The following is a 113,720-nucleotide window of genomic DNA, read 5'->3' on the forward strand; positions in this document are numbered from 1 at the left end:
CTTGGTCGGGATCGTGGTGTTACGATCGATCATCTTGGTCATGATGCCGCCAAGCGTTTCGATGCCCAGCGAAAGCGGGGTCACGTCGAGCAGCAACACGTCCTTGACGTCGCCCTGGAGAACGCCAGCCTGAATGGCTGCGCCCATGGCGACGACTTCATCGGGATTAACGCCGGTGTGCGGCTTCTTCCCGAAGAATTCTTCGACCACTTCGCGAACCTTGGGCATGCGGGTCATACCGCCGACGAGGATGACCTCGTCAACGCCGCCCTTGTCGATGCCTGCGTCAGCAAGAGCCTTCTTGCAGGGCTCCAGCGTGCGTTTGATCAGATCGCCAACCATCTTCTCGAGATCCGAACGGCTGATGGTTTCGACCAGGTGCAACGGAGTGGATGAACCGCCTTCCATACGCGCGGTGATGAAGGGCAAGTTGACCTCGGTGGTCTGCGCCGAGCTCAATTCGATCTTGGCCTTCTCGGCTGCTTCCTTGAGGCGCTGCAGAGCGAGCTTGTCGCTCTTCAGATCCATGTTTTCTTTCTTCTTGAACTGCTCGGCAAGGTATTCGACGATCGCGCTGTCGAAATCTTCACCGCCCAAGAAGGTGTCGCCATTGGTCGACTTAACTTCGAACACGCCGTCACCGATTTCGAGGATCGAGACGTCGAAGGTACCGCCACCAAGGTCATAAACGGCGATGGTCTTGCCGTCGTCCTTGTCGAGACCATAAGCCAGCGCAGCAGCGGTCGGTTCGTTGATGATACGCTCGACTTCGAGACCGGCGATCTTGCCGGCATCCTTGGTCGCCTGACGCTGCGCATCGTTGAAGTAGGCGGGCACGGTGATGACGGCCTTCTCGACCTTTTCACCGAGATATTCTTCGGCCGTTTCCTTCATCTTCTGGAGGATGAAGGCTGAAATCTGTGACGGGCTGTAGTTGTCACCTCCAGCTTCGACCCAAGCATCGCCGTTCGAACCCTTGACGATGTCATAGGGGACCAGTTCCATGTCCTTCTTGGTCATGGGGTCGTCGAACCGGCGACCGATGAGCCGCTTGATCGCGAAAAGGGTGTTGTCGGGATTGGTAACTGCCTGGCGCTTGGCCGGCTGCCCAATGAGACGCTCACCATCCTTGGTGAAAGCGACAATCGAAGGCGTGGTGCGCGCACCTTCGGAATTCTCGATTACCTTGGGCTTGCCACCGTCCATCACGGCGATGCAGCTGTTGGTTGTGCCAAGGTCGATACCGATAACTTTACTCATGGTTTCCCCATCTGTTTCAAATCGTTGGACGCCGCACAGCTGGATTCCCAATTCTGGCGAAACCTGTCGGCGGCTCGAATAAAGAAGTGTATTACGGGGGCGATATAGGAGCGCTTTTTCTTGGCACAAGGGATGCGCTCCGCTAGTTTTTGGCCACTGTAAAAGAGGGAAAACCCATGAAGAAGCCGATCATCGCCGTGGCCCTGTTGGCTGCCTCGCCACTCGTACTTACCGCCTGCGAGAGCGCTGAAGAGACCACTTCTACGCCTGCGGAAGAAGGCCGGATTGCCGGTATCGAGATCACGAATGCTCGTCTCGTATTGCCGCCAGTGTCCGGCAATCCGGCTGCCGTCTATTTCGATATCGCCAACAACGGTGACCGCACTTTAGCCTTTCGTAACGCGGAAGTTACCGGTTCCGGCAAAGCAGAAGTCCATGACACGATCATGGAAGATGGAAAAATGGTCATGGGAGAGGCCCCTCCAATCCTTGTTGAAAGTGGTTCTACCGTTCAATTCGCGCCGGGCGGAAAGCACGTGATGGTGTTCGATCTGGGGCAGGATGTATCGGAAGGATCGACGGTCGAAGTCACATTGATCGCGGCAGGCAACAAGCGGCATAGTTTCGACGCCGCGGTTCAGGCTGCCGGTGACGCCCGCTGACCGATAGCCGCGACACGCTGGGGGTCGAAAGCCATTCCGCCCCTCCCCCTGCCGGTTGCGCGGCAGGGGGCGAGCGCCTTCTGACATCTGGAGAAGTTGCCTTGGCGCGCAGCGTTTTCGCCGACGCCATCGACTATTCGCGAGTCACAGTCAGGCGCCGAAAGTGGTTTCCGTTCCAACCGCGCAATATTACCATGGCCCCACGTGGCCACCTGCATTTCCATCCTGCCTCGGAAAGTTATTGCGACGATTTTTCGAAAGTTGGCGTTTTGCGGCAGGGATTGCTGATCCACGAGTTGACGCATGTCTGGCAGACCCAGACCAGAGGAAGCTGGTATCTCGTTACGCGTCGCATGCCGTGGGCGCGCTACGACTATTCTCTGAAACCTGGATGGTCCCTCGAACGCTATGGCATCGAGCAGCAGGCTGAAATCGTGAAACATGCCTTCTGGTTGCGGAAGGGAGTTCGATTGGCGGGCGCAGGACCGGTCGAAGCGTACGACCTATTGGTCAATTTTGATCGCCAAGAGGGCCAATAAAACGGGCCGCCCCGGATGAGAGGCGGCCCTTAATTTAAATTTAATCAGTTCCAGTAGCGTGCATAGCGGTCATCATACCGGCAATCATCGTCGACGTAACGGCCATCGCCATAATACCCGTCGCACTCATCGTTCTTGTCGGTCGCGTAACCAACCACACCGCCGATAGCGGCACCGGCGAGTGCGTATGTCTCGATATCGCCATCGGTCAGCGCGGCGAGACCGGCTCCCAGAGCAGCACCGGCCCCTGCGCCTTCGACCGCGTAATTCTGCGCACAAGCGCCGAGGCTCAGACTGGAAAGGGCGAGTACGGGCGCAAACAAGATTTTGCTTTTCATGGCATTTCTCCGTCGTTGTCTTGTCGCGAAAATACGGAAGAAGCAGCCATGCGTTCCCGGTCAGTCGTAAGTAACGCCGGCTAAACCCTGACCACCGTCGGCGATGAAGGCGTCAATGCGCTCTTCGAGCGCTGGCAAGGGCACCGAACCCAGCGACAAGACGACATCGTGAAACTTGCGAATGTCGAAATCATCACCGAGCGCATCTTCCGCCTTCGCACGGACGCGGCGGATGGTCATTTCGCCCAGTTTGTATGCCAGCGCCTGGCCCGGCCAGCTGATATAGCGATCGATCTCTGTTTCGACCTCGCGATCGGACAGGGCGGTGTGGCTCGAAAGATAGTCGAGTGCCTGATCGCGGGACCAACCATATTGATGGATGCCGGTATCGATAACCAAGCGCGCGGCGCGCCACATCTCATAGGACAATTGACCGAAACGTTCGTAAGGGGTTCGGTATATCCCCATCTCGTTGCCGAGGTACTCGGTGTATAGCCCCCAGCCTTCGCCGAAGCCGGAAAAATAGGTTTGGCGGCGGAAGCGCGGCGCGTCTTCACGCTCCAGCGCGATGGCAGCCTGGAATGAATGGCCCGGCGCACATTCATGCATTGTAAGCGCGGGTATATTGTAGACCGGACGGGAGGGAAGATCATGGGTGTTGATCTGGCAGTATTCGAGACCGCCCCGGCCAGCGGTGTAGAATGGTGCTATCGCCGGATCGACCGGGCGGATGCCAAAGCGATAACGCGGGAGGAATCCGAAATAGTCGCCTATTTTATCATCGACACGCTTCGCCGTGTAGGCAGAGACACCCATCAACTCATCGGGTGTGTTCGCCACGAACTGCGGATCTGTCCTTAAGAAAGTGATGAATTCGGCGAGCGTCCCGTCGAAGCCTGCGTCTTCCTTTGCCTTCTCCATTTCGGCAGTAATCCGCGCTACTTCTTCCAGACCGATTTGGTGGATCTGTTCTGCCGTCAGGTCGAGCGTAGTGTATTGCCGGATTTGCTGCGCATAGTATGCCTTTCCATCGGGAAACTCACTCGCCCCCAGTGTGGTGCGGGTCTGCGGCAGGTAAGTGTCGCGGAAGAATGTCAGGAGTTCACGATAGGCTGGCGTTACGCTCTCAGAGATCGCTTCACGACCAGCTGCCTCCAGGCGGGTCTTATCCTGATCTGAAAAACGGTCAGGTATCTGCGCAAAAGGGGTCCAGAAGGGGCTGTTTTCCGGTTTCGCGGTAACAAACGCCTCGATTGAGACGTCCCGTCCTTCCAGCGTGATCCGCGGGACACTAAAACCGCGCTCCAGACCGGCAGTGGCATTAGCGATGTGCTCATCGAACAGGCGTGGGAGATCGCGCATCCGGCCGATATAATTCTCATATTCGTCGACCGTGGTCAGCCCGCCGCGAGGCGTGAGGTAGGACCAGAAATTACTATCGCTATCGAACGGCATTTCCCACTCGGAGAAGCGGGCATCACCTATGTCATTTTCGAGAAGGGTCCGAAGCACCAGAGCGTTGGTCCTGGCTTCAGGAGACAGTGCGTTTCTGTCGATTGCGTCCAGTCGCTCAAGTATCTCTGCGTAGCGCCCCGCCCGCTCTTGCTGGCTTTGCGGTGTAACCGACCAGTAAGAGTCGCCCAGTTCGGTTTGACCGCTCTCCGTTTCGGTCATGCCATAGGCGGCCAAGCCGTAATCGTAATACTCATCGCCGAGAGCCATGACTTTCTCGTCGGCAGTTTCCTGCGCGGCCAGCGGTATGGCAAAAGCGGATGCGGCAAGGGCCGCACTCGTTAAAAGGGCGGCCCTCATGTTCTAATTCTCCAAGTCTTGTCGAAAATCAGTCTGGCTTCTTCGCAACGCCGACCATGGCCGGGCGCAACAGACGATCCTTGATCATGTAGCCCGCCTGCATTTCCTGAACGATCGTTCCAGCTTCGACTTCATCGGTCGGAATTTCCATCATGGCCTGATGCTGGTTCGGGTCGAGCGGCATGCCTTTTGCAGCAATCCGCGTAATGCCGTTCTGAGTGAAGACCTTGTCGAGTTCACGCTGGGTTGCTTCGATACCAGCAACAAAGCCCTTGAGTTTCTCGTCCTCGCGCAGTTCGGCAGGAACAGCCTCTAGCGCACGAGCAAGGTTGTCCGCCACGCTCAACACATCGCGGGCAAAACCCGTCGCCGCATAATTACGGGCGTCCTGGACATCCTTTTCCATACGCCGGCGTACATTCTGCGTCTCCGCCTTGGCATAAAGGACATCCTGCTTGGCAGCTTCGAGGTCTCCACGCAGGTTGGCCAGCGCTTCTTCGAGCGCTTCCTCGGCTGCTTCGCCTTCATCTCCGTCTTCACGCAAATGCTCTGGCACGCCTTCCATCTCGCGTGCCACTTCATCGTCGACCGCTTCGTTCTGCGGTTCGTTATTCGTGTTGTCAGTCACTTGAAAACCCTGTCAGCCTATGCGTTTGCCCAAGGAACGGGCCGTGAAATCCACCATGGGGACGACCCGCGCGTAATTCAACCGAGTTGGTCCAATCACACCGAGTACTCCCACAACCTTGCCATCACGATCTCGATAAGGCGAGGCGATAACGGATGACCCGGAAAGCGAAAACAACCGGTTCTCGCTTCCGATGAATATCCGCATGGCTTCTGCCTCCCGCGCGCTCTCGAGAAGAGAGGAAACCGACTGCTTGTTTTCTAGGTCTTCCAGCAAGGATCGGACCCGCTCGATATCGGAAAGTGCGCTATCATCGAGAAGGTTGGCCTGCCCGCGGACAATAAGCACCGGACGGTTGGATGCGTCCTCTGTCCAGACCGCAATGCCGCGCTCAACAAGATCGCGGCTTGCGTCGTCAAGGGCGGTGCGGCCACTGGCGACCTCTTGCTCGATAAGTTGCGCTGCTTCTGCCAAAGTCCTGCCAGCGACCTTCGCGGTAAGAAAATTGCTCGCCTGTTCGAGCGAGGTACCGAGTGCTTGAACAGGCAGCGCCAAAATCCGGTTCTCGATATGCCCATCTTCCCCTACAAGAACTGCCAGCACGCGGTTTGCATCTAGTGCGGTGAGCGACACTTGGGCCAGCCGGGGCTCCCTTCGCGGTACCATCACCATGCCGGCAGCCCCGGACAGATCGGACAATAGTGCACTTGTCCTTTCCAGTGCGCGCTCAATCGGACCGGGTTCGGAAATGCGCTGCTCGATTGCGACACGCTCTTCGGCAGTAGGCTCGGCCACCTGCATCATCGCATCCACGAAGAGGCGAAGTCCGCTGTCGGTAGGCATTCGTCCTGCGCTGGTGTGGGGCGCAGCGAGAAGACCACGATGTTCCAGCTCTGCCAAAACCGATCGTATCGAGGCAGGTGACAGGTTCACCCCGCCCTCACCCGCCAAGGCTTTGGAACCCACCGGCGATCCGCTCTCGAGGTAGCCTTCGACGACGAGCCGGAAAATGGCGCGGGCGCGATCGGATAAATCGGTAAGCGGAGGAGCGTTCATGTAGGATAAGGTAGGCGCAGCCGTCGACAATCTCAATTTCCTATCGCGCCGAGCTTGTAGAAGTGCTGCACTTTCTTCTAGCGGGAAGGCAGAAGTCAGAACACTCGCCTTCGATCGCATTATATTAAGGCGGTCGAAGGCTACAGGAGAAAGCAATGCGACCTTCAGGACGTGCGCCAGATGAAATGCGCGCCATCACGATCGAAACCGGATACACAAAGCACGCCGAGGGTAGTTGCCTGATCGGTTTTGGAGATACGAAGGTTCTCTGCACCGCGAGCATCGAAGAACGCATTCCGCCGTGGCTTCGCGGTAAAGGCGAAGGCTGGGTGACCGGCGAATATTCCATGCTTCCCCGCGCCACTCACACACGCGGTCAGCGCGAAGCGGCTAAAGGAAAGCAGAGCGGGCGTACGCAAGAAATTCAGCGACTTATAGGTCGTTCTTTACGTGCGGTCGTCGATATGAAGAAGCTCGGCGAACGTCAGATCACGCTTGATTGCGATGTCATTCAGGCGGACGGCGGCACTCGCACGGCTTCGATTTCCGGCGCATGGGTGGCGCTGCGACTTGCGGTGAATGGTCTCCTGAAGGCTGGCGATATCGTTGAGGATCCGATCACTGCCAAAGTCGCAGCGGTGTCTTGCGGTATCTACAAGGGCACACCCGTGCTCGATCTCGATTATCCTGAAGATAGCTCGGCTGATGCCGACGCTAATTTCGTGCTGATCGAAGGCGGCAAGATAGCCGAGGCGCAGGCTACGGCTGAAGGCGCCCCCTATGACGAAGAGGCATTCCTTCGTCTCCTACGTCTTGCGCAGATGGGTTGCGCGGAAATCTTCAAGGCACAGGACGAGGCTACTCAAAAATGACTCGTCGGATCGGTTCGGGCAGCTTGGTGATCGCAACGCACAATGCTGGAAAGCTGAAGGAAATTTCTGCCCTTCTCGCCCCTTACGGGGTGAAATGCATTTCGGCTGGATCGCTGGGCCTGCCCGAACCGCCCGAAACCGGTACGACGTTTATCCAGAATGCGTTGATCAAGGCCCGCGCGGCAGCGGAAGCGTCGGGATTGCCAGCCCTCGCGGACGACAGCGGGCTTTCGGTGAATGCGCTGGACGGTCGCCCTGGCGTTTATACTGCCGATTGGGCGGAACGGCAGCATTTCGAGGGCGAACCAGGCCGTGACTGGTATATGGCGATGGGCAAGGTTGAAGGGATGCTGCAGGAGAAAGGCTCCGATGCTGATCGTTCTTGCGCCTTTCACTGCGTCCTCGCCCTGGCTTGGCCGGATGGCGAAAAAGCCGTTTACGAAGGGACGGCGCCGGGCACGCTTACCTGGCCTCCGCGGGGAGAAATGGGCTTCGGATATGATCCCGTTTTCATTCCCGAAGGTCGCGACCAGACCTTTGCTGAAATCGCGCCCGAGGAAAAACACCTGATAAGTCATCGGGCAGATGCATTTGCCAAATTCGTGTCCGACCAGTTCGGCGACTGACGGCTAATACACCCTCTGGCCCATGAAATTTCCTGGTGGCGAATAGCGGCAAACCAGCCAGTCTCGCCCTAGGCCGGTTGCGAGACCACACCCGAAACGGGTCGTGTCTCGCCAGATAATCTGCGTGTAATGACCGACGTCCTGCCAATTCCCGGTCGTACTGACATTCGGGAAGACATCGTGTTTGAAATACCGCTTCTCTTCAACCCAGGCAGTTGCCATCTGGTCGTAGGAGAAAGCCGCAGTTGTTCCTGCCCATAAATTTTCGCCCTGCCCCGGTCTGGAGCCACCTGGGCTATGCTGAAACAATCCCGTTCGAGCCAATTCTTCAGCATAGTCGAGCGCGGCGCGGTTTAGATCGTCATCGAGTTCGAGTTGCGGTACGCCTACCTCGTTTCTCGCTGCATTGTGAACTGCCAACATCGCGGAAAGCATTTCATCCTGCTCAGCATCGACACTTCCGCCTGCCGGAGGTGAAGGACTTGGCGTAGGGGATGGTGTTGGCGTGGGAGAAGGGGCTGGAGTTGGAGCCGGCACTGCCCCTCCTCCACCAGTCGAAGGAGAGGGCGACGCTTCGCCGCCGCCGCAGCCGGCGAACAAGGCGGTGGAGGCCAACAGCACAGTTGTGATGAATCGCATAAAGTGGGTCTGGCCAATTCGTCTTAAGGAAAGCTGAAATATCTTTCGCCCGCAGCTGGTTGCCGTTTTCAGTAGGCTTTCTGACCCCACACATTGCCCGCTGGCCAGTAACGGCAGACCAGCACATCCCAACCGTGATCGTTGACCATGGAGCATCCGACTTCCTGGGTGTCTCGCCAGACGATCTGGGTGTAATGGGCTACATCCGCCCAATTTCCCGTTGAAGAAATATTCGGAAGATTGCCATGGCGATAATGCCTCTTCTCATCGATCATCATCGTGATGCCCGTCATGACGTCCCAGTGACCCTGGCTTCCCATCCAGAGATTTTCGCCCGTATTGTTTCGCGTGCCTTGATCGGCATGGTCTAGCCTGCCCCGCTTCGCCAGTTCGCGTCCCCAGTGTTTTGCTTCGCGTTCGAGCGCTCGGTTCCATTTCAGCCGCGGAAGTCCAAGGCGGGTTCGTTCGCGATTATGTGCGTCGAGCAACCGCACTGCCAGAGCATCACTCATCCGGTTGTCGTATCCGCCACCGTAAGGCGAAGAATCGGCTGGCTTGCCAGTGCCGACGCTTGCGGATGTAGTCGCAACCGTGGCACATAGCGATATGAGCGCGGCGCCTGTCGCGAAAATGATCTTGAACCCGTCCATGGCGCCAATTCATGCGAAGCGCCGCTGAATCGTAGATGAAGGCACAATTGGCCCGTTCGCTTTACATCCATTGGCCCTTCTGCCTCGCGAAATGTCCCTATTGCGATTTCAACAGCCATGTGCGTGAGCAGATAGACGTTAGCGCCTGGCAAGCGGCGCTGCTCGCCGACATGAGGGCAGAGCATTCCACAAGGAAAGACAGCGGTTCTCTCGAAAGCATCTTTTTCGGTGGCGGCACGCCTTCGCTGATGCCCCCTGCCCTCGTGGCCGCATTGCTTCGCGAGGCCGAGAGCCTCTGGGGTTTTGCACCTGACATTGAGATAACGCTGGAAGGTAATCCCTCATCGGTCGAGGCGAGCAATTTCGCCGATCTGGCTCTCGCTGGCATCAATCGCGTTTCTCTTGGTGTGCAGAGCCTTCGACCTGAAGCGCTCCAATTTCTTGGGCGGCTGCACGGTGTCGAAGAAGCACTCGCGGCGGTCGAGACCGCGCAAAAAAACTTCAATCGCGTATCCATCGATCTAATCTACGCCAGGCCAGAACAAAGTGCCGAAGAATGGCACAAGGAATTGGCTGAAGCTCTCGCGTTAGGTACCTCTCATCTATCGCTTTACCAACTTACGATCGAGCCTGCGACGCGGTTCGCCACGGACGTACGTCTGGGAAAATTCGATCCGCTCGATGATGATCCAGCCGGTGATCTTTTCACACTCACCCGTGAAATCACCGAGGCTGCAGGTATCCCTGCATACGAAATAAGCAATCATGCCCGCCCGGGCGAAGAAAGTCGCCATAACCTCACTTATTGGCGCTATCTTGATTATCACGGGATCGGGCCAGGCGCTCATGGCAGACGCAGCGGGGTGGCGACCACCCGGCATAAAAAGCCGGAAAACTTCCTCACATCGGTAGCTGCGCAGGGCGATGGAATTGCAGAGCACCGAATCCTGACAAACCATGACATGGCGTCCGAGGCACTTTTGATGGGTCTTCGTTTGCGCGAGGGGATAGATCCGTCCAAGCTCGGTGCGCGTTTCGGTTTCGATTCATCCGGCATGATAGACCCGAAGAAGTTTGTCTTCTATCGCGATCTCGGCCTGCTTTGGGACAACGATGGCCGGATCGGCGTAACGGGCTTGGGAATGCCATTGCTTGATGCGTTGCTCGGCGAACTTGTTTCTGATGAACTGGTCTCCTCTTGAGCCGCGAGGATATCTTAGGCGCATGGCATGCCCATCTAGCGCTCGGCCTGAGGCGCTCGCATCATACCGTTCGCGCCTATCACAAGGCTGCTGAGAGATTGTTGAGTGCCTTCGATTTGACAGATTTCGAGGAAGTCGCAGAAGTTTCGTCTGGCCAGTTGCGCCAGCATCTCGCGGCTCGGCGCAGCGATGGACTTTCCAATGCATCCGCCGCGCGAGAACTGTCTGCCCTCAAAGCGTTTCTCGCATATGCACGAGCCCAGGCAGGCTTGGAGAATACCGATGCACCGCGAATGCGCGGGCCCAGGATCAAGAAAGGCCTGCCCCGCCCGGTGACGCCTGACGATGCCATCGGGCTCGCCGAGACAGTCGATGACCTTGCAGCCGATGATTGGGTGGGGGCCCGGGACCGAGCCGTATTACTCCTCCTCTACGGAGCAGGAATGCGAATTTCAGAAGCTCTCGCGCTGAGAGGATGCGATCTACCGCTCGGCGAGACTTTGACCGTCACTGGCAAGGGGAGCAAGCAGCGCGTCGTCCCCCTACTTCCAGCCGTTCGCACTGCGGTAGAAGACTATGTTCGCCAATGCCCTTGGCCGCTCGATAAGGATAAGCCCTTGTTTCGCGGTGTGAAGGGCGGCGCTTTATCTCAAGGTATCGTTCAGAAAGCCACGGCGAATGCTCGCCGGGTGATGGGCTTGCCTGACAGCGCCACGCCACACGCCCTCCGGCATAGCTTCGCAACCCATCTGCTTGGCGCGGGTACGGACTTGCGAAGTCTCCAGGAATTGCTTGGCCATGCCAGTCTGGGGTCCACGCAGATCTACACTAAAGTGGATGCTGCGTCCTTACTGGACACCTATCGCAACGCGCACCCGCGCGAGCAGGACTAGTTATCCGTTTCAGACGGCTTCCACTTGATCACTCGATATAAGTACCAGGCCGCCCCGAGAACGATGAAGCCGCCCACAGCCCAGCTGGCATAATTTTCGTATTTCGAGATCACGCCTGACAGCGCGCTTCCTCCCCAAATGAGTGCTCCGTTCCAGATCAGTGAGCCAAGAAACGTGAACAAAAGGAAGCGCCAAAGCTTCATCTTCGCTAGCCCTGCCGGCAGCGAGATGATCGTACGAAGAAACGGAGAAAAACGGAGAAAGAAAACGATCCAGTCTCCATTACGACGGAACAGGTGGCGTGCCTCTTCGAACTCGCTCCATTCGAAAGTAAGCCACCTTCCGTGCTTCGCAATGAAGCTTTTCAGATGCTCCTCTTTCCATCGGCGGCCCAGCCAGTACCAAAAGTAGTTACCCGCTACAGTGCCCAGCGTCCCAATCAGCAATAGCGGGATGAACGCCATCTGCTCTCGAGCAACGAGAACCCCGCCATACCCCATGATGATTTCGGATGGCATCGGCGGAAAGATATTTTCCAGCGCCATCAGAAGGAAAATGCCAAGGTACCCGCCTTTGGCGATCAGATCGATAATCAGACTGTTCACGACCGAACCAACGCCCGGGTGAGGTTATTGGTCCGCGTGGCGGCGCTCAATCGCGTCCCAGATGCGGCCTGCTGTATCGGTACCATTGAATTTGTCGATCGCGACAATTCCTGTCGGGGAGGTCACATTGATTTCCGTCAGCCAGTTCCCGCCAATCACATCGATGCCGACGAAGACAAGGCCACGCTTTTTCAATTCCGGCCCCATCGCTGCGCATATCTCTTCCTCGCGGGTTGTCAGCGTGGCGGCCTCGGCATGCCCGCCTTGCGCCAAGTTAGAACGAAATTCGCCTTCGCCAGGAAAGCGGTTGATGGCGCCCGCAAATTCTCCGTCGACCAATACGATGCGTTTGTCTCCTTCCGAAACTTCAGGGAGAAATGGCTGCAGCATGTGTGGTTCTGGCCAAGTCTTGTCGAAAACCTCGCTCAAAGCGGATAGATTAGTTCCATCGGCATCGAGGCGGAAAATCGCTTTCCCCCCGTTCCCGTGAAGGGGCTTCACCACAATCGAGCCATGTTCGCGCTGGAAGGTTTTCAGATCATCGAGGTGTCGCGCGATCATGGTCGGGGGCATGAACCGTGCGTAATCGAGCACGAACATTTTCTCCGGGGCGTTCACCACTTCGCGAGGGTCGTTGATGACGAGCGTCGTGCCCTTCAGCCGATCAAGCAGGAATGCAGCGCTAATATAGCCAAGATGAAATGGTGGATCCTGCCGCATCAAAACCACATCGATGTCCCTCGCAAGATCGACCCTGCGGCGCCCGCCCGCACTGAAGTGGTCTCCTTTGACCGGCTTCACTGTGACCGGAGCCGCATGAGCAGTAATCTTTCCTGCCGGCGTACCATCGCTTTCCCATGCAAGGGTCGAAACGTCGTAATGCCATACTTCATGCCCGCGATTCTGCGCCGCCAGCATCAGCGCGAAACTGCTATCTCCCGCGATATTAATGGATTCGAGTGGGTCCATCTGGACGGCGACGCGTAGGGACATTGTAAACTCCAATCAGCTGCTGCCCGGGAAGCGGCTAAGGCTGCCAGGCGTTGGCGATGTGGAGAGGGAACGCTCCTGGCGCAAGGAGGATGACATCGATGCGGATATCCTCACCCTCCTTCGCATACCGATGGGCAACGGCTTCACAGGCAGCGGCGACGCGCGAAAGACGGTATTCATCAATCGCGTGATCGAGCTCTTCCTTACGCTGGCGCCATTTAACCTCGATGAAGGCGACCAGACCTCCACGCTTGGCGATCAAATCGATCTCACCTGCCGATGTTTTCACTCTCCGGTCTAAGATCTGCCAGCCCTTCGCACGCAGCCATAATGCGGCCTTCGCTTCGCCATCCCTGCCGCTTCGCTCGGCTCGCTGGCGCTTCATTCGGACTTTATTCTCATCGCTCGGGTATAGAGGCTCTTGCGATCAAGGCCCGTCGCTTTAGAAACATGGGCGGCAGCCTGACTTGTCTTCATCGTCTGCAAGGCCTCGCGCAGCATGGCCTCGGCATCTGCATCGCTCGGCGCATGCTCCTGCGGCGGGCCGACAAGCAAGACAATCTCTCCCTTGGGCGGGTGCGTATCGTAGTAAGCCATCAGGCCGTCGGACAAGCCGCGGCGACATTCTTCGTGAATTTTCGTCAGCTCTCTCGCCACGGCGATTTCACGCTCGGGCATGACCTCACCGATAGCTTTAAGCGATTTTACCAAGCGCGGACCGGTCTCGTAGAAAATCAGCGTCGCATCGGTCGCGGTTAGCTCCTCCAGTGTAACACGCCGTGCTTTTTCCTTTGTGGGAAGAAAGCCGGCAAACAGAAAACGATCGTTTGGCAGCCCGGAAAGCGTCAGTCCGACCACGGCTGCGCAGGCCCCCGGTAGACTGGTAACGGGTATATTTTCTGCACGGCAGTCATTGACGAGACGAAATCCCGGATCGGATATCATCGGGGTGCCAGCGTCGCTTACCAGCGCCACGGCGCGGGTCCGCATGGAATCTACGAGACGTTGTCTATCACGATTTTCGCTATGATCGTCATAGCGCCACATCGGTTTCGACAAACCGAGGTGCTTCAGGAGCTTGCCGGTAACGCGGGTATCCTCGCAGGCTACCCCATCGCAGCGTGACAGAATGTCAACGGCTCGCAGAGTGATGTCGCCAAGATTACCGATAGGGGTGGCGACAAGATAAAGTCCCGGTGTAAGACGATCTGGAAGAGGCTGGGCATCGTTGCTCACCCTCACCCCATGAACCAATTTTGAGGGACGCGGCAAGAATGAAGCGCGCATTTGTCACCCGGCGTAATGTAACCATGGCAGCGGGCGCTGTCCTGCTTTCGGCCTGTTCGATAATCCCTAAGGGCCCCGAAACCCCATCTGCAGGTACGCCAAGTCCGGAGCCAAGCAGTTCGACCCTACCGCAAGACAATCTTCACCGGGTTGCTCTTCTGGTTCCGCTTTCGGGACAGAACGGCGACGTTGGTCAATCGATAGCGAATGCTACTACGATGGCGATATTGGACACCGCAGCAGATAATCTGCGCATAACGACGTACGATACGGCAAAGGGGCCACAGGCCGCTGCCAGCCAGGCGATTGCAGACGGAAACAAATTAATCCTCGGCCCGCTCTTGGGTAGCAACGTCGTGTCGGTACGGGCGGAGGCGGCTTCAGCTAATGTTCCGATCATCAGCTTCTCGAACGATGCCACGGTGGCCGGGCCAGGTGTCTTCGTCATGGGCCATATTCCCGAGCAATCGATTGAACGCAGCGTGGGATACGCCCGAAACGTGGGCGCCCGAGATTTCGCTTTGCTCACGCCTGATGGCGATTACGGCAACCGTGCCGAGGCAGCTCTTCGGTCAGCCCTTTCGGATCACGGCGGCCAGTACGTAACAAGCGAACGATATGCGAGCAGCAACACTTCCGTTGTCAGCGCTGCCGCTCGGCTGAAGCAAAGAGGTGGTTTTGATACCGTTTTGATCGCAGATGGTGCCGAAGGTTCGATCCGCGCGGCCGGGGCGGTCAAATCCGATGGCTTACGCATACTCGGCACCGAACGGTGGAGCGGAGACCGAGACCTCATGCGATCCCCCTCATTGCGTGGTGCCCTGTTCTCGGCAGTCAGCGACGCGCGGTACGCTGGATTCGTGCGGAGCTACCAGGAGCGCTTTGGTGGGCAGCCATACCGGATCGCTACGTTAGGCTATGACGCGGTCCTACTGACGCTGCGTGCAGCGCGAGATTGGCGGGTTGGCCGCCCCTTCCCTACAGATGTTCTGTTCCAGTCCGGCGGTTTCGATGGAATGGATGGTCCTTTCCGGTTTCAGCGTAATGGCGTTATCGAGCGGGCCTTCGAGGTACGGAAAGTGACCAATGGCGGTGTGGAAACCGTTTCGCCAGCACCTAAAGGCTTCTGATAAGCGGATAACCGCAGCTACCTGCTTGCGGGCAGCGGCCCGCTCGATATAGCCTGAAACCATGTCAGATGATCTGTTCGAAAACACGCCGACGTCTTCCGGCGACTACGACGCCTCTTCGATCGAGGTGCTCGAGGGGCTCGAACCGGTCCGGCGTCGGCCAGGCATGTATATCGGCGGCACTGACGATCGCGCGCTTCACCACCTTGTTGCCGAGGTGCTCGACAACTCGATGGACGAAGCCGTAGCCGGTCACGCAAGCCGCATCGAGGTCAGGCTCGATGAAAGTAACCTCATCACCATTGCCGATAATGGCCGAGGCATGCCGGTTGCAGAACATCCGAAGTTTCCTGGCAAATCGACCCTCGAGGTGATCCTCACTACGCTGCACTCGGGCGGCAAATTTTCCGGCAAGGCCTACGCAACCAGCGGCGGATTGCACGGTGTAGGCGTGAGCGTGGTCAATGCGTTGTCCGGTCATACTCGCGTGGAAGTCGCCCGCGACAAGACGCTTTACGCACAGGAGTTTTCCAAGGGAGCTCCCAAAGGTCCAATTGAAGAGCTGGGCCCTACCCCCAACCGGCGCGGGACGACGGTAACCTTCGTTCCGGACACCGAAATATTTGGGGATCGCCGATTCAGCGCAAAGCGGCTGTTTAAACTGGCGCGCTCGAAAGCCTATCTTTTTGCTGGGGTCGAGATCCGCTGGAAATGTGCGGAGAGTCTCGCGTCTGACGACGTGCCAGCCGAAGCGGTCTTCAAATTTCCAGGCGGCCTTGCCGATCATCTAGCGGAACAGCTTGGCGGACGCGAATGTGTCACTGCACAACCCTTTGCCGGAAGCCAGGAGTTCCCCGAAGCAGACGGAATGGAACAGGGGCGCGTCGAATGGGCGATTGCCTGGCCGCTTTATTCTGATGGTTCCACCAGTTGGTACTGCAACACGGTACCGACCCCAGATGGGGGTACGCACGAGCAGGGGCTTCGTGCAGCGCTTACCAAAGGGCTCAGAGCATTCGGTGAATTGACCGGCACCAAGAAGGCTAAAGATCTCACAGCCGATGACATAATGGTTGGCGCCGAAGTGATGCTCAGCGTCTTCGTCCGTGATCCGCAGTTCCAGAGCCAAACCAAGGATCGGCTGACCTCTCCCGAAGCTGCGAAGCTGGTCGAGAACGCGGTGCGTGACCATTTCGACCATTTCCTTTCCGACAACATGGACCGGGGCAAGGCGTTACTCGGCCAGGTTATGGAGAGGATGGACGAACGTCTCAGGCGAAAACAAGAGCGCGAAATCAAGCGCAAGACTGCGACAAATGCGAAGAAACTGCGTCTTCCAGGAAAGCTTACCGACTGCTCGGGCGAAGGTGACGGCGAAACCGAACTATTCATTGTCGAAGGTGACTCGGCTGGCGGCAGTGCGAAGCAAGCTCGCAATCGGAAGACCCAGGCGATTCTGCCGATCCGGGGCAAGATCCTAAACGTAGCAAGCGCCACCGCAGACAAGATACGCGCTAATAGCGAAATTGCGGACCTTTCACTCGCCATGGGCTGCGGAACCCGCAAGGACTGCGACCCTGAGAACCTGCGTTACGATCGCATCATCATCATGACTGACGCGGATGTCGACGGAGCGCACATCGCGACACTGTTGATGACTTTCTTCTTCCAGGAAATGCCCGATATCGTTCGTGGTGGGCACCTCTACCTGGCGCAGCCGCCGTTGTACCGCCTTACTGCCGGCAAAGAGAGCCGGTACGCGAGGGATGACGAGCATCGCAAGGAACTCGAGCAAACCGTTTTCAAGGGCAAGAAGGTCGACGTAGGCCGGTTCAAAGGCTTGGGCGAGATGAACCCGCAACAATTGCGGGAAACCACCATGAACCCTGAAACTCGCAGTCTCATTCGGATTACACTGCCTGCCGAATTCGAGCAGCGCGCGGTGGTCAAGGAGCTGGTCGATCAGCTGATGGGGAGAAATCCCGAGCATCGCTTCAATTTCATTCAGAATAACGCAGGCGAATTCGACCGTGATATGATTGATGCCTAAAGGTGATGTCCCGGACCCCCGGGAAGAAGACATTATTTACGAAGATCGCCGGATTTCCAGGCCAGACGCTTCGTTGCCGGATTGGGAAAGCCCAGACACGAGCTATCGCCCAATACCGATTGTCTGGTTCGCAGGAGCGTTGATCGCACAGATCATCACTCAATCTCTGATAGTGGCAGTGTTCGGTTTATGGCCCAATTCACCAGCCATCGCTGTCATCGCTATCGGACTCATCGCGAGTTTTTTTGTCTGGGATATGACAATGAAACGCGGGTTGTCTGAGGCCGCCCCAGCATGGCGGGTCGCGACATTCGCAGTCCTCTCTTTCTTCTTTTCGCTGACCGCACTAACGGTCCTGGCCTAACAAAGAACTGGGCCATTCATGCCAGACCAAGTCCGCCAGCGTTATGAAAAAATAGGTCGTCGCAGGGTCCTGGCCCTGCTTGGCGTGGGCCTCACCCTTCTCATCATCGCCATCACCGCCGCCATCATCACGATGGCATCAATCAGCACTGATACCGAGGCCGTTGAGCGCACATTGCAACGGCAGGCCATCATCGACAGTCTGGCTACTTCAAACGAACAGATTGCCGCTGGTCGCAGAGGCTTTCTCCTTCAGCCAGACCCTGCCTTCACACGGACTGTCCGCGAAGCCAGCAGTGATTTCGAAGCGGAGCAAGCACGCCTATCGGACTTGCTAGGGTCTCAAGCGCAGCAGGATCGGCTCGAAGAGATCCGTAGCTTAAATGCGGATCGAACAGTCATAATAGATGCTATGTTCGCCAATCCGACCAAAGCTTTTTTAGACGCTCGTGGCCTCGACTTCAATGTCGATAACGGAGTGCTGATCACTCAGGACATCCGTGAGATCGCCAAAGAAATGGCTGAATTCGAAGAGCGTGAACTCGTTCGGCGCAATCGCGCTCAGCTTAATTCTCTAGTCCAGTTCTACGTGGTAGGGGGCATTGCCGTCCTTCTGCTGATCGGCGTGCTTGTCACTGCGGTCATCGTCGTTTTGCGGTACAACCGCGATCTTGCGAAAGCTCAGGTCAACTTACGCGATGCGAACTTGGGGCTGGAAGATGCTGTCCAGTCGAGAACTGCAGAACTCATGCGGGCGAATGACGAAATCCAACGATTTGCCTATATCGTCAGCCACGACTTGCGCTCACCGCTCGTCAACGTTCTCGGTTTCACCTCCGAGTTGGATGAAGCCCGCAAGCTCATTCACGCACATCTCGAGAAACTCTATGCGGAAAACCCTGAGTTGCGGGACGACGAAACCTGGCTCGCCGTTGACGAGGATCTTCCAGAAGCCCTCGGCTTCATCCGCACATCGACCGAGAAGATGGATCGCCTGATCAATTCCATTCTTGAATTGTCGCGCCAGGGTCGGCGTAAACTTCAGCCGGAACTGCTCGATATGGAGCAGTTGACCGATAACATCGTAGCCTCACTTCACCAGCGGGCCGAGGATGCCGGCGCCACTATAGAAGTGAAATCCCTACCTGACCTCGAAAGCGACCGGATTGCAGTCGAGCAGATCCTGCAGAACCTGATCGAAAATGCCATCAAGTACCTCAGCCCTGCCCGACCTGGAGAAATTCAAATCGAAGGTAGCACTGCGGTCGGAACAGTGCGGATTGACGTGATCGACAACGGTCGCGGTATATCACCAGAAGACCATGAACGCATCTTCGAACTGTTCCGGAGGGCGGGCACCCAAGATCAAGAGGGTGAAGGGCTCGGCCTCGCCAACGTCCGGGCCCTCGCCTATCGCCTTGGAGGAACAATCGAAGTCGAATCCCGACTTGACCAAGGCGCTAGATTCAGGCTTTCACTCCCTTCAAAATTCGTTGCTCAAGAGGCAGTTACATGAACTCCCATCAATCCGTTGGCATCGTCATGATCGAAGACGATGCAGGTCATGCCAGACTTATTGAAAAGAACATTCGCCGCGCTGGTATTTCCAACGACATCAAGCATTTCCTCGATGGCACCAGTGCTCTCGAGTACCTCTTCAACGATGCAAGCGGGCCATCGCACAACGGCCCGGCCCTGGTTCTGCTTGACCTTAACCTGCCGGATATGAGCGGGACCTCGATCCTCGAAAAGATCAAACAGGATGACACGCTTCACCGAACTCCCGTGGTCGTGTTGACTACGACGGATGATAAAGTGGAAATCCAGCGGTGTTATGACTTGGGCTGTAACGTCTACATCACGAAGCCCGTGAATTACGAGAGCTTCGCCGACGCCATACGTCAGTTGGGCCTTTTCCTGTCGGTCATCCAAGTTCCTTCGGTAGACGAGCAATAGAACCGAAACAGATCCTTTATGTAGATGATGATGCCGGCCTGCGTCGGCTGATTCAGCGCGCGCTGAGTAAGCGCGGTTTCGATGTTGATACAGCTGAAAACGCTGACCAAGGCCTCGAGCTGATAAAATCCAAGCGCTACGACCTGATCGCGATCGATAATCATATGCCCGGCAAAAGTGGTCGGCAGATGCTTGATGAGATTGTAGCGCAAGATGGACACCCTGCGGTGGTTTTCGTCACTGGAGACAGTGACACCGCTGTGGCCGTGGAAGCCATTCATGCGGGGGCTTCAGACTTCGTAGTAAAAACTGTCGGCGATAGCTTTTTCGATTTGCTTGACAGCCGCTTTCGGCAGGCATTTCTCAGAGATCGGCTCGAACGCGAGAAACGTGAAGCCGAAGCAAACCTCCGTGAAGCCAACGAACGCCTCGAAATGCTTGTTCGAGAAGTGCACCATCGCGTCTCCAACTCTCTTCAGATGGTACAGAGCTTCGTTGCGATGCAAGCGCATCAGACTGAAGAAGTTGCGGCGAAAGATGCGCTCGCCGCGACGCAGAACCGAATTAAAGCTATCGGAAAGGTTCACCAGAACCTTTATACTCGCGGCGATCTGACCACTATTGATCTGGACGAGTATCTCGCGACACTCGTTGAAGAATTTCGCGCCAATATGTCCGAGGGCGATACTGCAGTCGAACTCGTGTTTACCTCCGAGCACGTGGAAGTGTCACCCGATGACGCGGTCAATGTTGGTGTCGTCGTGAACGAACTTGTCAGCAATGCGGCGAAATATGCGTTTGCCGACCGTGCGGCAGGCAAGGTCTCGGTCGATTTGGACAAAACGGACGCCGGATATTGTATCACCGTCAGCGATGACGGAGCCGGTATTGCCGAAGGCAAGTCCCCAGAGGGAACTGGCTTGGGCATGCGGATCGTGTCGGCCATAACCAAAAGCCTGGGCACACAGTTGGAACGTGTCGAAAGTGATCGTGGAACCACGCACCGTTTCGTGGTTCCCGCGACGTAATTTGCTATCCTACGAGTTTAGTCTCCACGCTAATCCGGCTTTCCAGCGTCCGGTGGACCGGGCATTTATCGGCGATTTCCAAGAGCCTCTGGCGCTGATCCTCGCTGAGCTCAGGGCCATCGATTGTAATAGCTCGTGTGATAAGCTGATGCGGCATTCCGTCTTCCTCAGCTAGGCATTGCTCGCAATCCCTCGCATGATCGCGCGAGTGGGTGAGATGTATCCTTACCCCTTTAAGCGGCCAGTCCTTTCGCTCCGCATACATTCCCATCGTCATCGACGTGCAGGAACCCAACGCGCCTAAGAGCAAATCATACGGTGTCGGTCCGCTGTCATCCCCTCCATAGGAGGTCGGTTCATCTGCAATGAAGCTGTGACTGGTTGTGTGCACTTCCGTTCCGAACTTACCGTGGCCCATACATGTGACCACACCCTCTGCAGGCAAAGGCCAGTCGTTACTTAACGGAAGATAGCGGCTTGCCCATGCAGCTATGACATCAGCCGCAAATCTCGCATCCTGCGGCTGGAGAAGGAGGTGCCCTGCCCCTTCCAGGCTCACAAAGCTTTTTGGATGTTTTGCGGCACCGAACAGTTCGCTCGCATTCTCTACACCGACAATCTCGTCGGTTGGAGAGTGAAGAAACATCAACGGTTTTCTGAGCCGAGCGACCTCTGCGAGCAGGTCCGTGCTTTCGACCCTTTCTATAAATCCGCGGCTTAGATTGAATTGGCGACCAGCGATCCGTACCGGACCCTCTCCCAACTTCCGGATCGCTTCAAGATCCCCCTCGATGTTGGTCAGCACGTGTGGGACATCGGCTGGTGCACCGATGGTTGCGATTGCGGCAATGCGGTCGAGGCCAATTTCATCCGCGGCCGCCAAGACCGCCGCGCCGCCGAGGCTATGTCCTACCAGCAAAATGGGTTGGGCGAACCTTTCAAATAGCTCTTTCGCAGCTGCAACTAGGTCCGCGACATCGGTCGCAAAACCGGCCCGTCCGAAGTCCCCGCCACTTCCACCTAGCCCGGTAAAATCGAACCTCAGTGTAGCGATTCCCTCTTTCGCCAGCGCACGAGCGACACTTACCGCCGCCTTGCTATCCTTGGTGCAAGTGAAACAGTGGGCGAAAAGTGCCGCGCCACGAACAAGGCCTGTTGGTAATTCGAGCGAACCACTTAGTTCATGACCTGCAGGAGCGCGGATTGTTATGGTTTCTGTTGGCATGGGCACCCCTAATGCATGTGACTGTGGTGAATGCAACGCCCCTTCCCCTTGCCCTCACCATGCCTGCCTCCTAACGTTTGGGTAAAGTTGCAAGGAAAGACTATGGCCGACACGACCACAGACCAGAACCGTTTCGAAGGTACTCAATCTTATATCGCGACCGAGGATCTCAAGGTCGCGGTAAATGCTGCCGTCCTTTTGAGGCGGCCGCTATTGGTTAAGGGAGAACCCGGGACGGGAAAGACTGTTCTTGCCCATGAAATTGCCAAAGCACTCGATGCTCCGCTGATCGAGTGGAATGTGAAATCAACCACGAAGGCGCAACAGGGGCTTTATGAATACGATGCTGTCGCGCGCTTGCGGGACGGTCAGCTTGGCGATGAACGTGTTCACGATATATCGAACTACATAAAAAAGGGTAAGTTGTGGGAAGCCTTCACTTCAACTGAGCTTCCCGTTCTATTGATCGACGAGATCGATAAGGCGGATATCGAGTTTCCGAACGATTTGCTCCAGGAACTCGACCGCATGAGCTTCGATGTTTATGAAACGCACGAGCGCATTGAGGCGCAAGAGCGTCCGATCGTGGTGATAACATCGAACAACGAAAAGGAACTTCCCGACGCGTTCTTGCGCCGTTGCTTCTTCCACTACATCAAGTTTCCCGATCACGAGACGATGCGCGAAATCATCGAGGTCCACTTCCCCAACATCCAGAAAAACCTCGTCACCAAAGCGATGGAAATGTTCTACGAGCTGAGGGAAGTTCCGGGTCTCAAGAAGAAGCCAAGCACGAGCGAACTACTCGATTGGCTCAAGCTGCTCTTGAATGAGGATATGCCGCTGGAAGTCCTGCAAGACAGCAATCCCAACAGCGCCATTCCACCGCTGCATGGTGCACTGCTCAAAAACGAGCAGGACGTGATGATGTTTGAGCGACTCGCGTTCATGGCTCGCCGCCAAAGCTCATAAGGGTCTGAAATACTAACGCGTCCCGAAAAACGGGACGCGTTATTTACTCGTAATTCAATCGATCAGTTGAAACTGTAGGCGAGCTCGAAATCGCCCCACCGGCGGCCGTTTACAACGATGGGCACGTAGACGTTCCGCACAACCATGTAATTCTTTCCGTCGCCCTCTTGGCGATATACAGCCATCGTATAGGGGCCGGAACTGGCCCGAGCCAAAAGATCCGTATTTGCCACCATGATGCGGCCATTGCGGCAATATTTGGTATCGTGGGCAAGATCCCCGGTTGGTTTCCGCGAACGATCGCTGAGATGGGTCGGCAAGAAACCGTTGAGGTCGGCTTGCGAACACATCATGATCCCGCCGCCCTGCGCTACGACCTTATCGTTGACCGGACGCCAGTTTGTGTCGGCCCAATCGGAAAGACTGGTTCGGTAGAGTTCTGGATTGGTGCCAGGAACCAGCCGGTAATCCTGATCGAACAGCTGTTCCATTCTGAGGGAACCATTTTCGATGGCCTCTTCGGCGCGCTGCGTAATCTCGCGCGCAAATTCCTGCGCTTGCTGGACCATGTCGCTATCCTGCGGCGAAAGCCCGGCCTTCACGATCCGGTCGAACATTTCGCTGGCAGTGAGTTCTAGTTCTTCGATCCGCTCGTGGGCGGTCTCCAGGCGCTGTTCGTTTTCATTGGCCGCGCGGTCATAGCTTTCGAGAACGTTGGACACGCGGTCCACATGTTCCGTCATCATGCCGGTTGCTCGGGTAATCTGGTCGTTCTGCTGGTCTACTTCTTCGACAAGCTGGCTGACGCCGGAAATGGTCGCGTCGATACTGGCGACGGAGCTTTTTGCTTCGTTCGAAGCCTTTGCGCCTGCCTCGATCCGCTCGATGACCGTAGACGCCTCACTCCCGAGCGTTTCGATCACTTCGGAAATCTCGTCCGTCGCCTTACGCGTTTCACCGGCGAGCGTTTTCACTTCGTTTGCGACGACCGCGAAGGTTCGTCCTGCTTCTCCGGCTCGCATCGCTTCGATCGTGGCGTTCAAAGCGAGGATGTTGGTCGTTTCGGCAATCTGCTCAATATCCTGCGAACAGCGCTTAACCTGGTCCATAGCCGCAGCAAATCCGGTCACGTGGGTGGCAAGGGTTTCCACCAGGTCGAGGAGATTGGTAATCTGCTGGAGCGATGACTGGATTTGCGTCGTACCCATATTCAGCCGCTCGATGGCACGGGCAGAAAGGATTCTCGCTTCGTCGCTGGCTTCGGCAACTTTACGTTGATCGGCCTCCAGCTCCCGGACAGTCCCCTGCAGTTCAACATGCTCTGCGCGCAGTACGCCTGAACTATCCAGCACGGCCTGAACGATGCCGGCCACATCGCTGCAACCGACCGTGACCTTACCACACGCCTCTGGTATGCTATTCAGTGCAGAAGCTGTTGCAGTATCGATTGGACTGATTTCCATCTAATCGGGACCCCTCATTGTCCTGTTTGACGTTCCGAGTAGTGATAATTGGTTAGCGGACCGTTAAACGGTTGCATCGAATGGCATCAGCACCGACAAAAAACGCAGGGTGAATTCGAATTATGTTCCTAAATTTCGTCGATGAACTCCGCGCCGCAGGAATACCCGCCAGTTTCAAAGAACATCTGACACTTCTGGAAGCACTCGACCGAGAAGTAATTGGTCAGTCCCCGGAAAGCTTCTATTATTTGAGCCGAGCAACTTTCGTGAAAGACGAGGGTCTCCTTGATCGTTTCGATCAAGTTTTTTCTAAAGTCTTCAAAGGGATCATAGCTGATTATGGCCAGAATCCCGTCGATGTACCCGAGGACTGGCTGAAATCAGTAGCGGAAAAATTCCTCTCCGATGAGGAGATGGAGAAGATTAAGAGTCTCGGCGATTGGGATGAAATCATGGAGACGCTCAAGAAGCGCCTGGAAGAACAGGAAAAGCGCCATCAGGGAGGCAACAAGTGGGTCGGAACGGGTGGCACGAGTCCTTTCGGCAATTCAGGATACAACCCTGAAGGGGTGCGGATCGGTGGGGAAAGTCGCCACAAGCGTGCGATCAAGGTGTGGGACAAGCGGGAATTTCGGAACCTGGACAATACGAAAGAACTCGGCACACGAAATATCAAGATAGCATTGCGCCGACTGCGCCGGTTCGCGCGGGAAGGTGCTGCCGATCAATTGGATCTGGATGCTACAATCGATGGCACGGCGAAGCAGGGATGGCTCGATATCCGCATGCGGCCGGAACGCAGAAATGCGGTGAAGTTATTATTATTACTGGATGTTGGCGGGTCGATGGATCCGTTCATAAAGGTTACGGAAGAGCTTTTCAGCGCCGCTACGAGTGAATTCAAGAACCTCGAATTCTTTTACTTCCACAATTGCCTTTATGAAGGAGTTTGGAAGGACAACCGCCGGCGGTGGCAGGAGCGCACAAAAACTTGGGATATTCTGCATAAATACGGTCACGACTATAAAGTCGTTTTCGTTGGCGATGCGGCAATGAGTCCCTACGAGATTACCCACCCAGGCGGTAGCGTCGAGCATATGAACGAAGAGGCTGGCGCCACTTGGATGCAGCGACTTACCAACACTTATCCGGCCACAGTTTGGTTGAACCCAGTCCCCGAGAAGCAATGGGGATACTCCCAATCAACCAAGGTTATGAAGCATCTCGTTAATGACCGCATGTACCCGCTTACGCTGGAAGGGCTTGATGACGCCATGCGGGAGTTGAGCCGCAAGCAGAGCTGATATCGGAAATACTCAACCGTAGAGAAGATGGGGGGCTATTGCGCGGCGCCAGCTTTCCTCATCATGCGCAGCCAGCTGGGCGAGATCGTCCGGGGTGGCCTCGCTATCATCTACCCATTCTCGCAAGGCAGGACCGCCGTTTATGACATCGATAGCCAGCCGATCGAATTCATACTCGTATGGAAAATCCCGCCAGATATCGTAATCGGGATAAAGGTTCCGGATCGCTTTGAAGGCCAATGCCTGCAAGCGCCAGGGCTTGAATTCATGGTGGTCGTAATAAGGGCCTTCCGCATGGATCATCAGGCCGTTGCAAAGCTTGCCTGCATGCTTGTGAAACGTGGGCTCGAACCAGCACTCACGAAGTTTGCATCCCCGCAGCCACGCTGGCGCTAAGCTTTCCATTTCATCTAGCACAGCATGCGCGTCGATGTCGGGAGCACCGAAGAGCACTTCGAGAGGCCGTGTCGTTCCCCTTCCCTCGCTTAAATTGGTTCCTTCGAGCATGACGGTACCGGCGTATGCCCGGGCCATATTAAGTCCGGCGGCATTTGGACTCGGATTGATCCACACCCGATTTTCCGGCCAACCGAAACCTGGTGCGTGACCGGGCTTCCACCCTTCCATCTCAATCACGCGATAATCGACGTCGAGGCCGAAATGCTGGATAAACCAGTGGCCCATTTCGCCCATGGTCATCCCATGACGCATGACCATCGGCGCTGCACCCACGAAGCTTTCCTGCCCTGGCAATAGCAAAGTACCTTCAACAGGTCCGCCAGCTGGATTTGGCCTATCCAGAACCCACACAGACTTGCCAGTTTTTGCCGCTTCTTCGAGAACATAAAGCAACGTGGTGACAAACGTATAAATCCTGCATCCAAGATCTTGCAGATCGAACAGGAAAACATCGGCGGTGGACATCGCCTGATCGGTCGGGCGCCGGACTTCACCGTAGAGACTGAAGATCGGAATTCCGTATCGCGGATCGTTCTCATCCGCTGTCTCGACCATGTTATCTTGTTTGTCGCCCTTCAAACCATGCTGAGGACCAAATGCGCTGGTAATATTTATCCCTCGCTCGATCAGAGCGTCGAGCGAGTGATCTAGCTGCGCCGTGACCGATGCGGGATGCGCAACGAGAGAGACGCGGCGCCCCTCCAGCGGTTTGCGCAAATTACTATCTGTGAGAAGGCGGTCGATCCCGAATTTCATGAACGGGGGGGTGCATCAAGGCGTGCGATGAAGCAAGCCGGATCATGAAAATCCGGTTGATCTCGGCAGTGCCGTAACGCCCAGAAGCTTTTAATCCCGCCCTCTTCTTCGAGAACGCAGGTTATGCCCGCTGCGCATGCAATATCAGGTAAGACGTCTACGGGAATCGCGGTGTCGAAAATCGCGAAGCCAGTGCCTTGCCGCATCGTACATTCCGGTTCGCGGGGTAAGGGCCGGTTCGCCATGCCATTTCGCGGTGATGAAAAATCGTAAGCGGCCCAGCGCTCAGAAGGTGAAAGGTTGAATTCGCAGTAAGATGTGCCGCCATCCGGCTGCAAAAATAGTTCAAAGCAGGTCGTACGCCATAGTTGGTCTGCCCTTCCCTTTCCGGCGAACGGCGGGACGACCAACTTTCTCGCGTCGTCAATGCGCCATCTGATGCGGAGCCAATTCGCATCCATCCCCACTAACCTAGCTGCAACACCGCTCACGAGTAGCGGGGGATGAGCGGGATGCGCGCTCAGTTCATACGTTTCCAACTGCGAACCCTCATGCTAGCGGCGCTCTGTTATGAGCACCTACAAATCCGACCTGCTGCGTTTGCTCGAAGAACGCGGCTATATCCACCAGATTACCGATCCGACCGCTTTGGACGCCCTTGCTGCGAGCAAGATAGTGCCGGGTTACATTGGGTTTGATGCGACGGCACCCAGCCTTCACATTGGTAGCCTAGTGCAGATCATGATGCTTCGTCGTCTTCAACAGACCGGACACAAGCCGATCGTATTGATGGGAGGAGGCACCACCCGTATCGGCGATCCGACGGGGCGTGACGAAAGTCGCAAGATGTTGACCGATGCCACAATCGAAGAGAACATCTCGGGGATTAGAACTGTCTTCGAACGTTTGCTGACCTTTGGTGACGGACCGACTGACGCTGTCATGGTAAACAATCAGGATTGGCTCGGCGGCTTGGGCTATATCGAAATGCTGCAGAAGGTCGGCACGCATTTTACCGTAAATCGGATGCTTTCGTTTGATTCCGTTCGCCTACGTCTTGAGCGCGAACAGCCGATGACTTTCCTAGAATTCAATTACATGATCCTCCAGGGGTATGATTTCCGTCACCTCGCGCAAGAGATGGGCGCGCGGCTCCAGATGGGAGGCAGCGATCAATGGGGCAACATCGTAAATGGTCTGGAGCTCTCGCGCCGGATGGATGGGGTGGAAGTTTTCGGTCTGACCACTCCGCTCCTGACGACTGCCGACGGCGGCAAGATGGGAAAAACAGCGGCAGGCGCCGTATGGCTCAACGAAGAGCAGCTGCCAAGCTACGACTTCTGGCAGTATTGGCGAAACGTCGATGATCGCGATGTGGGCCGCTTCCTGCGGCTTTTTACAGATTTGCCTATGGACGAAATTCGGAAGCTCGAGGCCCTCGAAGGGGCTGAGATCAATCGGGCCAAGACGGTGCTCGCGAACGAAGTCACCGCGATGGTACGTGGGCCGGAAGCTGCCCAGACAGCTGAGAAGACAGCCGCTGAAACATTTGCCGGTGGCGGTGCAGGAGAGGATTTGCCGGCGATCGAAGTCGGTGCGGAAGGCATGCGCATCGGCGCGGTCCTGACAGCCCTCAATTTCACATCCTCAGGCAAGGAAGCGAAACGCAAGCTTTCGGAAAACGCGGTAAAGCTGGACGGCGAGACGGTTACTGATCCGGCCTATCTTGTTGAGGTTGCCGAACACGCCGAGCGCAAGCTTTCACTCGGTAAGAAAAAGCACGCGATTATCCGCAGATAGTTGGCATAGCCTGAACCTCGCCCCGTTATTATTTCCGAGCGGTTTACCAAATGTTCGCCTTTTTTAGGGAAGGAGATTTGGGGTAATAATTTTGAAGGTTCAAGCGGATGAGCGCAGGAGCACAACTCAGCGTAACCGATCAGCGCCGCATGGCGCGGCATCCTGTTGATCACCCGGTGATTGCCGAACATTTCGGCAAAGGTGACATCAGAATGCATATTGCGAATATTTCGGCGAACGGATTCATGATCGATGACGCCGACAAAATTGGTCGTGGCGAACGTCTCGTAGTCCGGCTTCCGATAATTGGTCGCATCGAAGCGTATTGCATCTGGTGCAGAGATAACCGCGCTGGCTTCCAGTTCGAACGTATCATCCGAGTGGATGATTTTCTTGCCCTCATCGACAAGCTCCAACCGAACCCGCGTCTTAGAAAAATGCGCTGAAAATCTCCCATGCGATTACTGTGAGAATGAACCTCTTCACAAGCAAGGGGGCTGCTGCCATGCGTCCTGCGTGAACAGCACCATCAAAACTTCTTCCGAACGGTCCCCTCTACGGATAGCCAATTTCCGGGCGTACTGGGTTGCCAGACTGACGATGACGCTCGCGCAATACGCGATGATGCTCATAATCGGATGGCAAACCTACAATATCGCCCGCGATAGCGGTATGAACATCGGGGAGGCTTCCGGACAGCTGGCGCTGATCGGCCTGCTTCAGTTCGTACCGCTTTTTCTCCTGACGCCGTTTTCGGGCTGGGCTGCCGATCGGTTTGATCGCCGCAACATCGGACGCGCAACCATCGCATTGCAGATTTTGTGTGCCTGTACCCTCGCCTGGCTAACATGGAATGGCACAATTGCTCTCTGGTCGATTTACTCGGTTGCGATAGTGCTCGGCGTGGTGAGGGCATTTAACGGTCCGGCTTTGTCGGCGCTCGCGCCCAATCTGGTCCCGAAGGAAATCCTCCCCAACGCCATCGCTCTGTCCAGTATCTCTTGGCAGACTGGAATGATCGTAGGCCCGGCGGTCGGTGGGTATCTTTATGCGGTTTTTCCGTCACTGCCTTATATTGCGGCGGCAGTGCTTTTTATCGTAGCCATCATCTCACTTTCCCTGATCGGGAAGGTGCCACAGCCGCCCCGCCCACAGAACCAGCGACCAATTCACGCCATGGTCGAAGGTTTGCGGTATGTCGTTCGAAACAAAATGGTTCTGGGCGCCATCACTCTGGACCTTTTTGCGGTTTTTCTCGCCGGGGCGACAGCCCTATTCCCTGTTTATGCGCGTGACATTCTCCAGGTAGGAGAAACCGGGTTGGCGCAGTTAGCCATGGCTCCGGCGGTCGGAGCGGCACTTACGGCGCTATTCTTCTCCTTCCGTCCGTTGAAGACGCAAGTCGGCCCGAAGATGCTTCTGGCCGTTGCCCTGTTCGGCTTCGCTACGATTGTATTTGGTTTTTCCAAATCGATGCCACTCAGCTTGGCTATGCTCTTCATCGTGGGGGCAGCGGATATGTTCAGCGTCTATATCCGTCAGTCTCTGATCCAACTCCACACACCTGACGATAAGCGCGGCCGCGTCTCCTCGGTCAGCTTGCTGACTATCAGCGCGTCCAACGAATTCGGTGATTTCTTCTCAGGCAGCTTGGCCTACGCCATCGGACCGGTGGCTGCGGTAGTGAGTGGTGGTGCAGGAGCGATCGTCACCGTTGCTCTCTGGAGTAAAATTTTCCCTGTCTTGCGTACCACTAGGACCTTCGAGCCCCCTGAGGAATTGGAAGAGCAGACACCAGAAGAAAAGCTGCAGGAGCAGATCCCATGAAAGCCCAATCCGTTTTAGACACAGTTGGCGGCACATCGCATATCCGCCTGGCCCGTCTCTTCCCCGACCATGAAGTGTGGGTGAAGAACGAACGCGCCAATCCCGGTGGCTCCATCAAGGACCGTATAGGTCTGGCTATGGTTGAGGACGCCGAAAAATCGGGCAAGCTTAAACCGGGCGGAACGATCATCGAGCCGACAAGCGGCAACACCGGTATCGGCCTGGCGATGGCGGCCGCGGTTAAAGGTTATAAGCTGATTCTCGTCATGCCGGAAAGCATGAGCTTAGAGCGCCGCCGGCTTATGCTCGCATATGGAGCGACCTTTGATCTCACTCCCAAGGAAGGTGGGATGAAGGGAGCGATTTCCCGCGCCCAGGAACTCGTCGATCAGACCGAGGGCGCATGGATGCCCAGCCAGTTCGACAATCCTTCCAACTTTGAAGTTCATAAGCGGACGACCGCTCGTGAAATCCTCGCCGACTTCGCGGACGAACCGATTGACGTGATGATAACCGGTGTGGGCACCGGGGGCCACCTTACCGGCTGCGCCGAAGTGCTCAAAGAAGAGTGGAAAGATTTAAAGGCCTATGCCGTGGAGCCGGCCGGATCGCCAGTTATCAGTGGTGGTCAACCGGGGCCCCACCCCATCCAGGGTATAGGCGCCGGCTTCGTCCCAGAAAACCTGCATACCCAAGCGATTGACGGTGCTATTCAGGTTGACCCGGAGGATGCCAAGGAATGGGCTCGTCAATGTGCTGCCAAAGAAGGGTTGTTAGTTGGAATTTCCAGCGGCGCAACATTGGCAGCGATCGCGAAAAAACTGCCCGATTTGAACGCTGGCAGCCGTATCCTAGGTTTTAACTATGATACGGGTGAACGTTACCTCTCCGTGCCGGATTTCCTTCCTACCGAATAGGTCTTTATCAAGTTTGGGTGGCCTTGTTGACTTGGGGCCACCCCAAACTTACCGATATTTCGCGATAAAATCTTCCTTCGTAAGGGGCTTGGCGAAAAGGTGTCCTTGCGCTTTGTAACAGCCCATTTGTTCAAGCCTGGCGCGTTGATTTTCCGTCTCGACTCCTTCTGCGACCACTTCAATCTTCATGCATTCCGCCACTGCGATCATGCCCGCGATAATGGCTTCGCTTGGAGTGTCCGTTAGAAAGTCCGCGACAAACCGCCGGTCAATCTTAAAGCCAGTAAGGGGAAGTGTCTGCAAAGTGGCGAGGGATGCGTAACCGGTTCCAAAATCATCCAGAGTGATCTTATGACCCGCATCATAGAGCTTCATCAGATGCGACAGATTTTCCCTGTCACTTTTCAAGGTGGTTTGCTCTGTAACCTCGAACTCGACATCACTAGGCTCTAGTCCATATCGATCGAGGAAACGCGGGACAGAAGAAGATAAGTTCTCCGAGAGGGCTTGTATGGGGAAGAGATTGCATGCCACGCTAGGAAGAATCAGACCATCTTGTCGGCATTCAGCCATGAAACGACAGGCCTCATTTATGATCCAGTCGCCCAATTCCTGAGCGATCACATGGGTTTCAAGAAAATTCATGAAACTTGCAGGCGCTAGCAACCCTAGATCAGGATGATTCCAGCGCAGCAGCGCTTCTACACCAATGAGGCTGCCATCCCGGATGTCTACTTGGGGCTGGAAGAATAACTCCCATTCGCACTTTTCAACTGAGCTGACCAGATCAGCCTGCAAGATGCGCTGTCTGGCGTGGTCACTACGCATCGCGTCATCGAAGACACGCCGAGCCTTGCCCGATTTCTTGGCCGCAAACATAGCGAGATCGGCATGAAGCAGCAGAGTTTCTGCGTCCGTAATATCGTCATCGACTACAGCGGCTCCGATGCTTCCTCCCAGGGAAAACTGATGCTCGAAAATGAGAAATTGCTCTTCAAGTGTTTTCAGAATTCGGTCTGAGGCAGTACCAACTTCCTCTTCTGAACATGGTCCAGGGATCAAAATTGCGAATTCATCACCGCCCATTCTCGCGATACGCCAATTGGGATCCGAGTTGAGACGAAATCTTACCGCAACCGATTGTAGCAGGGCGTCGCCGGCGAGATGGCCAAGAGAATCGTTGATCGACTTAAAATTGTCGAGGTCAATTACGAGGAGGCCAGGCTTTTCCGCGTTGGCCAGACATTCACGAACGGTGTTCAAGAATGCCCTTGGCGTCAATAATCCGGTTAGTTCGTCATGTCGCGCAAGATGCTCGAGATTAGCTTCCCGGGCATGTCTATCAGAAGTATCCTGGATGTGGGCGCCAACAGTAGTGCGCCCATCATCCTGATACAGTGAGAGAGTGAGTTCCGCCGGAAACTCGCGACCAGTTGCATGTTGCGCGATTATTTCGACGGTATTGCCAATCAGGCGGTGCTCCTCGCCCTGACGCATTCGGCGCATCCCTTCCTCGTGCGCCCTCTGAAAGCGCTCCGGAATAATCAGCGTTACCGGTAAACCGATAACGTCGGCCAACGGATAGCCGAACATGCTTTCAGCAGCTGGATTCCAAGTAAGAATGCGACCATTTTCATCCGTGGATAAAACGGCAAAAGGAGCGGAGTCTAAAAGACGCGAATAGGTGCTCGCACTATCTTTGCCTTCGGACCCGGTTCCACGGTCCGAAACCCCGCTCGGATTTTTTCCTATCCCGAGGGACAATAAGCCTCTCCGCATCCGCCCTTGACGGTTCTACGCGTCGGCACCTCTGATCGTTCCATCGCTACTCACCATCACATCAAAAAGGGCCGCTGCACATACCGTGAGCGGCCCGATTGGTTTGAAAGATGATGCTGGCTACAAGGAAATTATGCCGCAGTCTGGAAAGCATCTTCTCCCAAAGCCATCAAGCTGTCGCTCCCCGCTTCGAGTTTGCGGCGCAGCGCACCCGCATCCGGAAGATACCGATCCATGTAATACCGGGCAGTGGCCAGCTTTTGCTCGTAAAACGCTTTGTCATCACCTGATCCAGTAAGACAATTTTGCGCCTTACGCGCCATTTTCAACCACATAAGTCCGAGCGTCACGATGCCCATTATGTGCATGTAGTGATGCGCGCCGGCACCCAGGTGATTGGGGTTCTGCATGGCGTTCTGCATGAACCACATCGTCGCCGCCTGCTGTTGCCCAAGAGCCTTTTCCAGCTGCTCGGCCATATCCTTCAGTTCATCGACTTCTTTCGCGGCAGCGATCTCTTCGCCGACATGTTTGAAGAAGGCTTGAACGGCGGCACCGCCCTTCTGCGCCAGCTTGCGACCGCACAAGTCCATCGCCTGTACGCCGTTCGTGCCTTCATAAATCTGGGCAATCCGCGCGTCACGAACATATTGGCTCATGCCCCATTCTTCAATGTAGCCATGGCCACCAAAAACTTGCTGCATATTGGTCGCGACTTCGTAGCCCTTGTCGGTGCCGTAGCCCTTGATGACAGGGGTCAAAAGGCCGAGCATAAGGTCTGCCTCTTCGCGTTCTTCCTCGGTTTGGGCCTGATGTGTAAGATCTACAAGCAGGCCGCCCCACAGAGCCAGCGCGCGCATCCCTTCCGTGAACGCCTTTGCGTCCATCAGCATGCGGCGAACATCGGGGTGCACAAAAATCGGATCGGCCTGCGCTTCCGGTTCTGCCGGGCCGGTCAGAGCACGCCCTTGCCGGCGGTCGAGAGCGTATACGACGGCATTTTGATAAGCAACTTCAGCCTGGCTCAGCCCTTGAATGCCCACGCCAAGCCGGGCGGCATTCATCATGATGAACATGGCAGCAAGCCCCTTGTTCTCCTCGCCGACCATCCAGCCCTTCGCGCCGTCGTAGTTGAGAACGCAGGTGGCATTGCCGTGAATACCCATCTTCTCTTCGATCGACCCACACATAACACCGTTGCGTTCGCCCAGAGTGCCATCCTCATTGACCAGGAATTTCGGCACGACGAAGAGAGAGATTCCCTTGCTGCTGTCGGGCGCGCCCGGAGTCTTTGCGAGGACCAGGTGGATGATGTTTTCACTCATGTCGTGTTCGCCGGCCGAGATGAAAATCTTGGTGCCGGTGATCGCATAGCTGCCATCGCCCTGCGGTTCCGCCTTGGTACGGATCATACCCAGATCCGTGCCGCACTGCGGTTCGGTCAGGTTCATCGTGCCCGTCCATTCGTTCGAGATCATTTTGGGTAGGTATTTTGCTTTCTGCTCACCGGATCCCTTGGCGATCAGGGCAGAGATTGCTCCGTTAGTGAGGCCGGGATACATACCGAAAGCCTGGTTGGCGCTGGAAATGAACTCTTCCATGACAAAGCCGAGAACGTGCGGCATGCCCTGCCCACCGAATTCTTCGGGAGCCGAGATCGTGCCCCAACCTGCTTCACGGAACTGGTCGAAGGCATCCTTGAAGCCAGGAGGGGTGGTGACGGACCCGTCATCATTCCGAACGCAACCATGTTCGTCACCGATCCGGTTCAGCGGCGCCAGAACTTCGGAGCAGAATTTGCCGCCCTCACTGATGATAGCATCCACGACATCCTTGGAAGCCATCTCGAAACCCGGCAGATTGCCGTAGCTTCCGAGATCGAGGAGTTCGTTGATGATGAAGCGGGCGTCGCGAGCGGGGGCATTATAAATGGGCATTGGATGTCCTTGGGAAAGAATGGCTTTCGTTAATCTTGAAGTTAGATCGTTCTCTAATCGAGCTGATCTTCGACCAAGCTGATAAATTCGGCGAGTTCCTTAATCGAACTATCGATATCGGCACGCTGCGCCTTCAACTTGGCCACATGTTTCTTGCATTTTTCGAGCGTGACGCGGCGCTGTTCGGCACGCCCGTCGTCGAGGTCGTAAAGATCGATCATCTCGCGAATTTCGGTAAGCGAGAAACCGACATTCTTGGCACGCATGATCCATGCGAGACGGGCCCGATCGCGCTTCGAATAGATCCTGGTCAGTCCAACGCGCGACGGAGCAATTAGGCCTTCGTCTTCGTAAAAACGCAAAGCCCGCGCCGTGCACTCGAACTCGCTCGTCAGATCCGAAATCGAAAACTGTTCGCGTTCGAGCTTGTCGGGTCGTTCGAGATGTGCGCCGGCATGACGACGATCGTTATCGGCATTGGTAAGCGGCTGTGTCATGCACACTTTCTAGCCAAACGTTTACGTAAGCGTCAAGGCTTGACGGGTTGGAGAATGCCGGCATCCAACTTGCGATAGAAACAACTCGTCGCCCCGGTGTGGCATGTGGGGCCGGCCGGATCGCACCGCAGGACGAGTGCGTCTTGGTCGCAGTCGACTAAAATTTCCTCTACTCGCAAGACATTGCCGGAAGTTTCACCTTTCTGCCAAAGCGCTCCGCGAGAGCGTGAATGGAAATGAGCTATACCGGTGCGCACGGTGGCATCGATCGCTTCTCTGTTCATGAAGGCGACCATTAGGATACGACCAGTATGAACGTCCTGTACGACTGCGCTGAGCAGTCCCTTGTCATCGAACTTAGGAAGGAAATCCTCGCCATCTTCGCGGTCGATCGGGTCTTTTGCCACAGGCACTCCGTATAATTGTATAACTACGACAGTCTGTTGCACGACCGCCACAAGCCGGGTTCAAAATTCGCTTTAAGCAAAGAACGCTGTTTGAGGAACGGACTTTCTAGGGAATGTAATGGCCCTGCAGGTGATGTGAAGCCTGCCAACCGGAGCATCGGTGCCAAAAGAGCGCCAGGTTCAGGGGGTCCCGGATCCGCAGCCGCGAGGGGGTTTACACGCGGCGCATCCGGTAACGATGAGGGATAGGACCTGATGCATGCTGGGGGGCTGCATCGCTATGGTCCGGTGTATTTCGTCACGTGGCGCCCGGGGTCTTCGGACTCCGGGCGTTTCGTTTATCTCGCATGATCGAGAGCTTCGTCCAAAACGCGGGCGAAGCAGGCAATGACCACAGTCTTCGCCCCCGCTTTCTTAAGAGCCTTCACGCACGCCGCCGTTGTGGCTCCGCTCGTCAGCACGTCGTCGACCAATAGAATATCCCGACCTGAAATTTTCTGCTTTCTGTTTACTGCAATCGCTCCAGCAAGCGCCTTTGTCCGCGCTTTCGCGCCCATTCCACCAAGGCTCGGCGTTCTTTTGTTGCGGATCAGGCCATCGACCACAAGCGTACCGTGACCCGCTTTCGCCAGTTCAGATCCCAACAAAGCCGCCTGATTGAATCCGCGCTGCCAGAGGCGCCAGCGATGGAGTGGGACGGGCACAATCAACCTATGGCCATCCCGCGAGGGAATACGGGCAGCAATCAGCCGCGCCAGCAGAGGCGCCAGCGCTATACGTCGGCCGTGTTTCAAGGCGAGGACCAGTTTGCGCGATGTATCTGTATAGAGCGTGCCGGCAGCGATTCCATCGTGAAGCGGAGGATTTGAAAGGCAGGGCGCGCAGAGAGCTCCATCAACTGGTCCTCGCTCACCGAACGGCCGCTGACAGGTAGCACAGGAGGGGTCACCGGGAATGGCTAGGTCGGACCAACATGTTGCGCAGAGCCCTCCCTGCCCCCCGATGCTCTCGCCGCACGCTGGACAGCGCGGCGGGTATACGAGATCAACCAGAGGAGCGATCCCGTCTCCCAAGGCCCGTCGCATCGTGGTTATTCTCCCCATGCCGGTGTGCTGCACCGCTTGCATGCTTGTGGCAAGCGCGGCAGGGGAGCCGGGATGGATATTAGCGATGGCAGATAGGGCGCCTCCCCGCATTTTCAGCCGCCAGCGCCGCATGGCCGGCTACCGACGGGCGCTGGTCCGCCAGTCGCAGCGCGACGCGGCGCGCTATGTTCTGGACGACATGGTCGAGGACATTCTCGACCGGCTCGAGTTCATGCGATTCGAACCTGCCCGAGTCCTCGTGATCGGCGACTGGACGGGCACCCTCGCCCTCTCGCTGCGGGGGCGCGGATCGCAGGTGGAAGAAGCCAATGTCCGGACGATCGACGAAGAGAAGCCGATCGGGGATGGATCCTACAATCTTATCGTCAGCCTCGCCTCGCTGGGCCGGGTCAACGATCTGCCCGGCGCACTACTGCATTTGCGCACGGCATTGGCCGAAGGAGGCATCGTCATTGCCTCGATGATCGGCGCGGGGAGCCTGACGAACCTGCGGCGCGCCGTCATTGCGGCGGAACCCGACCGGCCGGCCGGCCGGATGCATCCGCTGGTCGACAATGCCGGTGCTTCGGCGCTGATGCAGCGTGCCCTGTTCAAACGGCAGGTGGTCGACAGCCGTTCGCTCGAAGTCGCCTTCGGATCGCTCGACCGGCTCGTGTCGGACCTGCGCGACCAAGGGCTGACGTCGAGCCTTGCGAGCGGCGCGCCGCCTATGGGTAAAGCTGCCCTCGATCGCGCCCGCAAGTCCTTTCTCACCGCTGCGAACGACCGAGATCGGGTCATCGAAACATTCGAGATACTGACCCTAACCGGCTGGAAAGACTAGCGAAGGCTCGCCTGTGCTGCCGCGAGCCGTGCGATCGGCACACGGTAGGGCGAGGCGCTGACGTAATCGAGCCCGGTCTTCTCGCAAAAGGCGATGCTGGCCGGATCGCCGCCATGTTCGCCGCAGATTCCAAGCTTGATATCGGCGCGCGTCTGGCGCCCGCGTTCCGCCGCCAGTTCGACCAGCTGGCCGACCCCGTCGATGTCGAGGCTGACGAAAGGATCGCGCGCGAAAATGCCCTTTTCGACATATTCGGTCAGGAAGCGGCTCGCATCATCGCGGCTGACGCCCAGAGTCGTCTGCGTGAGGTCGTTGGTACCGAAGCTGAAAAATTCGCCGACTTCGGCGATTTCGCCCGCCATCAGTGCAGCGCGCGGCAATTCGATCATGGTGCCGACGAGATAGTCGAGCGTGCGGCCGGTGACTTCGAAGACTTCCGCAGCCACGCGATCCACCACCGCTTTCAACAATTCGAGTTCCTTGCGCGTTGCGACAAGCGGAATCATCACCTCGGGTACAGGGGCTTCTTCGCTGGTCTTGGCGACTTCGCACGCCGCCTCGAAAATCGCGCGTGCCTGCATCTCGTAGATTTCCGGGTAGGTAATCCCGAGGCGGCAACCGCGATGGCCCAGCATGGGGTTGAATTCATGCAGTTCGCCCGCGCGTCGCTTCAATTGATCGACAGTCTTACCGGTGGCGGAGGCCAGTTCTTCGAATTCGGCATCGCCATGCGGCAGGAATTCGTGCAGCGGCGGATCGAGCAGGCGAATGGTGCATGGCAAGCCCGCCATAACCTCGAAGATCTTGACGAAATCGGCACGCTGTTCGGGCAGCAGTTTTTCGAGCGCGGCACGGCGACCCGCTTCATCGTCGGCCAGGATCATCTGGCGCACGGCGCTGATGCGGTCGGCATCGAAGAACATATGCTCGGTACGGCACAGGCCAATGCCTTCGGCACCGAACTGGCGCGCCATGCGGCAATCGTTTTCGGTTTCGGCATTGGTGCGGACCCGCATGCGCCGGTGTTTGTCGGCCCATTCCATCAGCGTGCCGAAATCGCCGGCCAGTTCCGGCTCGATGGTGGCAACTTCGCCAGCCATGATCTGCCCATTGCCGCCATCCAGCGTGATGACGTCGCCTTCCTTAAGGTCGCGATTTCCGATGGTTAACGTGCGGCCTTCACGCGCAATCGAAACCTGCGACGCGCCGGAGACGCATGGGCGCCCCATGCCGCGTGCCACAACGGCAGCATGGCTGGTCATCCCGCCGCGCGCCGTCAGAATGCCGGTGGCGGCGTGCATGCCGTGAATGTCTTCCGGGCTGGTTTCGATACGGACGAGGATGACCTTCTCGCCCCGCCCGGCCCACAGTTCTGCAGTATCGGCGTCGAGCACGATCTTCCCGCTGGCCGCGCCTGGCGATGCCGGAAGGCCGGTGGTTAGCACATCGCGGGGCGCATCGGGATCGAGCGTGGGGTGTAAGAGCTGGTCGAGAGCCATGGGATCGACCCGCAGGATAGCGGTCTTTTCGTCGATCAGCCCCTCGCCCACCATATCGACCGCCATTTTCAAAGCGGCCTTGGCAGTGCGTTTCCCGGTGCGGGTTTGCAGCAGCCAGAGCTTGCCCTGCTGAACGGTGAACTCGATATCCTGCATGTCCGTGTAATGCTTCTCGAGCAGTTCGAAGACATGTGCCAGTTCGGCAAAGGCATCGGGCATGGCTTCTTCCATGCTCGGCTTGTCGGCGCCTGCATCTTCGCGGCGCGCCCTAGTGAGATATTGCGGCGTACGAATACCTGCGACCACGTCTTCACCCTGCGCATTGACCAGCCATTCGCCGTAATAGGCTTTCTCGCCGGTCGAAGGATCGCGGGTGAAGGCAACGCCGGTGGCGCTGGTGTCGCCCATATTGCCGAACACCATGGCCTGCACATTGACGGCAGTGCCCATGTCATGCGGAATGTCGTTCAGGCGGCGATAGACCTTGGCGCGTTCGGTATCCCAGCTGTCGAACACGGCGCTGATGGCGCCCCACAATTGCTCGACCGGGTCTTGCGGGAACGGCTTTCCCAGTTCCTGCTCGACGATGGACTTGTACTCGGCGACGAGCGTCTTCCATTCCTCGGCGCTGAGTTCCGTATCGGCGTAATAGCCATTGTCTTCCTTGGCGATTTCGAGCGCTTCCTCGAACAAGCCGTGATCCACGCCCAGCACCACATCGCCATACATCTGGATGAAGCGGCGATAGCTGTCCCAGGCAAAGCGTTCGTCACCCGAAGTCTTCGCGAGGCCTTTCACCGTCTCGTCATTGAGGCCGAGGTTCAGCACGGTATCCATCATGCCGGGCATGGAAACCGCCGCGCCGGACCGAACCGACACAAGCAAAGGATCGGCCGCGTCGCCGAAGCCCTTGCCCACGGTCGCTTCCACATGGGAGAGCGCCTGCGCCACATCGGCGCGCATCTTCTCGGAAAAGTCGCTGCCGCCCGCCAGATACTTGAGACATTCCTCAGTCGCAATGGTGAAGCCCGGGGGGACCGGCAGGCCGATGCTGGCCATTTCCGCAAGATTGGCACCCTTGCCGCCAGTGACGGTCTTGTCCTTCTGCCGCGCATTCGTATGCGGGGCATTTCCGCCGAAGGTAAAGACTGTATCGTTCATATCCATCCCGGTTTATCTGAAGCAAGTTGACACAGTTGACAGTGTCATAGGATTTAAATCGGCTATCCCTCGATGCGAGAGAAGTCCGCAACTTTGTGCACCGCAGCACGGAAGCGTGCAAGCAGGTCCAGACGATGTGCCCGCTTGTTTTCTTCATCCGCATTAACCGTCACTTCTTCGAAGAAGCGATCGATTGGCGCGCGGAGACTGGCCAGCGCCGCCATCGCAGCACCGAAGTCTTCCGCTTCGATAGCGCGTGCCGCTGCGGGTTCCGAATCTGCCAACGCATCCATCAGCGCCTTTTCCGCAGGTTCTGGCTGGTAGGAAAGTTCTTTCGCGTGCCGCTCGCTCATTTTGGCGTCGATTACGGCCTTCATGTCCGGATCGTCGACCAGCGCGAGCGGATCTTCTTCCCCGGTTCGGGCGATCTGGCCTTCGGTACCGTGCCAGTCTTCCTTCTTCAGGATATTGGCGGCTCGCTTGTAACCGGCGAGTAGATTGGCGCCGTCCTCTGTGTCCATGAAGGACTGGAGCGCCTGCGTACGTTTCACCATGCGAACATTGTCGCCGCCTTCTTCCACGGCAACGACGGCATCGATCATATCGTGCCGGATATTCGCCTCGCGCTGCTGCACTTTAAGTCGTTCGATCAGGAACGAGGCGATCTCTCGGCCTGCATTGGAAGATTTCCCAGCATGAGCCGCATTTGTGATGAGGTCGAACATCGATGCGCGAAGGTCGTTTTCGATAAGCAGCCGCAGGATACCGAGCGCCGCGCGACGAAGAGCGAAGGGATCCTTCGAACCGGTAGGCTTTTCGTCTATCTGGAAGAAGCCGACCAACGTATCCAGCTTGTCAGCCAAACTCACCGCCACCGTCACTGGAGCGGTTGGAACCTCGTCGCCCTGCCCGACCGGCTTATAGTGATCGCGGATGGCATCGGCGACCGCATCGGGCAGGCCCTCGGCCCGGGCGTAGTAGCCGCCCATCAGGCCCTGCAGTTCGGGAAACTCGCCGACCATTTCGGTGACGAGGTCGGCCTTGGCAAGGCGCGCAGCCTGTTCGGCCATGTCCGCCAACTCAGAAACCGTTCGTGCTGAGCTTGTCGAAGCACCGTTCTTTTCTTCTGGCGCTAAGTCCGAAGTGAAGGACGGCCCTTCGACAGGCTCAGGGCGAACGGAGGAGGGTTTCACGACACCCTCTTCCACCAGCCAGCGGGCCAGCTTGGCCACTCGGTCAACCTTATCGGCAACCGTGCCCAGCTTTTCGTGGAAGGTGATCCGCTCCAGTCCCGTGGCGTGCTCGGCGAGCGTCTTCTTGCGGTCGACATCCCAGAAGAAGCGCGCGTCGGACAGGCGGGCGGCGAGGACCTTGCGGTTGCCGTCGACAACGCGTGCGCCGCCGTCTTCCGCCTCGATATTGGCGGTGCAGATGAAAGCGTTGGCGAGATTGCCAGCATCGTCTTCGCAGACGAAATACTTCTGGTTCACGCGCGCGGTGAGCTGGATGGTTTCTGGCGGGACTTCGAGGAAATCTTCCTCGAACCGGCCGAGCAGCGGGACGGGCCATTCGGTAAGGCCCGCATTTTCCACCACCAGCCCTTCGTCCTCGACCAGCTTGAGGCCGGCTTCGGAAGCGACCGTGGCGGCGCCTGCACGGATCAGGTCCTGCCGTTCCTCGTGATCGACGATCACGTGACCTGCGCGCAGCTTCATCGCGTAATCGCCCGCATTGCCCACGGTGATGTCGCCGGTGTGGTGGAAGCGATGGCCGAGCGTGACCGCGCCCGAGGTGACGCCGTGCACCTCGCATTCGACCACTTCGTCACCCAGCAAAGCGACGATGCCCGACAGCGGGCGCACCCAGCGCAGGCTCTCGGTACTGACAGAGGCAGCGCCCCAGCGCATCGACTTGGGCCAGCTGAAGTCGCGGATGATCGCAGGGATTGCGTCAGCCAGCAGGTCTTTGGTTGCACGGCCAGGGACGTTCTTCACGGCGAAATAGGTCTCACGCCCCTTCACGTCGCGAACTTCCAGATCGCCCTTCTCGACGCCTGCCTTGCGGCAGAAACCGTCGAGCGCCTGATCGGGAGCGCCGACCGGCGGACCTTTCAGTTCTTCGCTGACGGCCTCGGTCGCGTCGGGCAGATCGCGCGCGATCAGCGCCAGACGCCGCGGGGTGGACCAGAGGGTGAGTTCACCCATGGCGACGCCGGCCGCGTCCATCTCGCGGCGGAACAGCTTTTCCAGTTCGGCGCGCGCACCGCCCTGCATGCGGGCCGGAATTTCCTCGCTGCGCAGTTCGAGAAGAAAGTCGCTCATTTGGCGCCTCCCGTCATCGCGAGGAGCCAAAGGCGACGCGGCGATCCATCTTGCGACAGCTCACCCAGTGCCTCCGGAAGGAGATGGATTGCTTCGCTTCGCTCGCAATGACGTTGCATTTTCCAGAGCACACTCATTTCGACCACTCCGGATATTTCTCGGCCCATGCGGGCGCTTCCTTTTCCATATGCGCTTCGCACGATCCGCGCGCGAGGTCGCGAACGCGGCCCATGTAGCTGGCGCGTTCCTGCACGCTGATCACGCCGCGCGCCTGCAGCAGGTTGAAGATGTGGCTGGCCTCTACCGCTTGCTCGTAAGCAGCGATGGGCACATTCGCAGCGAGCGCATTCTTGCACTCGGCCTCGGCCTTGTTGAACAGGTCGAACAGGGCATCCGTTTCGGCGACCTCGAAGTTCCATTTCGACATCTGCTTCTCGTTCTCGAGAAACACATCGCCATAGGACACGCCGCGGTCGTTGAAGGCGAGATCGTAGACGCTGTCGACGCCCTGAATATACATGGCGAGGCGTTCGAGCCCGTAGGTCAGTTCGCCCGCGACCGGCTTGCAGTCGAAGCCGCCCATTTGCTGGAAATAGGTGAACTGGGTGACTTCCATACCGTCGCACCAGACTTCCCAGCCCAGCCCCCACGCTCCCAGCGTCGGGCTTTCCCAGTCGTCTTCCACAAAGCGGATGTCGTGCTTCAGCGGATCGATGCCGATGACCGACAGGCTCTTGAGATAGAGGTCCTGGATGTCGGGCGGGCTCGGCTTCAGGATCACTTGATACTGGTAATAGTGCTGGAGGCGGTTGGGGTTCTCGCCATAACGCCCGTCGGTCGGGCGACGGCAGGGCTGCACGAAGGCCGCATTCCACGGCTCCGGCCCCAGCGCCCGCAATGTGGTCGCTGTGTGAAAGGTGCCCGCGCCCATACGCATGTCGTAGGGCTGCAGAATGAGGCACCCGTTCGCGCTCCAGAAATCGTGGAGCGCGAGGATCATGTCCTGAAAGGATTTTTGCGGATTACGGTCCATGCGGCGGGCAATGGCCGATGCATAAAAAGCCGTCAATGCCGCACCGCGGATATGGTGCGAATGACAGGTCATCAAAACTTTTTGTCAGGTCTTGTTGACATGGTCAGCGAATCGCGACATATAGTCAGCACAACCTGACACAAAGGAAGGTTGACCTAACCCACTGGACCCTACATCCAAGCTGGAGATTTGACATGAACAAGACTTTCGCACTCGCCGCCGCTGCCCTCGTAATTGCCGCCGCTCCGGCATATGCCGACTACACCCACCACGCAGTCGTTACGGTAAAGACATCGGATCTGGACCTCGCATCGGCATCGGGTCAGGAACGCCTAGAGGCACGCATGGACCGCGAAATTCGCCGCGCCTGCCGGATCGGCGGCAAGGGTCTCGAAATCATGCACGCCGAGGCGCAGTGTCGCGCCGATCTACGGGAAACTGCACGTACCAAAGTTGCATTGGCGGTAGCGCAGGCTCGCACCGAGCGCCTCGCTAGCAATGCCATCGACAACCAAGGCTAATTCCCTCGCCGGAGCGCGCCTCAAAGGTGCGCTCCGGCAAAAACAAACGCTCGGACGGATAACGGAATGAATATCGAGAAACAGAAAAAACGGAAGAATGTGGGCGCGGATCAATTCTTCGTCAGTCACTTCACGGCGAGCGCGTCGGTTGCAATTTTGTGGCTCGGCTATGTCTGGCAATTGCCGGACTTCCTTTCCGGTATCGCCGCAGGTCTGTTCCTCGTAGCCTTCGCAGGGATGTGGATTTGGCGCGGGCGTGATGAATACACATCGGCAATCTGGCATTCCGGCACTGCTGCAGGGTTTGCCACCATCGTGCTCTGGCTGGTTGCCCATGCACTGTTTTTTCCATTCGACAGCTTTGCCTGGATCGATAATGGGACCGCGGCTCTGCTGAGCATAACCGTTTATTTGGTGGCCGTTTTCGTCAAACTGGTCGGAGGCAGGAATTGAAGAACCGGCTCAAGGTCTTGCGCGCAGAGCGCGACTGGAGCCAGGCCGAACTGGCGCTCAATCTCGATGTGTCGCGCCAAGCCGTGAACGCCATCGAGACCGGCAAGCACGATCCGTCGCTCCCCCTCGCCTTCCGTATTGCCCGGCTGTTTGACATGCCAATCGAGGAAATCTTCGATGATGGTGAAGACTAGACAACCGATCTGATCGTCGCCGCTCACGTATCCCGTCCACCGTTCGACAACCCCAATCCAACGACAGAGAGAGACCACTTATGAAACGCTTCCTCCTTACCTCATGCACCGGCATTGCCCTGGCCCTTGGCGGCTGCGCTACGGCTGGAACGCCCGATGCCGACACCGCCGCTGTCTCCACCAGGGCTGCCCCGTCCGGCCCAGCGCTTTGGAAGGTGGCCGACGAAGACACGACCATCTACCTGTTCGGTACGGTCCATGTTCTGCCTGCCGATGTCGAATGGTATGACGAAGATATCGCCGCCGCGCTCGAGAATGCGGATACGCTCGTCACTGAAATTCCTGCAGACGCGATGAAAGATCCTGCGCTTCAGGGCGCCATCATGCAGAAGGCGATGCTGCCCGAGGGCCAGACACTGCGCCAGATGCTCTCTGCCGAAGACCGCGCCGTTTACGAACAGGCGCTTGGCAAGCTGGGCATGCCGCCCGCCGCGTTCGACCGCTTCGAACCGTGGTTCGCTGGTATGACCCTGTCGGTCCTTCCGCTGATCAAAGAGGGATACGATCCGGAAAGCGGCGTCGAGAAAATCGTCGAAGCTGCCGCTTCCAAGACCGCCCAGCGCGCCGCGCTTGAAACGGTCGGCCAGCAGATCGATTTCTTCGATACACTGCCGGCGGAAAGCCAGACGGAATTTCTCATGGCGCTGGCCCGCGATCTGGATGGCATGGTATCCATGATGGACGAAATGGTCGCCGAATGGCTCGAAGGCGATGCCGATGGTCTGGCCGAAATCATGAACAAGAGCATGACCGATCCGGTGGTGGCTGCTGCCCTGCTGTATAATCGCAACGAGCGCTGGGCCGAGTGGATCGACGAACGGCTCGACCAGCCTGGCGCGGTGTTCATCGCGGTTGGCGCAGGTCACCTCGCGGGCGAGAAAAGCGTGCAGGATTACCTCCGCTCGCGCGATATCGAGGTCACCCGCGTCCAGTAAGCGGATTTGAGTTGCGGCAAGCCTTCCCAAGCAGACGGGTTGGCTTGCCGCTTGCTTTTCCCGTCCCTCGCGCTATAGGCGCGCGCTTCGGCGTCATGGTCATCCCTGGAGGCGTGGCGGACCGAATATATCAAACGCATTCGAAAGGTAAGCGACATGAGCGATGCTCTGACACTTCCGGCCGAGACGCGCGAACGGGCAGGCAAGGGAGCCTCCCGTGCACTGCGTCGTGAAGGCCGCGTCCCCGCCGTGATCTATGGCGGTAAGGAAGAACCCACGATGATTCACGTGGAATTGAAGGAGCTGGTCAAGCAGCTCGACACCGGCCACTTCATGAACTCGATCGTCGAGATCGAACTGAATGGCAAAAAGGTGAAAACAATTCCGAAGGACGTGTCGCTTCACCCCGTCAAGGATCGCCCCGAGCATGTCGATTTCTTCCGCCTCGCAAAGGGTGGCAAGATCGAAGTTCAGGTTCCGGTCGTCTTCATCAACGAAGAAGCGAGCCCGGGTCTCAAGAAGGGCGGCGTTCTGAACGTTGTCCGTCACGAGCTGGAACTGGTCTGCGAAAACGACAAGATCCCCGGCGAAATCGAAATCGATGTCACCGGCAAGGAAGTCGGCGATTCGATCCACATCAGCGAAGTTACGCTTCCGGCCGGTGCTGAAAGCGCCATCACCGATCGCGACTTCACCATCGCAACCCTCGTCGCTCCGTCAGCTCTCAAGAAGAGCGAAGAAGAGCAGACCGGTGCCGATATGGAACCGGGCGAAACTGCCGCGACCGAACAGGGTCCGGATGACGACGCTGCAGAAGAGCAGGAAGAAAAGAGCGAATAAGCTCTTTCCTTACAGGATCACCAAGGCGCCGGTCTCGCAAGAGGCCGGCGTTCTTGTTTCCGGGGGTATTTCTGCGCGGGATCCAAGCACTTTGATACCTCCGATTTGCTTGTGGCCGCAGCTTCGGTAAAGCGCGCCTCATGCAGATATGGACAGGCCTTGGTAATCCCGGACCGCAATATGCGATGCACCGGCACAATATCGGTTTCATGGTATGCGATGCCATTGCCGAAATTCACGGGTTCGGCCCCGTGCAGAAGAAGTTTTCCGGCTGGGTTCAGGAAGGTCGCATCGGTGCGGAGAAGATCATTCTGCTCAAACCGGCAACCTTCATGAACAAGAGCGGGCAGTCGGTCGGCGAGGCGATGCGCTTCTACAAGCTGGATATCGAAGCCCTTACCGTTTTCCATGACGAGCTGGACCTTGCGCCGTTCAAGGTGAAAGTGCGGCGCGGCGGCGGCCTTGCTGGGCACAACGGGCTGAAATCGATCAACCAGCATCTGGGCCCCGACTTCCGCCGGGTGCGCATCGGCATCGGCCATCCTGGCAGCAAGGAACGCGTCAACGGCCACGTTCTGGGCAATTATGCCAAGGCCGAGATGGACGAACTTGCCGGCGTGCTCGGGGCGATGGGGGCGGAGGCCGATTGGCTCGCCAAGGGCGACGACGTGCGGTTCATGAACGACATTGCCCTAAGAATGCAGGACTGACGCTGGCAATCGCGGCGCGCGCAGTCTAAAGGCGCGCTGAGCACATTATTTCCGGAGTTATCGATGGGTTTCCGTTGCGGGATCGTTGGCCTGCCGAATGTCGGCAAGTCTACCCTTTTCAATGCATTGACCGAGACGCAGGCCGCGCAGGCCGCGAATTATCCGTTCTGCACGATCGAGCCGAACGTCGGCCAGGTGTCCGTCCCCGATGAACGGTTGGACAAGATCGCCGCGATCGCAGGCTCGGCCAAGATCATCCCGACGCAGCTGGCCTTCGTCGATATCGCCGGCCTCGTGAAGGGCGCAAGCCAGGGCGAAGGTCTGGGCAACCAGTTCCTCGGCAACATTCGCGAAGTGGACGCCATCGTCCACGTTCTGCGCTGTTTCGAGGATGATGACATCCAGCACGTCTCGAACAAGGTCGATCCGATCGCGGACGCCGAAGTGGTCGAGACCGAACTGATGCTTTCGGATCTGGAAAGCCTCGAAAAGCGTGTGCCGAATGCGCAGAAGCGGGCCACCGCAGGCGACAAGGAAGCAAAGATAACTGCCAGCGTGCTCGGTCAGGCGCTCGACCTGCTGCGCGATGGTAAGCCTGCCCGCCTCACCCAGCCCAATGACGAAGAAGAGGCGCGCGTCCTGCGCCAGGCGCAGCTCATCACCGCCAAGCCGGTGCTGTATGTCTGCAATGTCGGCGAAGAGGATGCCGCCAAGGGCAACGCCTTCTCCGATCTGGTTTTCGAAAAGGCCAAGGCCGAAGGCGCGCAGGCCGTCGTAGTCTCTGCCGCTATCGAGAGCGAGCTGGTCGGCATGGAAGCCGAAGACCGCGCGGAATATCTCGCCGAACTCGGGCTTGAAGAAAGCGGCCTCTCGCGCGTGATCAAGGCGGGTTACAAGCTGCTCGGCCTGAACACCTTTTTCACCGCCGGCCCCAAGGAAGCGCGCGCCTGGACTTTCCCTGAAGGTGCCAAAGCCCCGCAGGCGGCAGGTGAAATTCACACCGATTTCGAGCGCGGATTTATTCGTGCTGAAACAATTGCGTTCGATGACTTCGTCACTCTCAAGGGCGAAAGCGGTGCACGCGAAGCGGGCAAGCTGCGCCAGGAGGGCAAGGAATACCTCGTTCAGGACGGCGACGTCCTTATGTTCAAGTTCAACGTCTGATCAAACACGGGTCGCCATGAAGAAGATTGTAAGCGCACTGGCCCTGGCGGCCGCAACTGCCCTGCCCGCCTGTGCCCCGCAGCCCATTGAGAATGTCTCTGCAGTTCGGGCGGAAGTGCGCGAGCCGGTCACCATTCTCGTGTCCATAGACGGCTTCCATCCGTCCTATCTCGATCGCGGGATCACGCCTGCAATGTCGGCCCTTGCCGCTGACGGCGTCCGGGCGGAAATGCGCCCATCCTTTCCCAGCAAGACGTTCCCGAACCATTGGACGCTGGTGACTGGTCTCGTCCCCGACCACCACGGCATCACGGCCAACCGTATGGAAGACCAGGCCCGTCCGGATGAACCGTTCACCATGGCGTCGCTCGACCCCTACTGGTGGAGCGAGGCAAAGCCGATCTGGGTCGAGGCCGAGGAGGCTGGAATCCGGTCCGCCGCCATGTTCTGGCCCGGCTCCGCAGTTCCATGGGGCGGAACGGCGAAAGATTACGGCCCGGTCGACGACGGCGTTCTGCCTAGCGACTGGCAGCAGTTTTCGATGCAAGTATCGAATACGCAGCGTGTGAACAGCGTACTCGACTGGCTCCGACGCCCGTCGAACATCCGCCCGGAGTTCCTGACGCTGTACTTCGATACCGTGGACAGCGCCGGCCACGCAGCGGGCCCGGATAGCGAGGAGGTCAACGCAGCCCTTCGCGACGTGGACGCCCACATCGCTATGCTTATGGAAGGCCTGCGCGAATTCGGGCAGCCTGCCAACATCGTGATCGTATCCGACCATGGAATGGCCGCCACGAGTTCGGACCGGGTAATCGCGCTGGACGATATTCTCGATCGCTCCCTTTACCGTCTCGTGGAAGGCGGCGCTTATGCGACGTTCGAACCGACAGAAGGCAAAACCCGCGAATTCCGCGAAGCGATTCTGGCCAAGCACGACCACATGGACTGCTGGGCCAAGCAGGACATCCCGGCGCGGTATAATTACGGCACTCATCCGCGGATCCCTCCGTACCTCTGCCTGCCCGAAACCGGCTGGACCATTTCGCAATCCGCGCCGACTTCCCCTTGGTCTGGCGGCAGTCACGGTTTCGATCCCTATGCGCCAGAAATGCGATCGCTGTTCATCGCCAGCGGCCCGGCATTCCGTAGCGGTGCTAGCCTTCCGGTGTTCAACAATACGGACATCGCCCCGCTCTTGCGCAAGGTGATCGGTCTGCCACAGGTCGAACGGACCGATGGTTCGCTAGAAGAAGTGAAGGCCGCTCTCTCCCCGGGCAATTGAGCGCGCTGCGGAACGCTCCCCCGTCCCTGCCGTTAGGGGTGCAAACAAGGGGAGTTATCCGTGGTAGATAAATCAGAAAAATTCAACTGGCTGGTCCGCGTTGGCTATTTCAGCCGTGCCATCCTGTATTTCGTGCTTGGCCTTATCGCGCTCACGAGCGCCAGCAAGATCGAAGAGGGCACGAACGGCATCTTCCGCGCGATCAAGGATTATCCAGCAGGAACCGCGATCCTGTGGATCATGGTTATCGGGCTTATCGCCTATGCCCTTTTCCGTTTCTGCTCACCGCTGTTTGACATTGAGAACAACGGTTCGGACAGCAAGGGATGGGGAAAGCGCATCGGTCACGCCGGTAGCGGCATCGCCCATCTGGCGCTTGCCTATTCAGCCTACAAATTTGCCACCAGCAGCGGTTCGAGCGGGAGCTCGGGCGGCGGTGCGCAGGAAGCGGCATCGGGCGTTCTGTCCATGGACTTTGGCGGTGCCGTCCTAGGCATCCTCGGCATCGGTTTGTTCGTGGCCGCAATCTTCCAGGCAAAGAAGGGCATTACGGGCGAATTCATGAACCGTATCAGCGCCCGTGCCCCATCCGCCACCCGCTGGCTTGGCGGTGCCGGCTATCTGGCACGTGCCGTAGTCTATACCGTAATCGGTTGGTCGCTGTTCAAAGCTGGCTTCATGTCGGGCGGCGCACAGCAGATCAAGACACTGGGCGATGCTGTCTCCAGCCTGGCTGGCGAAGGTTTTGTATTCACGCTGACCGCCATTGGTTTGATGCTGTTTGGCCTCTTCAGCCTCGTGCTTGCCCGCTACAGGATCATTCCGGAACTCGACAGCAGTGCCGGGGTCCCCAAGTTCCGCGCCTGAATAAGCGCAAAATCGGATCGGCCGGGTCTGACGATGGTCAGGTCCTCGGTCGGTCCGATACAGATTTTGCAGGCCGGTTTCCCGCTTGAGGGTTGAAACGTTTTAGCGCGAGCTAACATGGAGGCGATGGCCGAAATGAAGAAAACCGCCCGTCTTTACCGCATGGTCATGGACCAGCATGTTTGTCCGTACGGCATCAAGTCGAAATGGCTGTTGGAGCGTGAAGGCTACAAGGTCGAAGATCATCATCTGACCACGCGACAGCAAACCGATGCGTTCAAGGCCGAGCACGATGTAAAGACTACGCCCCAGACCTTCATCGGTGGTGAGATGCTTGGTGGCTATACCGACCTGCGCAAGCATTTCGGCTACGACAAAGAAGTCGAAAGCGACACGAGCTATACGCCGGTAATCGCCGTATTCGCCGTCGCTACGGCCCTTGCCGTTTCTTTGAGCCTGTTCGTCTATGAGGCGCCGCTGACGGTCCGCGCCGGAGAATGGTTCGTCGCATTCTCGATGGCTATGCTCGCCATGCTGAAACTTCAGGATGTCGAGCAGTTCTCGACCATGTTCATAGGGTACGACCTGCTTGGCAGGCGCTTCGTGCCCTACGCATATGCCTACCCGTTTCTGGAAGCGACAGCAGCAGTATTGATGGCCGGGCGTATCCTGCCGTGGCTGTCCATACCGATCGCGCTTTTCATCGGGACCGTAGGAGCAGCAAGCGTTTTCTACGCCGTTTATATTCAGAAGCGCTCGATCAAATGCGCCTGCGTCGGCGGTAGCGGTAATGTCCCGTTAGGCTTTGTTTCCTTGAGCGAAAATCTCGCTATGATCGGTATGGGTCTCTGGATGCTTGCAAGACCGATGGTTTAAGTGTGGACCGGAAGATGATTTTTTACGAAGACCTTCACATCGGAACAGTTCGGAAATTCGGCAGATACGAAGTTACCCGAGACGAGGTATTGGAGTTCGCCGAGAAATACGATCCCCAGCCCTTCCACCTCGATGACGAGGCCGCAGCCCAAACACATTTCGGCAGGCTGTCGGCCAGCGGATGGCACACGTGCGCGATGACCATGAGGATGATGGTCGACGATATCACGGACAATCAGTCCGCATCTCTCGGGTCACCGGGTATTGACCAGTTGCGCTGGACAAAGCCGGTCTACCCTGGCGATACACTTCGGTGCGAAACCGAATTGATCGAGAAGCGCCGCAGTGCTTCCCGCCCTGAAATGGGGATTTTCAAAAGCCAGGTGCGCACCTTCAACCACAATGACGAGCTCGTGCTTGAGATGATCTCGAAGGCACTGATCCGCACGCGCTCTCCCGAAGGCAGGGATTAACTCAGGCCCCGCACTGCACCATTCCCTCGGCACGATAAAGAACGTTATCCGCGCCATCGCGGATGGCTAGGCGCCCGCGATAATCGATCGTTTCATGCCCGCTGGGCTTCCCGCGTTCATCTGCGAGTTCGAGAGTGAGTGAATAAGCGAGACCGTCGTATTTCTGGCGCGCGAGATAGGGCAACTCGCGGCTTCCCAAATCGGCGGCGAGCGCCTGCAGCTCACCATTCCGGATAAAATATGCTTTGTCCGGGTTTGCCAGCGCTACTGTTCCGATGCCGTTCCCATCGGGAGTAAAACTGCACCCCGCACCAAAGAGGTCATACTTCTCAATTTCAGGGTAGCGTATCGGGTCCAGCTCGAGTTTCTCGGGCGGAGGCTTCTGATTTGCCTCCACCTCGGCAACTGCCGCCTTCCTCGCAGCTTCCTTGTCTTCAGCGGATTGATCGCCGCAGGCAGTGAGGGCCAAGGGTGCAAGGGCTAATATCCAGCGCAATCAATGCCTCCCGAAGAGCTTTTCGACATCGTCCATGGATAGTTTAACCCATGTAGGCCGCCCATGGTTGCATTGACCCGAGCGCGGCGTGCGTTCCATTTCGCGCAGTAGCGCATTCATCTCGTCGACCCGCAAGGTTCGCCCTGCCCTCACCGAACCGTGGCAGGCCATCGTGGCCAGCACCAGATCGAGCTTTTCTCCAAGATGCAGCGCTTCGCCGTTCAAAGCGAGATCGTCGTCGATATCCCTCAGAAGCTTCTCGGGACTGGTTCGAGCGATGGCATGCGGAAGGCTCCGTACAAGCATAGCAGATGGACCAAAGCGCTCGATGGCAAGACCATGTTTGGCGAGGGCATCGGCCGCTTCTTCCAAGCGGTCGCAACTGGTTTCCTCCAATTCGACCACTTCGGGTATCAGGAGAGCCTGACTTCGCGCGACGGCTTCTTCCGCCCCCGCCGCCTTGAGCCGTTCGAGTACCAGACGCTCGTGCGCCGCATGCTGGTCTACGAGAACCAGGCCATCCGCCGCTTCGGCGACAATGTAGGTATTGGCCACTTGCCCGCGAGCGATGCCGAGGGGGTAATCCTTATTTTCTTCCACATCTTCCACAGCCACCTCGGCCCGGCCCTGAGGCGCGGCCATCACATCAGCCTCCGCGCCGCGCCAGTCTCGTGATGGCTCGGACACCCGGGACTGGGGCGCAGACCAGTCGCGGTTCTCGAAGATTGACCGGAGCGCAGGAGAAGGTTCCTCCCGCACCGGTTCTGCCTGCCAGCGCGACATCGCCGCGGCGTCGGGGGATTGGGCGCTGCGCTTGTCCCCCGTGGCCAGCGCATTGCGCAATCCGGACACGATGAAACCCCGCACCGCTTGCGAATCGCGGAAACGAACCTCGGTTTTGGCTGGATGGACATTAACGTCCACCTCTTCGGGTGGCAGGTCGAGAAACAGAGCGAGCACAGCATGCCTATCGCGCGCAAGCATGTCCGAATAAGCTCCCCGCACAGCGCCCGTAAGCAGGCGATCCTTCACCGGGCGCCCGTTCACGAACAGATACTGGTGATCTGCAATGCCGCGATTGTAGGTAGGTAGGCCTGCAATGCCTGTAAGCCGCATTGCTCCGCGATCGAGATCGATGGCAACGCCATTCTCCCGCAGTTCGCGTGCGATGACCTGAGCCACGCGGTTCGCCAGCCCTTCCCCGCCCTGAAGGCCAAGAATACGGCGGTCCCCATGATCGAGCGTGAGTGCCACATCGGGCCGCGCCATCGCCAGTCGCTTTACCACATCGAGGCAAGCTGCATATTCGCTGCGTGGCGTGCGCAGGAACTTGCGACGAGCGGGGATTTTTCCGAAAAGCTTTTCCACCCTCACCCGTGTCCCGGGTGGCAATGCGGCGGGGCCTTCTGCGACGATTTCGCCGTGATCGATAACCCGCTTCCAACCGTCGGCCGCACCCGCGGGCCGGCTTTCCAGAGTAAAACGCGACACGCTGGCAATGCTGGGAAGCGCTTCCCCTCGAAAGCCCAGTGTCTCCACCTGTTCGATCGCATCGTCGGGCAGTTTGGATGTCGCATGACGTTCCAGGGCAAGCGCCATCTGGTCTGGAGACATGCCGCAACCGTCATCGGTTACCTCCAAGCTGGTGAGGCCCCCTTCGACCAGTTTGACAGCGATACGCGACGCGCCCGCGTCGATCGCATTTTCGACCAATTCCTTGAGCGCGGATGACGGGCGTTCGACCACCTCGCCGGCTGCAATGCGGTTGACCAAAGTATCGGGAAGGCGACGAATTTCAGGCATTGTTGGACATAGTAGCGATGAAGCGCTGTGATTCCGAGACAAGAGGTTGGCGTATCCCCCGAACAGGCTAAGGAAATTTTTGGCTTTCCGCGCGTAATATCGCTAAGGCACCGCCACCGTTTCCTCCCGGGTCGAAGCGAGCGGCACCTGACAACCGCCGACCGAGACCGAAATCACACGGAATATCGAACAAAAATGGGCTTCTGGAACAACATCTTCAAATTCGGCGTGCAAAACATGGCTATCGATCTCGGTACCGCCAACACGCTGGTTTACGTGCAAGATCAGGGCATCGTCCTGAACGAGCCGAGCGTGGTCGCGCTCGAGTTCATCAACGGCCAGAAACGCGTGAAGGCCGTTGGTGACGATGCCAAGATGATGATGGGCAAGACGCCTGATTCCATCGAAGCCATCCGTCCGCTTCGTGATGGTGTGATTGCCGACCTCGACGTGGCCGAGGAGATGATCAAGCACTTCATCAAGAAGGTGAACGGCCGGCGCAGCATGATGCGCTATCCGGAAATCACCATTTGCGTGCCCTCGGGTTCGACATCGGTCGAACGCCGCGCAATCCGTGATGCGGCTTCCAACGCCGGGGCCAGCCAGGTTTACCTGATCCTCGAACCCATGGCCGCCGCAATCGGCGCCGACATGCCGGTAACCGAACCGGTCGGTTCGATGGTCGTCGACATCGGCGGTGGTACCACCGAAGTTGCTGTTCTTTCTCTACGCGGTCTTGCCTACACCACCTCTGTCCGCACCGGCGGTGACAAGATGGACGAAGCGATTGTCAGTTATGTGCGCCGACACCACAACCTGCTGATCGGCGACAGCACCGCTGAGCGTATCAAGAAGGATTACGGTGTGGCGCGCCAGCCCGAAGACGGTACTGGCGAACAGATCACCATCAAGGGACGCGATCTCGTGAACGGCGTGCCGAAAGAGATCACGATCAATCAGGGCCATATCGCGGAAGCATTGTCCGAACCTATCGGTGCAATCATCGAGGGCGTCCGCATCGCACTCGAAAACACTGCTCCGGAACTGGCGGCTGACATAGTGGATCAGGGCATCGTACTTACCGGCGGCGGCGCGCTCATTGGTGGCCTTGATGAATATCTTCGCGAAGAGACCGGCTTGCCCGTGACCATCGCGGAAGATCCATTGTCTTGCGTGGCCCTGGGTACCGGCCGCGCTATGGAAGATCCGGTTTATCGTGGCGTTTTGATGACCGCTTAAGGGGGAAGCGGCGATGGCGCCGAGCAATCAGCGGCGCTCCAGCTTTTCCAAGCGGGCGCAGTACAATCTATTCACCGGCTACATCGTAGCGGGCATCGGTGCCCTGATCGGTGCGGTGTTACTTGGCGTATCGTTCTTTCAGCCAACCCTCTTCGGAGGGCCTCGCGGGGTGGCGCAGGATGCCGCGTCGCCCGCGACGGAAACGGTGGCGGCTGCACGCACCGGTTCGAAGTCCCTGTGGGATTCGATCAGCGGGTATTACCGGGCCGGATCCAAGAATGCGGAGCTTAAGCGCGAAGTTGAACTGGCTCGTATTCGCCTGGAGGAAGCTGAAGCTCTGCGTCAAGAGAACGTAAGGCTGAAAGGCCTGCTCGATCTCCATGACGAAGAGCGTAAGCCGGTTGCCGTTGCGCGTCTGATCGGTTCCTCTTCTTCGAGCACTCGTCGCTTCGCATATCTTGGTGCCGGTTCGGATGATGGAGTTCGGGTCGGGATGCCGGTACGCAGCGCGCGCGGCGTGGTTGGACGGATCTTGGAAACTGGGAAACTGTCTTCTCGCGTTCTGCTGTTGACCGACAGCGAAAGCGTATTGCCGGTTCGCCGCGCAGGTGATGAAACCGTCGCCTTTGCGGAAGGCAGGGGTGACAGCATACTTCGGATCAAGCTGATCAATCTTGGCATCAATCCGCTGAAAAAGAATGACATGTTCGTAACCAGCGGGGCTGGCGGTTATTACGCGCCCGGCATCGCAGTCGCGATAGTCACGGAACTGACCGACGATGGCGGCCTCGCCCGTATTGTCAGCGACCCGGCTGCAGCCGATTATGTTTCCGTTGAAGAAATCTACGAGCCCGAAGCCGCGGTGGGCGCGCGTACACCGATCGAAGAAGAGCTTGGCGAATAATGGAGCGGATTGATCCGCGGGCGCGCAGCGATGCTTACGGAAGCCGGTTGAATCGATCCCATTCGGTCGTGGTCGCAAATCTCGTCCCGTGGCTGTCGATCATGATCGGCAGCATATTGCCAATCTTCTTCGTTGCAGCTGCGCTTCCAGTTGTCCCACCCCTCGGATTCCTCATGCTGCTCTCATGGCGCCTTATGCGTCCGGGATTGCTGCCTGTCTGGGCGGGGATACCTCTCGGCCTGTTTGACGATCTCTTCAACGGGCAACCTTTTGGCTTTGCGATACTGAGCTGGTCGCTTGTCATGCTTGCAATCGAAGCGCTCGAAATGCGGCTGCCTTGGCGTGCGTTTTGGCAGGATTGGTTAACAGCAGGTGTGTTAGGGCTGGTATATCTCTTGGCAGGCTGGTTACTGTCGGGAGCGTCGCCTACCCTTTACTCGCTGATTGCTATCGTGCCCCAACTCGTGATTACCATTCTACTCTTTCCCATAATGTCGCGCATTGTCGCCCGTCTGGATCTGTGGCGCCTTTGGCGCTGGAAGAGGGTTTGATGGGCCTGTTCGGTCGAAAAAAATACGGTAAGAAAAAGCGCGATCTGGTCAGCAAGACTACGCTCGATAACGCGTTCGACCGTCGGACCTTCGTGATCGGCGCCGGTATGGGTGGCATCGGCACCATCTTGGCCGGGCGGATGGGCTATATCGCGATCGCGGAAAATGAGCGGTGGGTCCTCGAATCGGAAAGCAACCGAGTTAATCTGTCGCTTATTCCGCCTCGCCGTGGCTGGATTCTCGATCGCAACGGGGCGCCGCTGGCATCCAACCGGGCGGACTTCCGTGTCGACGTAATACCGGACAGAATGTCCAACCCGTCTCGGACTCTGAGCGAACTGGGTTCGATCATCGGTCTGTCCGACAACAACCTTGCCGATGTCGGAAAGAAAATCGACGAGGCTCGCGGATTTCAGCCCGTCGAAGTCGCGACTGGCCTCGATTACGAGCAGTTCGCTGCCATAAGCGTACGCCTTCCCGATCTGCCGGGTGTAGTTCCGCAGCGTGGTTTCTCGCGCTTCTATCCTACCGGCCCGAGTGTTGGCCATCTTATCGGCTATGTCGGTCCCGCCTCCGCTGAAGACTACGAGGAAAATCCGGATCCTATCCTGATCACCCCCGGGTACAAGATCGGCAAAGATGCTCTCGAGAAGGAATTCGAGAACGATCTGCAGGGCAAGCCCGGCGCGAGACGTGTGGAGGTCACGGCATCGGGACGCATTGTCCGCGATCTCGAAACCCGCGAAGACAAGCAGGGCGCGCCAGTCCGGCTGACCATCGATGGGCCGCTACAGGATTATGCCGCGCGGCGCATCGGGCTCGAAAGTGGATCGTGCGTAGTCATGGACGTGGAGAATGGCGACATTCTGTGCATGTCGTCCATGCCCAGCTTCGATCCCAACAGTTTTTCTGCCGGTATCGGCCGCGTCGAATATTCGATGCTGCGCGATGACGAGCGCGTCCCCTTGCGGAACAAGGTCCTTAAGGGTCTCTACCCGCCCGGCTCTACAGTGAAGCCCATGCACTGCATGGCCTTTCTCGATGCAGGCGTGAAACCCGAAGAGACCATTATCTGCGGTGGCGGTCGTCGTATCGGAAACCGTTTCTTCAACTGCTGGAGCAACCATGGCCAAGTCGACATGGCCAAAGCCATTTACCAGTCCTGCGATAGCTACTTCTATCATTTCGCGCAGCAGGTCGGTTTCGAACAGGTAGCCAAATGGGCGCATAAAATGGGACTCGGTGAAGAGTTCGATCTTCCCGTGACCAGCCAGTTTTACGGGACCGTTCCCGAACCGGCGTGGAAACAGAAAAAATATGATCAGGCCTGGCAGCCTTACGACACGGTCAACGCGTCGATCGGCCAAGGTTATTATCTCGTAAACCCGCTCCAACTCGCGGTCATGAGCGCGCGCCTTGCCACCGGTTACAAGGTTATGCCGCATCTCCGGATGGATCATCCGAGGACCGAATTCGAACATTTCGATTTCAGCTCGGACGAAATTAATTACGTTCGCAAAGCGATGAGCGACGTGGTCAATGGACCGGGCACTGCCGGTCGCGCTCGCCTGCCGATCGAAGACATTCAGATGGCCGGAAAAACGGGTACGGCGCAGGTTGTTTCGCTGAGTGTCTCGAACGGCAAGACAGGCCCTTGGAAATATCGCGATCACGGATTGTTCGTGTTCTTTGCGCCTTTTGACAAACCGAAATATGCAGGCGCTGTCGTGATCGAACATGGGGGCGGATCGGGTTCGGCCTATCCCATCGCGCGCGACGTGATGACGTTTTTGTTTGACCCCGAAAAAGGCATGGAAGCACTGCGTCCGCTCGAAGAGCAGTGGGGCGGAACGGCGCAGCAGCGGCTCGATCAGAAATATCGCGCCTATGCCGCCGCCGCCGGAGAGGTAGTCGAACCGGTGCCCCAGCGGACCGAGCAGATTTTCGATCAGGTCGACGCAGAAGCCCGCTTGGCACAGATGCGTTCGGAAGAACGTGCGCAGACATCAACCCCTTCCCGCAATGAAGGCTCACGGCCCCCGGCATCTTCAGACGAAGTGCCGAGCGGAGGAGATGAATGAGCGGAATAGTACCCGCGCCCGTTGCGCGGCAGCCATGGATGATGCTGTTTCCTCTCTTCGGGCTGATCGGCTTCGGGGCGCTGGTCCTTACCTCAGCTGCGGCCGGAAATTTCGACCGTTACGCAGAATCGCACCTCATCCGGTTCGCGATCTTCTTTGTAATGGCTGTCGTCATCTCCCGTTTTAATAAGCCGACGGTCAGCCTTCTGACCTATCCCGCTTATATCGCCATTCTCCTGCTGCTTATGGCAGTGGAAATCGTCGGCCAGGTCGGCGGTGGTAGTCAGCGCTGGCTGGAAGTCGGCCCCATCCGGATCCAACCCTCGGAGTTGATGAAACCGGCAGCAGTCATGGCTCTCGCTCATTATTACGGCGGTCTTCCAATCGGCATGGTTCCTACCTGGCGCGCCTTGATCCCTGCTGGAGCCATAGTCCTCCTTCCAATCGCCTTCGTACTTCTCCAACCGGATTTGGGTACATCGCTGGCGATCGGATTCGGCGGTTTCGTTGTGATGTTCCTCGCCGGTCTGCCATTGCGATGGTTTCTGATCGCAGGGGCCGCGGCGGTTGCCATGGCACCGGTGGCATTCTTCGTGGGCCTGCAACCGTACCAGCAAAAGCGCGTCTTGACGTTCCTCGATCCCGAGAACGATCCTTTGGGCGACGGCTATCAGATCACGCAATCGAAAATTGCGATCGGATCAGGCGGTCTCTTCGGCAAAGGCTTCAACGAAGGATCGCAGAGTCATCTCAACTATCTCCCCGAACCGCATACCGATTTCGTGTTCGCGACAATGGCAGAGGAATGGGGCTTCGCCGGTGGGATATTCGTTATCCTTTGCTTCGGCACGATCCTGTTCTGGGGTCTGAAGGTGGCCAAGGACGCGAATGACCGGTTTTCGAAGCTTCTCGCTGCCGGAATGACCGCGACCATATTCTTCTTCATCGCGATCAACCTTCTGATGGTGATGGGATTCGCTCCCGTGGTCGGCATCCCCCTTCCCTTCATCAGTCACGGCGGCAGTTCGATGATGACGAACATGATTTGCATCGGGGTGCTGATGATGATCCATCGCTGGAACAGGAAGGCCCCTCGTACCGGCCTGATCATCAGCTGATTGTGCCGATGAAGCGCCGCTTTTTATCCTCCACTGAAGAAATCTACGAAAAAAGCGATTAGGGCTTTTCTTGTGCGAAACAGCCGCTATATGAGCGCCTCCCCAGACAGGGGTCGCCTGCACCACCAGGTAAGACACGGAAAATCAGCCGTGAGAGTGGACGCATAGCTCAGTTGGTAGAGCAGCTGACTCTTAATCAGCGGGTCCTAGGTTCGAGCCCTAGTGCGTCCACCATTTCTCATAAATCTTGCATGCCCCATTGCGGTTACGAACACGCCTGAGACACATCGTCACATTGATTGTGATGTTCGATTGTTAGTCACATTGTGATGTGATATCGGAGTTCAGCATGAACACGATCGAAAAAGTTCGCACGATTATCGGCAATGGACTGATGACTCGTACAGGCCTCGCCCGGGGCGCAGGGCTGCATGCTAACACGCTCCGCGATTGCACCGACGAAGGATGGAATCCGACCAGCGAAACGCTCGGAAAACTCGAGCGCTTTCTCGAGGCGAATGACGAAACCCCGGTGATTGTTGGTGCCGAAGAGATTATCGACGAAGCACGCAACGGGCGGATGTTCATTCTTGTCGACGACGAAGATCGTGAGAATGAAGGCGATCTCGTAATCCCGGCACAAATGGCCACCCCCAATGCGATCAACTTCATGGCTACGCATGGCCGCGGCCTCATATGCCTCTCGCTCGACAGCAAACGAGTCGAGGCGCTTGGTCTCCAGCCCATGAGCCGTGACAACCGCGAGAGCATGCAGACCGCGTTTACTACGTCGATAGAGGCGAAAACGGGCGTCACGACGGGTATCAGCGCCGCGGACCGCTCACGCACCGTTTCGGTGGCAATCGATCCGACCAAAGGACCGGACGATATCGTTTCGCCGGGTCACGTCTTCCCGCTCACTGCCCGTGATGGCGGCGTTCTCGTGCGCGCTGGCCATACGGAGGCAGCGGTCGATATTTCACGCTTGGCGGGCCTGAACCCGTCCGGGGTGATCTGCGAGATCATGAAGGATGATGGCACGATGGCGCGGCTCGATGATCTCGTCAGCTTTGCCCGCAAGCACGATATGAAAATCGGCACCATCCGCGATCTGATCGAATATCGCATGCGTTACGATCATCTGGTCGAGCGTACCGGAGAAGAATCCTTCCAATCCGATTACGGCGGAACGTGGCGCATGCTGACTTATCGCAACAAGCTTGATGGCAGCGAAAGCTATGCCTTGCAGAAGGGCGAAGTTGTCGAAGGGAAACCCACCCTCACCCGCGTTCATCCGATTTCCGTATTCGATGACGTGCTGGGGAAGCCCGGGCCCCGCAAGAGAACCTTGCAGAGAGCGATGCAGGTCATGGGCGAACATGGGTCGGGCGTGATCGTCGTCATCGCTGGCCAGCCTGCTTCTGGTTACAGCCAGGGCGAGGCAGAAAGAAACGTCGGCATTGGATCGCAAATTCTCGCCGATCTTGGCGTGGAGGACATGATCCTGCTGAGCAATTCTCAACCCAATGTCGTCGCGATTGCAGGCTATGGCCTCGAGATCGTCGACCATTTGTGCATCCCGGAGTAACCAACATGGCGAATTTTCTCATCGTGGAAGCGCGCTTCTACGACGATTTCAACGATATGCTGATTGCCGGCGCACAGTCTGCGCTTGAGGCAGAAGGGCATACGGTCGAAATTCTTACCGTACCGGGCGCTCTGGAAATACCGGGCGCCATCGCTCTTGCTGCCGAAACGGGCCGATACGATGGCTTCGTGGCCATTGGCGTCGTCATCCGCGGCGAAACATATCATTTTGAAATCGTAGCTGGAGAAAGCGCGCGCGCTATCATGGCTCTGACGATGGATGGCATCGCGATCGGCAACGGTATTCTCACCGTCGAGAATTCCGATCAGGCTCTCGTGCGGGCAGATCCAAAGCAGAAGAACAAGGGGGGCGAAGCAGCAAAGGCCGCCCTCGCCCTCCTCGATTTGCAGATCAGGTTTCGCGCCTAGGCCCGAACAAAACGGCGAGCCGGTGTCCCGGCTCTCCTCTTTTCTTTAAATCGGCTTTTAAATTCCGATCGAACCGAAACACTCGCGCCCGGCGTAGAAGGCGCTGTCGCCCAGCTCTTCCTCGATACGGATGAGCTGGTTGTATTTTGCGAGCCTGTCCGAGCGTGCGAGGCTACCCGTCTTGATCTGTCCGCAGTTGGTCGCAACCGCGAGATCGGCAATCGTGGCATCTTCCGTTTCCCCGGAGCGGTGCGACATCACCGCGGTGTAACGAGCGCGATTGGCGATGCTGACTGCATCCAGCGTTTCGCTCAGCGTCCCGATCTGGTTGACCTTTACGAGAAGCGAATTGGCGAGACCCTGTTCGATGCCGTCACGCAAACGGTCGGGATTGGTGACGAATAGATCATCTCCGACAAGCTGAATCGTATTGCCGATCCGGTCGGTCAGCGCTTTCCAGCCTTCGAAATCGTCTTCTGCCATGCCATCTTCAATGGAGCGGATCGGATAATCGCGGCACAGCTTATCGAGATATTCGGCCATACCGGGACCGTCCAGCGACAGGCCTTCGCCCGAAATTTCGTACTTCCCGTCGCGGAAGAACTCGGTCGACGCGCAGTCGAGAGCCAGGACAACATCGTCACCAGGTGTGAAGCCAGCCTGTTCGACTGAATTCATGATGAAATCGAGCGCATCGCGGGTGCCGTTGAGATTGGGAGCAAAACCGCCTTCATCGCCAACCGAGGTGGCAAGACCCTTTTCGCCAAGTTTCTTCTTCAAGGTGTGGAAAATCTCCGCACCCCAGCGGACGGCTTCGGCCAGGCTGTCTGCTCCGACCGGCATGATCATGAATTCCTGAATGTCGATCGGATTGTCTGCGTGTTCGCCGCCATTGATGATATTCATCATCGGTACCGGCAGCACATGAGCCGAAACACCGCCAATATAGCTATAGAGCGGTAAACCACGCGCATTCGCCGCCGCCTTGGCCGTTGCCATGCTGACGCCGAGGATGCCATTCGCGCCCAAGCGGCCTTTGTTCGGGGTATCGTCCAGAGCGATCATGGAAAGATCAATGTCTCGCTGGTCTTCGGCATCAAAATTACCAACCAGAAGGTCCCGGATCTCCGTGTTCACGGCGTCCACCGCTTTCGAAACGCCCTTGCCAAGGTAACGACCCTTGTCTCCGTCTCGCAGCTCGACAGCCTCGTGCTTTCCGGTGGAGGCGCCGGACGGTACTGCCGCCCGTCCGAAGCTGCCATCTTCCAGCAGCACGTCGACTTCGACGGTAGGGTTGCCTCGGCTGTCGAGAATTTCGCGGGCATGGATGTCGATGATGGCCGTCATTTCGGAACTGTCTCCGCTATCAGCTGTTGCAATACTATAAGACACCCCCACAGTGGGGATAATCGAGAAGCGCTCTATGCGGCGGAACACACCCGCGCAAGCTGCGTTGCAATGCCGAAGGCCGGGTTACCGAATTGCCCGGAAGATGAATACGAATTGAGGGAAGGCGGAAAATACATGGCCGACACAACCGCAGGCGGAACACCGAAAAAACGGACCGCAACTACTAAGAAAACTACCACCGCTAAGAAGCCGCGCAAGACAGTGGCGAAAACCGGTGTAGCCAAGGAGACTACCCCCGTGACCAATACTGCTACGACCAGCAAACCCGAAACCGCGACAACGAATGCCCATCGCACCGAAGCGAAGAGCCGTTTCAATGCCGCTTTGGAAGAGGCCAAGGCTGGAGCCGCTGCGCTTAAGGCCGAAGGCAAGGAACGCGCTGCAGCCTATCGTGGTCAGGCCAAAGGCAAGGGTGACGATTGGGTGGCAGAAGCGAAGACCTATGGGACCGACGCCAAGGTGAAAAGCAAGGAACTGGCTACTGAAGGTAAGGTCAAGACCAGTGAAGGCCTTCGCTCGCTCAGCCGCTCGATCAGCGAAAACGCCTATCAGGTTGATGAGAAGCTGGGCGCCAAATACGGTGATTATGCACGCAGCGCCTCCACCGCCCTCAATGATTACGCCGCTAAGCTCGATGGAAAGAGCGTAGATGATCTCGTGGAAGATGGACGCACCTTTGTTCGCAAGAGCCCGGGCACCGCTGTCGGCATCGCAGCCGTCGCTGGCTTTATGCTCTCACGCCTGTTTCGTCGCTGATAGCCTCAGAACCAGGGGGCGGAATGCTAGAACAGAACCATAAAGAACGAGCGGGCCCAGAGGGTCCGCTCGACGTTCCTGGAGAATATCCTTCTGACACGGAGAATGATGGCGGCACTGCAGATCGCCCTTCTCTGGCAGATGACTTACTGGCTCTTTTCGAAGACGGTAAGACCTATGCCGAAGCCGAGATGGCTTATCAGAAGAGCCGAGCTGGCTACACGGCAAACCGGCTAAAGGGCGCACTCGCTCTGGGTTTCGGTGCATTCGGAGTTCTGCACCTGGCCCTAATCGCCCTGACCGTAGGCGTGGTGATCGCACTCACTCCGTTGGTTGGCCCGTGGATAGCCACCGCGATCGTTACCGTCGCTCTCATCGTCATCGGTATAATTTTATTGAAGATGCTCAAAGCTCGGATCGACGATATTCGAGCTGCTTTCTCGGATGACAGCCATGACTGACCGCAAAGCACGAATGCTAGAAGACAAATATTTGCGCGATTCCGCGCGAGCCCTGGTCAATGCGGACATCGAACACCTGAAGGCAGACCTTGCCCATAAAGGTGTCGGCGAGCGTGTGCTTGATCGGGCCAAGGAAGGTGCCATCGACCTCTATGAAGACGCTGTCGAAATGGCAGACGATAATAAGGGCGCCCTGGCCGCTCTTGTCGCTGCGGTGATTGTCTGGTTTGCGCGTCACCCGATAATGTCGGCCTTCGGATTCGACAATTCCGAAGACGAGGACGAGGATGAAGAGTGGGATCTTCGTGACAAACTGGCGGAACACTTAAGTCGTTAGGTTCGTTGGTTAGGCGAACACATATTTATGAGGACCTTTGACTATGGCCGACACCGCCGAAAACAACATCACCCCAATTAGCGCTGACAGCAAACTGACCGATCAGGAAAAGCGCGACCAGCTTCGCGCGCGGATTGAAGCTGGTGAGAAGCGCCAGGAGGAACGCAGTTTTCTTGATCAGGCCAAGGACGTTGCTGACAGCGCGGTTGATTTCGCAAAACGCCATCCGGTCGCGACTGTTGCAGGTGCAATTGCCGTCGGCTTGGCGGTAGGCGCAATGACACGCCGTGGACGTGAACTTGGTCGCCGCGGGGGATCTCTGGCATCTTATGCAACAGACGCAGCCATCGCATATGGCCTATCCATGATCGAAGGGGCTGGCGACAAGTTCGAAGACTTTGGCGATGCGGCCGAAACCCAGGCGCGCCGTCTCAAGCGTGATGCTGGATACAGGTTGGACTCAATGGGCGATTCCATTCGTTCGAGTGGCCGTCGGGCAAGCCGCAAGTCGAAACGTGGGTATCGTGACCTTCGCGCGCGTCTGAGCAACTAACCAAATCTCAACCAAAACAGCTTAGCGGCGTGATGGGCTTGCCTGTCGCGCCGCTTTCTTTATTGGCGTGGCCGATTTCCTCCCGAACTCGAATGAGCGAAAGTATACCGATCATGGAAGAAAAAGAGAGCAAGCAGACCCTTTATCTGGTGATGGGCGGTCGTGTTACCGATCCCCGCAGCGTCACCTTCTCCGATCCGGAAAGCATTCATGTTGCCGGGGTCTATTCGACATACGAGAATGCTGAAGCAGCATGGCGGGGCAACGCCCAGCGAACCGTAGACGATGCCGAAATGAAATACGTCATCGTTCACCTGCACAAATTGCTAGACCCGGAAGCATAAGGACCGGACCCGATGGCCTATTCGATCCGCTCATTCGAGGAAGGCGATGCCGAGGCACTTGCCCTGCTCGGCCGTGCTGCGATCGGTGCCATCGGACCGGACGCTTACAGCGAAGAACAGGTCGATGCGTGGCTTTCCAACCTGGCAGGGCCGGAAGTCTATCAGGCGCAAGCGGATGCCGGCACACAGATATTCATCGCGACCGACGAAGAGGACGAGCCGGTTGCCTATGCGATGCTCGAGCCTAGCGGCCATCTTGACCACCTCTATTGCCATCCGGACCATACTGAGGAAGGCATTGCCTCCAGCCTGCTGGAGACTGCGGCGCTTTATGCCAAGTATCACGGCATCACCCACCTCTTTACCGAGGCGAGCGAGGTAGCAAAGCCAGCATTCGAAAGCGCCGGCTATACCGCGATGAAAAAACGAACCTTCGAAATCGAAGGCGTCGAAATTACCAACTGGGCGATGGTTAGAACGATCGAGCCCGGCGCCGACTCCAAGTCAGCCTGATCACGCAAAGGGCCGCCCCTAAAAAGAGCGGCCCGTAGCTTGGCTGAAAAATGACTCTCCCTTTTTAGGGGAAGAACCACTTTCTCAGATAAATTCGATTTTCTCAACCAGGTAGAACTTGTCGCCGCTGGGCACAGTGACCTCGATTTCGTCGTCGACCTGCTTGCCGATGAGCGCCCGAGCGATAGGCGAAGTGTAACTGATCCGGCCGCTACCCGCATCGGCTTCGGTCTGACCCACGATCTGGTACTTGATCGGCTTGTCGTTCTCATCGAGGAGCGTGACGGTAGCCCCGAAAATGACCTTGTCGCCGGACAGGGTCGTGGGGTCGATGATCTGGGCACGACTGATCTTGTCTTCCAGATCGCCAATCATAGCCTCTACCTGGCCCTGGCGTTCCTTGGCAGCGTGATATTCGGCGTTTTCCGAAAGATCTCCGTGCGCGCGCGCTTCCTCGATCGCATCGACGATCTTCGGGCGTTCCGCACGCAAGGCCTTCAGGTCTGCGGTGAGCTTCTCGTAGCCCTCTGCCAGCATCGGCACTTTTTCCATGGAACCCCTATTCCTTCCTGCATTTCCACCCCTTCCCGGACAATTCGGAACCGTCCCGCAACCATACGGGCAACCGATCTATCCGAATGTCAGGAAGGGCAGGCGTCTGTTTCTTATCAGCTATAATAGTCTTGCAGGGAACGCACTTCAAGCTGCTCGGTCGAAACCTCCGCAATCGCACGCGATGCGGCCACGCTGGCGGCAGCCGTGGTATAGTATGGAAGCTTCTTTTCGAGCGCGGCTTCGCGGATCGACTGACTGTCGAGAAGCGACTGCCAGCCTTCGGTCGAATTGAAGATGAGCGCCACTTCGCCATCGATAATCGCGTCGACGATATGGGGGCGCCCTTCGGCGACCTTGTTCACCCGCTCCACCGCAAGCCCATTTCCCGACAGGAACGTCTGCGTGCCGCCAGTGGCGATTACGCGGAAGCCCTTATCGATCATGGACTTCACGGCGGGCAGGATGACGTCCTTATCGCTATCCTTGACCGAAACGAACACCGTTCCTTCGCTCGGCAGCTTCATGCCTGCCCCCAGCTGCGACTTGTAAAAAGCCGCCGGGAAGCTGCGGTCGATACCCATCACTTCGCCCGTCGACTTCATTTCCGGAGAAAGCACCGGGTCTGCCCCGGGGAAACGTGCGAACGGGAAGACGGCTTCCTTCACGGCCATATGATCCGGTTTGAGGTCAAATGGTTCGAAATTCGACAGCGGCTCGCCAGCCATGACCCGTGCTGCGACCTTGGCAACCGGCTGCCCGATCGCCTTGGCGACAAACGGCACGGTACGGCTAGCCCGCGGGTTGACCTCGATCAGGTAGACCTCGCCATGTTTGACCGCGAATTGCACATTCATCAGGCCGCGGACTTCCAGAGCTTCGGCCAATGCCTTTGCCTGCCGTTCCATTTCCTGAATGATATCTTCAGGGAGGCTGTACGGCGGTAGGGTGCAGGCACTGTCACCCGAATGCACACCGGCTTCCTCGATATGCTGCATGACACCGGCAATTCGTACTTCGGTACTATCGGCGACAACATCGACGTCGCATTCCACCGCATCGCGCAGATACTGGTCCACGAGAACAGGACTGTCGCCCGACACGTTGACCGCGGTGGCGATGTAATCATCCAACTGCGCTTCGCTGTCGACAATTTCCATTGCCCGGCCGCCGAGCACGTAGCTCGGACGAAGCAAGACCGGATAACCGATCCGGGCGGCAGCGGCGACCGCTTCATCGCGGCTCTTGGCTATGCCGTTCAATGGCTGCTTGAGGTCCAACTTGTTGACCAGCTTTGCAAAGCGTTCGCGGTCTTCGGCAAGGTCGATCGCATCGGGACTGGTGCCGAGGATCGGGATACCCTCACGCTCGAGCGCAGATGCCAGCTTCAGCGGGGTCTGCCCACCGAACTGGACGATCACACCAACTACTTCGCCCTTCGACATTTCGACGCGCATGATTTCCAGCACGTCTTCTTCGGTCAGCGGCTCGAAGTAGAGCCGGTCCGACGTGTCGTAATCCGTGGAGACCGTTTCCGGGTTGCAGTTGACCATGATGGTCTCGAACCCGGCTTCGGCCAGCGCGAAGCACGCGTGCACGCAGCAATAGTCGAACTCGATGCCCTGCCCAATCCGGTTCGGCCCACCGCCGAGAATAACGATCTTCTTGCGATCGCTCGGATCTGCCTCGTCCTCACTCTCGCCGAAGCTCGGTGCTTCGTAAGTCGAGTACATATAGGGCGTGATCGCTTCGAATTCGGCAGCGCAGCTATCGATACGCTTGAAGACCGGATAGACGCCGAGCTTGTGGCGCAGCTTGCGCACTTCCTGCTCGCTCGTCGCGCCTGCCATGGCGCGCAGGGCATCGTGCAGCAGGCCGGAACGGCGCGCCTGCGTTTCCCCCATGCCGCCAGCTACACCGACAGAGCGGACCGCCAGCGTGGCGAGGCGCTTGTCCGAAAAGCCCATGGCTTTCAGGCGGCGCATTTCGTCGGCATCGCGCGGCAAACCGTTGTGGGAAATCATCTTCTCTTCGTAGATGATCGCTTCGATCTGGCGCAGGAACCATGGATCGAAACCGGTGATCTGGTTGATTTCCTCGACCGTGAAGTCTTCGCGGAACGCTTGCGCGATCTTAAGGATTCGGTCGGGGGTACGCTGGCTGAGCGACGCCGTGATTTTCTCGCGGCTGACATTTTCCAGCTCGGTCACGCGGTTGAACCCGTCGAGACCCGTCTCGAGACCGCGGAGCGCTTTCTGCATCGACTCCGCGAAGCAGCGGCCGATCGCCATAACCTCGCCGACCGACTTCATCGCGGTGGAAAGCTCGTTCTTCGCACCCTTGAATTTCTCGAAAGCGAAGCGCGGAATCTTGGTTACGACGTAATCGATCGTCGGCTCGAAGCTGGCCGGTGTGGCGCCCGTGATCTCGTTCTGGATTTCGTCCAGCGTATAACCGACGGCAAGCTTCGCCGCGACGCGCGCGATGGGGAAGCCTGTCGCCTTGGAAGCCAGCGCCGAAGACCGCGAAACGCGCGGGTTCATCTCGATCACGATCAGGCGGCCATCGGCTGGATTGACTGCGAACTGTACGTTCGAACCGCCTGTTTCCACACCGATTTCCCGCAGCACCTCGATGCTGGCGGTGCGCATGATCTGGTATTCCTTATCCGTCAGCGTCAGCGCCGGCGCGACAGTGATAGAATCCCCCGTATGGACGCCCATCGGATCGACGTTTTCGATCGAACAGATGATGATGCAATTATCCTTGCGGTCCCGCACCACCTCCATTTCATATTCCTTCCAGCCGAGGAGCGATTCCTCGATCAGGACTTCGGTGGTGGGGGAAGCATCCAAGCCTTCACGCACGATACGTTCGAATTCGGCCTTGTTATAGGCGATGCCGCCGCCCGTTCCGCCAAGCGTGAAGCTGGGCCGGATAATGGAAGGCAGGCCCGTCCGCTCGAGCACGGCATAGGCTTCGTCGACAGTGTTGGCGACGCCGCTGCGCGCGCTCTCCAAACCGATCTTGTCCATCGCCTCGCGGAAGCGCTGGCGGTTCTCCGCCTTGTCGATGGCATCGGCATCGGCACCGATCATCTGGACGCCGTATTTCTCCAGCGTGCCATCGTTGAAGAGGGCCAACGCACAGTTGAGTGCCGTCTGACCGCCCATCGTCGGCAGCACCGCATCGGGGCGCTCCTTGTCGATGATCTTGGCGACGATTTCGGGCGTGATCGGCTCGATATAGGTCGCGTCGGCCATTTCCGGATCTGTCATGATCGTGGCGGGATTGGAGTTCACCAGGATGACCCGGTAGCCCTCTTCCTTCAGCGCCTTGATCGCCTGAGTGCCGGAATAGTCGAACTCGCAGGCCTGGCCGATAATGATCGGACCGGCACCAATGACGAGGATCGAGGAGATGTCAGTGCGTTTTGGCATTACTGTTGCGGTTCCTCGCGATGCAAATTGAGCGGGCCGATCGACAAAGCGAGCGATCGGTTGAGGGAGTGAAGGACATCCTTTAGAGGACGAGCATCATTTCCATTCGTCGAAAAGCGGACGTGTAGGTTGTTCCGGAATTTAGGATCGGCTTCTTCCGAGATGAGCTGCCACCCCATTTTACCCAACTTGTATTTTAGCCAGTTCAGCTGATGAACCGGGATGCAGAGCTTCAATTCCGTCAAATCGGCGTGTTCGAATGCCTCTATGTCTCGACGATTTCGCCGAAGGCTGACAGCAACACCCAGCGGCAGCACTACGATGCATAGAAAAACGACGCCCAGAAAGAACCAATCCTTGAGGGTGGCGAAATCGATGCTCACCCCAACATCCCAACGAACTTCTCGAACAGGTAGAAGCTGTCCTGTGGGCCGGGGCTCGCCTCAGGGTGATACTGCACCCCGAACGCCTTCTTGCCCTTGATCGAAATCCCGCAGTTCGTCCCGTCGAACAGCGAGACATGCGTTTGCTCCACACCTTCCGGCAAAGTCTCGCCGTCGACCGCGAAGCCGTGGTTCATACTGGTAATCTCGACGAGGCCGGTGCTGTCGCCCCACCCGTCCCCGACACGCTGGACGGGGTGGTTGGCGCCGCGGTGGCCCTGGAACATCTTGGCGGTCTTCGCCCCTGCCGCAAGGCCGAGCATCTGGTGGCCGAGGCAGATGCCAAACAGCGGAATGTCTCGGTCGAGCAGGCCCTTGATCACCGGCACGGCATATTCACCCGTGGCCGCCGGATCGCCGGGGCCGTTGGAGAGAAACACCCCGTCAGGCTGCAGGACGAGGATGTCTTCAAGGCTGGTTCGCGCCGGAACCACCGTGACCTTCGCGCCTGCCTTCACGAGATTGCGGAAGATATTGTCCTTGGCGCCGTAATCGATGGCGACGACATGCGGCTTTTCATTGTCAGCCTCGGCATATCCGGTGCCGAGCTGCCAGAAGCCACCCTTCCAGTTCTCATGCGCATCGCGCGTCACGCCGGGGACAAGATCGAGGCCTTCCAGCCCACTCCATTCGGCAGCCTGTTTCTGCAACGCTTTCATGTCGAACTGGCCGCGCGGATTGTGCGCAATGACCGCGTTTGGTGCGCCCTGCACCCGGATTCGGCGGGTGAGAGCCCGCGTATCCACGCCCGACAGGCCGATCTTGCCATGTTTCACGCACCATTCGACGAATTCGTCGCGCGCCCGGAAATTCGAATGCCGGGTGACATCCTGCCGTACGATCAGGCCGACCGCGCCAAGGCCGCGGCTCTCGACGTCTTCCTCGTTCGCACCGACATTGCCGATGTGCGGGAAGGTGAAGGTGACGATCTGGCTGTCATAGGAAGGATCGGTCATCACTTCCTGATAACCGGTCATCGCGGTGTTGAAGCAGACTTCGCCCACGGCAGATCCGGAAGCGCCAAAGCCCTTCCCCCAGATACAGGTTCCGTCGGCGAGGACGATGACTCCCGTCGCGTCTTTGGGTTGCGCGTGCGAAAATGCGGACAGGGCCATGGGGGCGCTCCGGTGTCAGGGGTTTCCAGCGATGTGTGCTAAGTCCCAGCCGCTAAGGACCGGAGCGAGTCCCGTCAACCGCCTAATTGGACGAACACTTGGCATTACGGCGACTTGTTCTAAATGAAGCGTGAACCATCCACAGATTCATGAATAGAGGCACAATGCTGCGCGAAAAAATTCAGGCCGAAACAGTCACCGCCATGAAGGCCAAGGACAAGGAACGCACTGCGACGCTGCGTCTTATCGGCGCTAAGATCAAGGATCGCGACATCGAACTGCGGACTGCGGACAAGAAGCCGGAAGACGATGAGCTGGTCACCGACGTCCTGATGAAGATGGCCAAGCAGCGCCGCGAATCGATCGCCATGTACGAAGAAGGCGGGCGTCAGGAACTTGCCGACAAGGAACAGGGCGAGCTGGTCGTGATCGAAGAATTCCTGCCCCAGCAGATGAGTGAGGACGAAACCCGCGCCGCCATCGCCCAGATCAAGGCGGATACCGGCGCCGATGGTATGAAGGATATGGGCAAGGTCATGGGTGAACTTAAAGCCCGCCATGGTGCCACGCTCGACATGACCAAGGCCAGCGGACTAGTGAAGGAGGCACTGTCGTGAAAAAGCTGCTGATCCTTGCTCCGCTCGCGCTGACCGCATGCGGAGACAAGGAACCGGAAGTCGCGCCCACTCCCACCCCTACCGTGGCACAGCCGCGCGCGCTCGCATCGGCTGATCTCGACCTGTCGACTCTCGGCGCACGGATCGTCGGGCCGCAGGGCGACGAGGTTGAAACCTTGCTGAGCGCCGGCAATCGCGAGATCGGCAAGATGGTCAGCTTCGTAGCCTGTCCCGAAGGCGTTACCGAATGCGTTCCCGGCGATATGCCCGCCGATACAATCTATACCTATGTGCATCAGGTCACGCTGGCAGATGCACCGCAGGTGGAAGACCAACCCGAAGACGGGCCCGAGGTGCTTGAAAGCCCCGCTACCCTTTTCCGCATGACGAATGAGGCCCATGGCTTCAATCGCGCTGTCGGTTATTCGAACGCTCAGGCCCTGAACGCTCTGGGAAGCGAGGACGCGATCTCGATCACCAGCGATGGCGGACGCCTGATCTGGCGGGTCACCCAAGGAGAAGGCTGGAAGCCCGGATCGACCATCACATTCTGGTGGCAGTCCACCCTCCCCCCTGCGGGTCCTTCCGATGCGTACCTGCTGGAAATCGACGGTAATCAGGCTGCCGCCAAGGGGCCCTTCCCGACCGAAGAAAAACCGGCAGCCGAGCGCGCCGCCAACTAGCGGAATTCGTTTCCAGCCATTAGGTAGGTGGCATGGCGCTCACCCCCCAATGGCTGGACGAATTGCGGATGCGGACGACCTTGTCGGCCGTCATCGGGCGCACCCTTCGCCTGACCAAGGCGGGCCGGGAATTCAAGGCGTGCTGCCCCTTCCATAATGAGAAGACGCCCAGCTTCTACGTCAATGACGAGAAGGGCTTCTACCATTGCTTCGGCTGCGAGGCGCATGGCGATGCGATCCGCTGGCTCACCGATCAGCGCGGCCTGCCGTTCATGGATGCGGTCAAGGAACTGGCCGCAGAAGCCGGAATGGAAGTGCCCGCGCCCGACCCCCGCTCTGCCGAGCGTGCGGAAAAACGCGCCAGCCTGCATGATGTAACCAGCGCGGCCCAGCAATGGTTCGTCGACCGGCTTTCCTCGCCGGAAGGCACGGAAGCGCGCAGCTATCTCAAGCGCCGTGGCTTTTCCGAAAAGGTCGTGCGGGAATTCGGCTTCGGCTTCGCGCCCGTGGAGCGGCAGGCACTGGCAGCCGCCCTGCCCTTCGAAGACGCCATGCTGATAGAAGCGGGCATGCGGATCGATGTCGAGGGCAAGGATCCCTACGATCGCTTTCGCGGACGGTTGATGCTGCCGATCCAGGACGCACGTGGCCGCGTGATCGCCTTCGGCGGGCGCATTCTCGATGCGGACGCGCATGGCCCCAAATATCTCAACAGCCCCGATACGCCGCTTTTCGACAAGGGGCGCACGCTTTACAATTTGCACCGGGCGGCTCCCGCAGCGCGTCAGAGTGGGCGCATCGTCGTCGTCGAAGGCTATATGGATGCCATCGCACTGGCCAATGCAGGTATTGCAGAGGTCGTCGCCCCGCTTGGCACGGCGCTTACCGAGAACCAGATTGAACTGCTCTGGCGCCAGGTCGAGCGGCCGATCCTGTGTTTCGATGGCGACAATGCCGGACAGCGGGCCGCAATGCGCGCCATCGGCCGGGTGCTGCCGCTGCTGAGGCCGGGCCACTCACTGGCGATCGTCCGCATGCCTGCGGGTATGGATCCGGACGATCTGATCCGGGAGAAAGGCATCGGCGCGATGGAGGAGGCCTTGTCCTCTGCCAGCGGACTGCTCGATACGCTCTGGCAGTTCGAACGCGATGCCGTGCCGCTCGAATCGCCCGAGGACAAAGCGGGCCTCAAGGAACGGCTGATGGTGCATGTCGAGGCGATCCAGCATCCCGACATCCGTGCGCTCTACAAGCGCGAGCTGCAGGACCGCTTTTCCGACTTTGCCTTCCCGCCCCGCCAGCAACGCCCGTTCAAACCGCGTGGCGAATGGCACAAAAATGGCTTCAAGCAGCAGGCCCCGCGCCTGTCGCAAGAGACGGCGGAGCGGCTGAAACGCGCCATTTCCGGCGGCTCGCGTGATACTCTGACCAGCGCCGTCATCCATGGGCTTCTGCTTCATCCCGGAGAGATTCTTCGGCATGAAAGCGCCCTCGCCCGCTTTGCAATGCGTGACCCGAATGCGGGTCCCGCAATAGATTCGTTGCTCGCAGCTGCGGAAATGCTTGATTCGCGCACACAATCGCCCATATCGCTGCCTGAAGGCCTCCCCGCCCCACCGGCAAACACCCGCTTCGCCTTTCTCGATAAAGGCACCGATCCGGTTGATGCGCGCGAGGATCTGGCCGAAGCCGTGTCACTGCTGGTCGAAAGGCCGGCACTTGAAGCCGCGCTTGCGGAAGCAACCGCGCGTTTCGAGATCGACCCCGAAGGAGCTTTCGCGGATCAGCAGCGTTTGCTGAAACGGAAACTGGAATTCGAGGCGCGACTCGGACAGATGGCAAGTCGACGGGCCGCAACAGCGGCTACGAAAGATTCAGAAACCGCACAGGGCTTACCTCCTGCTGGCGGCGCATAGAACGGACTGATTGCAGTTTATGGCAACCAAATCGAAGTCGGGCGAAAAAGACGACGCTCCCCTGATCGATCTCAACGAAGCATCGATCAAGAAGCTGATCTCGAAAGCGAAGAAGAAGGGTTACGTCACCTATGACGAGCTCAACGACGCGCTGCCGCAAGGCGAGATGAGCTCCGACCAGATCGAGGATATCCAGTCGGCCCTCTCCGAAATGGGCGTGCAGATCGTCGAGCATGACGAGGACGCCGAACAGGAAGACGAGGTCGAGGAAATCGCACCGGCTCCTTCCGCCAAGGAAAAGGACGCGAAGAAGGCTCCGGTCAAGAAAGCCGCTTCCGAAGGCCGGACGGATGATCCGGTTCGCATGTATCTGCGCGAAATGGGTGCGGTCGAACTGCTCAGCCGCGAAGGCGAAATCGCCATCGCCAAGCGGATCGAAGCCGGCCGTGACATGATGATCATGGGCCTGTGCCAGAGCCCGATCACCTTCCACGCGATCATCCAGTGGTCCGAAGCCCTCAATAACGAGGAAATGCAGCTGCGCGAGATCCTCGATCTCGATGCCATGCTTTCCAAGGAGCCGCCGGCAGACAAGCTGGCCGAAGGCGCCGAGGACGATGATGACGACGGCGAGATTTCGGAAGAAACCGCCGGTCCCACCATCCGTGACGACGAAGATGACGACAGCGATTCAGATTCCGACGACGAAGACGGCGAAGAGGGTTCGTCCAAGTCAGATGACGATGAGGACGAGGACAACACCATGTCCCTCGCCCAGATGGAAGCCGCGCTCAAGCCTGACGCTATCGAGCGTTTCGCCCGCATCAAGGATCTCTTCGGCAAGTTCGAAAAGCTCCAGAAGGAACGCGTTGACACCCTCGGCCGTGGCGAAGCATTCCCACCGGCCAAGGAAAAGAAATACGAGGACCTGTCGGACCAGCTGACCGCCGAGGTCGAAAGCGTCCAGTTCCACGCGACCAAGATCGAATTCCTGGTCGACAATCTCTATGCCTTCAATCGCCGCCTGACCGCGCTTGGTGGCCAGATGCTGCGTCTTGCCGAACGCCACAAGGTCAAGCGTATCGACTTCCTCGAAGCCTATATCGGTAACGAGCTTGACGATCACTGGATGGATGATCGCGTCAAGAAGGACAAGAAATGGGCCGCCTTCGCAGAGAAGGAAGGCGATGCGATCGACCGTATCCGCACGGAAATCAGCGATATCGCCAGCGCCACCGGCATGGCGCTGGAAGAATTCCGCCGCATTGTGAACATGGTCCAGAAGGGCGAGCGTGAAGCACGTATCGCCAAGAAGGAAATGGTCGAGGCGAACCTGCGCCTTGTGATCTCGATCGCGAAGAAGTACACCAACCGCGGCCTGCAGTTCCTCGACCTCATCCAGGAAGGCAACATCGGCCTGATGAAGGCGGTCGACAAGTTCGAATACCGCCGCGGCTACAAGTTCAGCACCTATGCCACCTGGTGGATCAGGCAGGCGATCACCCGCTCGATCGCCGACCAGGCACGAACGATCCGTATTCCGGTCCACATGATCGAGACGATCAACAAGCTGGTGCGTTGCAGCCGCCAGTTCCTGCACGATCAGGGCCGCGAACCGACACCCGAAGAGATGGCGGAGAAGCTCTCCATGCCTCTCGAGAAGGTGCGCAAGGTGATGAAGATCGCCAAGGAACCGATCAGCCTCGAAACGCCGATCGGCGACGAGGAAGATTCGCATCTCGGCGATTTCATCGAAGACAAGAATGCGATCATTCCGGTCGATGCCGCGATCCAAGCGAACCTCAAGGAAACGGTTACCCGTGTCCTTGCCAGCCTGACGCCGCGTGAAGAACGCGTGCTGCGCATGCGCTTCGGTATCGGGATGAACACCGATCACACGCTGGAAGAAGTCGGCCAGCAGTTCTCGGTGACACGCGAACGTATCCGTCAGATCGAGGCCAAGGCCCTGCGCAAGCTCAAGCACCCGAGCCGCAGCCGCAAGATGCGCTCTTTCCTCGATCAATAGTCGGACTTTTCTGGGGGTATGAAAATGAAATCGCCGGGTTGGTTGGGCACGGCAGCCCTTCTCGTAATGGGGATGTCCACTCTACCCGGCGCCGCCTTTGCGCAAAGCGGGGATGTCGAAACTCGTGTCGAGATTTCGCGCCAGATCATCGACATAGCCTATCCCGAAGCCGAACGGTTCGCGATGTTTTCGAAGGTCGCAGACCAGATGGAAACGCAAATGCGTCAATCGGTCGAGGGACTGATCGATGACGAAGGAGCGAGCGAAATCATTCGTCGCTATCAGGCAGACGTGCGCGAAAAGCAGTCGTCGGTCCTGGAGAAGCATATTCCGCTACTTATGGATGCATGGGTAACGGCCTATGCCGACATCTTTTCGGAAAAAGAGCTGCGCGACATCCTCTCGTTCGTCCGGACCGACACTGGTAAGACGTTCATGATGCGCAGCACCGACGTCTTGTCCAACCAGCATTTCGCAGCCGCCAACCAAGCCTATATCGACGATGCGATGGGCGTTGCGATGCAGGAAATGCCCAAGATGATGGAAGAGATCGTAGCTTATAAGCAGGCTCAACAAGCCGAATAGCTCGCGTACCTTCACCTCCCCATAGAATCCTGCGCGATCACGTAGGACAATTCTATGGATGGTCTTTGGCTCAAAAGTTCCCTCTAGTTTGTTGCAAAATTTATGAGGTTGAGAGCGTTTTTGTCGAGGAACGCGCAATCTAGATATTCTTTGTTACTCTGACGGGTAACAATAGGATGTCTCGCTATGGAACCTCTTACCGTCCCTTTACTGATCGGTTTCGTCATCATGTCGATTGGATCGCTTGCGATCTATGCGCACGGTGACAAACGAACCGAGTTTCTTCACCACACGCAGTTTCACTCGGTCGTACCCTTTATCGCGGCAACCGCCTATCTCGCTATGGCTTTGGGTATCGGCCGCCTTGAATTGGGCGACGGGGAAACGCTGTTCCTCGCGCGCTATGCGGACTGGGTCGTGACCACGCCCATACTCCTGACCGGGTTGATACTCGCAGGGCTACACGAGCACCCGCGGCATTCGACTTTCATCCTGCCGGCTGTCGTGCTCGATGCTCTCATGATCGTAACCGGTCTTCTGGCAGCGATCTCCGAGAATGAAGCAGCCAAGTGGCTCTGGTTTGCATGGTCCTGTGCAGCGTTTGTGGGCGTAATCTACCTGTTGCTGGGTCCTGTCATGAAGGGCGCCAAGGCTCTCGGCGGCGAAATGACCCGCGTTTACCGGGCCAACCTCACCTTCTTGCTAGTGGTCTGGGCAATCTATCCTGTGGAATGGGCACTGGGACCCCAAGGGCTTGGCCTGTTCGACACGGTCGCCGACGCCTGGTTCATCCTCATCATGGATGTCACTGCCAAGGTCGCTTACGGGTTTGTCGCGACATCGCGCTTCAAAAAGCTCTCGCTTCAGGACGCTGACAGAAAGCCGCTCCCGGCGACCGAAATCTGAGAATGCCACCTTGTCCGGCCCCGCCGCGAGACCTTCAGGAAAAGTCTCGCGGCGGGGTCGCGCGAATCGGCGCACTTCACTATGGCGCGCGCATGCGTATCGCCCTTGCTTCCGACCATGCCGCCCTCGACCTCAAAGCAGCCCTGCGGGACTGGCTGATCGAGATGGGCCACGAGGTCGCCGACCTCGGCCCGGAAACCGCCGACAGCGTCGATTATCCCGACTTTGGGTATAAGCTTGCCAGCGTGGTGGCCGATGGTACTGCCGAACGCGGGATCGCCCTTTGCGGTAGCGGGATTGGCATTTCCATGAGCATCAATCGCAATCCGGCCGTGCGCTGCGCGCTGGTTTCCGAACCGCTCTCGGCTGCCCTTGCGCGTGAACATAACGACGCGAACTGCATTGCGCTTGGCGCGCGCCTGACCGGCGTGGACATGGCCAAAGCCTGCGTCAGCGCTTTCCTCGATACCGAATTCGCTGGCGGCCGGCATCAGCGCCGCGTCGACAAGCTTTCCAACCCATCGCTGTAGGACCGACATGACCGACAACCGTTTCTGGAACGACACGCTCGAACAGGCTGACCCCGAGGTTTATGCCGCCGTCCGCAACGAACTGAAGCGCCAGCAAGACAAGATCGAACTGATCGCGAGCGAGAACATCGCTTCGACTGCAGTTCTCGAAGCTGCCGGCAGCGTCTTCACCAACAAATATGCCGAGGGTTATCCCGGCAAACGCTATTACGGCGGCTGCGATTATGCCGACGTGGTCGAAACGCTCGCCATCGACCGTGCGACGGAACTGTTCGGCTGCAATTTCGCCAACGTCCAGCCCAACTCCGGTTCGCAGATGAACCAGGCGGTCTTCCTCGCGCTGTTGCAGCCGGGCGATACCTTCATGGGTCTCGACCTCAATTCGGGTGGTCACCTGACCCACGGCTCGCCCGTGAACATGAGCGGCAAGTGGTTCAACCCGGTCAGCTATGGCGTGCGCAAGGATGACGAGCGCATCGACATGGACGAAGTCATGGCGATCGCGAAGGAGCACAAGCCCAAGCTCATCATCGCAGGCGGCACGGCCTACAGCCGCGTGTGGGACTGGGAAGCCTTCCGCAAGGTGGCAGACGAAGTCGGCGCCTATCTCATGGTCGACATGAGCCACATCTCCGGCCTTGTTGCAGGCGGCGCGCATCCTTCGCCCTTCCCGCAGGCCGATGTCGTCACCACCACCACCCACAAGAGCCTGCGCGGTCCGCGTTCGGGCATCATCCTGTGGAACGACGAGAAATATACCAAGCCCATCAACATGGCGGTCTTCCCCGGCATGCAGGGCGGCCCGCTGATGCATATCGTGGCGGCCAAGGCAGTGGCCTTCCGCGAGGCGCTGCGTCCCGAATTCAAAACCTATGCCGCCAATGTCGTTGCCAATGCGCGCGCGCTGGCCCGCGGTATCGAGGCCAACGGCCTGCGCGTGGTATCGGGCGGGACCGACAATCACTCCATGCTCGTCGATCTCACTCCCAAGGATGTGACCGGCAAGGCCGCCGAAACCGGGCTCGACCGCGCCTGGCTGACCTGCAACAAGAACGGCATCCCCTACGACACGCGCAGCCCCTTCGTGACCAGTGGCATCCGTCTCGGATCGCCAGCAGGGACCACTCGCGGCTTTGGCGAGGCGGAGTTCGAAACGATCGGCAAGCTGATCTGCGAAGTGGTCGACGGCCTTTCGCGCAATGGCCCCGACGGCGATGGCCAGACCGAACAGAGCGTGCGTGACCGCGTCACCGAATTGTGCGAAGCTTTCCCCGTCTATCCCGGACGGTGAGGGTAAGGAGCTTCCCATGACGAACAATCACGACGATCGCGATCCCAAGAAGGGCAATGGCTTCGGCGACCACGATCTGGTCCCCGATGCGACGGCAGAGATTAAGGGCATGGCCAAGGAAGGTCTCGACCACCCGTCGACCAAGCCCGTCCTGACCGGAGCAGCCGTGGGCGCTATTGCTGGCGGTATCCTGCCGGTCGTCACCTGGCCGCTCGGCCTCGTCGCCGGTGCCGGCTTCATGCTTTACAAACGCCTGCGCCCCTGAGCGCGATTGCCTGACGAGACAGTACCTAAATGCGTTGCCCGTTTTGTGCCCATGACGACAGTCAGGTAAAGGATTCGCGCCCTACCGAGGACTCCACCTCGATCCGCCGCCGGCGGCAGTGTTCCAAATGCGGGGCGCGCTTCACCACTTTCGAACGCGTGCAATTGCGCGAGGTAACCGTGGTCAAGAGCGGCGAACGGCGTCAGCCCTTCGACCGCAGCAAGCTGGAACAGTCGATCGCCCTAGCCTGCCGCAAGCGCGACGTGGCGCAGGAACAGATCGACCAGCTCGTCAGCGGCATCCAGCGTCAGGTGGAAACGGCCGGCGAGGCCGAGATCCCGTCCAAGCGCATCGGCGAACTGGTCATGGACGGCCTGCGCCAGCTCGACAGTGTCGCCTATATCCGCTTCGCCAGCGTCTATCGCGATTTCAGCGAAGCCCGCGATTTCGAGGAATTTGCCAGCACGGTGCAGGAAGCCGCGCAGAACGAGCAGAAACTTGGCTGACGATCGCAAACCCGTGATCGTGCTCGTCCGGCCGCAGCTGGGCGAGAATATCGGCAAGGCTGCGCGGGCCATGCTCAACTTCGGGCTTGTCGAGCTGCGCATGGTCACCCCGCGCGATGGCTGGCCCAATCCAGATGCGGGGCCCTCTGCCGCAGGGGCCGACATCGTGCTGGAGCAGGCCAGGGTCTACGACAGCACGGCCGAAGCCGTGGCCGATTGCGCGCATGTCTATGCCACCACGGTGCGCAAGCGCGGCGTCACCAAACCGGTTTTCACGCCCGAACAGGCGTGTCAGGAGATTGCGCAGGCCGAAGGCCGCAGCGCGATCCTGTTCGGGCCGGAGCGTTCTGGGCTGGAAACCGAGGACGTGGCATTAGCGCGCGCGATCCTGACTGTGCCGATCAATCCCGAATTCGGATCGCTGAACCTCGCACAGGCCGTCATCCTGTGCGCTTACGAATGGTCGAAGCACGAGCAGCTGGTGCAGCCGACGCAGGAAGACATGCTGCCGCCCGCCCCGCAGGACGAGCTTGAAGGCCTGATCGCGCATCTGGAAAGCATGCTGGAACCGAAGGGCTATTTCCTGCCCGAACCGCGCGCCGATGCAACGCGGCGCACGCTACGCGGCGTGCTGACCAAACCGGGCTGGAATCATCTGGAGGTGCGCACCCTTCGCGGCGTGCTTTCGTCGCTTCAGCGCAAGCCTAGGCCCTGATCCGGTCCCATTCGGTCAGTTCGTAAGCAATCGAGGTTTCTACCAGAAGCTCCCAGATTTGCTCGATTTTCTCCGCCGGAAGCTCCCGCTCCGCAGCGTCGGACTTCGCGTTCTCGATCACTTCCGCCTTGCGCGCTTCGTCGCGCACGACATTGCGGTCTTGCTTGATCCGCGCGGCGGCGCGCATGTAGCCGAACCGCCGGTCGAGCAGTTCCATCAATTCGCGGTCGGTCGTGTCCACGCCGATGCGCACTTCGCGCATGGTTTCGCAATCTTCGGGAAGCTTGAAACTGTCACTCATGGCAGCGCCGAATGGCGGGTAGAATGCGGCTTGTCGAGGACAAACCAAACCCTCTCTCGACTTGTCCGCAACACCTCGGCAATAGGGCCGCATGGCCAGCAATCCCAATACCTATCGCAACCAGCCCGACGAGCGCGGACATTTCGGCGATTACGGCGGCCGCTATGTCGCCGAAACGCTCATGCCGCTCGTCCTCGATCTCGAGCGGGAATATCGCGCCGCTCAGGCCGATCCTGAATTCCAGCGCGAGTTCGACGATCTGCTCGAACATTACGTGGGCCGCCCCTCCCCGCTCTATTTCGCAGAGCGGCTGACCGATGCGCTGGGCGGCGCGCAAGTCTGGTTCAAACGTGACGAGCTCAATCACACCGGCGCGCACAAGATCAACAATTGCATTGGGCAGATCCTGCTCGCCATCCGCATGGGCAAGACGCGCATCATCGCGGAAACCGGCGCGGGCCAGCATGGCGTGGCGACCGCCACGGTCTGCGCGCGCTTCGGCCTGCCTTGCGTAATCTACATGGGCGCAGAAGATGTGCGGCGCCAGTCGCCCAATGTCTTCCGCATGAAGCTGCTCGGCGCGGAAGTCGTGCCGGTTACCAGCGGGCGCGGCACGCTGAAGGATGCGATGAACGAAGGGCTGCGCGACTGGGTCGCCAATGTCCACGACACCTTCTACATCATCGGCACTGCCGCGGGGCCCCATCCGTACCCCGAGCTGGTCCGCGATTTCCAGAGCGTGATCGGCAAGGAAGCGCGCGTGCAGATGCAGGACCGCATCGGCCGCCTGCCCGATCTGCTGGTGGCCGCCATCGGCGGCGGTTCCAACGCGCTCGGCCTTTTCCATCCCTTCCTCGATGATCCCGACGTGAAGATGCTCGGTGTCGAAGCGGCGGGCCACGGCCTCGATGGTGACGAGCACGCCGCCAGCCTGCTCGGCGGCTTCCCCGGCGTGCTCCACGGCAACAAGACATATCTGCTGCAGGATGACGACGGCCAGATCACCGAAGGCCACTCGATCAGCGCAGGTCTCGACTATCCGGGCATCGGCCCCGAACACGCCTGGCTGAAAGACACCGGCCGCGTCGAATACACCGCCATCACCGACGAGGAAGCGCTGGAAGCGTTCCAGCTGCTATGTCGCACCGAAGGCATCATCCCGGCGCTGGAACCCAGCCACGCCATCGCGGCGGTGGCGAAACGCGCCAAGGACATGCCGAAGGACAGCATCATCCTCGCCAACCTCTGCGGGCGCGGCGACAAGGACATCTTCACCGTGGCCGAAAGGCTTGGAGTGGAGATGTGAGCGGATGGCTTGCCCAATCCAGTTGGCGGGCAAGCATTGAGCCTTTTCTCGATGATCTCCCGTTTACAGTCCAAGCCCGTCACCCCGGCCTTCGAGCCGGGGTCGAGCGTCCTTCATCACCCCTACCCACATAGCGCGCCCCCGCATCACGCCCGGGGTAACGAAAGGGAATTGGCACTGTCCTACAGCCGATGATCCGTGCAATCGTCACCTCATGAACTCTCTCTCGCCTCACCCTCATTCCGCGCCCGACCGTGTCGTTTGCAACCTCCAAGTTTTTATTCTCTAGACAGTGCTCCATGTGCTCCAACCTTCAGCTTCAGGCAGTGTAGTATGAACAGCCCGACCCGAATCGCCGCAGCTTTCGCCAAGCCGCATCCCGCCCTCGTCTGCTTCGTCACTGCCGGTGATGGAGACACGGCGGCCAATCTCGACGCCCTTGTCGAAGGCGGGGCCGATGTGATCGAGCTGGGCATGCCCTTCACCGATCCCATGGCCGATGGCCCGGCGATCCAGAATGCGAACCTGCGCGCTCTCGGTGCGGGCACGACCACTGCCGATGTGCTGCGGATCGCGCGCGAGTTCCGCGATCGTCACCCCGAAGTGCCGCTGGTGCTGATGGGATATGCCAATCCGATGATCCGGCGCGGGCCGGACTGGTTCGCCAAGGCGGCCTTCGAAGCCGGTGTCGATGGCGTGATCTGCGTCGACATCCCGCCCGAGGAAGACGATGCGCTGGGCCCGCAATTACGGGACAAAGGCATCGCCCCCATCCGCCTCGCCACGCCCACTACCGATGCGCAGCGCCTGCCGCAGGTGCTCGAAGGCTCGGCCGGGTTCCTCTACTATGTGTCGGTCGCCGGGATTACCGGCAAGCAGCAGGCTGCGCAGACCTCGATCGAGGAAGCGGTGGCAAGGCTGAAGGCCGCCACAGAACTGCCCATTGCAGTCGGCTTCGGCGTGCGCACGCCCGAACAGGCAGGCGCCATTGCCAGGGTCGCCGATGGTGTGGTGGTCGGCTCCGCCCTCGTCGAACTGGTGGGCGAACACGGCCCCGATGCACCGGCGAAGCTGCGAGAATTGACGGCAGGCCTTGCCAAGGCGGTGCATTCGGCGGCAAAGGCCCCCGCGAAAGAAGGTTAGGCATGAACTGGTTCACACGCGTACGCAATTCGATCTCCTGGTTACCCAAGCGCAGCACCGACAAGGATCTGTGGGTCAAATGTCCGAACTGCCAGCAGATGGTGTTCGGGCAGGAATATGCCGAGAACATGGATGTCTGCCCGCGCTGCGGCCATCACGGCCGGATCGGCGCGGACAAGCGCCTTGCGATGCTGATGGATGAGGGCTTCAAGACGCTGCCCATCCCTGAGGTGAAGGAAGACCCGCTCAAGTTCCGCGATTCCAAGAAGTACACCGACCGCCTGAAGCAGGCCCGCGCGAAGAGCCCGCACAAGGACGCCTTTCTGGTTGGCGAAGGGTCGATCGAGGGCAAGCCCGCCGTCGTCGGCGTACAGGATTTCGCCTTCATGGGCGGCAGCATGGGCATGGCCGTGGGCACTGCCTTTTGCCAGGGGGCCGAACGCGCGCTGACGCTGCGGGCGCCCTATATCGTGGTCACCGCTGCTGGCGGCGCGCGGATGCAGGAAGGCATTCTCAGCCTGATGCAGATGCCCAAGGCCACCGTGATGACCCGCCGCCTGAAAGAGGCCGGCTTGCCCTATATCGTGGTGCTGACCGATCCGACGACCGGCGGCGTGACGGCAAGCTATGCGATGCTGGGCGATGTGCATATCGCTGAGCCGGGCGCCCTGATCGGCTTCGCCGGCCAGCGCGTGATCCAGGACACCATCCGCGAGCAGCTGCCCGAAGGCTTCCAGCGCGCCGAGTATCTGCACAAACATGGCATGGTCGACATGGTCGTTCACCGCCATGATCTGCGCGATACGGTGGCAACGCTGATCGACTATCTGGCTCCTGCCGAGGCGGCCTGAGCCTTTCGATGCGGGACTTCGCCCGCTCCGATAATGCGGATGTGCAGGCTCAGCTAGACCGCCTCGCCCGGCTGAGCGTGCCTGACGGAAGGCTTGGGCTCGGGACGATACGGGCGTTGCTCGACCGGCTGGGCAACCCGCACAGGCGGCTGCCCCCGGTCTTCCATGTCGCCGGGACCAACGGCAAGGGTTCGACCTGCGCCTTCCTGCGCGCCATGTTGGAGGCCGAGGGTTACCGCGTCCACGTCACCACCAGCCCGCATCTGGTGCGCTATAACGAGCGCATCCGTGTGGCGGGCGACCTCATCACCGATGATCGCCTCGCCGAACTGCTCGCCGAAGTGCTGGACGCGGGCGAGGATCTGAACCCCAGCTTCTTCGAAGTCACCATCGCCGCGGCCTTTACCGAGTTCGCGCGCGTGCCCGCCGATGCCTGCGTGGTGGAAGTGGGCCTTGGCGGGCGCTTCGATGCCACCAATGTGCTGGGAAAACCCGCCGCGTGCGGGATCGCCGCGTTGGGCATCGATCACGAACGCTTCCTGCTGGCACCCGAAGCGGGCGCACCGGAAGCCCCCCTGGCCCGCATCGCTTTCGAGAAGGCAGGGATCGCGAAGCAAGGTAGTTCGCTCGTCACCCTCTCCTATCCGGAGATCGCTTCCAGCGAGATAGAAGCCGCTGCCGCACGTCACGGCGCGCCGCTGGCCATGCGCGGCCGGGAATGGTCGGCCGCCGCGACCGATCTCGAACTGCATTATGCGGACCGGCATGGCGAACTGGCGCTCCCACTCCCCACCCTTCCCGGCCCACACCAGCCCGAGAATGCGGCGCTGGCGGCCGCGATGCTGCGGCATCAGGATTACGTGCCGGTCTCGGCAAGCGCCCTCGCATCAGGGATACGCGGCGCTGTCTGGCCAGCCAGGCTGCAACGCCTTGCGCCCGGGCCGCTGACCGGCGATCGCGAGATCTGGCTCGACGGTGGGCACAATCCGTCCGCGGGCGAGATATTGAGCCGCCATTTTACAGGCCAGCGCCTTCATCTGGTCATCGGCATGCTCGATGCAAAGGATCCAGCTGCGATCACTGCGCCCTTGCGGGACGCCATTTCCAGCATGACGGTCGTACCGGTACCCGGCCACGATTGGCACCCGGTCGATGCCTTTGCGGACGGAAGCCAGTCGGCAGAGGACGTGCCCGCTGCACTGGCCGCCCTTCCGCAGGATGGGCTGCCAGTGCTGATCGCCGGATCGCTCTATCTCGCCGGAGAGGTCCTGCGCCTCAATGCGGAATTGCCAGCCTGATCGTCAGGCGGCGGAAGTCTCCGCCTCGCGCTCCCCGGCTTCCGGTGCCACGATCCCGGTGCGCCGCTTCCCACGGCTTTCGCGGTACCATTCGAGGCAGACGAGCACCGCAGCGCCAAGGCCGATCCAGGTGGTGAGAATGAAGACGTCGTAATAACCCTGGTTCTCGATCATCTCGCCCAGCGCACCGCGCCCAAGCGTGCCCACAAGCAGCGTGAGTGACGACAGCAGCGCATACTGCACCGCACTGAACTTCTTGGACACGATCGACGACAGCCAGGCGATATAAGCCGCCCCGGCAATCCCGATGGCGAGGTTTTCGAAGGCAATGGTGATCGTCAGCCTAGCCAGCGCCGCATCACCGATGCCCGGCACCTGTTCAATCAGATAGGTAAAGCCGATCGCGTCGCTGAACGCCTGCATGTTCGCGCCGCCAAGAGCCATATCCGCATACAGCAGATTGGTCAGCGCGGCGAGAATGCCGCCGATAAGCAGCGTCGCCATGCGCCCGATCGTCGTGAGCATCAGGCCGCCCAAGGCCAGCCCGGCGATGATTGCGCCAACACCGAAGAACTTGGACGCGAAGGCGACATCGTCATTCGTGTACTTCAGCTCACCCAGATAGAAAGGATAGGCAAATGTGCCCCAGATCGCATCACAGATACGATAGGTCAGCACCACCGCGAGGATAAGGACCAGCGACCATCCCATGCGGCCCACGAATTCGACCAAAGGCAGAACCAGCGCGCGATAGAGATGATCGAGCGCAAACGCACCGCCGGTCGCGGGCGCTTCATCGACAGAGATCAGATGCTTGCCCTGCTTCTTCTGCGAAGCGAGCCAGCCTGCGATCAGCGCGGGCAGGATGATCGTTGCCACGATGATCCACGGACCGACATTCACGGTGAATTCGGTCGGGTTCGGCCGGTCTTCCGGCGCATAGGTCATCGACATGATCATGAAGGTCAGCACGACGCCGATCGCCCCGCCCCAGAGCAGCCCCACCAAAGCAAGTGCCCGGTTGCGGATCGCCGGCGCAAGTTCGCCAGCCTTGCGCAAGGCGCGCACCTGAAGCTCGCTTTCATTGGCGACGTCCGAAGCTTCCTCGTCCGCGTTTGGAGCCCACAGGCCGATGACGCCGACGAACAGGAGAATCGCACCCATCATGGCGTAGGTTTCGGGCCATCCGATCCGCGCGGCAATGATGAGGCCCAGCGCGCCGCCGACAAGCGAGGAAAGCCGGTAGCCCATCTGATAGACGGTCGAGAGAATGTCGATGGTGGCGCGCTCGTCAGCAACGTCGATGCGCCATGCATTGATCGCTATGTCCTGAGTAGCGCTCGCAAACGCGCCGATCCCTGCGAGCAGGCTGAACCACCCGAGCTGGGTTCTGGGTTCGAGGACACTCATGGTGATAAGGATCGCGCCCAGCAGCAATTGCATCGGCACGATCCATTGTTTGCGCCGCCCCAGTTTCCGCAGGACTGGGATATTCACCTTGTCGATCAACGGGGACCAGAGGAACTGGAAAGCATAGGCAAGACCGATCAGGCTGAAGATCCCCATCGTCTCGAGGTCGACATCTGCCTCCGTAAGCCAAGCGAACAGAGTACCCAGAAACAAAGCGAAAGGCAGACCGCTGGCAAAGCCGAACAGGAGCATGAAGCCCGTTTTTCGGTTGGTTAGCGCGAGGCCGAGAACTTTGAGCGCGGATTTCTTTTTCTTCTCTGCCGCTTCGGCCATGCGAGGGCGTCCTTCCGTTTTCTGCTATTTTTTGCGACACTAGCGCTTGGAGAGAGAAAGGAACAGGCGCAATGGGAGTTCCGCATCAGCTATTAGAGGGGCGTAGGCCAACTGATGGCATGCTCAAACTGGCAGAAGAGATTGGGCAGCAGCACTCGCGGGAAGAACCGCACCAGACAAGCGTCTCCGCCAGTGTATATACGGATCCAGCCTACTGGCGGCGTGAAAAGCGTGGGATCTATGACCGTTTACCCCAAATTCTGTGCCCCAGTGCACTCCTTCCCGCGGCCGGAAGTTTCGTGCCGCACGATGGGACCGGACGACCTCTCTTAATCACTCGCGATGGCGAAGGGATAGTTCATGTTTTCCTCAATGTCTGTCGCCATCGGGGAACGCGTCTGATCGAAGGCGACGAGGTATCTTGCGCCAAAAAACTCGTCTGCCCTTACCATGCGTGGACTTACTCTGTGGATGGTCGGCTGCTCGCCATTCCGCGGCCAGATACTTTTCCTGATCTCGACAAAAGCACTATGGGATTGGTTGAACTGCCCTCAAAAGAAACTGGTGGAATGATTTGGTACTGCCCGAGAGAAGACAGTGCCGACTTCTCTCTTGCCGAGAAACTTGGTGAGGATTTCGATGCTCTGGGCATCGCAGAACATGTCTTGTTCCGGCGAAAAACGCATATCGTGTCAGCCAATTGGAAGCTGATCATGGATGCTTTTCTAGAAAGCTATCATGTTACGCGTCTGCATGCGAAGACCATCGGCCCCTTCTTCAAGGACGGTGTAACCAGCGGTGACACGATCGGCCCCCATTCGCGCAGTGCTGTCGGGCGGCTGGAAGACTTGGATAACATCGACCTCACCGATATGACGCAAATGCGCAAGGTGATTACCTTTGCCTATCAGCTGCTCCCGGGCGCATTAGTAGTTCCCAGTCCGGATTACATCAATTTGATGGTCCTGATGCCGCAAGCGCATGATCGAACGCTTGTCGAGGATTTCATGCTCATCCCGGAGCAACCAGCCAACGACAAGGCTCGCGATCATTGGGAACGCAGCTGGGCCTTGCTCGATGGCGGTGTTTTCGCTGGCGAAGATTTCCGCGCAGCCGAACTGGGACAGCAAGGATTATCCAGTGGTGCGGTACCGGAACTCACTTTGGGAACGCTGGAAACTGGGATACGTCGCTATCACGAGTGCGTCGAGGAAGCCTTGCGCGCTGCCAATTGAAAGCTTAACCGCGCTGCATGGCCGAAAACAGACTTCCCGAAGCCGGCGACCGCATCGCCAAGCTGCTCGCTCGTGCAGGCGTGGCAAGCAGACGAGAGATCGAGCGCATGATCGCCGACGGGCGTATCTCGCTTAACGGTAAGGTACTGGATACTCCAGCGATCAAACTGGAAAGCCTTCGCGGCGTAACTGTTGACGGCAAACCGGTCGGTCAGGCCGAAGATACGCGGCTCTTCGCCTTTCACAAGCCGTCGGGCCTCATAACTGCCGAGCACGACCCGAAAGGTCGGCCAACAATTTACGCGGCGCTGCGTAATGCGCTGCCAAAGGATGCAGGCCGAGTAATGCCGGTTGGCCGGCTCGACTTCAATACGGAAGGCTTATTGCTGCTAACCAACGACGGCGAGATGAAGCGCGCAATGGAGCTGCCTTCGACAGGGGTTCCACGCAGCTACCGCGCCCGGGCGTTCGGTGACATCACCCAGGCACAACTCGATGAGTTGATTGAAGGCATAGAAGTTGACGGCATTCGGTATGGCCAGATCGAAGCTAATCTGGAACGCGGATCGGGACGCAACCGTTGGATCGAACTTACTTTGCGCGAAGGCAAGAACCGGGAGGTAAGAAAGGTTCTTGAGCATTTGGGGCTGGAAGTAAATCGCCTACTCCGGATCGGCTACGGACCGTTCCATCTCGGCGATCTTCCTCGCGGTCAGGCAGTCGAGATCAAGCGTGGAGATGTCGAAAGCTTCAAACGCGAATTGTCGCGCGGTGGTCGCGCATGAGGATCATTGCGGGTGATTGGCGCGGCCGGAAACTCGTTGCGCCCAAGGGAGACCTCACTCGACCTACCTCCGACCGGACCCGGGAAACATTGTTCAGCATGCTTACAAGTCGCTTGGGCAGCTTTGCAGACATCTCCGTAGTCGATCTATTTGCCGGTTCCGGTGCTCTCGGCCTGGAAGCGTTGTCACGGGGTGCAGCTTCGTGCCTATTCGTTGAACAAGAAAGCGACGCGGTGAAAGCCATCCGGGCCAACATAGAAAGCCTGGAAGCACGAACGCGCAGCCAGGTTCAACAAGGCTCAGTAATGGGTCTGGGCCCAGCTAAGGTTCCACATGACCTGATCGTTCTAGATCCGCCTTACGATACTGGTGCTGGTCAGGTGGCACTTGATCGCTTGGCTCGGCTAGGATGGATAGGCTGCGCGACTTGGATTGCGCTGGAAACCCGCAAGGACGAAGACGTCACAGTGAAGGCGCTCGATATCGAAAGCGAACGCGTCGTCGGAAAGGCCAAGCTTACGTTACTGAGGCTAAAATCCTAGCTGAACCGCGCAGCAAAAAGGGCGGATCCTCCTTAAGGAACCGCCCTTGTCTCAGTCCTCTCCGGATCAAGCCGGAGATGATGGCATATCAGTTATTTGGGCGAGTTGCCGGAAGCGGCTCGTTGATCTCGCTGGCGGGGCGTCCCGGCCAATATTCGAGCGGACGATTTACCCCTGCGCCACGCTTGCCAGCTTCCCAGGCGTTGATGCAATTGTCCTGTTCATCAGCAGAACAAATCGGCAGGTCTCCAGTAGGCGGTCCGGCGTCAGCAGGTGTGGACTGTACCACCTCGCTACTCACAAAACGCGGCGACATTGAACTGGCCGAAGATGAAGCGGCGGTTGCCGTGGCTGCAGTGTTAGAGCTGGTCGCACCAGACATCTGAGCATTGATCTGCTGCCACGCCATAGTGCGCTGCTCCGGAGTCATTTCATAAATGCGAACGCGTTGCGGATCGGTAAGCACCCACCATGCTTCGGTCTGGCGCGGCTCGAGGGTCCAGTAATATTCTTGGACGTCGCTCGGCCACGCATCGTATGCACCACGACGTTCCATCGGCCAGCCTTCATACATTGTCGTCTGCGCATCAGTCAGTACATAAGCTTCACCATCGGCGGTGACAGCCATATCCTGAGCAAACGCGGGGGCTGCAGTGAATGTCAGCGCTGCCGCGCCGGCGAGAATCATGCTTTTCATTGTGTAGTCTCCTTACGTTGACCTTGGCCATAATACGCTGCGACAATGCCGATTGTTCCGAAGACGCCTTGCAGGGGTTGTGAAGATAAGTTCCGTTCCCTAGTTGTTCTAGCATAATGTCAGATCTACCGACTTCAATTGAAAACCCCGGAAATGCTGGCATTCCAGCTTATGCCGCTTCTCTAAACTCGCCCCAGCGGGAAGCCGTTCTCACTACTGAGGGACCCGTGCTAATGCTCGCCGGTGCGGGGACTGGCAAAACCGCAGCGCTGACCGCGCGATTGGCCCACCTTATCGCCACGCGGAAAGCCTGGCCGAGCGAGATTCTTTGTGTCACCTTCACCAATAAGGCTGCTCGCGAAATGCGTGAGCGCGTGGGTCGGCACATCGGCGATGCGGTCGAAAGAATGCCCTGGCTCGGTACGTTCCACTCCATCGGCGCCCGGATGCTGCGCAGGCATGCCGAGATTGTCGGATTGCAAAGCAATTACACGATCATCGATACCGACGATCAACTGCGTCTTTTGAAACAGCTTATCCAGGAACACGATCTGGACGAAAAAAGGTGGCCTGCTCGTCAGCTCGCAGGCCTTCTCGATCGGTGGAAGAACCGCGGGCTGAACCCGGGCGATTTAGATGCAGTAGAGAATGAAGCCTATGCAAATGGTCGCGGCGCCCAATTCTATAAGCTTTATCAGGATCGGCTGAAGGCACTGAACGCCTGCGATTTCGGCGACTTGCTGTTGCACATGTTGAACATTTTTCGCCAGCATCATGATGTGCTCGCGCAATATCAACAACGGTTCAAATACATCTTGGTGGACGAATATCAGGATACCAACCAGGTGCAGTATCTCTGGCTGCGCCTGCTGGCACAGGCCCATAAGAACATTTGCGTTGTTGGTGATGACGATCAGTCCATCTATTCGTGGCGCGGGGCCGAGGTCGCCAATATCCTGAAGTTCGAAAAGGATTTTCCGGGCGCGGCTGTCATCAAACTCGAACAGAATTACCGCTCCACCCCGCAGATCCTTGCGGCGGCTTCCGGTCTAATCGATGCCAATAGCGAACGCTTGGGCAAGACCCTTTGGACAGAGCTCCCCGCGGGAGAGAAGGTCCGCATTGTCGGCATTTGGGATGGTCCAGAAGAAGCACGGCGGGTCGGCGAAGCGATCGAACGCTTGGAGAGCGAAGGCGCAGCTCTGGATCAAGTCGCCATTCTGGTTCGTGCCCAGTATCAGACCCGGGAGTTCGAAGATCGGTTCATTCAGATCGGCCTGAATTACAGGATTGTCGGCGGATTTCGCTTTTACGAACGCGCGGAAATTCGCGACGCCCTTGCCTATCTGCGCACCATTGCGCAGCCTGCCGACGATCTTGCCTTCGAGCGGATATACAACCAGCCAAAACGAGGCCTTGGTGCCAAGACCTTGGAAGCGATGCGCCGCCATGCGCGCCGCACGCAACAACCGCTCGCGGCTGCATCGCTCGATCTCGCCGATAGCGACGAGCTGCCTGCACGCGCACGAAATATGCTCGTCGGGCTTCTTGGTCAGTTCGTTCATTGGCGCGAACTGGCGGAAAAGGTTACCCCGTCCGAATTGCTCCGCACCGTCCTCGTTGAAAGTGGCTATGAGGAAATGCTGCAAAAGGATCGCAGTGCAGAAAGCGCTGGGAGGCTCGAGAACCTATCCGAACTTGCGCGCGCGATGGAAGAGTACGAAACGCTGACAGATTTTCTCGAGCATGTCAGCTTGGTGATGGACAACGAACGCGCCGATGATGGCGAGAAAGTAACCATCATGACGATGCACGCGGCCAAGGGGCTGGAGTTCGACAATGTCTTTCTTCCAGGGTGGGAAGAGGGTGTCTTTCCAAGTCAGAGATCGATTGATGAAGGTGGTCTGGCTAGCCTTGAGGAGGAACGGCGTCTGGCATACGTGGCGATTACCCGAGCGAAGCGCCACTGTACCATTTTACATGCGGCAAACCGGAGAATTTATGGGCAGTGGACCAGTTCCATACCGAGCCGCTTCATCGGGGAATTGCCGGATGAGTATGTGGAGAGCGAGACGACGATGAGCGGGGGAGCCTCGTTGTGGCGGGCGAATTGGACCGAGACCGAGGATCCCTTTGCACACGTATCCTCCCAACGGCCGGATCGCAGCACAGCAAGAGGACCCGGCTGGCAGCGGGCACTCGCCAGCGGTTACGAAACGACCCCCCAACGGCTAGCAGAGCCGGGAAAAAGCGCAGCTAGCTTTGCCGCGAAACCACGAACCGATATCAGCATCGGCGTGCGCGTATTTCACGACAAGTTCGGATACGGTTTCGTCACCGATCAGGAAGGCAACAAGCTCGAAATAGAATTCGAAAAGTCTGGTACGAAGCGTGTCCTCGACAGCTTCGTGAAGCTCGCTGAGAACTAGGCAGCAGCTGTCACATGATCAGAGGGCGGAAACGTCCAGAAAGCCGGGTCTCGGGCCATTCCACTCACCCGGCGCCGTGGGACTGTCATCCCGATCACTATCGCGGTAGGACCGCTTGGCTTTCTTTTCCTGATCACCATCAGCATTCTGTCGCGGTTTTGACGACGTCCTGTCCGAACGCTCGCGCTTTGTCGGTGCGGGTTCGTCCTTCGGCGCTTCGACCAGTTCCACGCGCACGTCCTTCTTGCCGAATACGGCAATCGGGGTTTCTGTCAGCTTTTCAACGTTCTGTATCGCCTCGGCATCTTCGTCGGTCACGAAAGTGAAGGCCCGACCTTTCGCCCCTGCCCGCCCGGTACGTCCGATACGATGAACATAGTCATCCGGATGCCACGGCGTATCGAAATTGAAGACGTGGCTTACGCCCTTCACGTCCAGTCCCCGCGCGGCGACGTCCGACGCGACGAGAATATTGACCTCACCGGCTTTGAAACGATCGAGCTCCTGCACACGGCTGCCTTGATCCATGTCACCATGAATTTCACTGCTAGCAAAACCATGACGTTGCAGGCTTTTGTTGAGTTCGCGCACAGTCGTCTTACGGTTCGCGAAGATGATCGCGGTTTCCACGAGATCGTTGCGGAGCAGCCAGCGCAGCGTCTCACGCTTCTGGCGCGGCTTTACCGGGATCTTGAAAGCGGTAATGTCCTTATTGGTCGTCGCGGCTCGGCTCACTTCGATCCGCTTCGGATTATCGAGAAACTTCTTGGCAAGCTTTTCGATCGGCGGCGGCATGGTTGCCGAAAACAGCATGGTCTGCCGGGTTTCTGGCAGTTTATCGCAAATGAACTCGATATCGGGAATGAACCCCATATCCAGCATGCGATCCGCCTCGTCGATCACGAGCAACTCGCACCCGTTGAGGAGAATCTTTCCGCGTTCGAACAGATCCATGAGCCGACCCGGCGTTGCGATCAGGACATCGACACCATCGTTCAGCGCCTTGACCTGATCACCCATCTGAACGCCCCCGATAAGCAATGCGAGCTTTAGATCGTGATTTTTGCCGTACTTTTCGAAATTCTCCGCGACCTGAGCTGCAAGCTCTCGCGTCGGCGCCAATATGAGGCTGCGTGGCATAAGCGCACGACGTCGTCCGCTAGCAAGAATATCGATCATCGGCAGGACGAAGCTGGCAGTCTTTCCGGTACCGGTCTGCGCGATCCCGATGATGTCTTTCATCATCAGTACTGGCGGAATGGCCTGCGCCTGGATCGGAGTCGGCTCTGTATAACCGGCTTGTTCGACGGCTTTAAGCAGGTCAGCGGAAAGGCCGAGATCGGCAAAACTCATGCGGCTAACAATTGCCCCTCTTCAGGAAGAATATCAGATAATACCAGAAAAGGCCGCGGCAAGGCGGCCTCTAGCGAAGGCGCCCTTCGACAATTTGTCAGCTTAAGTCAAGGAAAACCGGCTCAGTCGGCGGCTTCGACGGCCAATTGCGTAAAGCGAGTTACCTGGCATTTGGCCCCCGCCCTGCTGAGCAGCCGATCGCGGTTCACGCAAATCTTTCCATCGTCACTGCGCTCCATATAAAAGCCGCGATAGAAGTCGCGGGGGCTACAGCCCTTCTCGAGCTTGGCGAAGAGCGTTTTTCGATCACGGGTGAACATCACAAGACGATCGCCGTGATCGGCCACACCGCCAATGGCCGCGCTATCCACGCATTTTGCGAATGGCCGCTCGACAATACGACGCCCCGCGTTCGCCTGCGTCGAGTTCGCGGCGAGATTTTGCCCAACTGTGCTACGAGCCGGCGAGATTCGCAAAATGACCCGACGTTCGATGCGCACCTGCTGATTCTTCTCTGGACCGACCCCATCAAAGACCGGCGACCACGCTGGGGCATCTTCCGACAAGGGCAAAGGGGAAAGACGCTTTTCCCGAATCTGATGCGCTTCCTGTTGTGGAAGCACAGGAGAATTTGATCCGTCCGGTACCTGCCATCCAACTGGAAATAGCAACGCCAATGGCGCAAGAAAGAGTGGCAGGCTCGGCATTGGTTAAGGCGTAACTGTTCCTTTGGCGCAACAGAAGACAATGGCATGCCTTCGTCTGCCCACCATCTGGCCCTTTATCTTTGAATATGGCCTTAATTGAATGGCAACGCTTAGCATTAGGGTCCCCTTCCCCCACGCTTTGTGGCATGCCGTACTTCATGACTCAACGGGACAATTCTTTTTCCGAAGCCGCTGCTGCTCTGCTTGGTGACCGGGGCTTCACAACCGATCCTGATCTGCTTCAACCTTGGCTGACCGATTGGCGGGGTAGGTTCACCGGCAAGGCCATCGGCATGGCATCTCCGGCAAGCACGCACGAAGTGGCCGAACTCGTGAAGCTTTGTGCTGACTATGGTGTTCCTATCGTCCCGCAAGGCGGCAACAGCGGCATGTCCGGAGGGGCCACGCCAGATTCGAGCGGCAATGCAGTGCTGCTCTCGCTTCGCCGTATGGATGCATTTCGCGAATTTGATGTGGAGGCACGCCAGATCACATGTGACGCTGGAGTGATCCTCCAGAATCTGCACGAGAAGGTAGGCAAGGAAAGGCTCCGCTTTCCACTCACTCTTGGCGGGAAAGGATCAGCTACCATTGGTGGTTTGATTTCAACCAACGCTGGAGGCACCCAGGTTTTGAGGCATGGCACCATGCGCGCACAAGTCTTAGGTCTCGAGGCGGTGATGGCTGACGGTTCGGTTCTCGATGCTCTTACTCCGCTTAAGAAGGATAATCGGGGTTTCGACCTCAAGCAGCTGCTGATCGGCTCGGAAGGCACCTTGGGAATCGTGACTGCTGCCACCTTGCAATTATTGCCAGAGATCGCAGATCGAAGGGTAGTGTGGGCCGGGCTCTCCTCGCTACAGAACGCGCGCGAACTTTTTCTCCATTGCGAAGCGACCGCTGCTCAGCAACTCGAGGGCTTCGAGGTTCTTCCGGATCACAGTCTACAAGCGGTACTGGCTCACCTTCCCGCTTCGCGAAGCCCCCTTGGTTCGCAATATCCCTGGTACGCCTTGATTGAACTTACAGCGAATGACGAAGATGTAGACATGCTGGCGCGCAAAACCGAGAGTTTGATGAACTCGGCGCTAGATGCGTCGCTTATCGACGATGCTGTGATAGCTGTAAACGAAACGCAAGCAGAGACATTCTGGTTACTCAGGGATTCCATCGCCCCGGCAGAACGAGCAATCGGGCCGGCGATGCAGCATGACATCTCGGTCCCCGTGCCCCTGATGGCAGATTTCGTAGAAAAGGTCTCGCCTGAGATAGAGCAACGTTTTCCCGGGACTAAAGCTGTTGCTTTTGGTCATTTGGGGGACGGGAACGTGCACTTCCACGTTCTCGCCCCGTCAGGTTCAGATCGGCACAGTTGGGAAGCCGCAGATGCGAAGGTAATCAGCAAGTTCGTGCATGATAAGGTTACCGAATGGGGTGGCTCGATCAGCGCAGAACACGGCATCGGACAAATAAAACGTGATGAACTCGGGAGGTTAGCCGATCCCGCCAGATTGTCGGTAATGCGAAACATTAAGACCGCTCTTGATCCAAAGGGGATCATGAATCCCGGAAAACTGGTGCCGCTTGCGAAACAAGCCGCAAGTCCGTAAGGGCGCACCGTCCGGCACGTGGTGCCATAATCGGCACGGTTCGCCACCTTAGTTCATTCAAAAAGACTTCTCGGAGATAATTCATGGCCAGCGCGCCGCAGCAGCCCCAATTGCCCCTCTTCTTTAACGATCTGATGCCGCTGAACAGCCGGGATCATAAAAATTATCGCTCGCGTATGATCGATAGCGCACCGTGGCTTTCCAAGGCCCACGCGATTCCGCTTACGGTGGACGAATTCGTTCAGGCTCAGCGCGATTTTCCTATTGTATTCTCCAGTGGCGAAAACCCGCTTCCGCTAGCGCTTATGGGCCTCAATGAAGGAGTGAACACCTTCGTTGACGAAAGCGGCAAAGTTACCGAGCAAGTGTATCTTCCAGCCTACATCCGTCGCTATCCCTTCATGCTCGCGAAGCTGCAGAAGGATGCCACCGACCTCTCCTTGATGTTCGACCCGACTAGCGAAGCGCTTGGCGAGTTTGCCGATGGCGAACGTCTTTTCGATGACGAAGGCAACACGACTGATGCCACGAAACGGGTCCTCGAATTCTGCGAGCATTTTGAACAGGCCGCTCAGCGTACTCAGGCATTCCTCGCCGAAATCAAGGAAGCCGGCCTGCTTATGGATGGCGAAGTTGCCATTCAGCGCCAGGACACTGAAAACCCGTTCGTTTATCGCGGCTTCCAAATGGTTGACCAAGAGAAACTTCGCGAAGTGGGTGCTGATAAGCTGGAGGCCTGGAACAAGAACGGTCTTCTCATGCTAATCCATGCGCACATCTATTCTCTCGAACTGATGCGCGTCATCTTTGCGCGTCAAATGCAGCAGGGCAGCGCCCCGCAACCGACTTCGCAGGCAAATCTGCCGAATTAGGTGAAGCGAACCACCCGGTGGCCATCCTTGGATCTATTAAAAGATGTTGCGCATCTCCGAACTCACATGAGATGCAGATTGGCCACCGGTTGGGAATACTAATAGCGCTGTTTTTTCTCGCTTCGGGTTGCACCACTTCTAGTGGGCGCGCGCGGGCATTCGATGCTGCGCTGACATCTCCATTGCAAGAGTTCCAAAATAAGGAAGCTAGGCTCTACCGCATCGGGTATCGACTAGCTTCTTCAAACGCTTCCTATTGTGATCGGATCGAACCTACACTGGGGTTCCTTATTCATGACGCAAGTTCCTACAAAAATGCAGCTTCCGTCAGAGAAGAATTCGGACTGATCGGTGATATCGGGGTTCAAGCTGTGGCGCCTGGCTCTCCAGCAGCGGAAGTCGGTCTGAAACAGAACGAAACACTCATTGCCGTCGATGGTCAATCCATTCAGTCTTTCAACCAGGATCCTGATGCGACTTGGCGACGCGGCCTCGATATTCGCCGGGAGATTGCCCATTCAGCCCAAGATGGCAGCGTAATGATCGACTGGTCTTCGGCGGGCGCGGCAGTCCACTCGGTCGAATTAAAAGCCGTCGATGTCTGCAAATCGCAAGTCGAATTGCTATCTGGTGATAGTGGTGCTTTGGCAGACGGCACGCGCATATTGGTGGGCGACCGATTTCCTGGCTTGGCATATAGCGACGACGAGCTAGCTGCCGTTCTTGCGCATGAGATGGCTCACAACATTTTGGGACATATAGATTTTCTCGTAGAGAACGGGCGATCCGGTGGGTTTGGACGCAATTCAGAGCGAGACGCAGATCGGCTTATGCCTTGGCTGTTGGCAAATGCGGGTTATGACCCTGACGCAGCCACGCGCATGATGCAGCAATATGGTCCCCGCCATTCAGGCGGCATCTTTCGCAGTCGCAGCCATGATGGTTGGGATGAACGTGTGGAGCTGATCGAGGAACAGGTTAAAGAAGTTAAACGCAGACAGTCGGAAACGGGCAGAGCTACCGTCGACTGGTCCGCTTTTTTCAAACCACTCCTAGTACAGAACTGACTTGGAAAGCCGGATCGAGCCCTTCTTGAGGTATTCCGAATATCCCATAATCACTACCTATTGAAGCCGCCCCCAAGACACCTATTTTAAACGTGTCGGGTACGTTTCCCCCTCATGACGGGCCCGGCTTTGGCGCAACTTTCGCGCCACCTCCCTGAACCTTGGCTACCTCGTGCGTTTGCACGAGGTAGTTTTTTATTCCGCAGGATCACGTATCGGCGCCCCTAACAGGCAGGTCTGTACGGCTATCTCCTTTACCATTTGGGAAAGGAGGCGAACAAGAGCATCTGACCGCGACGTCAAATTCTCAAATTTGGAATCAAGGTACAGTGCGCGGCAAATTTCCAACTGGAATGCGTGCATCATTCGGCGAGGATTTCCATGACGATCCAGCACATATCCGCCTGCGTAAGGTCTATTCCGAAGCAAGCGACGGCCTGCGACATGAAAGAAGCCCTCCACGGCGTGTGTCATTGCGGCATCACAACTCCCTCCGAAACGATCGCCCAGGACAAACTCTACCGGAGCGCAGTCTCTTTCCTGCCTCATTAACGGCGGCATCGAATGAAGATCAATGAGCGTCGCAATGCCAAATCTGTCGCACATTCTCTCGAGCATCGTGGCAAGTTTGGCGTGATATGGAACATGGATATTGCTTATCCGCCCCGTCAGATCGTCCATACCTAAGGGGCCACGCCATATTTCTTCCTTTGCCAAGCGGCGTGGAACTAATCCTAATCCGCTTCTCGCCCGCCGATTAGCGTCACTGGAGTTCGGGCTTTTTCTGCCCACCCCCCTAACCATTCCCCAGTCGACATCATCGACGTTTCGATTGAGATCGATCATTGCCCGAGGTGCTTCCGCGATTAAGATCGCCGCACCGGTCTCACGCGCAATTTTCGTCGCCAACTTATCAACGAAGCGATCTTCGAGCTTTAGCATAGACGATTGCGGATCCCGCATTTGTCTTATGATCTCTTCAGGGTAGGAACGTCCGGCATGAGGAACGGCAAGTATCACCGGCATCGAAGCTGAGGATATGGGTGAATACCGGAAGGCCGGCGATGAATTCGGCCACAGCCTTCCTCCCGCTTCCATTTTGATTTCTCCGCAAGACTGTGTGCCAGGCATTCCGCATATTGCTTGGAGTTGCAGGCAAGTCAAAAGTATCAGCGCACAGCGGACGAGAACCAAGACCTTTGAGGCAGATCATCGGCAAGCCTTATTTATGCAGGTCGCTATTCGACAGACATTTTTTCAGATAGCGCATACCCACCTGGGCAATGGTTTTTTTAAGATGTCTCTTCTAAGGTGCCCACTATGGCAGAACCCAAAAATCTCATTTTGCTGGCTGAAGATGACGAAGCCATGCGTCTGTATCTGGAGCGCGCTCTCCAAAATGCGGGCTTTGTTGTAGATTCGGTGGACCGGGGAACGGAAGCTGTCACTTTGCTTGAAAGCAAGGTCTATGACCTATTGCTTTCCGACATCGTTATGCCGGGAATGGACGGAATCGAACTCGCACAACGCTGCAATCGGATCAGCCCATCAACCAAGGTAATGTTCATCACCGGATTCGCCGCTGTGAGCCTGAAGGCGAGCCGCGAACAACCCAATGCTAAGGTACTTTCGAAGCCATTTCACCTTCGTGATCTGGTCATGGAAGTGGAGCGGGTATTGAACGAGAAAGTCAGCGTACAATTATAATGAAATAGGCTCTTGCGCCCCTGATATTCTCCCGTTAAGGCGCGTCCTTGCCGGCCGAGCTGGCCAGTTCGATGTGTGGGCGTATAGCTCAGTGGTAGAGCACTATGTTGACATCGTAGGGGTCCCAAGTTCAATCCTTGGTACGCCCACCATCGGAACTCCTTAGCAATTTCACCTCGCTAAAAATTAGCGCGCAGTTCTTTTTTCAAAAGATCAGGTTCCTCCCTGCGCAATGGCGGCGATCCTTAAATACGCGCTTACTAGGATCGTTCTCAAAGGAATTGCTCCATCCGGTCTCTACGAAATTAAGAAAAGAGCTTTTCGTTGGGTTTTAAGCCGATCCCATAATGCCAACAAAATACTGTACACAAAAAGGCCGGTTCCGCTTGTGCGAAACCGGCCCTCTTAACGCCTAAGCAGTTAGACTTATGCGCTTACCGGGAAATCATCGTCATCGTCATCGGCAGCAACGATGATGCCTGCAATCACAGCGGCCGCGGCCAGGGCAGCAATAATCAGCGACGAACCAGCGAGTTCTGCCGATTCTTTAACCGGCTGCGAGCTACGCTGCGCATCTGCTGCAGTAGCAACCACAGGGGTGGCAGCCATGGCGACCGCTGCGAAAGGAAGGATGAATTTTTTCATGTCTACGCTTACTCCTAATTTAACCCTGCTTACCCGAGGGCCTTTGGATTTCATATAACCTTGAATATCGAACGTCGTGAAGGAATTCAACCCCTTCTACCTCTCCCACCTCACAAATATTGCTTTTAATATCTGATCATTAGTAAACAATTCTTCTTAAGTGAGAGCTTCTCAGAGAACGCCACCCATTAAAACCAACGGAAAACTGGGAAGTTCCTGCAAATAGCCCCCATCGTGAATACAATCGGTCAGTGTTGCGGTTCTGCATCACCCGCGTAGGGGATGTCGGTTTAGCTTATGCGCCTAGCCATCTTCCGCGCCATCCTTGCTCTGCTGGTACGCTATGCTAAAGCGCGCGCAACCCCATTCTAACCGACAGGACTTTCATGGCAAAGATCAAAGTAGCCAACCCGGTCGTCGAACTTGACGGCGACGAAATGACCAAAATCATCTGGAAGTGGATCCGAGAGCGCCTGATCCTTCCTTATCTCGATGTAGATCTGAAGTATTACGATCTGTCGATCGAAAGCCGCGACGCGACCAATGACCAGATCACCGTTGATGCTGCGAATGCGATCAAGGAACATGGTGTCGGCGTTAAATGCGCCACCATCACGCCTGACGAACAGCGTGTCGAAGAATTCAGCCTTAAAAAAATGTGGGTTAGCCCTAATGGCACCATCCGCAATATTCTTGGCGGCGTGGTATTTCGTGAACCCATCGTAATCGATAACGTCCCGCGTCTTGTCCCGGGCTGGACCGATCCGATCGTCGTCGGACGCCATGCATATGGCGATCAATACCGCGCCAAGGACACTTTAATACCAGGCAAGGGCAAGCTCCGCATGGTATTCGAAGGTGAAGATGGCGAGAACATCGACATCGACGTTTTCGAATTCCCCAGCCCGGGCGTCGCCATGACGATGTATAATCTCGACGACAGCATCCGCGATTTCGCGCGCGCAAGCTTTTCTTACGGCTTGGACCGGAAATGGCCCGTTTACCTCTCCACCAAGAACACCATTCTCAAAAAATACGATGGCCGTTTCAAGGACCTTTTTCAGGAAGTATTCGACGCTGAATTCAAGGATCAATTCGACAAGCACGGCCTTACCTATGAACATCGCTTGATCGATGACATGGTTGCTGCAGCACTCAAGTGGAACGGCAAGTTCGTTTGGGCTTGTAAGAACTACGACGGTGACGTGCAGTCTGATATCGTCGCGCAAGGTTTCGGATCGCTCGGTCTCATGACATCCGTTCTGATGACGCCGGACGGTAAGACCGTCGAAGCGGAAGCGGCGCACGGCACGGTGACCAGGCACTATCGCCAGCATCAGGAAGGCAAGGCCACCTCGACCAACCCGATTGCAAGTATTTTCGCGTGGACCCGCGGCCTGATGTATCGCGGTAAATTCGACAACACTCCCGAGGTGGTAAAGTTTGCCGAGACGCTCGAACGAGTTTGCATCCAAACAGTTGAGAACGGCAAGATGACCAAGGATCTTGCTCTGCTCATCGGACCGGATCAGAGCTGGATGACAACCGAACAGTTCTTCGAAGCAATCGTAGAAGGGCTAGAAGCAGAGATGGCTGGCTAAGGCCGAAACTCCTGTGCGCCTGAGTCATTACTCAGATAAGCCAGATCAACGGGGTCGGCAGAAGCCGGCCCCGTTTTGTATTGAGAATTTGAGAAAGTACGGGGTATAAATGGCTAAGCAGCCAGCGAAAAAGCGTAGCGTTCGCCGCAAAACTACCGAGAAATTCGGACAGAAACGCCTCGAGATACGCAACGCGAAAATCAAGGATATCCGAGGTATCGCTGACTTGGTGCGACGCGTTTATGAAGACATGCCAGCGTATACTCACGGTGAAATTCGTGGTCAGATTAACAATTTCCCCGATGGCTGCTTTGTCGCGCTGCTTGATGAAAATGTCGTCGGATATTGTGCCACTATGCAAGTGGCGGAAGCGCTCGCTTTTCAAGACCACGACTGGGATGAAATAACCGGCAACGGCTACGGAAGCCGTCACGATCCTACCGGGGATTGGCTTTATGGCTACGAAATGTGCGTCGATCCTAAAGTACGCGGCGTTCGCATCGGTCGTCGCCTTTACGAAGAGCGACGCGCCCTTGCCGAGGAGAACGACCTGACAGGCATCGTTTTCGCCGGGCGAATGCCAAATTACCGGCGGAATCGCCGGAAGGTTGAGGGGCCGCAGGACTATCTCGACAAAGTGGTAGAGGGAAAGCTGCACGACCCAGTATTGCGCTTCCAGCTGGCTAATGGATTCGAGCCTCACAGGGTAATGGAAGGTTACCTTCCGGAGGACAAAGCCAGCATGACAAATGCGATCATGATGGTTTGGCGCAACCCCTATGTCGAGCATGACCAGCCTGTAAAGAAGCGACTTCCTCGTGGTGTGGAGGCGGTGCGGGTTGCCACCTGCCAGCTTCAGGCACGGCAGGTTGCGGACTACGACGAATTCATGCGCCACGTGACCTACTTCGTCGATGTAGCAAGCGACTACGAGGCCGATTTCATCGTGTTCCCGGAGCTCTTCACCTTGATGCTGCTGAGCTTCGAGGAGAAGGAGTTATCGCCCGTCGAAGCCATCGAGCGTCTTTCGGAATATACCCCGCACTTGCGGCAGGACATTTCGGAAATGGCTATGCGCTATAACATCAATATCATCGCGGGTAGCCACCCTACACGCATGGACGATGGTGATATCCATAATGTTGCTTACGTATGCCTGCGCGATGGATCAGTGCACGCTCAGGAGAAAATACATCCTACTCCGAACGAGCGGTATTGGTGGAACATCAAGGGCGGCGACAAGGTCGAAGTAATTCAGACCGACTGCGGCCCCATCGGCGTGCAGATATGCTACGATAGCGAGTTTCCGGAGCTTAGTCGTCGCCTCGCCGATGAAGGTGCTCGAATTATCTTCGTGCCGTTCTGTACTGATAGCCGGCAAGGATATCTGCGGGTTAGGTACTGCGGGCAAGCAAGGGCGATCGAGAACCAATGTTTCGTCGTACTATCTGGCAATGTGGGAAATCTGCCCAATGTCGGCAACATGGACATCCAGTATGCCCAAAGCTGCATCCTAACACCGTGCGATTTTCCCTTCGCGCGCGACGGCATCGCTGCCGAGGCCACGGAGAATGTCGAAACTCTGACGATAAGCGACATTAATCTTGCGGATTTGCAGTGGGCGCGGGCTGAAGGGACCGTGCGCAATCTCGCGGATCGCCGCTTCGACCTCTACCGGATTGAATGGGACGAGGACGGGAAGCATCCCGGCAAACCGCGGCCACGAAGAGAACCTCTTGGGCCTACCAGCCCCGGTGGTGGCTGATCAAGGATGCAGGCCAACCACTACTGATCATCGTAACGGGAAAGAAATTAACCTTACCGCAGGTGACAGCAGCGCAGCAGAAAACTACGACGAGTCATGGCTTCTGGCGAATTAGCATCCCCTGCGATTTCGGACGCACTCGTCATTCTCGGCGCGGCTGGTCTGGTTATTCCGGTTTTCACGCGCTTCCGGATCACCCCGGTCATCGGGTTCATCCTCATCGGAATTCTAGTAGGTCCCTACGGACTTGGCCAATTGGTATTTGAGCGGCCCTGGCTTGAACACATAACCATTTCAGACCCGGAGGCTCTCGAACCATTCGCGGAATTCGGGATAATTCTGCTTCTATTCGCTATCGGTCTGGAGCTTTCATTCAAGCGCTTATGGCAGCTGCGGAAGTTGGTTTTCGGCCTCGGAGCTGCAGAACTTCTCATCGGCGGCGTTATTCTGGCCATCGTGCTGTCGATGCTGGGGCAATATTGGACTGGTGCGCTAGCACTGGGATTCGCCCTCGCGTTTTCTTCTACTGCAATCGTTCTGCCCATCTCTGGTAGCAGCAGTCCGGTAGGGCGCGCGGCGCTCTCAATGCTGCTGTTCGAAGATATCATGATCGTACCGATCGTTTTCATTCTCGGTGCGATGGCACCCAACGCAGCTGCCGGAGGATGGGAAGGTCTCGTAACAACTATGTGGCAAGGAGCAGCGGTCATCGCAGTTATGATGATCGCCGGCCGGTTTGCCCTGCCCCGATTATTTGCTCAAGCTGCTCGGACGAAAAGCCCTGAGCTCTTTCTGGCGGCGGCAATGCTCGTGGTCATCGGGGCGAGCCTTGCGACGGCGGCGGTAGGCCTTTCGCCTATCGTAGGCGCGCTAATCGCTGGCCTGCTCATTGCCGAGACAGAATATCACAGCGAAGTCGAAGCCATTATGGAACCCTTCAAGGGTCTGGCGCTCGGGGTATTTCTCATAACCGTGGGCATGACGATCGACTTGGCCACGATCTGGGACAATCTCGGTCTTATCGCCACGGCTGTCCTAAGCGTGGTGGTTTTCAAAGCAGTTCTTACCGGAGTGCTCTTGAGGCTGATGGGCGCACGGAGAAGTACCGCAGCCGAAACCGGTATTCTCATGGCCAGCCCTTCTGAAACCACACTCATTGTTCTTGCCGCGGCAAGTTCGGCTTTGCTGATCCAGCCTGGCACCGCGCAGTTCTGGCAGATCGTGACTGCGATCGGCCTAACCATTACCCCTCTGCTTGCACGGCTCGGCAGGATTGTAGCGCGCAAAGTAGAGCCAGCGCCCGAGTTGCCGCCAGAAGATGAGGGCGAACGAAAAGTTATCATTCTCGGAATCGGCCGCGTTGGCCGACTAGTTGCCCAGATGCTGACTTCACACGATAAGCCGTATATCGCTTTGGACTCTGATGCCGACCTTATCGAGTATGCCAAGCGAGAAGGTTATCGGGCGACCTTTGGTGACGCAGCACGCGGAGACGCGCTCCAACGCCTAGGGGTCGAAGACGCGCTAGCAGTCGTTCTGACCATGGATGAGCCCGTTCTCGCAGGCCGCTTGGTGACCAAACTTCGGGCTGAATATCCGGACCTGCTCATCGTGGCACGCGCACGAGATATTGCCCATGCCGCAGAGCTCTATCGAGCAGGTGCGAGCCATGCCGTGCCTGAGGCACTTGAAGCAACTCTCCAGCTGTCCGAAGCTGTTTTGGTTGATATCGGTGTCGCGATGGGACCGGTCATCGCTTCGATACATGACAAACGGGACCAGTTCCGTTCCCAAATAGAAAAGGAAGGCGCACTAACTTATCGCCCCAAGCTGCGGTCCAGTACAGCTGATGGATGAACACTTTACCCTCTCGCGCGTTGGTATGGCAAAAGGAGAGAAATATGAGTGACATCGATCCGACAAAGCCAATTCCGAACGATGAGAAGTTCAAGCCGCAGAATGTGGCCGATCCGCGCAAAGACCAAGCGCCAGACCAGCGGCGCGGCGCTCCCGGCGACACCGAAGGATACGATATCGAAAAGGGTTCCAGCGGCGTCACCAAGAAGACACCAAGCGCCTGATCTACTCTTGAATTGAACACCCCCTGACTGGCATTCCAGTCAGGGGGTCTTTTATGCCAATGAACGGCGGATCGCGGCTATCGCTTCATCAGCGTTGGCGCCATCCGGTCCCCCACCCTGAGCCATGTCGGCGCGACCGCCGCCTCCCTTGCCGCCAAGGGCTTCCACCGCGGTTCGCACAAGATCGACCGCACTGAACCTTTCCGTAAGATCATCAGTCACTGCTACTGCGATTGCACCTTTGCCATCATTGACCGCACAGACTGCAGCAATTCCAGAACCCATCCGCTTCTTCGTTTCGTCAAGAAGTGGACGTAGTTCTTTTGGATTCAGTCCTTCGATCACCTGACCGGAGAAGGTTACGCCGCCCACATCCTCGTTGGTTGGCTCGGTATCTCCGGAATTTCCGCCCCCGAGCGCAAGGGCGCGTTTGACGTCAGCCAATTCTTTTTCGAGACGCTTGCGCTCTTCGACCAGGGCAGAAACTCGCGATGCGGCTTCATCCGGCGAAGTCTTGAGTGCAGACGCGATCATCCGAACTGCCTCATCACGAGCCAAGAGCCATTGCCGAGCGGCCTCCCCCGTAAGGGCTTCAAGACGTCTTACACCCGAACTCACAGCGCTTTCGGATACGATCTTGAACAATCCGATGTCACCAGTCGCTTCCACGTGAGTGCCCCCACATAATTCGACCGAATAATTTCTGCCCTCTTCGCCTTTTCGGCCCATGGAGAGGACACGGACTTCTTCACCGTATTTCTCGCCGAACAGCGCGAGCGCACCTGCCGCAACAGCATCATCGGCGGTCATGAGGCGCGTACCGACGGATTCGTTTGCCCGAATTTCTTCGTTAACTTCTGCCTCGATCGCGGAAATATCCTCATCACTCAGGGGCTTCGGATGGGAAAAATCAAACCTGAACCGATCTTCCGAAACGAGCGACCCTTTTTGAGTAACATGTTCGCCGAGACGATTACGGAGCGCCGCGTGAGCAAGATGGGTTGCGGAGTGATTTGCACGTATCCGGTCGCGACGTTCTGCGTCAATTTCGAGATGCACCGCATCGCCACGGCTCACCGAACCCTTGGCGATTTTTGCAACGTGGGAATGTAGCCGACCGAGCGGCTTGTTGGTGCCTGATACTATGATTTCGAGACCGTCGGGGGACCATATACGTCCTGCATCGCCGGTCTGACCCCCGCTTTCGCCATAAAAGGGCGTCTGGTTTGTCAGAACCAGAACTTCATCGCCCTCGGATGCGCCCTGGACTTCCACGCCATCCTTTATGAGAGCAACCACTTCCGCCTCACCCGTAGTGGACGCGTAACCGGTAAACTCGGTGGATCCCTCGCGCTCGACTATGTCGAACCAGATTTCATCGCTGGCTGCGTCCCCCGAGCCTTTCCAGGCCGCGCGAGCTGCAGCCTTCTGTTCAGCCATTGCAGCGTCGAAGCCCTCACGATCTACCGCGATGCCGCGATTGCGCAGCGCGTCTTCGGTAAGGTCGTATGGAAAACCGTAGGTGTCGTAGAGTTTGAACGCGGTGCCGCCGTCGAGCGTCCCGCCCTCGGCAATGTCACCCGTCGCCTCGTCGAGCAGCTTGAGCCCTTTATCCAAAGTGCGACGAAATTGTGTTTCCTCGCGTTCGAGCACTTCTTGGATCAAGGATTGTCCACGAACCAGCTCGGGGTAAGCAGCGCCCATTTCGCTGACGAGTTCCGGGACCAATCGATGCATAAGAGGAGCGCTTGCCCCAAGTAGATGGGCATGCCGCATGGCACGTCGCATGATCCTGCGGAGGACGTAACCGCGGCCTTCATTACTGGGCAACACACCGTCGGCCAGCAGGAAACTGGTCGAACGAAGGTGATCGGCGATCACTCGATGGCTTGCGGTGCTTTCACCTTCCGCCTTGACCCCGGTCAAAGCCTCACTGGCACCGATGAGCGCCTTGAAGGTATCGGTATCGTAATTGTCGTGCACGCCCTGCATGACCGCTGCGACGCGTTCGATACCCATTCCGGTATCGATACTGGGTTTGGGCAGATCGCCGACGATCTCGTCATTTTCCTGCGTGAATTGCATGAAAACGAGGTTCCAGATTTCTACAAAACGATCGCCATCCTCTTCAGGAGATCCCGGAGGTCCGCCCCAGATATGATCTCCGTGATCGTAAAAAATTTCGGAGCATGGACCGCATGGACCGTCTGACCCCATCGCCCAAAAGTTGTCTTTCGTCGGTATGCGAATAATCTTCTCATCCGCAAATCCCGTGCGCTTTTTCCAAAGATCGAAGGCTTCATCATCAGTGTGATAAACCGTAACGAGCAGGCGATCGGGATCGAGCCCCCATTCCTTGGTTAGTAGGGTCCAGGCATTATCAATTGCCTGTTCCTTGAAATAATCACCGAAGCTGAAATTGCCGAGCATCTCGAAGAAGGTGTGATGGCGCGCGGTGTAGCCGACGTTGTCGAGATCGTTATGCTTCCCGCCAGCTCGCACGCATTTCTGGGCGCTCGTCGCGCGGGGTGCTGGTGGAGTTTCCAAGCCGGTGAATGCGTTCTTGAATGGCACCATGCCCGCGTTGACGAACATGAGCGTGGGATCGCTGAACGGTACGAGCGGCGCGCTCTGCACTTCCTCGTGCCCGTTCGAGCCAAAGTAGTCGAGAAAGGAGCGGCGGATTTCATTGGTCGACGTCATGCCGGGCAATTAGGCAATCGGGCGGCGTGCGACAAGCAGCAAAAGCGCCAACTTCGGCGAACGCTCGCCTACCAGACGAAATAAGCGCCGCCCTTTTCCCGAGCCCGCTGCCACGCAGGACGGGCATGGATGGACTCGACAAAACGGGTCAGCTTCGGCGCTTTTTCGCCAAACCCTTGCAGGACGGCGATTTCGGCCGGGAAGCTCATCATCACGTCGGCAGCGCTCCATTCATCACCGACAAAATGGAGAGATTCTGAAATCCGGTCCTCGGCATAAGCGACGTGCGCAGCCAATTGTTCGTCGATACGCGGCATAAGGGGAGCGGCGGCTTCCCCGAGACGGCCGGCATAAATCTTCAGCATGACAGGTACGAAAAACGAACTCTCGCCGAATTGCATCCATTCCAGATGGTCGATCCAGGCATCGGATGAACGGTCCGGCAGCCAGCTTTCACCGCCATGCCGCTCGCAAAGGTATTCGATGATGGCTCCGCTCTCGCTCACGAGGCGACCATCATCTTCTATTACCGGCGACTTGCCGAGAGGATGCGCGTTCTTCAATTCGGGCGGGCCGAGATTAGTTGTCGCATCACGCTGGTAGGAAACGATATCGTAATCCGCGCCCAATTCTTCCAGCAACCACAGGATGCGTTGCGAGCGGCTGTTATTGAGGTGGTGGACGGTGATGGTCACGACGATCTTCCTTCTCGTTCAATTTCTTTGTCCGTCAGGAACATGTATATGTCAGGCAGCCGCAAAGAAATAATCTTGGGGTCGCCAACTTCGCGCCGTCAAATCTTCGTCAGCGTCACCTGATGCACGTCGATCCCTCCTCCGCGGAAGCCGCCCTCGCAATACATCAGGTAATAGCGCCAGAGATCGCAAAACTTCGCATCGAAGCCCGAAGGCAATTTACCCGCGGAAATGGCAGTATCGAAATTCTCGCGCCAGATCCGAAGCGTCTCTGCATAATCCAGTCCGAAGTCGCATTGATCAGACCAGCTTAGTCCTCGCTCCTCGGCCAGTCGGCGGAATTCGGTGGTTCGTATGAGAAGGCCGCCCGGGAAAATATAAGCCTGGATGAAATCCGCGCTTTTCTCATATTCGGCAAACAGGTCATCTCGCATCGAGATGTACTGGATCGCCGCCTTGCCCCCGGCTTTCAAATTCCGCGCGATACAGTCCATGTAGGTTGGCCAGTATTCGCGGCCGAGCGCCTCGACCATCTCGACGCTGACGATGGCGTCATACTGCCCGGCGGTATCGCGGTAATCTTGCTTCCGGAAATCAACCTCGCGCGAATGATGCTGCCGTGCCCAAGCCAGTTGCTCGTCCGACAGGCTGATGGCGGTGACATGACTACCGGCGCGCTGGAAATACGCCGCCAGTGCGCCCCAGCCACAACCGATTTCCAGCACCTTGTCCGCATCGCCGATACGGTGGGCCAATGCCTTCCATTTGCGCTTCTGCCCGGCCTCAAGAGCATCATCGCCGACCTCGAGTGCCGAAGAATAGCTCATGGTCGGATCGAGCCATGCCTCATAGAAATCGTTGCCGAGATCGTAATGCGCAGAGATATTCTTTTGCGCCCCGACATGCGTGTTACGATTGACCAGATGCGCCAGTTTTAGCGAGTGCCGGAATGGGCCTTTCGCTCGCGCCGTGTCACCAAGCCTTTCGGCGTGCTGCATGAAAAGCGCGAAGAGCGGAACCGGGTCAGGGCTCCACCATTCCCCAGCCTCCCACGCCTGATAAAGTCCCACCGAACCATTGGTCGCGATGCGAATGAGGGCGCGATAGCTACGGAGTTCGAAGACGCATTCGAAACCCGGGGCGCGTCCGCCCAGCACGCGTGGAGAACCATCGGGCAGCGTTCCGTGGATCGTCCCCGTTTCAAGCGCTGCGTCGATACGTTCGAGCATCTTGTCCAAGCCCGGCGCGAGCAGCCGCGCGAGCCAACCGGGTTTGCGTGCAAACGGCTTGGCGCCTTCGATCAGGGTGCGTCCGCGTTGACTGGCCAGGGTGTCCATGCGCCGAGCCTATGCCGCGCCATCAGCGTATCGACAAGTCCGCTACGGCTTACTTTGCCTGTAAGCTTGCAATGCACGTTCCCGGGCTTCCTTGTGGCCGATCATCTTGACCGGATAATCGCCGCGCGTGTCATCCGGAGGGTCGTGAATGCAGGCGTTATCCAAGTCGGCCAGCTCGGGAACATACTCGCGGATATAGCCCGCCGCATCGAACTTCTTGCTTTGCGAGAGCGGGGCCATGATGCGGCTGAACATGTTGCTGTCCACCCCGGTGCCCGAAATCCATTGCCAATTGACACCGTTGTTACCGTAATCGGCATCGACGAGGCAGTCCCAGTACCACTGCTCACCATAGCGCCAGTCGATCAGCAGATGCTTCACGAGGAAGCTCGCGCAAATCATGCGGACGCGGTTGTGTATCCACCCCGTCTGCCACAATTGACGCATACCGGCATCGACGATCGGATAGCCGGTCATGCCCTTTTGCCAGCATTGCAGATCTTCTTCGATCAGATGGCCGGCCTGGGGATTTCTCCAGAGCGTTCGTTCATCGTAATCTCGATAGCTTTCCAGAGGATAGTCAGGGAACTGATCGATCACATTTTGCGCATAATCGCGCCAGATGACCTCCTTGGCAAAGGTCTTCCAGCCATCGCTGCGCTTGTCCTTCAGCTTGTGCCAGACCTGAGCGGGGCTGATCTCTCCCCAGTGAAGATGCGGGGACAGCCGCGAGGTGATGTCTTGCGACGGCAGATTGCGACCCTCATCGTAATCGGCGACTTCATCGGCCCACCGATCGAGACGATCATGCGCGGCCTCTTC

The 113,720-nt window shown here is 57.8% G+C and carries 110 protein-coding genes, 2 tRNA genes and 1 pseudogene (2 of these 113 only partly in view); 72 read left to right on the plus strand and 41 right to left on the minus strand.

Going from position 1 to position 113,720, the window contains the following annotated elements:
• On the minus strand, positions 1-1,260 hold the 5' portion of the coding sequence (gene dnaK, locus ACYQ0G_RS02835; RefSeq protein ID WP_460099064.1) for a molecular chaperone DnaK. Its footprint begins 675 nt before the window's first position; only the first 1,260 of its 1,935 coding nucleotides appear in the window; the start codon lies at positions 1,258-1,260; its stop codon lies beyond the left edge, outside the window.
• A gap of 176 nt (positions 1,261-1,436) precedes the next feature.
• On the opposite strand from dnaK, the gene ACYQ0G_RS02840 reads away from it, so the two are divergent.
• A complete protein-coding gene (locus ACYQ0G_RS02840) occupies positions 1,437-1,922 on the plus strand; it encodes a copper chaperone PCu(A)C (protein WP_460099066.1) in 486 nt (161 codons plus the stop codon).
• A gap of 101 nt (positions 1,923-2,023) precedes the next feature.
• A complete protein-coding gene (locus tag ACYQ0G_RS02845; protein WP_460099069.1) occupies positions 2,024-2,461 on the plus strand; it encodes a vgr related protein in 438 nt (145 codons plus the stop codon).
• Between the two features lie 44 nt (positions 2,462-2,505).
• Here the strand turns inward: ACYQ0G_RS02845 and ACYQ0G_RS02850 are convergent, their stop codons facing one another.
• The 4 genes from ACYQ0G_RS02850 to hrcA are packed head-to-tail and all read right to left on the minus strand — an operon-like array spanning position 2,506 to position 6,295.
• Positions 2,506-2,799 carry a YMGG-like glycine zipper-containing protein gene (locus ACYQ0G_RS02850; protein ID WP_460099071.1) on the minus strand — a complete coding sequence of 98 codons (294 nt, stop codon included), beginning with the start codon at positions 2,797-2,799 and terminating at the stop codon, positions 2,506-2,508.
• Positions 2,800-2,859: 60 nt separating this feature from the next.
• On the minus strand, positions 2,860-4,611 hold the full coding sequence (locus ACYQ0G_RS02855) for a DUF885 domain-containing protein (RefSeq protein ID WP_460099072.1): 1,752 nt from the start codon (positions 4,609-4,611) through the stop codon (positions 2,860-2,862).
• Positions 4,612-4,639: 28 nt separating this feature from the next.
• Positions 4,640-5,239: a nucleotide exchange factor GrpE gene (gene grpE, locus ACYQ0G_RS02860; protein WP_460099075.1), complete on the minus strand. Its 600-nt coding sequence runs from the start codon at positions 5,237-5,239 to the stop codon at positions 4,640-4,642.
• Between the two features lie 12 nt (positions 5,240-5,251).
• Positions 5,252-6,295 carry a heat-inducible transcriptional repressor HrcA gene (gene hrcA, locus ACYQ0G_RS02865; RefSeq protein WP_460100598.1) on the minus strand — a complete coding sequence of 348 codons (1,044 nt, stop codon included), beginning with the start codon at positions 6,293-6,295 and terminating at the stop codon, positions 5,252-5,254.
• A gap of 155 nt (positions 6,296-6,450) precedes the next feature.
• Between hrcA and rph the strand changes: the two genes are divergently transcribed.
• Complete coding sequence (rph, locus tag ACYQ0G_RS02870) at positions 6,451-7,167, plus strand: ribonuclease PH (protein ID WP_460099078.1); 717 nt, start codon at positions 6,451-6,453, stop codon at positions 7,165-7,167.
• Entirely contained in the window at positions 7,164-7,793 is a 630-nt protein-coding gene (gene rdgB / locus ACYQ0G_RS02875; protein ID WP_460099081.1) for an RdgB/HAM1 family non-canonical purine NTP pyrophosphatase, read from the plus strand. The genes rph and rdgB overlap by 4 nt, the downstream gene beginning before the upstream one ends.
• 3 nt (positions 7,794-7,796) lie before the next feature.
• Here the strand turns inward: rdgB and ACYQ0G_RS02880 are convergent, their stop codons facing one another.
• Both ACYQ0G_RS02880 and ACYQ0G_RS02885 read right to left on the minus strand, forming a co-directional pair.
• Positions 7,797-8,228 carry a CAP domain-containing protein gene (locus ACYQ0G_RS02880; protein WP_460099085.1) on the minus strand — a complete coding sequence of 144 codons (432 nt, stop codon included), beginning with the start codon at positions 8,226-8,228 and terminating at the stop codon, positions 7,797-7,799.
• Positions 8,229-8,500: 272 nt separating this feature from the next.
• Positions 8,501-9,082: a CAP domain-containing protein gene (locus ACYQ0G_RS02885; RefSeq protein WP_460099088.1), complete on the minus strand. Its 582-nt coding sequence runs from the start codon at positions 9,080-9,082 to the stop codon at positions 8,501-8,503.
• A gap of 35 nt (positions 9,083-9,117) precedes the next feature.
• On the opposite strand from ACYQ0G_RS02885, the gene hemW reads away from it, so the two are divergent.
• Both hemW and ACYQ0G_RS02895 read left to right on the plus strand, forming a co-directional pair.
• Positions 9,118-10,284 carry a radical SAM family heme chaperone HemW gene (hemW, locus tag ACYQ0G_RS02890; RefSeq protein ID WP_460099090.1) on the plus strand — a complete coding sequence of 389 codons (1,167 nt, stop codon included), beginning with the start codon at positions 9,118-9,120 and terminating at the stop codon, positions 10,282-10,284.
• The gene (locus ACYQ0G_RS02895) at positions 10,281-11,177 is read left to right on the plus strand and encodes a tyrosine recombinase XerC (RefSeq protein ID WP_460099092.1); all 897 of its coding nucleotides are present in this window, start codon (positions 10,281-10,283) and stop codon (positions 11,175-11,177) included. Before hemW ends, ACYQ0G_RS02895 begins: the two co-directional genes overlap by 4 nt.
• Here ACYQ0G_RS02895 and ACYQ0G_RS02900 read toward each other — a convergent pair.
• From ACYQ0G_RS02900 to rsmI, 4 genes are all read right to left on the minus strand, one after another.
• A complete protein-coding gene (locus tag ACYQ0G_RS02900) occupies positions 11,174-11,722 on the minus strand; it encodes a DedA family protein (protein ID WP_460099095.1) in 549 nt (182 codons plus the stop codon). The two genes, ACYQ0G_RS02895 and ACYQ0G_RS02900, sit on opposite strands and share 4 nt — an antisense overlap.
• Before the next feature lie 84 nt (positions 11,723-11,806).
• A complete protein-coding gene (gshB, locus tag ACYQ0G_RS02905; protein ID WP_460099097.1) occupies positions 11,807-12,775 on the minus strand; it encodes a glutathione synthase in 969 nt (322 codons plus the stop codon).
• Positions 12,776-12,809: 34 nt separating this feature from the next.
• On the minus strand, positions 12,810-13,160 hold the full coding sequence (locus tag ACYQ0G_RS02910) for a YraN family protein (RefSeq protein ID WP_460099099.1): 351 nt from the start codon (positions 13,158-13,160) through the stop codon (positions 12,810-12,812).
• Positions 13,157-14,011 (minus strand): 16S rRNA (cytidine(1402)-2'-O)-methyltransferase, encoded by an 855-nt coding sequence (gene rsmI / locus ACYQ0G_RS02915; protein WP_460099102.1) that lies wholly within the window; start codon positions 14,009-14,011, stop codon positions 13,157-13,159. Before rsmI ends, ACYQ0G_RS02910 begins: the two co-directional genes overlap by 4 nt.
• 38 nt (positions 14,012-14,049) lie before the next feature.
• Here rsmI and ACYQ0G_RS02920 point away from each other — a divergent pair, with 38 nt between their 5' ends.
• From ACYQ0G_RS02920 to ACYQ0G_RS02945, 6 genes are all read left to right on the plus strand, one after another.
• Positions 14,050-15,192, plus strand: coding sequence for a penicillin-binding protein activator (locus ACYQ0G_RS02920; RefSeq protein ID WP_460099104.1), 1,143 nt, complete (start codon positions 14,050-14,052; stop codon positions 15,190-15,192).
• Between the two features lie 61 nt (positions 15,193-15,253).
• Positions 15,254-17,242 (plus strand): DNA topoisomerase IV subunit B, encoded by a 1,989-nt coding sequence (gene parE / locus ACYQ0G_RS02925; protein ID WP_460099107.1) that lies wholly within the window; start codon positions 15,254-15,256, stop codon positions 17,240-17,242.
• On the plus strand, positions 17,235-17,606 hold the full coding sequence (locus tag ACYQ0G_RS02930; RefSeq protein WP_460099110.1) for a hypothetical protein: 372 nt from the start codon (positions 17,235-17,237) through the stop codon (positions 17,604-17,606). Before parE ends, ACYQ0G_RS02930 begins: the two co-directional genes overlap by 8 nt.
• 18 nt (positions 17,607-17,624) lie before the next feature.
• Positions 17,625-19,121: a sensor histidine kinase gene (locus tag ACYQ0G_RS02935; protein WP_460099113.1), complete on the plus strand. Its 1,497-nt coding sequence runs from the start codon at positions 17,625-17,627 to the stop codon at positions 19,119-19,121.
• Positions 19,118-19,561 (plus strand): response regulator, encoded by a 444-nt coding sequence (locus ACYQ0G_RS02940; RefSeq protein WP_460099116.1) that lies wholly within the window; start codon positions 19,118-19,120, stop codon positions 19,559-19,561. Before ACYQ0G_RS02935 ends, ACYQ0G_RS02940 begins: the two co-directional genes overlap by 4 nt.
• Positions 19,562-19,572: 11 nt before the next feature.
• On the plus strand, positions 19,573-20,589 hold the full coding sequence (locus ACYQ0G_RS02945; RefSeq protein WP_460100600.1) for a sensor histidine kinase: 1,017 nt from the start codon (positions 19,573-19,575) through the stop codon (positions 20,587-20,589).
• A 4-nt stretch (positions 20,590-20,593) separates the two neighbouring features.
• On the opposite strand, the gene ACYQ0G_RS02950 is transcribed toward ACYQ0G_RS02945, so the two are convergent.
• Complete coding sequence (locus tag ACYQ0G_RS02950; RefSeq protein ID WP_460099119.1) at positions 20,594-21,814, minus strand: bifunctional alpha/beta hydrolase/OsmC family protein; 1,221 nt, start codon at positions 21,812-21,814, stop codon at positions 20,594-20,596.
• Positions 21,815-21,916: 102 nt separating this feature from the next.
• Between ACYQ0G_RS02950 and ACYQ0G_RS02955 the strand changes: the two genes are divergently transcribed.
• Positions 21,917-22,786: an AAA family ATPase gene (locus ACYQ0G_RS02955; RefSeq protein WP_460099121.1), complete on the plus strand. Its 870-nt coding sequence runs from the start codon at positions 21,917-21,919 to the stop codon at positions 22,784-22,786.
• Positions 22,787-22,848: 62 nt separating this feature from the next.
• Here the strand turns inward: ACYQ0G_RS02955 and ACYQ0G_RS02960 are convergent, their stop codons facing one another.
• On the minus strand, positions 22,849-24,249 hold the full coding sequence (locus ACYQ0G_RS02960; RefSeq protein ID WP_460099124.1) for a methyl-accepting chemotaxis protein: 1,401 nt from the start codon (positions 24,247-24,249) through the stop codon (positions 22,849-22,851).
• Between the two features lie 122 nt (positions 24,250-24,371).
• Between ACYQ0G_RS02960 and ACYQ0G_RS02965 the strand changes: the two genes are divergently transcribed.
• Positions 24,372-25,553, plus strand: coding sequence for a vWA domain-containing protein (locus ACYQ0G_RS02965; protein ID WP_460099127.1), 1,182 nt, complete (start codon positions 24,372-24,374; stop codon positions 25,551-25,553).
• Between the two features lie 12 nt (positions 25,554-25,565).
• On the opposite strand, the gene ACYQ0G_RS02970 is transcribed toward ACYQ0G_RS02965, so the two are convergent.
• Positions 25,566-26,768 (minus strand): exo-beta-N-acetylmuramidase NamZ family protein, encoded by a 1,203-nt coding sequence (locus ACYQ0G_RS02970; RefSeq protein ID WP_460099130.1) that lies wholly within the window; start codon positions 26,766-26,768, stop codon positions 25,566-25,568.
• A gap of 570 nt (positions 26,769-27,338) precedes the next feature.
• Between ACYQ0G_RS02970 and tyrS the strand changes: the two genes are divergently transcribed.
• The 4 genes from tyrS to cysK all read left to right on the plus strand — a co-directional run bounded on the left by tyrS (position 27,339) and on the right by cysK (position 31,312).
• Entirely contained in the window at positions 27,339-28,568 is a 1,230-nt protein-coding gene (gene tyrS, locus ACYQ0G_RS02975) for a tyrosine--tRNA ligase (protein WP_460099132.1), read from the plus strand.
• Positions 28,569-28,675: 107 nt separating this feature from the next.
• Complete coding sequence (locus tag ACYQ0G_RS02980; protein ID WP_460099135.1) at positions 28,676-29,014, plus strand: PilZ domain-containing protein; 339 nt, start codon at positions 28,676-28,678, stop codon at positions 29,012-29,014.
• Between the two features lie 82 nt (positions 29,015-29,096).
• The gene (locus ACYQ0G_RS02985) at positions 29,097-30,395 is read left to right on the plus strand and encodes an MFS transporter (protein WP_460100603.1); all 1,299 of its coding nucleotides are present in this window, start codon (positions 29,097-29,099) and stop codon (positions 30,393-30,395) included.
• Positions 30,392-31,312: a cysteine synthase A gene (cysK, locus tag ACYQ0G_RS02990; RefSeq protein ID WP_460099138.1), complete on the plus strand. Its 921-nt coding sequence runs from the start codon at positions 30,392-30,394 to the stop codon at positions 31,310-31,312. Before ACYQ0G_RS02985 ends, cysK begins: the two co-directional genes overlap by 4 nt.
• A 48-nt stretch (positions 31,313-31,360) precedes the next feature.
• Here the strand turns inward: cysK and ACYQ0G_RS02995 are convergent, their stop codons facing one another.
• The 6 genes and pseudogenes from ACYQ0G_RS02995 to ACYQ0G_RS03020 all read right to left on the minus strand — a co-directional run.
• Positions 31,361-33,076 carry a putative bifunctional diguanylate cyclase/phosphodiesterase gene (locus tag ACYQ0G_RS02995; protein WP_460099141.1) on the minus strand — a complete coding sequence of 572 codons (1,716 nt, stop codon included), beginning with the start codon at positions 33,074-33,076 and terminating at the stop codon, positions 31,361-31,363.
• Between the two features lie 146 nt (positions 33,077-33,222).
• Positions 33,223-35,028 carry an acyl-CoA dehydrogenase C-terminal domain-containing protein gene (locus ACYQ0G_RS03000; RefSeq protein WP_460099143.1) on the minus strand — a complete coding sequence of 602 codons (1,806 nt, stop codon included), beginning with the start codon at positions 35,026-35,028 and terminating at the stop codon, positions 33,223-33,225.
• Positions 35,029-35,081: 53 nt separating this feature from the next.
• The gene (locus tag ACYQ0G_RS03005; protein ID WP_460099146.1) at positions 35,082-35,525 is read right to left on the minus strand and encodes a MerR family transcriptional regulator; all 444 of its coding nucleotides are present in this window, start codon (positions 35,523-35,525) and stop codon (positions 35,082-35,084) included.
• A 32-nt stretch (positions 35,526-35,557) separates the two neighbouring features.
• The gene (gene hisI / locus ACYQ0G_RS03010; protein ID WP_460099149.1) at positions 35,558-35,932 is read right to left on the minus strand and encodes a phosphoribosyl-AMP cyclohydrolase; all 375 of its coding nucleotides are present in this window, start codon (positions 35,930-35,932) and stop codon (positions 35,558-35,560) included.
• Positions 35,933-36,270: 338 nt separating this feature from the next.
• Positions 36,271-36,636 carry a ComF family protein gene (locus tag ACYQ0G_RS03015; protein ID WP_460100605.1) on the minus strand — a complete coding sequence of 122 codons (366 nt, stop codon included), beginning with the start codon at positions 36,634-36,636 and terminating at the stop codon, positions 36,271-36,273.
• Positions 36,637-36,861: 225 nt separating this feature from the next.
• A pseudogene (locus ACYQ0G_RS03020) lies at positions 36,862-37,149 on the minus strand (double zinc ribbon domain-containing protein); the annotation flags it as partial.
• On the opposite strand from ACYQ0G_RS03020, the gene ACYQ0G_RS03025 reads away from it, so the two are divergent.
• The gene (locus ACYQ0G_RS03025) at positions 37,103-37,861 is read left to right on the plus strand and encodes a methyltransferase domain-containing protein (protein ID WP_460099151.1); all 759 of its coding nucleotides are present in this window, start codon (positions 37,103-37,105) and stop codon (positions 37,859-37,861) included. The pseudogene ACYQ0G_RS03020 and the gene ACYQ0G_RS03025 sit on opposite strands and share 47 nt — an antisense overlap.
• Here the strand turns inward: ACYQ0G_RS03025 and ppdK are convergent.
• The 3 genes from ppdK to ACYQ0G_RS03040 form a co-directional block, all read right to left on the minus strand.
• Positions 37,858-40,521: a pyruvate, phosphate dikinase gene (ppdK, locus tag ACYQ0G_RS03030; RefSeq protein WP_460099154.1), complete on the minus strand. Its 2,664-nt coding sequence runs from the start codon at positions 40,519-40,521 to the stop codon at positions 37,858-37,860. The two genes, ACYQ0G_RS03025 and ppdK, sit on opposite strands and share 4 nt — an antisense overlap.
• Before the next feature lie 62 nt (positions 40,522-40,583).
• On the minus strand, positions 40,584-42,842 hold the full coding sequence (gene glyS, locus ACYQ0G_RS03035) for a glycine--tRNA ligase subunit beta (RefSeq protein WP_460099156.1): 2,259 nt from the start codon (positions 42,840-42,842) through the stop codon (positions 40,584-40,586).
• Between the two features lie 133 nt (positions 42,843-42,975).
• On the minus strand, positions 42,976-43,875 hold the full coding sequence (locus tag ACYQ0G_RS03040) for a glycine--tRNA ligase subunit alpha (protein WP_460100607.1): 900 nt from the start codon (positions 43,873-43,875) through the stop codon (positions 42,976-42,978).
• Positions 43,876-44,069: 194 nt separating this feature from the next.
• Between ACYQ0G_RS03040 and ACYQ0G_RS03045 the strand changes: the two genes are divergently transcribed.
• From ACYQ0G_RS03045 to ACYQ0G_RS03095, 11 genes are all read left to right on the plus strand, one after another.
• The gene (locus ACYQ0G_RS03045) at positions 44,070-44,396 is read left to right on the plus strand and encodes a UrcA family protein (protein WP_460099157.1); all 327 of its coding nucleotides are present in this window, start codon (positions 44,070-44,072) and stop codon (positions 44,394-44,396) included.
• Positions 44,397-44,462: 66 nt separating this feature from the next.
• On the plus strand, positions 44,463-44,849 hold the full coding sequence (locus tag ACYQ0G_RS03050; protein ID WP_460099160.1) for a hypothetical protein: 387 nt from the start codon (positions 44,463-44,465) through the stop codon (positions 44,847-44,849).
• Positions 44,846-45,043: a helix-turn-helix transcriptional regulator gene (locus tag ACYQ0G_RS03055; RefSeq protein WP_460099162.1), complete on the plus strand. Its 198-nt coding sequence runs from the start codon at positions 44,846-44,848 to the stop codon at positions 45,041-45,043. Before ACYQ0G_RS03050 ends, ACYQ0G_RS03055 begins: the two co-directional genes overlap by 4 nt.
• Positions 45,044-45,123: 80 nt before the next feature.
• Positions 45,124-46,038, plus strand: coding sequence for a TraB/GumN family protein (locus ACYQ0G_RS03060; protein ID WP_460099165.1), 915 nt, complete (start codon positions 45,124-45,126; stop codon positions 46,036-46,038).
• A 156-nt stretch (positions 46,039-46,194) separates the two neighbouring features.
• Complete coding sequence (locus tag ACYQ0G_RS03065) at positions 46,195-46,878, plus strand: 50S ribosomal protein L25/general stress protein Ctc (protein WP_460099166.1); 684 nt, start codon at positions 46,195-46,197, stop codon at positions 46,876-46,878.
• Between the two features lie 140 nt (positions 46,879-47,018).
• Positions 47,019-47,588, plus strand: a complete 570-nt coding sequence (gene pth / locus ACYQ0G_RS03070) for an aminoacyl-tRNA hydrolase (RefSeq protein WP_460099169.1) — start codon at positions 47,019-47,021, stop codon at positions 47,586-47,588.
• Between the two features lie 63 nt (positions 47,589-47,651).
• On the plus strand, positions 47,652-48,752 hold the full coding sequence (ychF, locus tag ACYQ0G_RS03075) for a redox-regulated ATPase YchF (RefSeq protein WP_460099171.1): 1,101 nt from the start codon (positions 47,652-47,654) through the stop codon (positions 48,750-48,752).
• A 16-nt stretch (positions 48,753-48,768) separates the two neighbouring features.
• The gene (locus tag ACYQ0G_RS03080) at positions 48,769-50,037 is read left to right on the plus strand and encodes an alkaline phosphatase family protein (RefSeq protein WP_460099173.1); all 1,269 of its coding nucleotides are present in this window, start codon (positions 48,769-48,771) and stop codon (positions 50,035-50,037) included.
• Between the two features lie 60 nt (positions 50,038-50,097).
• The gene (locus ACYQ0G_RS03085) at positions 50,098-50,904 is read left to right on the plus strand and encodes a DUF1206 domain-containing protein (protein ID WP_460099175.1); all 807 of its coding nucleotides are present in this window, start codon (positions 50,098-50,100) and stop codon (positions 50,902-50,904) included.
• A 135-nt stretch (positions 50,905-51,039) separates the two neighbouring features.
• On the plus strand, positions 51,040-51,780 hold the full coding sequence (locus tag ACYQ0G_RS03090; protein WP_460099178.1) for a MauE/DoxX family redox-associated membrane protein: 741 nt from the start codon (positions 51,040-51,042) through the stop codon (positions 51,778-51,780).
• A gap of 14 nt (positions 51,781-51,794) precedes the next feature.
• Positions 51,795-52,253, plus strand: coding sequence for a MaoC family dehydratase (locus ACYQ0G_RS03095; RefSeq protein ID WP_460099180.1), 459 nt, complete (start codon positions 51,795-51,797; stop codon positions 52,251-52,253).
• A gap of 1 nt (position 52,254) precedes the next feature.
• Here ACYQ0G_RS03095 and ACYQ0G_RS03100 read toward each other — a convergent pair whose 3' ends face one another.
• Both ACYQ0G_RS03100 and mutL read right to left on the minus strand, forming a co-directional pair.
• Entirely contained in the window at positions 52,255-52,749 is a 495-nt protein-coding gene (locus ACYQ0G_RS03100) for a hypothetical protein (RefSeq protein ID WP_460099183.1), read from the minus strand.
• Complete coding sequence (gene mutL, locus ACYQ0G_RS03105) at positions 52,750-54,552, minus strand: DNA mismatch repair endonuclease MutL (RefSeq protein WP_460099186.1); 1,803 nt, start codon at positions 54,550-54,552, stop codon at positions 52,750-52,752.
• A 195-nt stretch (positions 54,553-54,747) separates the two neighbouring features.
• On the opposite strand from mutL, the gene ACYQ0G_RS03110 reads away from it, so the two are divergent.
• The 8 genes from ACYQ0G_RS03110 to ribH all read left to right on the plus strand — a co-directional run bounded on the left by ACYQ0G_RS03110 (position 54,748) and on the right by ribH (position 62,461).
• On the plus strand, positions 54,748-55,791 hold the full coding sequence (locus ACYQ0G_RS03110; protein ID WP_221541503.1) for a rod shape-determining protein: 1,044 nt from the start codon (positions 54,748-54,750) through the stop codon (positions 55,789-55,791).
• Positions 55,792-55,804: 13 nt separating this feature from the next.
• The gene (locus ACYQ0G_RS03115) at positions 55,805-56,695 is read left to right on the plus strand and encodes a rod shape-determining protein MreC (RefSeq protein WP_460099189.1); all 891 of its coding nucleotides are present in this window, start codon (positions 55,805-55,807) and stop codon (positions 56,693-56,695) included.
• Positions 56,695-57,246: a rod shape-determining protein MreD gene (locus ACYQ0G_RS03120; RefSeq protein WP_460099192.1), complete on the plus strand. Its 552-nt coding sequence runs from the start codon at positions 56,695-56,697 to the stop codon at positions 57,244-57,246. Before ACYQ0G_RS03115 ends, ACYQ0G_RS03120 begins: the two co-directional genes overlap by 1 nt.
• Complete coding sequence (mrdA, locus tag ACYQ0G_RS03125; RefSeq protein ID WP_460099194.1) at positions 57,246-59,327, plus strand: penicillin-binding protein 2; 2,082 nt, start codon at positions 57,246-57,248, stop codon at positions 59,325-59,327. The genes ACYQ0G_RS03120 and mrdA overlap by 1 nt, the downstream gene beginning before the upstream one ends.
• Complete coding sequence (rodA, locus tag ACYQ0G_RS03130; protein ID WP_460099197.1) at positions 59,324-60,445, plus strand: rod shape-determining protein RodA; 1,122 nt, start codon at positions 59,324-59,326, stop codon at positions 60,443-60,445. Before mrdA ends, rodA begins: the two co-directional genes overlap by 4 nt.
• Before the next feature lie 158 nt (positions 60,446-60,603).
• A tRNA-Lys gene (locus ACYQ0G_RS03135) sits at positions 60,604-60,679 on the plus strand.
• A gap of 115 nt (positions 60,680-60,794) precedes the next feature.
• Positions 60,795-62,033 (plus strand): 3,4-dihydroxy-2-butanone-4-phosphate synthase, encoded by a 1,239-nt coding sequence (ribB, locus tag ACYQ0G_RS03140; RefSeq protein ID WP_460099199.1) that lies wholly within the window; start codon positions 60,795-60,797, stop codon positions 62,031-62,033.
• A gap of 5 nt (positions 62,034-62,038) precedes the next feature.
• Positions 62,039-62,461 carry a 6,7-dimethyl-8-ribityllumazine synthase gene (gene ribH, locus ACYQ0G_RS03145; protein ID WP_460099202.1) on the plus strand — a complete coding sequence of 141 codons (423 nt, stop codon included), beginning with the start codon at positions 62,039-62,041 and terminating at the stop codon, positions 62,459-62,461.
• 57 nt (positions 62,462-62,518) lie between these two features.
• Here the strand turns inward: ribH and eno are convergent, their stop codons facing one another.
• On the minus strand, positions 62,519-63,808 hold the full coding sequence (gene eno / locus ACYQ0G_RS03150) for a phosphopyruvate hydratase (RefSeq protein WP_460099205.1): 1,290 nt from the start codon (positions 63,806-63,808) through the stop codon (positions 62,519-62,521).
• A gap of 177 nt (positions 63,809-63,985) precedes the next feature.
• Here eno and ACYQ0G_RS03155 point away from each other — a divergent pair, with 177 nt between their 5' ends.
• The 6 genes from ACYQ0G_RS03155 to ACYQ0G_RS03180 all read left to right on the plus strand — a co-directional run bounded on the left by ACYQ0G_RS03155 (position 63,986) and on the right by ACYQ0G_RS03180 (position 66,835).
• Complete coding sequence (locus ACYQ0G_RS03155; protein WP_460099208.1) at positions 63,986-64,627, plus strand: hypothetical protein; 642 nt, start codon at positions 63,986-63,988, stop codon at positions 64,625-64,627.
• A 23-nt stretch (positions 64,628-64,650) separates the two neighbouring features.
• The gene (locus ACYQ0G_RS03160; protein WP_460099210.1) at positions 64,651-65,088 is read left to right on the plus strand and encodes a phage holin family protein; all 438 of its coding nucleotides are present in this window, start codon (positions 64,651-64,653) and stop codon (positions 65,086-65,088) included.
• A complete protein-coding gene (locus tag ACYQ0G_RS03165) occupies positions 65,081-65,425 on the plus strand; it encodes a hypothetical protein (RefSeq protein ID WP_460099213.1) in 345 nt (114 codons plus the stop codon). Before ACYQ0G_RS03160 ends, ACYQ0G_RS03165 begins: the two co-directional genes overlap by 8 nt.
• Before the next feature lie 43 nt (positions 65,426-65,468).
• On the plus strand, positions 65,469-65,978 hold the full coding sequence (locus tag ACYQ0G_RS03170) for a hypothetical protein (RefSeq protein WP_460099216.1): 510 nt from the start codon (positions 65,469-65,471) through the stop codon (positions 65,976-65,978).
• A 92-nt stretch (positions 65,979-66,070) separates the two neighbouring features.
• The gene (locus ACYQ0G_RS03175; RefSeq protein ID WP_460099219.1) at positions 66,071-66,322 is read left to right on the plus strand and encodes a DUF4170 domain-containing protein; all 252 of its coding nucleotides are present in this window, start codon (positions 66,071-66,073) and stop codon (positions 66,320-66,322) included.
• A gap of 12 nt (positions 66,323-66,334) precedes the next feature.
• Positions 66,335-66,835 (plus strand): GNAT family N-acetyltransferase, encoded by a 501-nt coding sequence (locus tag ACYQ0G_RS03180; protein ID WP_460099222.1) that lies wholly within the window; start codon positions 66,335-66,337, stop codon positions 66,833-66,835.
• A gap of 84 nt (positions 66,836-66,919) precedes the next feature.
• Here ACYQ0G_RS03180 and greA read toward each other — a convergent pair whose 3' ends face one another.
• The 4 genes from greA to carA all read right to left on the minus strand — a co-directional run bounded on the left by greA (position 66,920) and on the right by carA (position 72,385).
• On the minus strand, positions 66,920-67,387 hold the full coding sequence (gene greA / locus ACYQ0G_RS03185) for a transcription elongation factor GreA (protein ID WP_460099225.1): 468 nt from the start codon (positions 67,385-67,387) through the stop codon (positions 66,920-66,922).
• 116 nt (positions 67,388-67,503) lie between these two features.
• A complete protein-coding gene (gene carB / locus ACYQ0G_RS03190; RefSeq protein WP_460099227.1) occupies positions 67,504-70,827 on the minus strand; it encodes a carbamoyl-phosphate synthase large subunit in 3,324 nt (1,107 codons plus the stop codon).
• The gene (locus ACYQ0G_RS03195; protein ID WP_460099229.1) at positions 70,827-71,210 is read right to left on the minus strand and encodes a hypothetical protein; all 384 of its coding nucleotides are present in this window, start codon (positions 71,208-71,210) and stop codon (positions 70,827-70,829) included. Before ACYQ0G_RS03195 ends, carB begins: the two co-directional genes overlap by 1 nt.
• The gene (carA, locus tag ACYQ0G_RS03200; protein ID WP_460099232.1) at positions 71,207-72,385 is read right to left on the minus strand and encodes a glutamine-hydrolyzing carbamoyl-phosphate synthase small subunit; all 1,179 of its coding nucleotides are present in this window, start codon (positions 72,383-72,385) and stop codon (positions 71,207-71,209) included. The genes ACYQ0G_RS03195 and carA overlap by 4 nt, the downstream gene beginning before the upstream one ends.
• 164 nt (positions 72,386-72,549) lie before the next feature.
• Here carA and ACYQ0G_RS03205 point away from each other — a divergent pair, with 164 nt between their 5' ends.
• From ACYQ0G_RS03205 to ACYQ0G_RS03255, 11 genes are all read left to right on the plus strand, one after another.
• Positions 72,550-73,002, plus strand: a complete 453-nt coding sequence (locus tag ACYQ0G_RS03205) for a GatB/YqeY domain-containing protein (RefSeq protein WP_460099234.1) — start codon at positions 72,550-72,552, stop codon at positions 73,000-73,002.
• The gene (locus tag ACYQ0G_RS03210; RefSeq protein WP_460099235.1) at positions 72,999-73,685 is read left to right on the plus strand and encodes a hypothetical protein; all 687 of its coding nucleotides are present in this window, start codon (positions 72,999-73,001) and stop codon (positions 73,683-73,685) included. The genes ACYQ0G_RS03205 and ACYQ0G_RS03210 overlap by 4 nt, the downstream gene beginning before the upstream one ends.
• Positions 73,686-73,717: 32 nt before the next feature.
• Positions 73,718-75,601 (plus strand): DNA primase, encoded by a 1,884-nt coding sequence (gene dnaG / locus ACYQ0G_RS03215; RefSeq protein WP_460099238.1) that lies wholly within the window; start codon positions 73,718-73,720, stop codon positions 75,599-75,601.
• A gap of 19 nt (positions 75,602-75,620) precedes the next feature.
• A complete protein-coding gene (gene rpoD / locus ACYQ0G_RS03220; RefSeq protein WP_460099241.1) occupies positions 75,621-77,627 on the plus strand; it encodes an RNA polymerase sigma factor RpoD in 2,007 nt (668 codons plus the stop codon).
• Between the two features lie 24 nt (positions 77,628-77,651).
• Positions 77,652-78,212, plus strand: coding sequence for a DUF2059 domain-containing protein (locus ACYQ0G_RS03225; RefSeq protein WP_460099243.1), 561 nt, complete (start codon positions 77,652-77,654; stop codon positions 78,210-78,212).
• 186 nt (positions 78,213-78,398) lie between these two features.
• The gene (locus ACYQ0G_RS03230; RefSeq protein ID WP_460099245.1) at positions 78,399-79,118 is read left to right on the plus strand and encodes a bacteriorhodopsin; all 720 of its coding nucleotides are present in this window, start codon (positions 78,399-78,401) and stop codon (positions 79,116-79,118) included.
• A 92-nt stretch (positions 79,119-79,210) separates the two neighbouring features.
• A complete protein-coding gene (gene rpiB, locus ACYQ0G_RS03235) occupies positions 79,211-79,648 on the plus strand; it encodes a ribose 5-phosphate isomerase B (RefSeq protein WP_460099248.1) in 438 nt (145 codons plus the stop codon).
• 7 nt (positions 79,649-79,655) lie between these two features.
• Positions 79,656-80,939 carry a serine hydroxymethyltransferase gene (gene glyA, locus ACYQ0G_RS03240; protein WP_460099250.1) on the plus strand — a complete coding sequence of 428 codons (1,284 nt, stop codon included), beginning with the start codon at positions 79,656-79,658 and terminating at the stop codon, positions 80,937-80,939.
• Between the two features lie 16 nt (positions 80,940-80,955).
• Positions 80,956-81,204, plus strand: coding sequence for a hypothetical protein (locus ACYQ0G_RS03245; RefSeq protein ID WP_460099253.1), 249 nt, complete (start codon positions 80,956-80,958; stop codon positions 81,202-81,204).
• 29 nt (positions 81,205-81,233) lie between these two features.
• The gene (gene nrdR / locus ACYQ0G_RS03250; RefSeq protein ID WP_460099255.1) at positions 81,234-81,710 is read left to right on the plus strand and encodes a transcriptional regulator NrdR; all 477 of its coding nucleotides are present in this window, start codon (positions 81,234-81,236) and stop codon (positions 81,708-81,710) included.
• Positions 81,703-82,425, plus strand: a complete 723-nt coding sequence (locus ACYQ0G_RS03255; protein WP_460099258.1) for an RNA methyltransferase — start codon at positions 81,703-81,705, stop codon at positions 82,423-82,425. The genes nrdR and ACYQ0G_RS03255 overlap by 8 nt, the downstream gene beginning before the upstream one ends.
• On the opposite strand, the gene ACYQ0G_RS03260 is transcribed toward ACYQ0G_RS03255, so the two are convergent.
• Positions 82,415-82,726 carry a chorismate mutase gene (locus ACYQ0G_RS03260; RefSeq protein WP_460099260.1) on the minus strand — a complete coding sequence of 104 codons (312 nt, stop codon included), beginning with the start codon at positions 82,724-82,726 and terminating at the stop codon, positions 82,415-82,417. The two genes, ACYQ0G_RS03255 and ACYQ0G_RS03260, sit on opposite strands and share 11 nt — an antisense overlap.
• Positions 82,727-82,817: 91 nt before the next feature.
• Here ACYQ0G_RS03260 and trpB point away from each other — a divergent pair, with 91 nt between their 5' ends.
• The 4 genes from trpB to ACYQ0G_RS03280 all read left to right on the plus strand — a co-directional run bounded on the left by trpB (position 82,818) and on the right by ACYQ0G_RS03280 (position 87,324).
• Complete coding sequence (trpB, locus tag ACYQ0G_RS03265) at positions 82,818-84,032, plus strand: tryptophan synthase subunit beta (RefSeq protein ID WP_460099263.1); 1,215 nt, start codon at positions 82,818-82,820, stop codon at positions 84,030-84,032.
• Positions 84,033-84,365: 333 nt separating this feature from the next.
• Positions 84,366-85,175: a tryptophan synthase subunit alpha gene (trpA, locus tag ACYQ0G_RS03270; RefSeq protein WP_460099266.1), complete on the plus strand. Its 810-nt coding sequence runs from the start codon at positions 84,366-84,368 to the stop codon at positions 85,173-85,175.
• Positions 85,176-85,177: 2 nt separating this feature from the next.
• Positions 85,178-86,026, plus strand: a complete 849-nt coding sequence (gene accD, locus ACYQ0G_RS03275; protein WP_460099269.1) for an acetyl-CoA carboxylase, carboxyltransferase subunit beta — start codon at positions 85,178-85,180, stop codon at positions 86,024-86,026.
• Positions 86,027-86,034: 8 nt separating this feature from the next.
• Entirely contained in the window at positions 86,035-87,324 is a 1,290-nt protein-coding gene (locus ACYQ0G_RS03280) for a bifunctional folylpolyglutamate synthase/dihydrofolate synthase (RefSeq protein WP_460099271.1), read from the plus strand.
• Positions 87,325-87,327: 3 nt separating this feature from the next.
• Here the strand turns inward: ACYQ0G_RS03280 and ACYQ0G_RS03285 are convergent, their stop codons facing one another.
• On the minus strand, positions 87,328-89,067 hold the full coding sequence (locus ACYQ0G_RS03285) for an AmpG family muropeptide MFS transporter (RefSeq protein WP_460099274.1): 1,740 nt from the start codon (positions 89,065-89,067) through the stop codon (positions 87,328-87,330).
• A gap of 119 nt (positions 89,068-89,186) precedes the next feature.
• On the opposite strand from ACYQ0G_RS03285, the gene ACYQ0G_RS03290 reads away from it, so the two are divergent.
• From ACYQ0G_RS03290 to rsmD, 3 genes are read left to right on the plus strand one after another with little or no spacing between them, the layout of a single operon-like run.
• A complete protein-coding gene (locus ACYQ0G_RS03290; RefSeq protein ID WP_460099276.1) occupies positions 89,187-90,302 on the plus strand; it encodes an aromatic ring-hydroxylating oxygenase subunit alpha in 1,116 nt (371 codons plus the stop codon).
• 17 nt (positions 90,303-90,319) lie between these two features.
• A complete protein-coding gene (locus ACYQ0G_RS03295) occupies positions 90,320-91,087 on the plus strand; it encodes a pseudouridine synthase (protein ID WP_460099279.1) in 768 nt (255 codons plus the stop codon).
• On the plus strand, positions 91,084-91,629 hold the full coding sequence (rsmD, locus tag ACYQ0G_RS03300) for a 16S rRNA (guanine(966)-N(2))-methyltransferase RsmD (protein ID WP_460099281.1): 546 nt from the start codon (positions 91,084-91,086) through the stop codon (positions 91,627-91,629). Before ACYQ0G_RS03295 ends, rsmD begins: the two co-directional genes overlap by 4 nt.
• Positions 91,630-91,717: 88 nt before the next feature.
• On the opposite strand, the gene ACYQ0G_RS03305 is transcribed toward rsmD, so the two are convergent.
• Entirely contained in the window at positions 91,718-92,326 is a 609-nt protein-coding gene (locus ACYQ0G_RS03305) for a hypothetical protein (RefSeq protein WP_460099283.1), read from the minus strand.
• A 116-nt stretch (positions 92,327-92,442) separates the two neighbouring features.
• On the opposite strand from ACYQ0G_RS03305, the gene ACYQ0G_RS03310 reads away from it, so the two are divergent.
• Positions 92,443-94,755 (plus strand): ATP-dependent helicase, encoded by a 2,313-nt coding sequence (locus ACYQ0G_RS03310; protein ID WP_460099286.1) that lies wholly within the window; start codon positions 92,443-92,445, stop codon positions 94,753-94,755.
• 18 nt (positions 94,756-94,773) lie between these two features.
• Here ACYQ0G_RS03310 and ACYQ0G_RS03315 read toward each other — a convergent pair whose 3' ends face one another.
• Together ACYQ0G_RS03315 and ACYQ0G_RS03320 are read right to left on the minus strand one after the other, a co-directional pair.
• Complete coding sequence (locus tag ACYQ0G_RS03315; RefSeq protein ID WP_460099288.1) at positions 94,774-96,108, minus strand: DEAD/DEAH box helicase; 1,335 nt, start codon at positions 96,106-96,108, stop codon at positions 94,774-94,776.
• Positions 96,109-96,230: 122 nt separating this feature from the next.
• On the minus strand, positions 96,231-96,815 hold the full coding sequence (locus ACYQ0G_RS03320) for a hypothetical protein (protein ID WP_460099291.1): 585 nt from the start codon (positions 96,813-96,815) through the stop codon (positions 96,231-96,233).
• A 158-nt stretch (positions 96,816-96,973) separates the two neighbouring features.
• Here ACYQ0G_RS03320 and ACYQ0G_RS03325 point away from each other — a divergent pair, with 158 nt between their 5' ends.
• The 3 genes from ACYQ0G_RS03325 (at position 96,974) to ACYQ0G_RS03335 (ending at position 100,364) form a co-directional block, all read left to right on the plus strand.
• Complete coding sequence (locus ACYQ0G_RS03325) at positions 96,974-98,425, plus strand: FAD-binding oxidoreductase (RefSeq protein ID WP_460099293.1); 1,452 nt, start codon at positions 96,974-96,976, stop codon at positions 98,423-98,425.
• Between the two features lie 83 nt (positions 98,426-98,508).
• Entirely contained in the window at positions 98,509-99,297 is a 789-nt protein-coding gene (locus ACYQ0G_RS03330) for a SapC family protein (RefSeq protein ID WP_460099294.1), read from the plus strand.
• Positions 99,298-99,368: 71 nt separating this feature from the next.
• Positions 99,369-100,364 (plus strand): M48 family metalloprotease, encoded by a 996-nt coding sequence (locus tag ACYQ0G_RS03335; RefSeq protein ID WP_460099297.1) that lies wholly within the window; start codon positions 99,369-99,371, stop codon positions 100,362-100,364.
• Positions 100,365-100,559: 195 nt separating this feature from the next.
• Here ACYQ0G_RS03335 and ACYQ0G_RS03340 read toward each other — a convergent pair whose 3' ends face one another.
• Positions 100,560-101,495: an N-formylglutamate amidohydrolase gene (locus tag ACYQ0G_RS03340; RefSeq protein ID WP_460099298.1), complete on the minus strand. Its 936-nt coding sequence runs from the start codon at positions 101,493-101,495 to the stop codon at positions 100,560-100,562.
• Positions 101,496-101,684: 189 nt separating this feature from the next.
• On the opposite strand from ACYQ0G_RS03340, the gene cpdR reads away from it, so the two are divergent.
• Both cpdR and ACYQ0G_RS03350 read left to right on the plus strand, forming a co-directional pair.
• A complete protein-coding gene (gene cpdR, locus ACYQ0G_RS03345) occupies positions 101,685-102,071 on the plus strand; it encodes a cell cycle two-component system response regulator CpdR (protein WP_460099300.1) in 387 nt (128 codons plus the stop codon).
• 77 nt (positions 102,072-102,148) lie between these two features.
• A tRNA-Val gene (locus tag ACYQ0G_RS03350) sits at positions 102,149-102,223 on the plus strand.
• A gap of 274 nt (positions 102,224-102,497) precedes the next feature.
• On the opposite strand, the gene ACYQ0G_RS03355 is transcribed toward ACYQ0G_RS03350, so the two are convergent.
• Positions 102,498-102,716: a hypothetical protein gene (locus ACYQ0G_RS03355; RefSeq protein ID WP_460099301.1), complete on the minus strand. Its 219-nt coding sequence runs from the start codon at positions 102,714-102,716 to the stop codon at positions 102,498-102,500.
• 386 nt (positions 102,717-103,102) lie between these two features.
• On the opposite strand from ACYQ0G_RS03355, the gene ACYQ0G_RS03360 reads away from it, so the two are divergent.
• The 4 genes from ACYQ0G_RS03360 (at position 103,103) to ACYQ0G_RS03375 (ending at position 108,163) form a co-directional block, all read left to right on the plus strand.
• Entirely contained in the window at positions 103,103-104,317 is a 1,215-nt protein-coding gene (locus ACYQ0G_RS03360) for an NADP-dependent isocitrate dehydrogenase (RefSeq protein WP_460099304.1), read from the plus strand.
• Positions 104,318-104,426: 109 nt separating this feature from the next.
• A complete protein-coding gene (locus tag ACYQ0G_RS03365) occupies positions 104,427-106,082 on the plus strand; it encodes a GNAT family N-acetyltransferase (protein WP_460099306.1) in 1,656 nt (551 codons plus the stop codon).
• A gap of 96 nt (positions 106,083-106,178) precedes the next feature.
• Positions 106,179-107,939, plus strand: a complete 1,761-nt coding sequence (locus ACYQ0G_RS03370; protein WP_460099309.1) for a cation:proton antiporter domain-containing protein — start codon at positions 106,179-106,181, stop codon at positions 107,937-107,939.
• Between the two features lie 44 nt (positions 107,940-107,983).
• Positions 107,984-108,163 carry a hypothetical protein gene (locus ACYQ0G_RS03375; RefSeq protein WP_460099311.1) on the plus strand — a complete coding sequence of 60 codons (180 nt, stop codon included), beginning with the start codon at positions 107,984-107,986 and terminating at the stop codon, positions 108,161-108,163.
• Between the two features lie 51 nt (positions 108,164-108,214).
• Here the strand turns inward: ACYQ0G_RS03375 and alaS are convergent, their stop codons facing one another.
• From alaS to ACYQ0G_RS03395, 4 genes are all read right to left on the minus strand, one after another.
• Positions 108,215-110,866: an alanine--tRNA ligase gene (gene alaS, locus ACYQ0G_RS03380; RefSeq protein ID WP_460099313.1), complete on the minus strand. Its 2,652-nt coding sequence runs from the start codon at positions 110,864-110,866 to the stop codon at positions 108,215-108,217.
• A 68-nt stretch (positions 110,867-110,934) separates the two neighbouring features.
• Positions 110,935-111,561, minus strand: coding sequence for a glutathione S-transferase family protein (locus tag ACYQ0G_RS03385; RefSeq protein ID WP_460099316.1), 627 nt, complete (start codon positions 111,559-111,561; stop codon positions 110,935-110,937).
• 98 nt (positions 111,562-111,659) lie between these two features.
• Positions 111,660-112,898: a class I SAM-dependent methyltransferase gene (locus ACYQ0G_RS03390; RefSeq protein ID WP_460099319.1), complete on the minus strand. Its 1,239-nt coding sequence runs from the start codon at positions 112,896-112,898 to the stop codon at positions 111,660-111,662.
• Between the two features lie 42 nt (positions 112,899-112,940).
• Positions 112,941-113,720: the 3' portion of a cryptochrome/photolyase family protein gene (locus ACYQ0G_RS03395; protein WP_460099322.1), read on the minus strand. The gene runs 615 nt beyond the window's last position; 780 of the gene's 1,395 nt are visible here — the last part of the coding sequence; the start codon falls outside the window, past its right edge; its stop codon occupies positions 112,941-112,943.

The organism is Qipengyuania triglochinis, assembly GCF_054655615.1.

Bases quoted from the DNA above. Each gene is read 5' to 3' on its own strand.
- ACYQ0G_RS03260 (WP_460099260.1), bottom strand. From the start codon at position 82,726: ATGAGTGACAGTTTCAAGCTTCCCGAAGATTGCGAAACCATGCGCGAA.
- ACYQ0G_RS02955 (WP_460099121.1), top strand. From the start codon at position 21,917: ATGGCCGACACGACCACAGACCAGAACCGTTTCGAAGGTACTCAATCT.
- ACYQ0G_RS03295 (WP_460099279.1), top strand. From the start codon at position 90,320: ATGGCCGAAAACAGACTTCCCGAAGCCGGCGACCGCATCGCCAAGCTG.
- ACYQ0G_RS02885 (WP_460099088.1), bottom strand. From the start codon at position 9,082: ATGGACGGGTTCAAGATCATTTTCGCGACAGGCGCCGCGCTCATATCG.
- rdgB (WP_460099081.1), top strand. From the start codon at position 7,164: ATGACTCGTCGGATCGGTTCGGGCAGCTTGGTGATCGCAACGCACAAT.
- glyA (WP_460099250.1), top strand. From the start codon at position 79,656: ATGACCGACAACCGTTTCTGGAACGACACGCTCGAACAGGCTGACCCC.
- ACYQ0G_RS03110 (WP_221541503.1), top strand. From the start codon at position 54,748: ATGGGCTTCTGGAACAACATCTTCAAATTCGGCGTGCAAAACATGGCT.
- ACYQ0G_RS02940 (WP_460099116.1), top strand. From the start codon at position 19,118: ATGAACTCCCATCAATCCGTTGGCATCGTCATGATCGAAGACGATGCA.
- ACYQ0G_RS03080 (WP_460099173.1), top strand. From the start codon at position 48,769: ATGAAGAAGATTGTAAGCGCACTGGCCCTGGCGGCCGCAACTGCCCTG.
- ACYQ0G_RS03370 (WP_460099309.1), top strand. From the start codon at position 106,179: ATGGCTTCTGGCGAATTAGCATCCCCTGCGATTTCGGACGCACTCGTC.
- mrdA (WP_460099194.1), top strand. From the start codon at position 57,246: ATGGGCCTGTTCGGTCGAAAAAAATACGGTAAGAAAAAGCGCGATCTG.
- ACYQ0G_RS03365 (WP_460099306.1), top strand. From the start codon at position 104,427: ATGGCTAAGCAGCCAGCGAAAAAGCGTAGCGTTCGCCGCAAAACTACC.
- ACYQ0G_RS02850 (WP_460099071.1), bottom strand. From the start codon at position 2,799: ATGAAAAGCAAAATCTTGTTTGCGCCCGTACTCGCCCTTTCCAGTCTG.
- eno (WP_460099205.1), bottom strand. From the start codon at position 63,808: ATGACGGCCATCATCGACATCCATGCCCGCGAAATTCTCGACAGCCGA.
- ACYQ0G_RS03005 (WP_460099146.1), bottom strand. From the start codon at position 35,525: ATGACACAGCCGCTTACCAATGCCGATAACGATCGTCGTCATGCCGGC.
- carA (WP_460099232.1), bottom strand. From the start codon at position 72,385: ATGGCCCTGTCCGCATTTTCGCACGCGCAACCCAAAGACGCGACGGGA.
- ACYQ0G_RS02840 (WP_460099066.1), top strand. From the start codon at position 1,437: ATGAAGAAGCCGATCATCGCCGTGGCCCTGTTGGCTGCCTCGCCACTC.
- ribB (WP_460099199.1), top strand. From the start codon at position 60,795: ATGAACACGATCGAAAAAGTTCGCACGATTATCGGCAATGGACTGATG.
- ACYQ0G_RS03155 (WP_460099208.1), top strand. From the start codon at position 63,986: ATGGCCGACACAACCGCAGGCGGAACACCGAAAAAACGGACCGCAACT.
- trpB (WP_460099263.1), top strand. From the start codon at position 82,818: ATGGCCAGCAATCCCAATACCTATCGCAACCAGCCCGACGAGCGCGGA.
- ACYQ0G_RS03360 (WP_460099304.1), top strand. From the start codon at position 103,103: ATGGCAAAGATCAAAGTAGCCAACCCGGTCGTCGAACTTGACGGCGAC.
- nrdR (WP_460099255.1), top strand. From the start codon at position 81,234: ATGCGTTGCCCGTTTTGTGCCCATGACGACAGTCAGGTAAAGGATTCG.
- tyrS (WP_460099132.1), top strand. From the start codon at position 27,339: ATGAGCACCTACAAATCCGACCTGCTGCGTTTGCTCGAAGAACGCGGC.
- trpA (WP_460099266.1), top strand. From the start codon at position 84,366: ATGAACAGCCCGACCCGAATCGCCGCAGCTTTCGCCAAGCCGCATCCC.
- ACYQ0G_RS02930 (WP_460099110.1), top strand. From the start codon at position 17,235: ATGCCTAAAGGTGATGTCCCGGACCCCCGGGAAGAAGACATTATTTAC.
- rpiB (WP_460099248.1), top strand. From the start codon at position 79,211: ATGCGTATCGCCCTTGCTTCCGACCATGCCGCCCTCGACCTCAAAGCA.
- rsmD (WP_460099281.1), top strand. From the start codon at position 91,084: ATGAGGATCATTGCGGGTGATTGGCGCGGCCGGAAACTCGTTGCGCCC.
- ACYQ0G_RS02970 (WP_460099130.1), bottom strand. From the start codon at position 26,768: ATGAAATTCGGGATCGACCGCCTTCTCACAGATAGTAATTTGCGCAAA.
- ACYQ0G_RS02960 (WP_460099124.1), bottom strand. From the start codon at position 24,249: ATGGAAATCAGTCCAATCGATACTGCAACAGCTTCTGCACTGAATAGC.
- gshB (WP_460099097.1), bottom strand. From the start codon at position 12,775: ATGTCCCTACGCGTCGCCGTCCAGATGGACCCACTCGAATCCATTAAT.
- ACYQ0G_RS02980 (WP_460099135.1), top strand. From the start codon at position 28,676: ATGAGCGCAGGAGCACAACTCAGCGTAACCGATCAGCGCCGCATGGCG.
- greA (WP_460099225.1), bottom strand. From the start codon at position 67,387: ATGGAAAAAGTGCCGATGCTGGCAGAGGGCTACGAGAAGCTCACCGCA.
- ACYQ0G_RS03290 (WP_460099276.1), top strand. From the start codon at position 89,187: ATGCTCAAACTGGCAGAAGAGATTGGGCAGCAGCACTCGCGGGAAGAA.
- ACYQ0G_RS03025 (WP_460099151.1), top strand. From the start codon at position 37,103: ATGGCAGATAGGGCGCCTCCCCGCATTTTCAGCCGCCAGCGCCGCATG.
- ACYQ0G_RS03280 (WP_460099271.1), top strand. From the start codon at position 86,035: ATGCGGGACTTCGCCCGCTCCGATAATGCGGATGTGCAGGCTCAGCTA.
- cpdR (WP_460099300.1), top strand. From the start codon at position 101,685: ATGGCAGAACCCAAAAATCTCATTTTGCTGGCTGAAGATGACGAAGCC.
- dnaG (WP_460099238.1), top strand. From the start codon at position 73,718: ATGGCGCTCACCCCCCAATGGCTGGACGAATTGCGGATGCGGACGACC.
- ACYQ0G_RS02855 (WP_460099072.1), bottom strand. From the start codon at position 4,611: ATGAGGGCCGCCCTTTTAACGAGTGCGGCCCTTGCCGCATCCGCTTTT.
- ACYQ0G_RS03160 (WP_460099210.1), top strand. From the start codon at position 64,651: ATGCTAGAACAGAACCATAAAGAACGAGCGGGCCCAGAGGGTCCGCTC.
- ACYQ0G_RS03285 (WP_460099274.1), bottom strand. From the start codon at position 89,067: ATGGCCGAAGCGGCAGAGAAGAAAAAGAAATCCGCGCTCAAAGTTCTC.
- ACYQ0G_RS03050 (WP_460099160.1), top strand. From the start codon at position 44,463: ATGAATATCGAGAAACAGAAAAAACGGAAGAATGTGGGCGCGGATCAA.
- cysK (WP_460099138.1), top strand. From the start codon at position 30,392: ATGAAAGCCCAATCCGTTTTAGACACAGTTGGCGGCACATCGCATATC.
- ACYQ0G_RS03175 (WP_460099219.1), top strand. From the start codon at position 66,071: ATGAGCGAAAGTATACCGATCATGGAAGAAAAAGAGAGCAAGCAGACC.
- ACYQ0G_RS03115 (WP_460099189.1), top strand. From the start codon at position 55,805: ATGGCGCCGAGCAATCAGCGGCGCTCCAGCTTTTCCAAGCGGGCGCAG.
- ACYQ0G_RS03390 (WP_460099319.1), bottom strand. From the start codon at position 112,898: ATGGACACCCTGGCCAGTCAACGCGGACGCACCCTGATCGAAGGCGCC.
- ACYQ0G_RS02900 (WP_460099095.1), bottom strand. From the start codon at position 11,722: ATGGCGCTGGAAAATATCTTTCCGCCGATGCCATCCGAAATCATCATG.
- ACYQ0G_RS02965 (WP_460099127.1), top strand. From the start codon at position 24,372: ATGTTCCTAAATTTCGTCGATGAACTCCGCGCCGCAGGAATACCCGCC.
- ACYQ0G_RS02920 (WP_460099104.1), top strand. From the start codon at position 14,050: ATGAAGCGCGCATTTGTCACCCGGCGTAATGTAACCATGGCAGCGGGC.
- ACYQ0G_RS02910 (WP_460099099.1), bottom strand. From the start codon at position 13,160: ATGAAGCGCCAGCGAGCCGAGCGAAGCGGCAGGGATGGCGAAGCGAAG.
- ACYQ0G_RS03230 (WP_460099245.1), top strand. From the start codon at position 78,399: ATGGAACCTCTTACCGTCCCTTTACTGATCGGTTTCGTCATCATGTCG.
- ACYQ0G_RS03205 (WP_460099234.1), top strand. From the start codon at position 72,550: ATGCTGCGCGAAAAAATTCAGGCCGAAACAGTCACCGCCATGAAGGCC.
- ACYQ0G_RS03095 (WP_460099180.1), top strand. From the start codon at position 51,795: ATGATTTTTTACGAAGACCTTCACATCGGAACAGTTCGGAAATTCGGC.
- ribH (WP_460099202.1), top strand. From the start codon at position 62,039: ATGGCGAATTTTCTCATCGTGGAAGCGCGCTTCTACGACGATTTCAAC.
- ACYQ0G_RS03315 (WP_460099288.1), bottom strand. From the start codon at position 96,108: ATGAGTTTTGCCGATCTCGGCCTTTCCGCTGACCTGCTTAAAGCCGTC.
- alaS (WP_460099313.1), bottom strand. From the start codon at position 110,866: ATGACGTCGACCAATGAAATCCGCCGCTCCTTTCTCGACTACTTTGGC.
- parE (WP_460099107.1), top strand. From the start codon at position 15,254: ATGTCAGATGATCTGTTCGAAAACACGCCGACGTCTTCCGGCGACTAC.
- hrcA (WP_460100598.1), bottom strand. From the start codon at position 6,295: ATGAACGCTCCTCCGCTTACCGATTTATCCGATCGCGCCCGCGCCATT.
- ppdK (WP_460099154.1), bottom strand. From the start codon at position 40,521: ATGAACGATACAGTCTTTACCTTCGGCGGAAATGCCCCGCATACGAAT.
- ACYQ0G_RS03330 (WP_460099294.1), top strand. From the start codon at position 98,509: ATGGCCAGCGCGCCGCAGCAGCCCCAATTGCCCCTCTTCTTTAACGAT.
- pth (WP_460099169.1), top strand. From the start codon at position 47,019: ATGCAGATATGGACAGGCCTTGGTAATCCCGGACCGCAATATGCGATG.
- rodA (WP_460099197.1), top strand. From the start codon at position 59,324: ATGAGCGGAATAGTACCCGCGCCCGTTGCGCGGCAGCCATGGATGATG.
- carB (WP_460099227.1), bottom strand. From the start codon at position 70,827: ATGCCAAAACGCACTGACATCTCCTCGATCCTCGTCATTGGTGCCGGT.
- hemW (WP_460099090.1), top strand. From the start codon at position 9,118: ATGAAGGCACAATTGGCCCGTTCGCTTTACATCCATTGGCCCTTCTGC.
- ACYQ0G_RS03040 (WP_460100607.1), bottom strand. From the start codon at position 43,875: ATGGACCGTAATCCGCAAAAATCCTTTCAGGACATGATCCTCGCGCTC.
- ACYQ0G_RS02880 (WP_460099085.1), bottom strand. From the start codon at position 8,228: ATGCTTTCCGCGATGTTGGCAGTTCACAATGCAGCGAGAAACGAGGTA.
- rph (WP_460099078.1), top strand. From the start codon at position 6,451: ATGCGACCTTCAGGACGTGCGCCAGATGAAATGCGCGCCATCACGATC.
- glyS (WP_460099156.1), bottom strand. From the start codon at position 42,842: ATGAGCGACTTTCTTCTCGAACTGCGCAGCGAGGAAATTCCGGCCCGC.
- ACYQ0G_RS03245 (WP_460099253.1), top strand. From the start codon at position 80,956: ATGACGAACAATCACGACGATCGCGATCCCAAGAAGGGCAATGGCTTC.
- ACYQ0G_RS02950 (WP_460099119.1), bottom strand. From the start codon at position 21,814: ATGCCAACAGAAACCATAACAATCCGCGCTCCTGCAGGTCATGAACTA.
- ACYQ0G_RS03065 (WP_460099166.1), top strand. From the start codon at position 46,195: ATGAGCGATGCTCTGACACTTCCGGCCGAGACGCGCGAACGGGCAGGC.
- ychF (WP_460099171.1), top strand. From the start codon at position 47,652: ATGGGTTTCCGTTGCGGGATCGTTGGCCTGCCGAATGTCGGCAAGTCT.
- ACYQ0G_RS03120 (WP_460099192.1), top strand. From the start codon at position 56,695: ATGGAGCGGATTGATCCGCGGGCGCGCAGCGATGCTTACGGAAGCCGG.
- ACYQ0G_RS03335 (WP_460099297.1), top strand. From the start codon at position 99,369: ATGCAGATTGGCCACCGGTTGGGAATACTAATAGCGCTGTTTTTTCTC.
- ACYQ0G_RS03170 (WP_460099216.1), top strand. From the start codon at position 65,469: ATGGCCGACACCGCCGAAAACAACATCACCCCAATTAGCGCTGACAGC.
- ACYQ0G_RS03180 (WP_460099222.1), top strand. From the start codon at position 66,335: ATGGCCTATTCGATCCGCTCATTCGAGGAAGGCGATGCCGAGGCACTT.
- ACYQ0G_RS03225 (WP_460099243.1), top strand. From the start codon at position 77,652: ATGAAATCGCCGGGTTGGTTGGGCACGGCAGCCCTTCTCGTAATGGGG.
- ACYQ0G_RS03355 (WP_460099301.1), bottom strand. From the start codon at position 102,716: ATGAAAAAATTCATCCTTCCTTTCGCAGCGGTCGCCATGGCTGCCACC.
- ACYQ0G_RS03310 (WP_460099286.1), top strand. From the start codon at position 92,443: ATGTCAGATCTACCGACTTCAATTGAAAACCCCGGAAATGCTGGCATT.
- ACYQ0G_RS03090 (WP_460099178.1), top strand. From the start codon at position 51,040: ATGAAGAAAACCGCCCGTCTTTACCGCATGGTCATGGACCAGCATGTT.
- accD (WP_460099269.1), top strand. From the start codon at position 85,178: ATGAACTGGTTCACACGCGTACGCAATTCGATCTCCTGGTTACCCAAG.
- ACYQ0G_RS03060 (WP_460099165.1), top strand. From the start codon at position 45,124: ATGAAACGCTTCCTCCTTACCTCATGCACCGGCATTGCCCTGGCCCTT.
- ACYQ0G_RS03165 (WP_460099213.1), top strand. From the start codon at position 65,081: ATGACTGACCGCAAAGCACGAATGCTAGAAGACAAATATTTGCGCGAT.
- ACYQ0G_RS03320 (WP_460099291.1), bottom strand. From the start codon at position 96,815: ATGCCGAGCCTGCCACTCTTTCTTGCGCCATTGGCGTTGCTATTTCCA.
- ACYQ0G_RS03305 (WP_460099283.1), bottom strand. From the start codon at position 92,326: ATGAAAAGCATGATTCTCGCCGGCGCGGCAGCGCTGACATTCACTGCA.
- mutL (WP_460099186.1), bottom strand. From the start codon at position 54,552: ATGCCTGAAATTCGTCGCCTTCCCGATACTTTGGTCAACCGCATTGCA.
- ACYQ0G_RS03325 (WP_460099293.1), top strand. From the start codon at position 96,974: ATGACTCAACGGGACAATTCTTTTTCCGAAGCCGCTGCTGCTCTGCTT.
- ACYQ0G_RS03000 (WP_460099143.1), bottom strand. From the start codon at position 35,028: ATGCCCATTTATAATGCCCCCGCTCGCGACGCCCGCTTCATCATCAAC.
- rpoD (WP_460099241.1), top strand. From the start codon at position 75,621: ATGGCAACCAAATCGAAGTCGGGCGAAAAAGACGACGCTCCCCTGATC.
- ACYQ0G_RS03045 (WP_460099157.1), top strand. From the start codon at position 44,070: ATGAACAAGACTTTCGCACTCGCCGCCGCTGCCCTCGTAATTGCCGCC.
- ACYQ0G_RS03375 (WP_460099311.1), top strand. From the start codon at position 107,984: ATGAGTGACATCGATCCGACAAAGCCAATTCCGAACGATGAGAAGTTC.
- ACYQ0G_RS02935 (WP_460099113.1), top strand. From the start codon at position 17,625: ATGCCAGACCAAGTCCGCCAGCGTTATGAAAAAATAGGTCGTCGCAGG.
- ACYQ0G_RS03340 (WP_460099298.1), bottom strand. From the start codon at position 101,495: ATGCCTGGCACACAGTCTTGCGGAGAAATCAAAATGGAAGCGGGAGGA.